The sequence below is a fragment of the Microbacterium sp. CFBP 8794 genome (genome assembly GCF_014841235.1).
In the GTDB taxonomy this organism is placed as follows: domain Bacteria; phylum Actinomycetota; class Actinomycetes; order Actinomycetales; family Microbacteriaceae; genus Microbacterium.
In genome coordinates, this window is record NZ_JACYTT010000003.1 from 509,876 (window position 1) to 625,218 (window position 115,343).

General features: G+C 71.6%; 99 protein-coding genes (2 of these 99 running past the window's edge). 51 read left to right on the top strand and 48 right to left on the bottom strand.

The genetic code is table 11. The features are described 5' to 3' along the window. The 4 genes in view from IFU19_RS09820 to IFU19_RS09835 are tightly spaced (at most 42 nt apart) and all read left to right on the top strand, a layout consistent with a single transcriptional unit that may run on beyond the window. Positions 1-1,213, top strand: partial view of a rhamnan synthesis F family protein gene (locus IFU19_RS09820; RefSeq protein ID WP_192013547.1) — the 3' portion only. 665 nt of this gene lie to the left of the window's left edge; only the last 1,213 of its 1,878 coding nucleotides appear in the window; its start codon lies beyond the left edge, outside the window; it ends in the stop codon at positions 1,211-1,213. Beyond that, entirely contained in the window at positions 1,210-3,141 is a 1,932-nt protein-coding gene (locus IFU19_RS09825) for a rhamnan synthesis F family protein (RefSeq protein ID WP_192013549.1), read from the top strand. The genes IFU19_RS09820 and IFU19_RS09825 overlap by 4 nt, the downstream gene beginning before the upstream one ends. A gap of 42 nt (positions 3,142-3,183) precedes the next feature. Continuing rightward, positions 3,184-4,104, top strand: a complete 921-nt coding sequence (locus tag IFU19_RS09830) for an ABC transporter permease (RefSeq protein ID WP_192013551.1) — start codon at positions 3,184-3,186, stop codon at positions 4,102-4,104. 5 nt (positions 4,105-4,109) lie between these two features. Next, on the top strand, positions 4,110-5,318 hold the full coding sequence (locus tag IFU19_RS09835; RefSeq protein WP_192013553.1) for an ABC transporter ATP-binding protein: 1,209 nt from the start codon (positions 4,110-4,112) through the stop codon (positions 5,316-5,318). Positions 5,319-5,343: 25 nt separating this feature from the next. Here IFU19_RS09835 and IFU19_RS09840 read toward each other — a convergent pair whose 3' ends face one another. Beyond that, complete coding sequence (locus IFU19_RS09840; RefSeq protein ID WP_191915196.1) at positions 5,344-7,632, bottom strand: glycosyltransferase; 2,289 nt, start codon at positions 7,630-7,632, stop codon at positions 5,344-5,346. Positions 7,633-7,674: 42 nt separating this feature from the next. Continuing rightward, positions 7,675-8,637, bottom strand: a complete 963-nt coding sequence (locus IFU19_RS09845; RefSeq protein ID WP_192013555.1) for a glycosyltransferase family 2 protein — start codon at positions 8,635-8,637, stop codon at positions 7,675-7,677. A gap of 131 nt (positions 8,638-8,768) precedes the next feature. On the opposite strand from IFU19_RS09845, the gene IFU19_RS09850 reads away from it, so the two are divergent. Then, positions 8,769-9,776 (top strand): glycosyltransferase, encoded by a 1,008-nt coding sequence (locus IFU19_RS09850; protein ID WP_192013557.1) that lies wholly within the window; start codon positions 8,769-8,771, stop codon positions 9,774-9,776. 36 nt (positions 9,777-9,812) lie between these two features. Here the strand turns inward: IFU19_RS09850 and IFU19_RS09855 are convergent, their stop codons facing one another. The 5 genes from IFU19_RS09855 to IFU19_RS09875 are packed head-to-tail and all read right to left on the bottom strand — an operon-like array spanning position 9,813 to position 16,485. Then, positions 9,813-11,045 (bottom strand): lipopolysaccharide biosynthesis protein, encoded by a 1,233-nt coding sequence (locus IFU19_RS09855; RefSeq protein WP_055834496.1) that lies wholly within the window; start codon positions 11,043-11,045, stop codon positions 9,813-9,815. Further along, positions 11,042-12,169: a glycosyltransferase family 4 protein gene (locus tag IFU19_RS09860; protein WP_191915199.1), complete on the bottom strand. Its 1,128-nt coding sequence runs from the start codon at positions 12,167-12,169 to the stop codon at positions 11,042-11,044. Before IFU19_RS09860 ends, IFU19_RS09855 begins: the two co-directional genes overlap by 4 nt. Further along, positions 12,169-13,365 (bottom strand): glycosyltransferase family 2 protein, encoded by a 1,197-nt coding sequence (locus IFU19_RS09865; RefSeq protein WP_082516491.1) that lies wholly within the window; start codon positions 13,363-13,365, stop codon positions 12,169-12,171. The genes IFU19_RS09860 and IFU19_RS09865 overlap by 1 nt, the downstream gene beginning before the upstream one ends. Beyond that, complete coding sequence (locus tag IFU19_RS17045; protein WP_192013559.1) at positions 13,362-14,558, bottom strand: glycosyltransferase; 1,197 nt, start codon at positions 14,556-14,558, stop codon at positions 13,362-13,364. Before IFU19_RS17045 ends, IFU19_RS09865 begins: the two co-directional genes overlap by 4 nt. A gap of 1 nt (position 14,559) precedes the next feature. Then, the gene (locus tag IFU19_RS09875) at positions 14,560-16,485 is read right to left on the bottom strand and encodes a DUF6541 family protein (protein ID WP_192013561.1); all 1,926 of its coding nucleotides are present in this window, start codon (positions 16,483-16,485) and stop codon (positions 14,560-14,562) included. 149 nt (positions 16,486-16,634) lie between these two features. Here IFU19_RS09875 and glf point away from each other — a divergent pair, with 149 nt between their 5' ends. From glf to IFU19_RS09895, 4 genes are read left to right on the top strand one after another with little or no spacing between them, the layout of a single operon-like run. Further along, positions 16,635-17,771 (top strand): UDP-galactopyranose mutase, encoded by a 1,137-nt coding sequence (gene glf, locus IFU19_RS09880; protein WP_055834508.1) that lies wholly within the window; start codon positions 16,635-16,637, stop codon positions 17,769-17,771. A gap of 7 nt (positions 17,772-17,778) precedes the next feature. Continuing rightward, positions 17,779-19,827, top strand: a complete 2,049-nt coding sequence (locus tag IFU19_RS09885; protein WP_192013563.1) for an SGNH hydrolase domain-containing protein — start codon at positions 17,779-17,781, stop codon at positions 19,825-19,827. 22 nt (positions 19,828-19,849) lie between these two features. Then, complete coding sequence (locus IFU19_RS09890; RefSeq protein ID WP_055834512.1) at positions 19,850-20,641, top strand: ABC transporter permease; 792 nt, start codon at positions 19,850-19,852, stop codon at positions 20,639-20,641. After that, positions 20,641-21,381 carry an ABC transporter ATP-binding protein gene (locus tag IFU19_RS09895; RefSeq protein WP_191915203.1) on the top strand — a complete coding sequence of 247 codons (741 nt, stop codon included), beginning with the start codon at positions 20,641-20,643 and terminating at the stop codon, positions 21,379-21,381. Before IFU19_RS09890 ends, IFU19_RS09895 begins: the two co-directional genes overlap by 1 nt. Here IFU19_RS09895 and IFU19_RS09900 read toward each other — a convergent pair. From IFU19_RS09900 to IFU19_RS09915, 4 genes are read right to left on the bottom strand one after another with little or no spacing between them, the layout of a single operon-like run. Next, entirely contained in the window at positions 21,366-22,331 is a 966-nt protein-coding gene (locus IFU19_RS09900; protein WP_055936635.1) for a glycosyltransferase family 2 protein, read from the bottom strand. The two genes, IFU19_RS09895 and IFU19_RS09900, sit on opposite strands and share 16 nt — an antisense overlap. Next, the gene (locus tag IFU19_RS09905; RefSeq protein WP_055834521.1) at positions 22,328-24,241 is read right to left on the bottom strand and encodes a glycosyltransferase; all 1,914 of its coding nucleotides are present in this window, start codon (positions 24,239-24,241) and stop codon (positions 22,328-22,330) included. Before IFU19_RS09905 ends, IFU19_RS09900 begins: the two co-directional genes overlap by 4 nt. 58 nt (positions 24,242-24,299) lie before the next feature. Then, positions 24,300-25,700 (bottom strand): O-antigen ligase family protein, encoded by a 1,401-nt coding sequence (locus tag IFU19_RS09910; RefSeq protein ID WP_192013565.1) that lies wholly within the window; start codon positions 25,698-25,700, stop codon positions 24,300-24,302. Continuing rightward, entirely contained in the window at positions 25,697-27,097 is a 1,401-nt protein-coding gene (locus tag IFU19_RS09915; protein WP_055834525.1) for an O-antigen ligase family protein, read from the bottom strand. Before IFU19_RS09915 ends, IFU19_RS09910 begins: the two co-directional genes overlap by 4 nt. Before the next feature lie 62 nt (positions 27,098-27,159). On the opposite strand from IFU19_RS09915, the gene manA reads away from it, so the two are divergent. From manA to IFU19_RS09935, 4 genes are all read left to right on the top strand, one after another. Next, positions 27,160-28,326 carry a mannose-6-phosphate isomerase, class I gene (manA, locus tag IFU19_RS09920; RefSeq protein WP_192013566.1) on the top strand — a complete coding sequence of 389 codons (1,167 nt, stop codon included), beginning with the start codon at positions 27,160-27,162 and terminating at the stop codon, positions 28,324-28,326. Positions 28,327-28,472: 146 nt separating this feature from the next. Then, positions 28,473-28,796, top strand: coding sequence for a WhiB family transcriptional regulator (locus IFU19_RS09925; protein ID WP_191915206.1), 324 nt, complete (start codon positions 28,473-28,475; stop codon positions 28,794-28,796). Positions 28,797-28,889: 93 nt separating this feature from the next. Beyond that, the gene (locus IFU19_RS09930; RefSeq protein ID WP_191915207.1) at positions 28,890-31,733 is read left to right on the top strand and encodes a glycosyltransferase; all 2,844 of its coding nucleotides are present in this window, start codon (positions 28,890-28,892) and stop codon (positions 31,731-31,733) included. Then, the gene (locus tag IFU19_RS09935; protein ID WP_191915208.1) at positions 31,730-33,121 is read left to right on the top strand and encodes a DUF5719 family protein; all 1,392 of its coding nucleotides are present in this window, start codon (positions 31,730-31,732) and stop codon (positions 33,119-33,121) included. The genes IFU19_RS09930 and IFU19_RS09935 overlap by 4 nt, the downstream gene beginning before the upstream one ends. Positions 33,122-33,164: 43 nt before the next feature. On the opposite strand, the gene IFU19_RS09940 is transcribed toward IFU19_RS09935, so the two are convergent. After that, the gene (locus IFU19_RS09940) at positions 33,165-33,599 is read right to left on the bottom strand and encodes a hypothetical protein (protein WP_191926293.1); all 435 of its coding nucleotides are present in this window, start codon (positions 33,597-33,599) and stop codon (positions 33,165-33,167) included. Positions 33,600-33,900: 301 nt separating this feature from the next. Here IFU19_RS09940 and IFU19_RS09945 point away from each other — a divergent pair, with 301 nt between their 5' ends. Beyond that, the gene (locus IFU19_RS09945) at positions 33,901-34,107 is read left to right on the top strand and encodes a DUF3499 family protein (RefSeq protein WP_055834540.1); all 207 of its coding nucleotides are present in this window, start codon (positions 33,901-33,903) and stop codon (positions 34,105-34,107) included. 10 nt (positions 34,108-34,117) lie between these two features. On the opposite strand, the gene IFU19_RS09950 is transcribed toward IFU19_RS09945, so the two are convergent. Beyond that, positions 34,118-34,948 carry an RDD family protein gene (locus tag IFU19_RS09950; protein WP_192013568.1) on the bottom strand — a complete coding sequence of 277 codons (831 nt, stop codon included), beginning with the start codon at positions 34,946-34,948 and terminating at the stop codon, positions 34,118-34,120. A gap of 16 nt (positions 34,949-34,964) precedes the next feature. On the opposite strand from IFU19_RS09950, the gene IFU19_RS09955 reads away from it, so the two are divergent. The 3 genes from IFU19_RS09955 (at position 34,965) to katG (ending at position 38,750) form a co-directional block, all read left to right on the top strand. Next, on the top strand, positions 34,965-35,960 hold the full coding sequence (locus IFU19_RS09955; protein ID WP_055834546.1) for a stage II sporulation protein M: 996 nt from the start codon (positions 34,965-34,967) through the stop codon (positions 35,958-35,960). 73 nt (positions 35,961-36,033) lie between these two features. Next, positions 36,034-36,495 carry a Fur family transcriptional regulator gene (locus tag IFU19_RS09960; RefSeq protein WP_055834549.1) on the top strand — a complete coding sequence of 154 codons (462 nt, stop codon included), beginning with the start codon at positions 36,034-36,036 and terminating at the stop codon, positions 36,493-36,495. Continuing rightward, complete coding sequence (gene katG / locus IFU19_RS09965; RefSeq protein ID WP_192013570.1) at positions 36,492-38,750, top strand: catalase/peroxidase HPI; 2,259 nt, start codon at positions 36,492-36,494, stop codon at positions 38,748-38,750. Before IFU19_RS09960 ends, katG begins: the two co-directional genes overlap by 4 nt. 542 nt (positions 38,751-39,292) lie before the next feature. On the opposite strand, the gene IFU19_RS09970 is transcribed toward katG, so the two are convergent. The 8 genes from IFU19_RS09970 to IFU19_RS16855 all read right to left on the bottom strand — a co-directional run bounded on the left by IFU19_RS09970 (position 39,293) and on the right by IFU19_RS16855 (position 49,641). Further along, the gene (locus tag IFU19_RS09970; protein WP_192013572.1) at positions 39,293-40,252 is read right to left on the bottom strand and encodes an NAD-dependent epimerase/dehydratase family protein; all 960 of its coding nucleotides are present in this window, start codon (positions 40,250-40,252) and stop codon (positions 39,293-39,295) included. Continuing rightward, entirely contained in the window at positions 40,249-42,939 is a 2,691-nt protein-coding gene (locus IFU19_RS09975; protein ID WP_192013574.1) for an alpha/beta fold hydrolase, read from the bottom strand. The genes IFU19_RS09970 and IFU19_RS09975 overlap by 4 nt, the downstream gene beginning before the upstream one ends. Continuing rightward, positions 42,936-43,958: a 3-oxoacyl-ACP synthase III gene (locus IFU19_RS09980; protein WP_055936675.1), complete on the bottom strand. Its 1,023-nt coding sequence runs from the start codon at positions 43,956-43,958 to the stop codon at positions 42,936-42,938. The genes IFU19_RS09975 and IFU19_RS09980 overlap by 4 nt, the downstream gene beginning before the upstream one ends. Positions 43,959-44,083: 125 nt before the next feature. Beyond that, on the bottom strand, positions 44,084-45,385 hold the full coding sequence (locus IFU19_RS09985) for a DUF58 domain-containing protein (RefSeq protein WP_055834558.1): 1,302 nt from the start codon (positions 45,383-45,385) through the stop codon (positions 44,084-44,086). Beyond that, entirely contained in the window at positions 45,385-46,395 is a 1,011-nt protein-coding gene (locus tag IFU19_RS09990; RefSeq protein WP_055834561.1) for an AAA family ATPase, read from the bottom strand. Before IFU19_RS09990 ends, IFU19_RS09985 begins: the two co-directional genes overlap by 1 nt. Further along, entirely contained in the window at positions 46,392-47,585 is a 1,194-nt protein-coding gene (locus tag IFU19_RS09995; protein WP_192013576.1) for a DUF4350 domain-containing protein, read from the bottom strand. The genes IFU19_RS09990 and IFU19_RS09995 overlap by 4 nt, the downstream gene beginning before the upstream one ends. Next, complete coding sequence (locus tag IFU19_RS10000) at positions 47,582-48,271, bottom strand: DUF4129 domain-containing protein (protein ID WP_192013578.1); 690 nt, start codon at positions 48,269-48,271, stop codon at positions 47,582-47,584. The genes IFU19_RS09995 and IFU19_RS10000 overlap by 4 nt, the downstream gene beginning before the upstream one ends. Beyond that, positions 48,268-49,641, bottom strand: a complete 1,374-nt coding sequence (locus IFU19_RS16855) for a glycerophosphoryl diester phosphodiesterase membrane domain-containing protein (protein WP_192013580.1) — start codon at positions 49,639-49,641, stop codon at positions 48,268-48,270. The genes IFU19_RS10000 and IFU19_RS16855 overlap by 4 nt, the downstream gene beginning before the upstream one ends. A gap of 161 nt (positions 49,642-49,802) precedes the next feature. On the opposite strand from IFU19_RS16855, the gene mtrA reads away from it, so the two are divergent. The 5 genes from mtrA to hpf all read left to right on the top strand — a co-directional run bounded on the left by mtrA (position 49,803) and on the right by hpf (position 55,363). Further along, entirely contained in the window at positions 49,803-50,483 is a 681-nt protein-coding gene (gene mtrA / locus IFU19_RS10010; RefSeq protein ID WP_055834573.1) for an MtrAB system response regulator MtrA, read from the top strand. A gap of 7 nt (positions 50,484-50,490) precedes the next feature. Continuing rightward, positions 50,491-52,176 (top strand): MtrAB system histidine kinase MtrB, encoded by a 1,686-nt coding sequence (mtrB, locus tag IFU19_RS10015; protein ID WP_191915216.1) that lies wholly within the window; start codon positions 50,491-50,493, stop codon positions 52,174-52,176. Beyond that, the gene (locus IFU19_RS10020) at positions 52,173-53,831 is read left to right on the top strand and encodes an LpqB family beta-propeller domain-containing protein (protein WP_055834578.1); all 1,659 of its coding nucleotides are present in this window, start codon (positions 52,173-52,175) and stop codon (positions 53,829-53,831) included. The genes mtrB and IFU19_RS10020 overlap by 4 nt, the downstream gene beginning before the upstream one ends. Before the next feature lie 98 nt (positions 53,832-53,929). Next, the gene (locus tag IFU19_RS10025; protein ID WP_191915217.1) at positions 53,930-54,607 is read left to right on the top strand and encodes a ComF family protein; all 678 of its coding nucleotides are present in this window, start codon (positions 53,930-53,932) and stop codon (positions 54,605-54,607) included. Between the two features lie 93 nt (positions 54,608-54,700). Next, complete coding sequence (gene hpf, locus IFU19_RS10030) at positions 54,701-55,363, top strand: ribosome hibernation-promoting factor, HPF/YfiA family (RefSeq protein WP_055834583.1); 663 nt, start codon at positions 54,701-54,703, stop codon at positions 55,361-55,363. Between the two features lie 133 nt (positions 55,364-55,496). On the opposite strand, the gene IFU19_RS10035 is transcribed toward hpf, so the two are convergent. Beyond that, positions 55,497-56,807, bottom strand: coding sequence for a hypothetical protein (locus IFU19_RS10035; RefSeq protein ID WP_192013582.1), 1,311 nt, complete (start codon positions 56,805-56,807; stop codon positions 55,497-55,499). Positions 56,808-56,991: 184 nt separating this feature from the next. Between IFU19_RS10035 and secA the strand changes: the two genes are divergently transcribed. Together secA and IFU19_RS10045 are read left to right on the top strand one after the other, a co-directional pair. Further along, positions 56,992-59,790, top strand: a complete 2,799-nt coding sequence (secA, locus tag IFU19_RS10040) for a preprotein translocase subunit SecA (protein ID WP_055834588.1) — start codon at positions 56,992-56,994, stop codon at positions 59,788-59,790. 121 nt (positions 59,791-59,911) lie between these two features. Then, a complete protein-coding gene (locus IFU19_RS10045; RefSeq protein WP_192013584.1) occupies positions 59,912-61,138 on the top strand; it encodes a pyridoxal phosphate-dependent aminotransferase in 1,227 nt (408 codons plus the stop codon). A gap of 67 nt (positions 61,139-61,205) precedes the next feature. Here IFU19_RS10045 and rhuM read toward each other — a convergent pair whose 3' ends face one another. From rhuM to IFU19_RS10060, 3 genes are all read right to left on the bottom strand, one after another. After that, positions 61,206-62,162 carry a RhuM family protein gene (gene rhuM, locus IFU19_RS10050; protein WP_055936696.1) on the bottom strand — a complete coding sequence of 319 codons (957 nt, stop codon included), beginning with the start codon at positions 62,160-62,162 and terminating at the stop codon, positions 61,206-61,208. Positions 62,163-62,331: 169 nt separating this feature from the next. Next, a complete protein-coding gene (locus IFU19_RS10055) occupies positions 62,332-62,763 on the bottom strand; it encodes an Rv3235 family protein (RefSeq protein WP_055834597.1) in 432 nt (143 codons plus the stop codon). A 151-nt stretch (positions 62,764-62,914) separates the two neighbouring features. Then, positions 62,915-63,196, bottom strand: a complete 282-nt coding sequence (locus IFU19_RS10060) for a helix-turn-helix domain-containing protein (protein WP_055834600.1) — start codon at positions 63,194-63,196, stop codon at positions 62,915-62,917. A 247-nt stretch (positions 63,197-63,443) separates the two neighbouring features. Here IFU19_RS10060 and IFU19_RS10065 point away from each other — a divergent pair, with 247 nt between their 5' ends. Then, complete coding sequence (locus IFU19_RS10065) at positions 63,444-64,940, top strand: sensor histidine kinase (protein ID WP_055834603.1); 1,497 nt, start codon at positions 63,444-63,446, stop codon at positions 64,938-64,940. Between the two features lie 80 nt (positions 64,941-65,020). On the opposite strand, the gene IFU19_RS10070 is transcribed toward IFU19_RS10065, so the two are convergent. Further along, the gene (locus IFU19_RS10070) at positions 65,021-65,269 is read right to left on the bottom strand and encodes a WhiB family transcriptional regulator (RefSeq protein ID WP_013583608.1); all 249 of its coding nucleotides are present in this window, start codon (positions 65,267-65,269) and stop codon (positions 65,021-65,023) included. A 211-nt stretch (positions 65,270-65,480) separates the two neighbouring features. Here IFU19_RS10070 and IFU19_RS10075 point away from each other — a divergent pair, with 211 nt between their 5' ends. After that, entirely contained in the window at positions 65,481-65,864 is a 384-nt protein-coding gene (locus IFU19_RS10075) for a hypothetical protein (RefSeq protein WP_055834606.1), read from the top strand. 69 nt (positions 65,865-65,933) lie between these two features. Here the strand turns inward: IFU19_RS10075 and bcp are convergent, their stop codons facing one another. From bcp to aroA, 3 genes are read right to left on the bottom strand one after another with little or no spacing between them, the layout of a single operon-like run. Further along, the gene (gene bcp, locus IFU19_RS10080) at positions 65,934-66,407 is read right to left on the bottom strand and encodes a thioredoxin-dependent thiol peroxidase (RefSeq protein WP_192013586.1); all 474 of its coding nucleotides are present in this window, start codon (positions 66,405-66,407) and stop codon (positions 65,934-65,936) included. Further along, the gene (gene rsgA, locus IFU19_RS10085; RefSeq protein ID WP_192013589.1) at positions 66,404-67,462 is read right to left on the bottom strand and encodes a ribosome small subunit-dependent GTPase A; all 1,059 of its coding nucleotides are present in this window, start codon (positions 67,460-67,462) and stop codon (positions 66,404-66,406) included. The genes bcp and rsgA overlap by 4 nt, the downstream gene beginning before the upstream one ends. Positions 67,463-67,465: 3 nt before the next feature. Continuing rightward, on the bottom strand, positions 67,466-68,815 hold the full coding sequence (gene aroA / locus IFU19_RS10090; RefSeq protein WP_192013591.1) for a 3-phosphoshikimate 1-carboxyvinyltransferase: 1,350 nt from the start codon (positions 68,813-68,815) through the stop codon (positions 67,466-67,468). Positions 68,816-68,927: 112 nt separating this feature from the next. On the opposite strand from aroA, the gene IFU19_RS10095 reads away from it, so the two are divergent. From IFU19_RS10095 to IFU19_RS10120, 6 genes are read left to right on the top strand one after another with little or no spacing between them, the layout of a single operon-like run. Next, entirely contained in the window at positions 68,928-69,533 is a 606-nt protein-coding gene (locus IFU19_RS10095) for a sigma-70 family RNA polymerase sigma factor (RefSeq protein WP_235560549.1), read from the top strand. Then, a complete protein-coding gene (locus IFU19_RS10100) occupies positions 69,530-69,772 on the top strand; it encodes a zf-HC2 domain-containing protein (RefSeq protein WP_055834618.1) in 243 nt (80 codons plus the stop codon). The genes IFU19_RS10095 and IFU19_RS10100 overlap by 4 nt, the downstream gene beginning before the upstream one ends. A gap of 53 nt (positions 69,773-69,825) precedes the next feature. Beyond that, complete coding sequence (locus tag IFU19_RS10105; RefSeq protein WP_192013593.1) at positions 69,826-70,923, top strand: GNAT family N-acetyltransferase; 1,098 nt, start codon at positions 69,826-69,828, stop codon at positions 70,921-70,923. After that, positions 70,871-71,131, top strand: coding sequence for a sterol carrier protein domain-containing protein (locus tag IFU19_RS10110; RefSeq protein WP_342343402.1), 261 nt, complete (start codon positions 70,871-70,873; stop codon positions 71,129-71,131). The genes IFU19_RS10105 and IFU19_RS10110 overlap by 53 nt, the downstream gene beginning before the upstream one ends. 38 nt (positions 71,132-71,169) lie before the next feature. Next, positions 71,170-73,692, top strand: a complete 2,523-nt coding sequence (locus IFU19_RS10115; protein WP_192013597.1) for a bifunctional lysylphosphatidylglycerol flippase/synthetase MprF — start codon at positions 71,170-71,172, stop codon at positions 73,690-73,692. Next, complete coding sequence (locus IFU19_RS10120; protein WP_191915224.1) at positions 73,689-74,990, top strand: alpha/beta hydrolase; 1,302 nt, start codon at positions 73,689-73,691, stop codon at positions 74,988-74,990. The genes IFU19_RS10115 and IFU19_RS10120 overlap by 4 nt, the downstream gene beginning before the upstream one ends. 91 nt (positions 74,991-75,081) lie before the next feature. Here IFU19_RS10120 and IFU19_RS10125 read toward each other — a convergent pair whose 3' ends face one another. Continuing rightward, positions 75,082-78,747 (bottom strand): multifunctional oxoglutarate decarboxylase/oxoglutarate dehydrogenase thiamine pyrophosphate-binding subunit/dihydrolipoyllysine-residue succinyltransferase subunit, encoded by a 3,666-nt coding sequence (locus tag IFU19_RS10125; RefSeq protein WP_082516495.1) that lies wholly within the window; start codon positions 78,745-78,747, stop codon positions 75,082-75,084. Between the two features lie 139 nt (positions 78,748-78,886). Here IFU19_RS10125 and IFU19_RS10130 point away from each other — a divergent pair, with 139 nt between their 5' ends. Continuing rightward, positions 78,887-80,341, top strand: coding sequence for a GuaB1 family IMP dehydrogenase-related protein (locus IFU19_RS10130; RefSeq protein WP_191915225.1), 1,455 nt, complete (start codon positions 78,887-78,889; stop codon positions 80,339-80,341). On the opposite strand, the gene IFU19_RS10135 is transcribed toward IFU19_RS10130, so the two are convergent. Next, entirely contained in the window at positions 80,331-81,368 is a 1,038-nt protein-coding gene (locus IFU19_RS10135; protein WP_192013599.1) for a glycoside hydrolase family 76 protein, read from the bottom strand. The genes IFU19_RS10130 and IFU19_RS10135 overlap by 11 nt on opposite strands. A gap of 162 nt (positions 81,369-81,530) precedes the next feature. Here IFU19_RS10135 and IFU19_RS10140 point away from each other — a divergent pair, with 162 nt between their 5' ends. Both IFU19_RS10140 and IFU19_RS10145 read left to right on the top strand, forming a co-directional pair. Beyond that, positions 81,531-82,874, top strand: coding sequence for a hemolysin family protein (locus IFU19_RS10140; protein ID WP_191926274.1), 1,344 nt, complete (start codon positions 81,531-81,533; stop codon positions 82,872-82,874). Continuing rightward, a complete protein-coding gene (locus tag IFU19_RS10145) occupies positions 82,871-83,926 on the top strand; it encodes a hemolysin family protein (protein WP_192013601.1) in 1,056 nt (351 codons plus the stop codon). Before IFU19_RS10140 ends, IFU19_RS10145 begins: the two co-directional genes overlap by 4 nt. 122 nt (positions 83,927-84,048) lie before the next feature. On the opposite strand, the gene IFU19_RS10150 is transcribed toward IFU19_RS10145, so the two are convergent. After that, a complete protein-coding gene (locus IFU19_RS10150) occupies positions 84,049-85,107 on the bottom strand; it encodes an NADH:flavin oxidoreductase/NADH oxidase (protein WP_192013603.1) in 1,059 nt (352 codons plus the stop codon). 29 nt (positions 85,108-85,136) lie between these two features. On the opposite strand from IFU19_RS10150, the gene IFU19_RS10155 reads away from it, so the two are divergent. The 3 genes from IFU19_RS10155 (at position 85,137) to IFU19_RS10165 (ending at position 87,907) form a co-directional block, all read left to right on the top strand. Continuing rightward, positions 85,137-85,994: an ADP-dependent NAD(P)H-hydrate dehydratase gene (locus IFU19_RS10155; protein WP_192013605.1), complete on the top strand. Its 858-nt coding sequence runs from the start codon at positions 85,137-85,139 to the stop codon at positions 85,992-85,994. A gap of 85 nt (positions 85,995-86,079) precedes the next feature. Continuing rightward, a complete protein-coding gene (locus IFU19_RS10160; protein ID WP_192013607.1) occupies positions 86,080-87,387 on the top strand; it encodes a glycosyltransferase 87 family protein in 1,308 nt (435 codons plus the stop codon). A 193-nt stretch (positions 87,388-87,580) separates the two neighbouring features. Continuing rightward, positions 87,581-87,907: a thiamine-binding protein gene (locus IFU19_RS10165; protein WP_055936747.1), complete on the top strand. Its 327-nt coding sequence runs from the start codon at positions 87,581-87,583 to the stop codon at positions 87,905-87,907. 67 nt (positions 87,908-87,974) lie between these two features. Here IFU19_RS10165 and IFU19_RS10170 read toward each other — a convergent pair whose 3' ends face one another. Then, positions 87,975-88,400: a hypothetical protein gene (locus IFU19_RS10170; protein WP_192013609.1), complete on the bottom strand. Its 426-nt coding sequence runs from the start codon at positions 88,398-88,400 to the stop codon at positions 87,975-87,977. A gap of 252 nt (positions 88,401-88,652) precedes the next feature. Between IFU19_RS10170 and IFU19_RS10175 the strand changes: the two genes are divergently transcribed. Further along, positions 88,653-89,900, top strand: a complete 1,248-nt coding sequence (locus tag IFU19_RS10175; protein ID WP_055936752.1) for an MFS transporter — start codon at positions 88,653-88,655, stop codon at positions 89,898-89,900. A 299-nt stretch (positions 89,901-90,199) separates the two neighbouring features. On the opposite strand, the gene metX is transcribed toward IFU19_RS10175, so the two are convergent. Next, the gene (gene metX / locus IFU19_RS10180) at positions 90,200-91,405 is read right to left on the bottom strand and encodes a homoserine O-acetyltransferase MetX (RefSeq protein WP_070408332.1); all 1,206 of its coding nucleotides are present in this window, start codon (positions 91,403-91,405) and stop codon (positions 90,200-90,202) included. Between the two features lie 79 nt (positions 91,406-91,484). Between metX and IFU19_RS10185 the strand changes: the two genes are divergently transcribed. Both IFU19_RS10185 and IFU19_RS10190 read left to right on the top strand, forming a co-directional pair. Continuing rightward, positions 91,485-91,883 (top strand): DUF4259 domain-containing protein, encoded by a 399-nt coding sequence (locus tag IFU19_RS10185; RefSeq protein WP_191915233.1) that lies wholly within the window; start codon positions 91,485-91,487, stop codon positions 91,881-91,883. Positions 91,884-91,935: 52 nt separating this feature from the next. Further along, on the top strand, positions 91,936-92,634 hold the full coding sequence (locus IFU19_RS10190; protein ID WP_192013611.1) for an SDR family NAD(P)-dependent oxidoreductase: 699 nt from the start codon (positions 91,936-91,938) through the stop codon (positions 92,632-92,634). Positions 92,635-93,217: 583 nt separating this feature from the next. On the opposite strand, the gene IFU19_RS10195 is transcribed toward IFU19_RS10190, so the two are convergent. After that, on the bottom strand, positions 93,218-94,540 hold the full coding sequence (locus tag IFU19_RS10195; protein ID WP_192013613.1) for a bifunctional o-acetylhomoserine/o-acetylserine sulfhydrylase: 1,323 nt from the start codon (positions 94,538-94,540) through the stop codon (positions 93,218-93,220). Positions 94,541-94,675: 135 nt separating this feature from the next. Between IFU19_RS10195 and IFU19_RS10200 the strand changes: the two genes are divergently transcribed. Beyond that, on the top strand, positions 94,676-95,464 hold the full coding sequence (locus IFU19_RS10200) for an SDR family oxidoreductase (RefSeq protein ID WP_191915236.1): 789 nt from the start codon (positions 94,676-94,678) through the stop codon (positions 95,462-95,464). 71 nt (positions 95,465-95,535) lie between these two features. On the opposite strand, the gene IFU19_RS10205 is transcribed toward IFU19_RS10200, so the two are convergent. After that, entirely contained in the window at positions 95,536-97,035 is a 1,500-nt protein-coding gene (locus IFU19_RS10205) for an MFS transporter (RefSeq protein WP_191915237.1), read from the bottom strand. A gap of 157 nt (positions 97,036-97,192) precedes the next feature. Between IFU19_RS10205 and IFU19_RS10210 the strand changes: the two genes are divergently transcribed. From IFU19_RS10210 to IFU19_RS10220, 3 genes are all read left to right on the top strand, one after another. Then, positions 97,193-97,678 carry a phosphoribosyltransferase gene (locus tag IFU19_RS10210; protein WP_055834678.1) on the top strand — a complete coding sequence of 162 codons (486 nt, stop codon included), beginning with the start codon at positions 97,193-97,195 and terminating at the stop codon, positions 97,676-97,678. Then, entirely contained in the window at positions 97,675-98,361 is a 687-nt protein-coding gene (locus IFU19_RS10215; protein WP_192013614.1) for a uracil-DNA glycosylase, read from the top strand. Before IFU19_RS10210 ends, IFU19_RS10215 begins: the two co-directional genes overlap by 4 nt. Before the next feature lie 62 nt (positions 98,362-98,423). Beyond that, positions 98,424-99,035, top strand: a complete 612-nt coding sequence (locus tag IFU19_RS10220) for a GNAT family N-acetyltransferase (protein ID WP_055835940.1) — start codon at positions 98,424-98,426, stop codon at positions 99,033-99,035. Between the two features lie 21 nt (positions 99,036-99,056). On the opposite strand, the gene IFU19_RS10225 is transcribed toward IFU19_RS10220, so the two are convergent. The 8 genes from IFU19_RS10225 to IFU19_RS10260 all read right to left on the bottom strand — a co-directional run bounded on the left by IFU19_RS10225 (position 99,057) and on the right by IFU19_RS10260 (position 106,662). Next, complete coding sequence (locus IFU19_RS10225) at positions 99,057-99,383, bottom strand: protealysin inhibitor emfourin (protein WP_192013616.1); 327 nt, start codon at positions 99,381-99,383, stop codon at positions 99,057-99,059. Next, on the bottom strand, positions 99,370-100,428 hold the full coding sequence (locus IFU19_RS10230) for a M4 family metallopeptidase (RefSeq protein ID WP_055936772.1): 1,059 nt from the start codon (positions 100,426-100,428) through the stop codon (positions 99,370-99,372). Before IFU19_RS10230 ends, IFU19_RS10225 begins: the two co-directional genes overlap by 14 nt. A gap of 137 nt (positions 100,429-100,565) precedes the next feature. Then, the gene (locus IFU19_RS10235; RefSeq protein ID WP_192013618.1) at positions 100,566-101,354 is read right to left on the bottom strand and encodes an ABC transporter ATP-binding protein; all 789 of its coding nucleotides are present in this window, start codon (positions 101,352-101,354) and stop codon (positions 100,566-100,568) included. After that, on the bottom strand, positions 101,351-102,253 hold the full coding sequence (locus tag IFU19_RS10240) for an ATP-binding cassette domain-containing protein (RefSeq protein ID WP_192013620.1): 903 nt from the start codon (positions 102,251-102,253) through the stop codon (positions 101,351-101,353). The genes IFU19_RS10235 and IFU19_RS10240 overlap by 4 nt, the downstream gene beginning before the upstream one ends. Continuing rightward, positions 102,250-103,119: an ABC transporter permease subunit gene (locus IFU19_RS10245; protein ID WP_192013622.1), complete on the bottom strand. Its 870-nt coding sequence runs from the start codon at positions 103,117-103,119 to the stop codon at positions 102,250-102,252. The genes IFU19_RS10240 and IFU19_RS10245 overlap by 4 nt, the downstream gene beginning before the upstream one ends. Next, the gene (locus IFU19_RS10250) at positions 103,116-104,066 is read right to left on the bottom strand and encodes an ABC transporter permease (RefSeq protein WP_055834693.1); all 951 of its coding nucleotides are present in this window, start codon (positions 104,064-104,066) and stop codon (positions 103,116-103,118) included. Before IFU19_RS10250 ends, IFU19_RS10245 begins: the two co-directional genes overlap by 4 nt. Continuing rightward, positions 104,063-105,574: an ABC transporter substrate-binding protein gene (locus tag IFU19_RS10255; RefSeq protein WP_055936777.1), complete on the bottom strand. Its 1,512-nt coding sequence runs from the start codon at positions 105,572-105,574 to the stop codon at positions 104,063-104,065. The genes IFU19_RS10250 and IFU19_RS10255 overlap by 4 nt, the downstream gene beginning before the upstream one ends. A gap of 170 nt (positions 105,575-105,744) precedes the next feature. Next, positions 105,745-106,662, bottom strand: a complete 918-nt coding sequence (locus tag IFU19_RS10260; RefSeq protein WP_192013624.1) for an alpha/beta fold hydrolase — start codon at positions 106,660-106,662, stop codon at positions 105,745-105,747. Between the two features lie 156 nt (positions 106,663-106,818). On the opposite strand from IFU19_RS10260, the gene IFU19_RS10265 reads away from it, so the two are divergent. The 3 genes from IFU19_RS10265 (at position 106,819) to IFU19_RS10275 (ending at position 108,651) form a co-directional block, all read left to right on the top strand. Then, positions 106,819-107,349: a carboxymuconolactone decarboxylase family protein gene (locus IFU19_RS10265; RefSeq protein WP_249405405.1), complete on the top strand. Its 531-nt coding sequence runs from the start codon at positions 106,819-106,821 to the stop codon at positions 107,347-107,349. After that, the gene (locus tag IFU19_RS10270) at positions 107,346-108,089 is read left to right on the top strand and encodes a tyrosine-protein phosphatase (RefSeq protein WP_192013626.1); all 744 of its coding nucleotides are present in this window, start codon (positions 107,346-107,348) and stop codon (positions 108,087-108,089) included. Before IFU19_RS10265 ends, IFU19_RS10270 begins: the two co-directional genes overlap by 4 nt. A gap of 97 nt (positions 108,090-108,186) precedes the next feature. Continuing rightward, positions 108,187-108,651 (top strand): SIP domain-containing protein, encoded by a 465-nt coding sequence (locus tag IFU19_RS10275; protein WP_055834704.1) that lies wholly within the window; start codon positions 108,187-108,189, stop codon positions 108,649-108,651. Positions 108,652-108,712: 61 nt separating this feature from the next. On the opposite strand, the gene IFU19_RS10280 is transcribed toward IFU19_RS10275, so the two are convergent. The 4 genes from IFU19_RS10280 to IFU19_RS16860 all read right to left on the bottom strand — a co-directional run bounded on the left by IFU19_RS10280 (position 108,713) and on the right by IFU19_RS16860 (position 112,971). After that, positions 108,713-109,168, bottom strand: a complete 456-nt coding sequence (locus IFU19_RS10280; RefSeq protein WP_192013627.1) for a Fe-S oxidoreductase — start codon at positions 109,166-109,168, stop codon at positions 108,713-108,715. Next, positions 109,165-109,977, bottom strand: coding sequence for an arginase family protein (locus IFU19_RS10285; RefSeq protein ID WP_192013629.1), 813 nt, complete (start codon positions 109,975-109,977; stop codon positions 109,165-109,167). The genes IFU19_RS10280 and IFU19_RS10285 overlap by 4 nt, the downstream gene beginning before the upstream one ends. 67 nt (positions 109,978-110,044) lie before the next feature. After that, positions 110,045-110,797 (bottom strand): PspA/IM30 family protein, encoded by a 753-nt coding sequence (locus IFU19_RS10290; RefSeq protein ID WP_055834714.1) that lies wholly within the window; start codon positions 110,795-110,797, stop codon positions 110,045-110,047. A gap of 92 nt (positions 110,798-110,889) precedes the next feature. Beyond that, entirely contained in the window at positions 110,890-112,971 is a 2,082-nt protein-coding gene (locus tag IFU19_RS16860) for a TPM domain-containing protein (protein WP_192013631.1), read from the bottom strand. 123 nt (positions 112,972-113,094) lie between these two features. Here IFU19_RS16860 and IFU19_RS10300 point away from each other — a divergent pair, with 123 nt between their 5' ends. The 3 genes from IFU19_RS10300 to IFU19_RS10310 form a co-directional block, all read left to right on the top strand. After that, positions 113,095-113,928: a DUF3097 domain-containing protein gene (locus IFU19_RS10300; protein WP_191915246.1), complete on the top strand. Its 834-nt coding sequence runs from the start codon at positions 113,095-113,097 to the stop codon at positions 113,926-113,928. A 104-nt stretch (positions 113,929-114,032) separates the two neighbouring features. Continuing rightward, complete coding sequence (gene trmB / locus IFU19_RS10305) at positions 114,033-114,755, top strand: tRNA (guanosine(46)-N7)-methyltransferase TrmB (protein ID WP_055936799.1); 723 nt, start codon at positions 114,033-114,035, stop codon at positions 114,753-114,755. After that, positions 114,752-115,343, top strand: partial view of a CPBP family intramembrane metalloprotease gene (locus IFU19_RS10310; protein WP_191915248.1) — the 5' portion only. It continues 275 nt past the right edge of the window; only the first 592 of its 867 coding nucleotides appear in the window; it begins with the start codon at positions 114,752-114,754; its stop codon lies beyond the right edge, outside the window. Before trmB ends, IFU19_RS10310 begins: the two co-directional genes overlap by 4 nt.

Consider the following 115,343-nt stretch of genomic DNA (forward strand, 5'->3'; position numbering starts at 1 on the left):
TCGCTTCGCGATCATCGGCAGCGAGATCGCCGCGATGATGGGCGAGCGCGGGTACCCGCTCGACGTGCTGCGCTCGAGCCTGGCGACGTGCGTGGCTCCGAAGGCGCTGAACACCACGCTGGGGCTGCTCTCGGTGCTGTCCGACGAAGCGGTCGAGCCCGATGCGGGATCGGCCCTGTCGATCGCCGCGGTCGTGCACGTGAGCGACGTCGACGAGATCGACGAGGTCCTGCGCCGCCTGCAGTTCCTCCCGTCGGGCGCCTCCGTGTTCATCACGACGACCGAGGGCGTCACGGCGGCCCGCCTGGAGCGCCTGCTCGAAGCGTGGGCGACGACCAACGCGCACACCTACGAGCTGCGCGTGACCCCCCAGAGCCCCGGCCGCGACATGGCCGACTACTTCGTCGGATGCCGCGACGTCATCCAGTCCGACCAGTACGACCTGGTCGTGAAGCTGCACATGCGCCGCGCGCCCTGGAAGACGATGAATCGGCTGCGGTACTTCCGCCGGTACCAGTTCGACAACCTGCTCAGCAGCCCCGGCTACGTGCGCAACCTGTTGTCGCTGTTCGAGAAGGAAGAGCGTCTGGGCGTCGTCTTCCCCCCGATGATCCACGTCGGCTACGCGACGATGGGGCGCGGGTGGGCCCTGCTCGAACCCCACGCCGAACGGCTGAGCAAGCGCCTCGGCATCCGCGTGCCGCTCGACGCCGTCTCGCCGCTGGCGCCGTACGGGGGCATGTGGGTCGGGCGTCCCGCGGCCTTCCGCGTGCTGACGCAGCGCCGGTGGACCTTCGCCGACTACGGCTGGAAGGGCGAGCGGCGCTTCGGTCACCTCGCCCACCTGCAGGAGCGCCTGGTGAGCGCCGCGGCCGGGCAGGCCGGCTACTACTGCCGCACCGTGCTGAACTACGCGCACGCCGAGATCGGCTACACCGCGCTCGAGTACAAGGTCGACCAGATGTTCTCGACCACCCGCGGGTGGCCCGTCGAGCAGATCGGGTTCCTGCATCGGGCCGGCTACACCGGCTACGGCGGGACCGTCGCCCTCGTGCGCATGTACGTGCGCACGAATCATCCCCGGGTGGCGGACGCCTTCCGTCCCGCGTACCGCGTGGCGCTGCGGGCCCACCGTGTGCTGTCGGCGGGTCGCCGTGTCGCTTCTCGTCTGCGCAGCGAACGGGGCGAGAAGGAGCGAGAGGTGTCGTCGTGAAGACCGCAGAGCTGATCGGAGACTGGACCCGTCCGGCCGACACGTTCCCTCCCGACGGCAAGCGGCTGCTCATCTACGTCGTCTTCGACCGTCGCGGGGAGGTGGGCGACTTCGTGCTCTACGCCCTCGAGCACATGCGCGCGTTCTGCGACGAGATCGTGGTGGTCTCGAACGGTCCGCTCACCGCCCAGGGCCGCGCGCGGCTCGAAACGGTCGGCGACCTGGTGCTCGAGCGTCCCAACGAGGGCTACGACATCTGGGGCTACAAGCACGGTCTGGACGCCGTCGGGGAGCGCGTGTCGTCGTTCGACGAGCTGCTGCTCGTCAACGACACCTGGTTCGGTCCCATCCGGCCGTTCGGCCCGATCTTCGAGCGCATGAACGCGCACCCCCTGCACTTCTGGGGCATGACGGACCACCTGCGGGTGGAACCGCACCCGTTCACGCAGGACGAGGACTACCTGCCGTACCACCTGCAGTCGTACTGGGTGGCCGTGCGTCGGAACATGTTCACCTCGCCCGAGTGGGACGCCTACTGGCGCGACCTCCCGGCGATGACGACGTACTCCGACGCGGTCACCAAGCACGAGGGCATCTTCACCCAGCACTTCACCCAGCAGGGTTTCTCGGGCGAGGTCGCGTTCCCGACGCTGACCGACAAGATCGAGAACCACGCGGTGCTCTACGCCGAGCAGCTCATCGACGCCGGGTGCCCGACGCTGAAGCGACGGCCGTTCTTCCAGTGGCCGGTCTTCCTCGACCGCGTCGCGGTGGTCGGCAAGTGGACCCTCGAGGCCGTGGAGCGCAACGGCTACCCGGTCGAGCTCATCTTCGACGACCTGGCACGCAACGTCGAGCCGCGCGTGCTGAACGCCGATGCCGCCCTGTTGCGCGTGCTCTCGCCCACCGACGACGGCTACGACTCGTCGAAGCCGATGCGTACGGCCGTGTTCGCGCACATCTTCTACGTCGAGATGACCGACGAGATCCTCGATCGCGCGGGTTACCTGCCCGGCGACGTCGACCTCATCGTGACGACGCCCGAGCGCGAGCGCGCCGACGAGATCGAGCGCATCATCGCCGCGCGGGGGTTCCCCGGGCGCGTCGAGGTGCGGGTGGTCGCGTCGAACAACGGCCGCGACCAGGCGGCGTTCCTCATCGGATGCCGCGACGTGCTGCTGTCGGACCGCTACGACCTGGTGGTCAAGATCCACTCGAAGAAGACGCCGCAGGACGGCGCGAACATGGGTCGTCACTTCCGTCGCCACCAGTTCGAGAACCTGCTCGGCGGCCCCCACGAGGCAGCGACCATCGTCTCGCTCTTCCAGCAGCAGCCGGGGCTCGGACTCGCGTTCCCGCCCACCGTGCACCTCGGACACCCGACCATGGGGCACGGATGGTGGGCGAACCGGCCCGGGGTGGCCGAGTTGTGCGCCGAGCTCGGCATCCGGGTTCCGCTCGACGAGGTCTCGCCCCTCGCGCCCTTCGGGTCGATGTTCTTCGCCCGCCCGCAGGCGCTGCGCCTGCTCCTGGAGCGGGAGTGGACCTACGACGAGTTCGGCGGTGCCGAGGCGTACGTCGACGGGGGACTCGCGCACATCCTCGAGCGGATGCCGGTCTACGCGGCCGGCGAGCTCGGGTACCACTCGATGACCATCGCCACCCCCGAGTACCTCTCGAAGAGCTACACCGCCTTCGACTACAACCTCGACCACATGTCGGCCACGATGCCCGAGGACACGCAGCACCAGGTGCAGTTCCTCCGACGCGCGGGCTACATCGGGTGGGGACGATTCCGTGACTTCGTCGACATGTGGGTCCGGCTGCACCGTCCCTCGGCCGCCGACCGCATCGATCGGGCATTCACCTCCACCGAGCGTGTCCGCGGGGGCCTCTGGCGCGCCCGGCAGCGACTGCGTCGTCGGTGAGTTCAGACCCCGTGCAGAAACCCACCAGTAGAATCGGTCCCCATGTCCAGTTCCTCATCCTCCGCGGATAACGCGCGCTTCGCACGCCTCGCGGAGATGCCGATGCGCTCCGTCGGCGTCACCCCCGGCTTGGGGTTCGCATCGCTCTGGACGACGCTGCGCGACATCTTCGCGCGCCGCGAGATGCTCGACCTCCTCGTCAAGCGCGACATCAAGGCGCGCTACAAGGATTCCGCGCTCGGATTCGTGTGGGCGCTCATCCGCCCCCTCATCCTGCTGGGCATCTACTTCGTCGTGCTGGGCCAGTTCCTGGGCGCGGCGCGCGGCATCCCGGACTTCGCCATCTTCATCTTCACCGGCCTGACGGCGATGAGCCTGTTCCAGGAGATCGCCGTGGGCGGCACCGGGTCGATCATCGCCAACGGCGGTGTCGTGAAGAAGGTGTACATGCCGCGCGAGATCTTCCCGCTCGCGGCGACCGGATCGGCCCTGTTCAACTTCCTCATCCAGCTCGGCGTGCTGCTGGTCGCGACGGTGATCGCGGGCAAGCCGCCTCTGCACTGGCAGATCGTCTACGCGGTCCCCTCGCTGCTGCTCATCCTCGTCTACGGCCTGGCCTTCTCGCTCTTCTTCTCGGCGGTGAACGTGTACCTCCGCGACGTGCAGTACCTGGTCGAGGTCGTGACGATGCTCCTCATGTGGCTCTCGCCGGTGCTGTACGCCTGGCATCTCGCGAGTCAGATCATCACGAGCCCGACGCTGCTGGAGATCTACACGAACAACCCGCTGACCCTCGCCGTGCTCGGATTCCAACGGGCGTTCTGGCTCGGCGGAGACGGTCTGGACCAGCCCGCCCACCTCGTGCTGCGCATGGCCATCGCACTTCTCATCGGTCTCGTTCTGCTCGTGCTCAGCCACCGTGTCTTCGTGCGCCTGCAGGGCAACTTCGCCCAGGAACTGTGATCGATATGTCGTTTGACGTGACCCCCGCCCTGGCGCGCCCCGAGGTCGTCGTGCTCACCGACGTGTCGAAGCGGTTCGTCGTGCGCAAGGACACCTCCATCAAGGAGCGCCTCGTCACGCTCGGCCGCGCCGGCCGTCGCCACCGCCAGGACTTCTGGGCGCTCAGCGACGTGAGCCTCGACATCCGCGCGGGTAACACCATCGGTCTGATCGGGCACAACGGCTCGGGCAAGAGCACGCTGCTGAAGGTCATCGGCGGGATCATCCAGCCGACCTCCGGCGACGTGAAGCAGCGCGGACGCGTGGCGGCTCTGATCGAGCTGGGCGCCGGGTTCCACCCCGACCTCACCGGTCGCGAGAACGTCTACCTGAACGCCTCGGTGCTCGGGCTCAGCCGGGAAGAGACCCGGGCGAGCTTCGACGACATCCTCGACTTCTCGGGCGTCGGCGACTTCATCGACACCCAGGTCAAGTTCTACTCGTCGGGGATGTTCGTGCGCCTCGCGTTCGCGATCGCCGTGCACACCGACCCCGACATCCTGCTCGTCGACGAGGTGCTCGCCGTGGGTGACGAGCAGTTCCAGCGCAAGTGCCTGGACAAGATCAAGGAGTTCCAGCGCCAGGGACGCACGATCATCATCGTGTCGCACGCCCTCGACCAGATCGAGGAGCTGTGCGATCGGGTGATCCTCATGGACAAGGGCCGGGTCGCGTTCGACGGTCTCGCCGAAGCCGCCGTGGAGCGCTTCCGCGAGCTGCTCGAAGAGGGGTCCGGCAAGGTGTCCGCGCGCCCCGAGCAGGTGCTGCGGGCGGCGGAGATCGTCGCGGTCGACGTGCGCGCGGCCGACGGCACCCGGTCCAACGACTTCCAGACGGGCGATTCCTTCCGTGTCGGTGTGACCGTGCGCGGCCTGCGCGCGCTCGACGAGTGGGCGCTCGGCTTCAGCATCGACACCTCGTCGGGTCTGCTGGCCCTGGCGTCGAACACCAGCATGCTGGGCACCTCGCTGCCGGCGCTGCACGAGGGCGAGACGACGACCGTCGAGATCGACGTCGACAGCGCCCGCTTCAACCCGGGCAGCTACTGGGTCAACGCGAACCTGCACGGCATCAGCGAGTCGACCTCGCACGCCCTCATGCAGGGCGCGGAGTTCACGGTGCACGGCCGGTCGGACTCGCTGGGGTCGGTCCCCGCCGAGGTGCGCTTCCGCTGAGCTCCCGCCGACCCGCACCCGCGGGTCAGCGTCGCGGCTGCGCCTCCGAGGCGCGCACGGCGGCGTCGAGCAGGGTGCGCGCCCGCGCGTCGAACGAGTGCTCGGCGCGGACGCGCGCGCCGGCCGCGGCCAGCACATCGGCGTCGGGGAAGACGGCATCCACGTCGTGCGAGAGCATTCGGATGAGCTCGGGCACCTCGTCGTAGGTGGCGACGGCGCCGCCGAACAGCTCGTCGATCCCCTCGACCCGGTCGCTGATGGCCCGGCCGCCCGCGGCGACCACGTCGAAGAGGCGGTTGCCGATGAACCCCCGCTGCTGCATGGCGGGCCAGTGGTCGTTCAGCACCACGCCGGCGCTCTCGTACAGTCCCGGCAGGTCGTCGTTCGAGACGCCGGTGGCGCGGATGTGCGAGGCCGGGATCCAGCCGCGCCAATCCGGACCGATGACGGTGACGGGGATGCCGGCGCGGATGGGCTCGACGATCGAGGGGCGCAGGATGCCACGCGCCGTGCCCACGAAGAGGATGTCGCCGCCGCGCTCGCGCCCCTCGGGGCGGAAGCGCGTCGCATCGGTGCACTGCAGCAGGGGCGTGATGGCGACGCCGAGCTCGGCGCCGGTGGCGGCGGCCCAGGGGGCGGAGGCCGCGAAGACCCGGTCGAAGCCCGCGACGTCGGTCGCGGTGATCTCGTCGGGGTGGCTGATGACCCACAGCAGGGAGACGCCGAAGGGGGAGGCCTCGAGGGGCTCGGGGCCCCTCAGGGCGACCGTGACGTCGTCGAGGTGCCGCGTGGAGCGCGTGCGAGCGGCGTAGGAGTCGATCACGACCTCCTGCCCCAGCCGGCGGAGCGCCCCGGCCAGGGCGCGGGCGAAGTGCGTGTCGCCCCATCCCTCGGCCCGGACGCCGACCGGCGTCGCGGTCCGCAGCGCCCAGCGCAGCACGGGGACCTCAGTGCCGTCGGCGAGCTCGATCGTGCGCCCGGGGCGCCGCACCCGGGGGAGCGGACCGGAGAGCGTGCGCTCCCACCCCGCGCGGCGGAGGAGGTCGTCGGCACCGGCGAGGGGCCGCGGCGCCTCGGCAGACGCCGCGTCGCGGCCGGCGGATCCGGGAGTGCGGGAACCGGCATCCGGGGTCTGCGCGGTGGGGTCGGCGACGCGCGAGCGCGTGCGCGTCTCGATGTCGAGGGCGACGAGCGCGCGCGTGCCGAGGCGTCCCGCGGCATCCGAGCCCCGCAGCGCGGTGTCGATGTCGGCGCGACGGACGGCGACGGTGAGGCCCGCCAGGGCCGGGACCTCGAGCATCGTGGCGGGGGAGAGGGCGGTGAGGTCCTCCACGGGGTGCCCGGCGAGGAAGCGCCCCTCGGAGGTCGCTCCGACCGCGGCGATCGTGCCGTCGCCGTCGCGCCAGACCGGGGCGACGGCCGTTCCCGACGGCTCCGCGGCGACGCGCGCTGTCAGGACGACCGCGTCGGCGGCGGTCAGCGTCTCGTTGGGGCCGCGCAGCACCAGCACCTCGGCGGTCGAGGTCTGCACGAGTTCGTCGAGGGCGCGCGCGGCGTCGTCATGCCTCCGCCGACTGATACGGACGCGCGGGTGCGACGCGGCCATGATCGAGGCGAGCGTCCAGTCCTCGGGGCGGTCGTCGAGCACGGCGATCGCCACTCCCTGACCGTCGACGTCGGCGAAGCGCACGGCCTCGGCGATCGACTCGTCGAAATCCCACTCCTCGGGGCCGAGGGCGAGCAGCAGCTCGCGGGACAGGGGAGTACGGCCCGCCGTCGCGGCGACCTCTCCGCCGACGCGGGCGCGGGACGCCGCCGCGGTGATCGTGCGCGACAGCTCGGACCACGTCGCGACCGCGGGTTCCGCCGCGGGGCCGTAGGGCAGGGAGTGGGCCTCGCGCCGGCGCCACGCGTGTCCGACCGGTCCTCCCGGGGCGTCCCACGCGTCGGGATGACGGGTGCCGTACGCGACGGCATCCCACAGGGGGCTCACCTGCAGACCTCGCGGATCGGCGACGAGATAGGCGTACAGCGCGGGAACGCGCCACGCCTCGGGGAGGTGGTCGCCGACCGCGGTGTCGACGAACAGCGGCGACAGACGCAGGCCGTCGCGATATCCGCCGTTGACATAGCGGCGCACGGCGGCGGCCTCGGAGAGCGGCGAACCCGTCTGCGCGCGGACGTAGTCGAGGTCGACGATGCCCGCCCGCCGGATGACGCGCGCCCACCAGACGCGGTCGAGGCGCGCGACCAGGGGGCGCAGGGGAGCGAGGTCGCGCGCGGCGCGCACGCGCGAGCGGAGAGCGGACAGCATGCGTCCGATTTTACGGAGCGACCGGCGATGCGGCCGACGGGGTCAGGCGCGCCCGGCCCAGTAGCCGTCGCCGCGCATGCGCAGCGAGGTGCGCAGATCGATCGTCGCGTCGACGGCGTCGAGCGGCAGGGGGAGTCGGGGCGCCCGCGCACCGCGGCGCCATCCCTCGATGCGGCCGCGCAGCGACACCAGGTCGCGCCGCAGCACGAGGCGCGCGACCGACACCACCGCTTCGACGGCGACGGCACGCAGTCCCCACCGCGAACGCAGCACGCCGTACTTGCGCAGCAGGTAGCCGCGGGCGAACCCTGACAACCGGCGCTGGCGCTCCGACTCGGTGCCCGCGCTCGCCCCGCCGAGGTGCGTGCCCACCGGCTCGGTGATCGCGACGCAGCCCCAGCGCGCCGCGCGCAGGCGGAAGGCCAGGTCGAGCTCTTCGCCGTACATGAAGATGTTCGTGTCGAACGTGCCCACCTCGTCGAGCGCGGCGCGGCGGTAGACCGCGACCGCGCCGTACGGACCGAGAACGGGCGGAACGCTGGCGTGCACCGCCGAGAGGGGCGCGCCGTGGAAGCGCACGAAGCCGGTGCCGGTGACGTCGGCGACGATGCCGTACGAGTCGACGGAGCCGTCGGGGGCGAGCAGCAGGGTCGCGGCGCTGCCGATGCGGGATGCCGGGTCGTCGGGTAGCGCGGTGATCGCCGCAGCGACCGCACCGGGCTCGAGCACGACGTCGCTGTTGACGAGCATGACCAGCCGCGCGTCTCCCGCCTCCATGCCCACGTTGCACGTGCGGGCGAAGCCGAGGTTGACCTCGTTGCGCAGCAGCGTGACCTCGGGGAAGGCCTTCTCGATGCGGTCGGCGGTGTCGTCGGGCGAGCGGTCGTCGACGACGATGACGCGTGCCGCGACGCTCTGGTCCAGCGCCGCGCGCACGCACGTGCGCACGAAGTCCCAGCCCCCGTACACGGGGATCACGATGTCGATCTCGGGATCGGCACTCATGCGCGACCGGCCTTTCGTTCGGACACCGGCACCCGGAGGGCAGCACGGGCGGGATGAGCCCCCAGTGTACGGCCGCACCCGTGGTCGACCCGGGTCGGTACGATGGGACCGCCTCCCCGGCGCACCCGCCCATGACCCCCACCGACCCCGCCGCCGCCCCGATCGAGGGGTACATCGTGCTGGCGGCGTACCGGCCCCCGGCGGAGCTGTTCGCCCGGCAGCTGCGCTCGCTCCAGGCGCAGACGCTCGGCGCGTTCCGCTGCCTCGTCGTCGCCGACGGCGGCTCCGACGCGGTGCGCGCGCAGATGATCGACGCCGTCGGCGACGACGACAGGTTCGAGGTCATCGGGTTCGAGGAGCGCGTCGGCTTCTACCGCAACTTCGAACGCGGACTGGCCGCGGTGCCCGCTGACGCCGCGTGGGTCGCGCTGAGCGATCAGGACGACGTCTGGATGCCGGACAAGCTCGCCACCCTCGTGCCGGCGCTGCAGGACGCAGCGCTCGTCAGCGGGCAGGCGCGGGTGGTGACGTATCCCGAGGGTGTGGTGGTCACGGCATCCACGGCGCGGCGCGAGGTGGACGCGGCCTCGCTGGTGCTGGAGAACCAGTTCTCGGGCGCCCTGTGCGTTCTGTGTCGTTCGCTGCTCGACGTGGCCCTGCCCTTCCCCGCCCTCCCCGGTCCCGCGCAGGTGCACGATCACTGGCTGGCCGTGTGCGCCGCCGCGACCGACGGCACCCGCGTGGTCGACCGGGTCGTGCAGGACTACGTGCAGCACACCGCCAACGTGCTCGGCGAGGCCGATGCCGCGCGCCTCGGCTGGCGCGAGACGCTGAGACGGCGCCGCGCGGCGCTCCCCGCCGAGGGCGGTGGTCCGCGCGCCCTCGCCCGCTCGCTCTACGTCGTCAACGCCGGCTGGGCCGAAGCCATGACCGACGCTCTGCGCGCTCGGGTCGACACCCCCGTCGCGCGCGCGCTCGCCGCCGCCTTCGGCCGTCGCCGGCGGGCCGGGGCGACGGTGCGCGCCGTTCTCGGGGCCGTCGGTCGCTCGGAGGCGACCCCGCGCACCGCCGTCGTTCACCTGCTCGGGGCGGCGCTTTGGAGCGTCACGGGCGGTCGGCGCGGAAACGCCGCGCGCTGAGCCGCCGCGGTCGGTGCGTCTGCCCGCGCCGTGCCCTCAGCCGCGGGTGAGGAGCCTGCGCTGCGCGCGGATCTCGCGGGTCGCGGCGATGCCGACGACCGTGAGCACCACGACCTCCGACACGGCCAGACCCCAGACGATCGCGGTCGCGCCGAGGGTCGCGCCGAGCACGAACATGGCCGGAAGGCCGACGCTCGCCGAAGCGACGATCGCCAGCAGCACGACGCGGTTGCGGCCCGCGGGCACCAGGACGTTGCGGATGAGCGGCGTCGTCAGCGAGATGATCAGGTACGTCACGCCGTAGGCGGGGAACATGGATGCCGGAGGGGCCACCGCCTCACCGAGGAACGCCGCCGTGAGCCAGGGTCCGAGCAGCACGAGCACCAGCAGGCCGATCACGCCGACCACGAGGTGCAGCGCGAGCGCGACGAGGTGGCGGCGGGTGCGGCCGGCCTCCCACGAGGCTTCGAGCACCCATTTCTGCAGGGTGTTGCCCACGATGAGGATGGCCGTGAGGCCGACCCGGTACAGCTTGTCGGCCGAGGTGAGCTCGGCCGCGGCCTGCGTGCCCACGACCCCCTGCGCGATCGGCACCGGCGCGGTGGTGTAGCTGCCGCCGAGGCCGTCGGCGCTGGCGAGGGGCAGGTTCTCGCGGAAGCTGCGCCCGATGCCGCCGACGTGGAACGGGGGGACGACGCGGCCGTACATGTGCACGTGCAGCGCGGCGAGACCGACGAGTACGCCCGCGATCATCATCAGCGGATACGCCACAAGCTGACCGGTGAGCTGCATGATCGCGGCGCTCGCGGCCGTGAACACGGCCATGGGGATCGCCTCGAACCACAGCACCATCCGCGCCCGGCCGGTGCCGACGGCGTACCACGACATCGTCAGGCCGGTGAGCCCCGTCGCGAGCACCACGAGAGCGGCCACCCCGCCGAACGCCCCGCCGACGAGGGCCGCGGCGATCGCGGCCGTCACGCCGCCGACGACGGCGAAGACGGCCAGACGCGACCAGAAGCTGTGCGCGTAGACGTCGCGACGCGCCTCGTCGTGCTCGGCCATCGCGATCCGGGCGCCGCCGGCGACGTTCCAGCCGTAGCTCGAGATCATCGCCAACAGGCTGCCGAGCGCCTGACCCGTTCCGATCGCCGCCCATCCCTCGGCGCCCTGGATGCGCGCCGCGATCGGCAGCACGAGCAGCGGTACGACCGCGACGATCATCGGGGCGGTGCCGAAACCGATCAGGCGCGCGAGCAGGACCTTCACCGTCGTCGCTCCCCGCGCGTGCGATCCAGCACCTCGGCCGTGGCGTCGGCCGCGTCGTCCCACGTGAAGCGCGACGCCCACCGCTGGGCGTCGGCCCGCGTGGCGGCATCCGGCGGCGCCGTCAGCGCGGAGGTGATCGCGGCGCCGAAGGCGGCGGCATCCGTCGCATCGGCGTACCGGGCGGCGTCGCCGCCGACCTCGCGCAGCACGGGCACGTCGTGGGCGAGCACGGCGACGCCGCGCCGCAGCGCATCGACCACCGGCAGCCCGAAGCCCTCGACCAGCGAGGGGCACGCGTACAGGTCGGCGATCTGGAACAGCGCCTCGAGCTGATCGTCGCTCACCCACCCGGGCAGCACCACGTCGCGCTCGAGGCCGAGTCGCCGCACGTCTTCGGCGAGCGGGTCGGGCAGGCGGCTGCCCGCGACGACCACGACGGGGCGCACGGCCGGGTCGATGGTGGCGCAGGCGGCGAGCAGGCCGGGGAAGTTCTTGTGCGGCATGCGATTACCCACGCTCAGCACGATCGGCCGGTCATCGGGCAGGCCGAGCGGAGCCAGGATGCCGGCGGGATCGGCGACCGGACGCGGTACGGTGCTGCCGTTGTGCACGACGTCGATGCGCGTGGCGTCGACGTCGAGGTGCGCCGAGATGCTGGCCGCGGCCGCGTGCGAGACGGTGAGGACGCGGTCGGCCGTGCGGGCCGACCGGCGCATGAGCGTCGAGGTCACCGCGCGCTGTGCCCGCTGGGCCAGGCCGCCCGGCACTTCGTCGTAGATGGCGTCGTGCACGGTCACCACGCGCGGGACGCCGCGGAACACCGGCCCGAAATTCGCCGGCGCCCACACGAGGTCGGCGCGGCCGCGACGGGCGACGGGGCCGGTGACGGCGACGGCGCCCAGCGCCCACGTCGCGGGGTCGGCGCCCACCCACGGCACCGTCTGCACGTGCCCCGGGAAGAACGACGACACGCGCTCGGCGCCGACGCGGCCCGTCAGGGCGGCGAAGCGCACGTGCGGCAGGCGCTCCGCCAGGCGCGGCAGAAGCTCGCGCACGTACGTCTCGGTGCCTCCGCGCGACCCGGTGAAGCCGAGCAGATCGACGAGGATGCGTCGGTCGGCCATCAGCTCTCGATGACGGCTTCGGGGCGCTGCTCGCGCCGGGGCGTGGTGAGTACGCCCGAGAAGAAGCTCATCATCACCGTCTGGAAGCCCAGGACGATCGTCAGGGCGCTGGGCACGGCGATGCGCACCGCCTGGGCGGCGTTCTGCGTGCCGAAGTCGAGGCTGCCCCACAGCGAGACCTGCACGATGGCGATCACGATGCCGAGCAGGAACAGGCCGACGCCGATGAGGAGGCCGCGCTCGGCGGACCACCTCGCCACGATCCGCCGATACCGCTCACTGGTGGGGAGGAAGCCCTCTTGCGTGGCGTAGAGCTTGGTCAGCCAGAAGAACAGCAGGGATTGGAACCCCGTCACGCACAGCGCGCTCGCGTAGACCATGGTCGTCACGTCGAACCCGACCCCGGCGATCTCGATGCCGCCGAACGACAGCACGCCGACGGTGATGGCCCCCAGGAAGAACGCCACCAGGCCCGGGTAGACGAAGAGCCAGCGCGGGGCGAACAGCAGCAGGAAGCGCAGGTGGCGCCAGCCGTCGTGCCAGCTGCGCAGGTGGGGAGGACGCGAACGCCCGTCCTTCTTCAGCGTGGTGGGCACCTCTTCGATGCGGTATCGCGCGAGCGACGCGCGCACCACCATCTCGGAGGCGAACTCCATCCCCGTGGTCTGCAAATCGAGCTCGCGGATGCGCGCGCGGTTGAAGCCGCGCAGACCGCAGTGGAAGTCGCGGATGCCCGGTCGGAAGAACAGCTGTCCGATGAACGACAGGACCGGGTTGCCGAGGTACTTGTGCAGCGGCGGCATGGCGCCCGGGGCGATGCCGCCGAGGAACCGGTTGCCCATCACCAGGTCGGCTCCCGCGCGCAGGCGCTCGACGAACGGCTCGAGGTTCTCGAAGTCGTAGCTGTCGTCGGCGTCGGCCATGATGACGTACTGCCCGCGCGCGGTCTCGATGCCGTTGATGAGAGCCGCGCCGTAGCCGCGCCGCGGCGCGTGCGAGACGCGGGCGCCCAGGCGCTCGGCGAGGGCCTGCGAGCCGTCGGTGCTGCCGTTGTCGGAGATCAGCACCTCGCCCCGGATGCCGCTGCGGGCGAGGAAGCCCTGCGCCTTGCGGATGCAGACCTCCAGCGTCTCGGCCTCGTTGAGGCACGGCATGAGGATCGTCAGCTCGACGTCCGTCGAGTCGGGAGTGGTCACGGGGTGTCTTCTTTCGTCTTCACCGCGGCGGGGGTCGGCAGCGGCAGTGCCGAGAGGATCCCTTCCACGGTGCGGCGGATGGTGCGGGTGCCCACGGCGGTGTCGTACCAGGCGCGCGAGGTGCGGCGCAGGTCGTCACCCCCGTCGGCGACGGCCCGGATCGCCCGGGCGAGGTCGTCGGGTCGGGTGGAGGGGGCGACGACGCCGTTGACGCCGTCGTCGATGAGTTCGGTGGCGGCGTTTCCCTCGTCGGGCACGAGCACGACGGGCGTGCCGTGGGCGTTGGCCTCGACGACGACGAGCCCGTACCCCTCGCGACGCGACGGGTTCGCGAGGCACAGGGCGCCGTGCAGGAGCGTGTCGAGCTCGGCATCCGAGACGAAGCCGGGGAAGTCGGTCCACTCGTCGCCCCCGACGCGGCGCACCTCGGCGCGGACGGCGTCGGAACTGGGTCCGGTGCCCAGCACGATCAGGCGCAGGTCGGGGATTCCCGCGCGGGCGGCGGCGACGGCGGCGGGCAGGGCCTCGACGCGCTTGTCGGGGATGTGACGACCGACGTACAGCACGTAGGGCGGCGTGGTCGCGGGGGAGGGGGCCGCCACGTCGACGGCGCCGTCGATGAGGCCCGGGCTCACCACGGGCGGGCGGCGGAGCCCTTCGCGGCGCAGGCGCGTGGCGCTGAGCTGCGAGTGACAGGTCGCGAGGGGCGTGATCGCGATCGCCGCGCGCTGCAGCACCCAGGCGATCGTGCCGGTGACGGTGCCGGAGTACTCGACCCACTGGCGGCGGTGCCACACCTCGAGGTAGTCGACCACCAGGCGCGTGCCGGAGCCGAGCAGCGCCAGGCGCGCGGCGAAGACGTTGAAGATCGGCAGTCCGCTCACGATGACGGCGGCGTAGCGCCGGCGCCGACGCACGAGGGCGCGGAAGAGTGCGGCGGCGTAGCGCAGGGCCGCCGGGATGCGGCGCACGCCGTCGGCGGAGTACAGCGACAGGCGGCCGGTGACGGGACGGATGCGGAAGTGCTCCTCGACGGGGGTCGCGCCCTCCCACTGCACAGCGGTGAGGTAGTCGACCTCGAGGCCCCGCCGCCCCAGCTCGTCGGCGAACGCGCGGTACTGCCGCTCGCCCCCGCCCGTGGAGTACGGGAAGAGGCAGTCGTAGGCGACGGCGACCGTCGAGGAGCGGGGCACCTCAGCAGCCCTCGATGCGGAACAGGCGTGCGGCGGGTCCCTGCTGGTCGACGAGCACGAGGTGCTCCGACGGGATGAGGCCGTACAGTCCCTGGCGGTCGAGTCCGACGCCGGGGTTGTTCCACACGTTCTGCGCACCGAAGTCGAGGACGTAGTCGACGCCGAGGCGATCGACCGCCTCGCACACCCGGGGGTCGCTGTCGATGTCGCGCAGGGCGTTGTTGATGAGCTCCTCGTCGGGCCCGAACGCGCCGAAGACGTGCTTGCGCAGCACCTCGCGCTCGCCGATCGCGTAGGCGAGCGACGTGCCGGTCCAGGGGCTGCCCGCGATGACGGCGTCGGCGGGGGTGGTCTCGGGCAGGCGCTCGAGCAGGGCCTCTTCGTCGGCCGTGAGCAGGGGCGAACCCGCGTCGAGCGCGTAGGCGCCGCGGGCGTCCTGCACCGCGCGGACGATGTTGGGGCTCACCCCGACCGAGAAGACGACGACGGCAGCGACCGCGGCGATGGCCACGCGCAGGCCGCGCGCCGCGCGGGCGCGCTGGAGCGAGCGCGCCGCGAGGTCGACCAGCGTGATCGCGCCGAGCACCGCGACGGGGATCCCCACGGCGGGGAGCAGTGCGGCCAAGCGGAAGGAGTCGTTGTACCAGGGGTTGGTGAGCAGCTCGCGCACCGGGTTGCCCGCGGCGGTGCCCGACACCAGCACGAACAGCACGGTGGCGACCACCATGGGGCCGGCGATCACCAGGCGGCGCGGGCGCCGGACGATCGCGACCACGCCGACGAGCAGCAGGAGCGAGATCGTCACGGTGACGGTGTAGCCGTGGGGCGACAGCAGCAGCGCCTCGCCGAGGGCCTGCGCGGTGGTCTGCCACGGCAGCCAGCGCGACATCTCGGCGTTGGTGCGCATGACCCGCCACAGCACCGCGAGCACGAGCAGCAGTCCGAGCAGCATCGCCGCCGTCGCCATCCACCGGCGGCGGGTGGGGAACGAGATCGCCGTGGTCAGCAGCTCGACGACGACGATCGCCGCGCCGAGGGCGACCATGCCGAGGAACGCGTTGGGATGCGACAACCCGACCCCCGCCGAGGCGACGAGCAGCAGCACGGTGGCGCGGGCGCGGGCGGGCAGTCCACGGCTGCGCAGCAGGTGCACCACGACGGCGACGCCGCCGGGCAGCACCGCGTAGCCCATGGCGTTCGGGTAGAGCACGCCGAAGAACATCAGCAGGATCGGGAAGGCGCCGAATCCGGTCGACAGTGCCGTGGAGCTCACCACGACCGCGGTGCGCTCCGACAGCAGGGCCGTGCTGAGCGCGACGACCGACAGCGGCCAAGCGACGGCCGACAGCGCGATGTTGGCCGCGTTGACGGCGAGGGGGACCGAGACCCCCGTGACGTTGGCCGCGAGGGCGGCGACGGTGTGCCAGCCGTTCGGGTAGAACCCGATGTCGGATGTCGCGCCGATGTGGAAGGCCGAGGCGTTGTCGGTGTCGACGGCGAAGGCGACGGTGTTGAGGTGGACGATCGCGTCGAAGGTCTGCGAGATGTGCGCCGGCCCGCCGAAGACGACCGCGAGCTGCAGTGCGATCACGACGGCCGCGATGCCCAGCGACACCACGCCCCACACCGCGGTGGACGGAGGGGTGCGGTCGTCGCGTTCGGGGCCGACCCAGCGGCCCAGGCCGAAGGCGGCGGCGGCGGCGACGACCGTGAGGATCACCACCGGCAGCGGCGACCACCCCAGACCCACGAAGGGCGCCACGGTGGCGGAGACCGCGAGGATCGCGATCGACACGACCGGGGCCAGAGTCAGGATGCGCAGGCGACGCACGCCCCACCCGGCCGCGAGGACGACGATTCCGGGGACGGTGAGAGCGAGGATCGAGACGATGACGGGCATCACGATCACCGACCAGGAATCGCTCATGCACTCCCATTTCTCGCTGGACGACAGTCAGTCATGCTAACGGACGGTCCCTGACCCGCCCCTGAAGGCGTCGGCGAGGCCGCCGTTTAGACTGGACGGGTCGCGGCACCGTCTCCGCGCATCCGTCGACACGAAAGACGCTTCTCCGCATGGATCTTCTCATCGTCGGCTCGGGTTTCTACGGCCTGACCATCGCCGAGCGCGCGGCCGCCGCAGGTCGCAAGGTGACGGTCATCGACCGCCGCCACCACATCGGCGGCAACGCCTACTCCGAGAACGAGCCCGAGACGGGCATCGAGGTGCACCGCTACGGTGCCCACCTCTTCCACACGTCGAACCCGACGGTGTGGGAGTACGTCAACCGCTTCACGCGGTTCACCGACTACGTGCATCGCGTGTACACGACCCACAAGGGCGTCGTGTTCCCGCTGCCGATCAACCTCGGCACGATCAACCAGTTCTTCCAGGCCGCGTACACGCCCGATCAGGCGCGGGCGCTCGTGCACGAGCTCGCCGGCGAGTTCGAGGCCAAGGACGCCACGAACCTCGAGGAGCGCGGGATCGCCCTGATCGGCCGCCCCCTGTACGAGGCGTTCATCCGCGACTACACCGCGAAGCAGTGGCAGACCGACCCCAAAGACCTGCCGGCCGAGGTCATCTCGCGCCTCCCGGTGCGCTACACGTACGACAACCGCTACTTCAACGACACGTGGGAGGGTCTGCCGGTCGACGGCTACACCGCGTGGTTGGAGCGAATGGCCGATCACCCGAACATCGACGTGAAGCTGTCGACCGACTACTTCGACGAGTCGCAGCCGCTGAACAAGAAGGCCACCGTCGGCCAGGTGCCCGTGGTCTACACCGGCCCGGTCGACCGGTACTTCGACTACGCCGAGGGCGAGCTGTCGTGGCGCACGCTCGACTTCGAGCAGGAGGTGCTGCCGATCGGGGACTTCCAGGGCACCAGCGTCATGAACTACGCCGACGCCGACACCCCGTACACGCGCATCCACGAGTTCAAGCACTTCCACCCCGAGCGCGCCGACACCTACCCGACCGACAAGACCGTCATCGTGCGGGAGTACTCCCGCTTCGCCACGCGCGCCGACGAGCCGTACTACCCGGTCAACACGGCCGACGACCGCACCGGTCTGCTCGCGTACCGCGAGCTGACCAAGGGCGAGCGCGACGTGCACTTCGGCGGACGACTGGGCACCTACCAGTACCTCGACATGCACATGGCGATCGGCTCCGCGCTGACGATGTGGAACAACCAGCTCGCGTGACGTCGCCGTGCCTCTGACCCTCGGGTCGCGCACCCGCCCGGCACGCGCCGGACGGGCGGACGAGGGGCGCTGGGCGTATCGGCCCGACATCGACGGGCTGCGTGCCGTGGCCATCCTGCTGGTCGTCTCGTACCACGTGTGGTTCGGACGGGTCTCGGGCGGCGTCGATGTCTTTCTCATGCTCTCGGCGTTCTTCCTCACCCGCGGTTTCGTCCGGCGAATGGCCGGAGATCACCCCGTGCGCCCGATCCGCCACCTGCTGGGAACCTTCCGCCGGCTCCTGCCGGCCGCCGCGGTGACCCTCGTCGGCGTGCTCGCGCTGGTGTGGACGCTGTACCCGCCCACCGCGTGGCGCATGGTGTGGGAGCAGACGTGGGCCTCGCTCGCCTACGTGCAGAACCGGGTGCTCGCGGCGGATGCCGTGGACTACTACGCGCGCACCGAGGTCCCGAGCCCGCTGCAGCACTTCTGGTCGCTGTCGGTGCAGGGGCAGGCGTTCCTGCTGTGGGTCGCGCTGCTGGCGCTGTGCCAGGTGCTCGTCCGTCGCCGGGGGCTGTCACCCGATCGCGTCGTCGGGGTGGTCTTCGGCGCGGTGTTCCTCGTCTCGTTCGTCTACTCGGTCATCCGCACCGCGGCCGCGCAGGAGGCGGCCTACTTCGACACCGGCGCTCGGCTCTGGGAGTTCGCGGCGGGCTCCCTGCTCGTGCTCTTGCTGCCGCACGTGCGCCTGGGCCGGGTGGCGCGCGCCGTCGTGGGGTGGACGGGGCTGGCGGGCCTGCTCGTGCTCGGCATGGTCCTCGATGTCCGCGGCGGTTTCCCGGGCTTCCTCGCGCTATGGCCGGTGCTCTGCGCCGCCGCGATCGTGGTCTCGGGCTCGACCTCCGACGGGGAACGCGATCTCGGTCCCGGGCGGCTGCTGGCATCCCGACCGCTGCGGGCGGTGGGACGCGACGCGTACGCCCTCTACCTCGTGCACTGGCCGATCCTGGTGACCTTCCTCGTCGTGAACGACCGCGTCGAGGTCGGGCTGGTCGGGGGCGCGGGCATCATCGTGCTGTCGCTGCTGCTGGCGCGCGCGCTCACCTGGGCCGTCGACCGCCCGGTCCGGGCGTGGCGGCGTTCCGATCCCTCCGCGCTCGTTCCGATCGCCGTGCTGGCGGTGGCCACCACGGTGGTCGCGGTGCCGGTGGCGAGCTGGCAGATCGCGTCGTGGAGCGAGCAACGCGTGATCGCTGCGCGCGCGGAGGTCGCCAACCCCGGCGCGGCCGTGCTCCGCGACCCGACCCTGCCCCGGACGCCCGCCGACGCGATGCTGCTGCCGCTTCCCACCCTGCTCGACGACGAGTGGACCCAGCTCGAGCAGGTGTGCTCGTCGGACCGGCTCGTCACCGAGCAGATCCTCGAGGGGACGTGCTTCGAGACCGCGGGCACCTCCCGCGCGTCGCGGACCGTCGCCGTCATCGGCGACTCGCACGCCCAGCAGATCACGGCCGCGCTGCTGCCGGTCGCCGACGCGCAGCGCTGGGGCGTGGTGTCGTTGGTGAAGGGCGGATGTTCGATGGGCCTCGACGAGCCGGGGCTCGATCCGACCTGCGACGACTGGCGCGAGGCCGCCATCGCGCACGTCGAGCGGATCGCGCCGGACGCCGTGATGACGGTGGTCACGCGCTCCGACGCCGGCGACGACGACGAGATGGTGCGGGCCGGCATCGAGGGGTTCCTCGACCGCATGGGCGATGCCGGGATCGAGGTCCTCGGCATCCGCGACAACCCGCGGTTCGCCTTCGACATGTTCGGCTGCGTGAACGAGTCCGCCGACCCGCTCGAGTGCGCGGTTCCCCGCTCGGCGTCCCTCGCCGACCGCAACCCGGCCGACGACCTCGATCGACCGGGGCTGAGCCTGGTCGATCTCACCCCGTGGATCTGCCCCGACGACCTCTGCGTCGGTGTCATCGGCAACGTCGCGGTGTACCGCGACGACAACCACCTGACCCGCATGTACGCCCGATCGCTCGGCCCGTCGCTGGCCGAGCAGCTCCCGGCCAGGCTCGGATGAGCGCCCCGCGTAGGATTTCCCCGTGACCCCCGCCGCCGTCGGCGCCCCCGGATCGGCGCGGCGCTCCCTCCACTCGCTGTGGCTGCTGTCGGCGCGCGATCTGCGCGTGCGCTACTCGACCAGCGCGTTGGGATACCTGTGGTCGGTGCTGGATCCCCTCGTGATGAGTGGCATCTACTGGTTCGTCTTCACCCAGGTCTTCCACCGCTCGGTGGGGGAGGAGCCCTACATCGTCTTTCTCATCACGGCCCTGTTGCCGTGGGTGTGGTTCAACTCCGCCGTGACGGATTTCACGAAGGCGTTCAAGAAGGACTCCCGCCTGGTGCGCTCGACATCGATCCCGCGGTGGATCTGGGTGAACCGCATCGTGGTGAGCAAGGGCGTGGAGTTCCTCTTCTCGCTCCCGGTGCTCGTGCTGTTCGCGGTCTTCGGCGGGGCGCAGGTGTCGTGGGCGCTGCTGGCCTTCCCGCTCGCCGTGCTGCTGCAGACGACGCTCCTGGTGGGGCTCGGTCTGATCGTCGCCCCGCTGTGCGTGATGTTCGGCGACCTCGAACGCACCACTCGTCTGGTGCTGCGCGCCCTGTTCTACGCGTCGCCCATCATCTACGGCGTCGGCAACCTCCCCGGCGTCTTCGCGGACATCGCGGCGTTCAACCCGCTCGCGGGGATCTTCACGCTCTACCGCGTCGGGTTCTTCCCCGACCAGTGGGACACCCTCACGGTCGTGGTGGGTGCGGCGGTGAGCCTCGGCATCCTGGGTCTGGGCCTGGTGGTCTTCCCGCGGCTCGAGCGTCCGGTGTTGAAGGAGCTGTGATGGCCGGTCCCGCGATCGACGTCCAGGGATTGGGGGTGCGCTTCCGCCGCAACCGCCGGGGCGGCCGCAGCCTCAAGGACATCTTCGGCGGCGCGGCGCGCCGTTCGCGCCCCGACGAGTTCTGGGCGCTGCGCGACGTGTCGTTCCGGGTGCAGCCGGGGGAGTCGATCGGCGTGGTCGGCCGCAACGGCCAGGGCAAGTCGACGCTGCTCAAACTCGTCGCGGGCGTCCTTCTCCCCGACGAGGGAGGGGTGTCCGTCGACGGCGGGGTCGCGCCGCTCATCGAGATCACCGGGGGCTTCGTCGGCGACCTCACCGTCCGCGAGAACGTGCGGTTGACCGCCGGGTTGCACGGGATGCCACGGGCCGAGGTCTCCCGACGCTTCGACGACATGATCGCCTTCGCCGAGATCGGCGACTTCGTCGACACCCCGTACAAGCACCTGTCGAACGGGATGAAGGTGCGCCTGGCGTTCTCGGTGGTCTCGCAGCTCGACGAGCCGATCCTGCTGGTCGACGAGGTGCTCGCCGTCGGCGACCGGTCGTTCCGCGAGAAGTGCTATCGCCGCATCGACGAGTTGCTCGCCGAGGGGCGCACCCTGTTCTTCGTCAGCCACAACGAGAAGGACCTGCGCCGGTTCTGCACGCGGGGGCTCTACCTCGACGGCGGCGAGCTGAAGCTCGACGCCCCGATCGCCGAGGTGCTCGACCGGTACAACGCCGACTACGCGACGGGCTGAGCGGGCTCCAGGGGAGGCATCGGCTTCCACGACGCGTCGCGGGTGATGCGGCGCCCGTCGCGGAGGCCGCGGAACAGGTGGCTCGTGCCGCGGAGCTTGCGCTCCACCACCACGAGGCGGATCAGTTCCTTCACGAAGGTCAGGGTGGTCCCCGCGCTGAACGGCAGGGCCCGGTAGACGCCGAGCTGGCGGTAGTACTTCTGCAGATACGCGCGGTTGCGCATGATGTAGTACCGGTACGCGTCGCTGGAGGCGTTCATGTGGCGGATGCCCATGTCCCACTGCTTGATCTCGCGGGTGCGGCGCAGCACGAACTCGTTCACGATCACCGAGGGCGTCTGGCGGGAGGCGAGCCACCCGTAGAGCTGGTCGTCCCAGTAGATGAAGAAGCGGGGATCGGGCAGGCCGATCTTCGCGACGATGTCGCGGTGGATGAACATCCCCTCGAAGCAGCCCGAGTTCATCGGTTTGAAGCCGGACTCGTCGAAGCCGGCGGGGGCGAAGGGGATGGGGATCGCCATCGACTCGGCGACGCGGTACTGCCAGTAGAACTCGCTGCCGTCGTAGTCGTAGCGCCGCCCCTGGATACTGCGGAATCGCGGTGCCCACCGGCCCATGCGGGCGAGACCGTCGGAGACGACCTCGACGTCGTCGTCCATGAGCCAGATCCACTCGGATCCGAGCTCGTACGCGACGCGCATGCCCTCGCTGAAGCCGCCGGAGCCACCGGTGTTCGTGTCGAGTCGCCGGTACACCAGCTCGGTGGGGAGGCGGTCCCGGAACGATTCGACGACGGCGGTCGTGTCATCGGTCGAGGCGTTGTCGATGACGACGAGGTGGCCGGGCGCCGGCTCCATCTGCGTGATGCTCTCGAGCAGGCGCGTCAGCAGGTGCGTGCGGTTGTAGGTGACGACGACGATCGTCGCCGTGGCCGGGTCGAACGCGTTCACGAGCGCTCCTCGAAGGTCGCGCGCCACTGGGCCTCGGAGACGAGGTCGGGAAGAGCCCGGCGGTACTGGGCGGACAGGCGGGGCCACTCGCGCTGCAGGCGTCGGTGCAGGCGCACGCTGTCGACGAGCATGCGGCGGAACTGAGCGCGATCGCGGGTGTAGATGTTCTTGCCCGAGCCGTCGGCGGCGCTCACGAGCGCGCTGTCGTACGTCGGGATGCGCCACCAGTGCGCGTCGTTCTTGCCGAACTCGACCTCGGGCTGGTCGACGTTGGCCGGATCGGGGGTGTGGAACCAGTGCGAGAGCAGGGTGCGCACGGTGAAGGTGCGCAGGGCGAGGCCGCGCGGGCTGTCGAACTCGTGCTTCTTCAGACGCTTGAACACCTGCCGGCCGCGACGGGCCCGCAGCGGAACGCCCGAGTCCTTGTGGACGACGGTCTCGGGGTGCTTCCGGGCGACGGCGCGGGCGTCGGGCATGGCGGTGGCCAGACCCGCGCGCATGTGCTCGGGGCCCGACAGGATGTCGCGCAGTGCCCGGTGCCGGAGTTCCACCGGGTAGTACTGCATCATCATGAGGTGCTTCAGATCGACACGTCGACTGTGGCGGATGAGGGTTCCGCCCAGCGGTGAGCGGGAGTGCAGTAGGGCCGCGACGATGCGGTTGCGGGCGTGGAAGTACGCCTGCCAGTCGATGGAATCGTCCTTGCCGATCCACGACACGTGCCACAACGCCACACCCGGCATCGACACGGTCGGGTACCCGGCATCCCGAGCCCGCACGCAGAACTCGGCGTCGTCCCACTTGATGAACGCAGGCAGCGACAGGCCGATGTCGCGCAGGATGCTCGTGGGGATGAGGCACATCCACCAGCCGTTGTAGTCGGCGTCGAGGCGCATGTGCAGCATGGGGCTCTGGCGCAGGTTGGCGACGCTGAAGTCGTGAGGGAGGCGCTCCTGGTAGAGCGCCCGCCACATGAAGGGGGCGTCGTCGACGACCTCGGCCCACGCGTGCAGCTTCGGGCGGTCGAGCAGATCGAACATGTGCGCGCCGACGATCGTGGGAACCGAGGCGTAGCGGCCGAACACCACCGAGCGGCGGATGGATTCCGGCTCGATGCGCACGTCGTCGTCGAGCAGCTGCACGAAGTCGCTGCCCGAGCGGGCGAGGGTCTCGACCATGGCCCGGGCGAACCCGCCCGACCCGCCGAGGTTGGGCTGACGCAGCACCTGCAGGGTCTCACCCAGGCGTTCCGCCACCGCGGGGTAGGCGTCCTGATCCTCGACGAGGTCGGTGCCCTGGTCGATGATGAACACGCGGTCGACGACGTCGAGCACGTCGGGGGCGTCGGCGAGGGCCTGGAGCGTCTCGACACAGTAGTCGGGCTTGTTGTAGGTCGTGACGCCGATGCTGGCCTTGCCGCCGCGCGCCGGCTCCTGCTCGGTGGTCCACTCGGCGCCCTCGAACATCGCGTCCGCGCGATCGGCGGCGACGTCGAACCAGATCCACCCGCCGTCGCTGTACTGGTCGAGCACGAGGTCGAACGAGGTCGCGACCTCGTCGCCCTTCACCTCGCGGGTCTCGATGCGCTGCTTCGTGCCGCTGCCGTTGGAGCGGTACACCAGGATCGTGGCGTTGCCCGAGGTGTGCACGGTCAGGCGCACCTGGCGGACGGCCGTCCAGTGCTGCCAGTACGAGGCGGGGAAGGCGTTGAAGTACGTGCCGAACGACACGCGGCGCCCCGCGACGATGCGGGCGCGGTGGCGGTCGAGGATGTTGCTGAGCTGGGCGACGTTCGTGACGCGCACGGGCTCTTCGTCGATCGTCGACCAGGTCTCGGGGTCGACGTACAGCGGGAGAAGGTCGGGGTCGCGATCGAGCGGAAGCACGGCGTTCTGCAGGGTGTACGTCACGAAGAGGTCTTTCGTTCAGGGGCCGCGGCCGCGGGCGGCCAGCCAGCCAGCGGGAAGTCTACCCGGCGCGTCGCGGGCCGTCCTGAGCGTCGGCGTCGCCGTCGGTCCCGTCGCCGGCGTCGTCGGCGCGGATGGTGCGCGGGCCCGCCGCGGGGTTCTCGCCGGCCGCAGCGCCCGGCGGTGCGGCGGCGGCCATGCGCTGGTCGAGCTGCTCGCGCCACGAGCGGGACTGCCCCGCCCGCACCGCGCACAGCGCGAGCAGCAGCCACCCGGCCCCCGTCAGCGTGAAGCTCTCGAACACCGAGACGGTGAGCAGGGCGACCAGCGTCAACGGGGCCCACGCGTGCACGACCGCGCGGCGGGAGCCCGCGACGAGCCACCCGCGGGCCAGGCCGAGGCCGCCGAGGGCGCCGAAGAGCAGCAGCCCCACCCACCCGAGCTGCAGCAGCACGTCGAGGAAGGCGCTGAGCGCGGAGGCATGCCACGCGCCGAGCGCCAGGGTGATCAGGTCGAACGGCACGATGCCGGGTACCCACGCCCCGAACCAGCCGAACCCCTGCACCGGACGCAGCTCGGCCACGTCGAGCACGCGCACCCACAGATCGGTGCGCAGCGACAGATCGGCGCTCGCGCCGAGCGCGGCGACGAGGGGAGCGCGCAGCGCGAAGACCGCCCCCGTCGCGACGACGACGCCCGCGCCCAGCAGCGTCTGCGCCGAGCGACGGCGAGCGGCAGGAACGCGTCGCACGGCCCACAGGGCGCCCGCGGCCAGCCCGGTCACGGCGGCGACGACGATGACGGTGGGCGAGCCGCTGAGCGCCGCGAGCACGCCGCCGAGCAGCACCGAGCCGATCGCGACCCCGGTCCCGACCGAGCGGGTGCGCCACTCCACGAGGAAGGTGATCAGGGCCACGACCGTGACGAAACCGAGGGCGTTGCGCGTTCCGAACACGCCCTGCACGGGGCCCAGGTCGGCGATCGCCCCCTGGATCTGCAGGAAGGGGATCGGAAGATCCAGCAGGATGCCGCTGAGCACCTCGAGCGCGAGCGACAGGCCCAGCAGCCATCGCAGCACGTCGCCGAGCGCCCGCACCGTCTGCACCGCGTCGCGCACGAGTCCGATGACCACCGCGAGGAACGCCAGCGCGGCGAAGGAGAGCCATCCGCCGAGCGCCTCGGCGGGGGCCGTGCTCCAGAACACGCTCGCTCCCGCCCAGGCGACGAGCAGCACGAGCGTCGTGGGAGCCAGGCGCACGAGGTCGATCTCGTCGCGCCGGGCCCAGAGGATCGCGCCGCCGAGGGCGCAGAGCCCCGCGAACACCGTCGCGATCGTCACCGACCCGGCGACCGCCGCGATCGCGAAGCCGCCGAAGGCGGCGGCGAACACCGCGAGGGTGAAGGCACGGGCCAGGGCCGGGGAGGCGAGCAGGGGGAGCGGCGCGGCCGGCGCCGAGGTCACGGCGCGGGTCTCTGCAGCTCGCCGCGTTCGATCGACAGGCTCTGCTCGCTGGGGCCGACCCCCACGAGCGGCGTCTGCTTGATCTTCGCGCCGAAGAGCACGACGAACATCCATCCCCACAGCAGCAGCGGCCCGGATTCGGTCAGGCCGAGCACGACCAGCAGTGCTCCGATCAGGGTCGGGAGCAGTGTGAGGGGCGAGTGCGGGCGATCGGCGCGCAGGTCCCACCGCGGTCGATCGACGGCGAAGAACCACGAGCGCCAGACGTACGCGAGGTACACCAGCGCGAGCAGCAGGACGCCGATGCCCCCCAGCTGCAGATACGCGTCGAACCACATGCTGTGCGCCTGCACGACGGTCTGCCCGTGGTCGACGATCCAGCCGTCGATGAGCGGTTCCGAGGCGATCCAGGGCGTCGAGAAGCCCCACCCGACGATCGGGTGCTGGTCGGCGCGCGCCACGACGTCGGCCCAGATGCCCTCGCGGCCCGTGAGGTCTGCGCCGCGGCCGAGAAGCCCGAACAGGGCGTCGCGGCCGAACCACAGCGCGGCGCCCGCGCCGAGCCCGACGGCGGCGTACAGCAGGTACCACCGCGTGCGTTCGCCGGGGCGACGGGCGGTGCGCATCACCAGCACCGTGCCGAGCACGAGGGCGACGAAGGCCGCCGCGATGAAGGCCGTCGCCGACCCGGCACGGACGAAGAGGAAGGCGGCGACCGCCATCCAGCCGATGAGCAGCGTGCGGCGGGGGGCGCCGGCGGCGAGGCGCACCGCGAAGACGATGAGGGCGACGAGCATGACCGCGGCCAGCAGGTTGGCGTTGCCGAACACGCCCTGGATGCGACCGCCGTCGAAGAGGTTGTCGCGCGACCAGTAGACGATCGGATCGACCCGTTCCGAGGGCACGACGAAGCCGGGCAGCAGCGGGCCGCGCACGAACACCGAGACCACGACCTCGAACAGCAGCGACAGGCCCACGATCCATTTGGCGGCCGACGCGACCGCCCGCACGACGTCGCGCCAGGTGAGCACGGCGCCGATGAACAGCGCCTGGAAGGTCGTGATGGCCAGCAGCAGCCACGTGAGCACGGATGCCGCGGGCCACGCGCTCCACGAAATCGAGGCCGCCGCCCAGGCGACGTATCCGAAGGCGAGCCAGGGCAGGCGGCGCACCGCCACCGGGGGACGCACCACGATCCACACGATCGCCGAGACCACGGCGGAGCAGGCGACGACGATCGCGGCGACGAGGGGGCCGACCGCGTTGACGAGCCCGACGCCACCCAGGGCGAGCACGAGCACGAGCACGCACCAGGCGCGCAGCAGCAGGTGCCCGGTCGTCTCGCGCGGCGGTGCCGTCGGCAGCGCCGACACGGGGTGATTCGTGTACATCGCCATGGTGTGTTCAGGGTACCGGTCGGCATCCGGGGGCGCGGGGTGCTGCCACTATGCTGACGCCCGTGCTTGTTGCGATCTCGAACACGCCCCGCGACTACGCCTGGGGCAGCCCGACGCTCATCGCCGACCTCGAGGGCCGCGAGCCCACCGGCGCCCCCGAGGCCGAGGTGTGGTTCGGCGACCACCCGGGCTCGCCCGCCGAGGTGCACGACGGCTCCGACCGCACGCTCGACGCCTGGCTCCCGGCCGAGGCGGCGGGGCACGGTGTCCCGGCGAAGCTCCCGTACCTGCTCAAGCTGCTCGCCGCCGGCGCGCCCCTGTCGATCCAGGTGCACCCCTCGAAGGATCAGGCCGTCGAGGGCTTCGCCCGCGAAGAGGCCGCCGGCGTTCCCCGCGACGCGGGGTCGCGCAACTACAAGGACGACAACCACAAGCCCGAGGTCATCGTCGCCCTCAGCGACACGTTCACCGCTCTGGCGGGCCTGCGCGACATCGCGCGCACCCGGGCCCTGGTCGCAGCCCTCGGCGACGCGCCCGCGGTGACGGCGCTGCGCGAGCGCCTGGCCGCCGACGATGCGAGCGCGGCCCTGCGCTCGACGATCGGCTGGCTGCTGGGAGACGCCGATGCGGCGGAGATCGCCGAGATCGTCGACGCCGCGGCCGCGGCCGCGGCCCACTCCGACGAGTTCGCCGCCGAGCTGGCGTTGGCGGGCTCGCTCCACTCGGCGTACCCGGCCGACCCGGGCATCGTGGTGGCGCTGCTGATGAACCTCGTCGAACTGCGCCGCGGCGAGGCGATCTTCGTGCCCGCCGGCGTGCTGCACGCGTACGTCGCGGGTCTCGGCGTGGAGATCATGGCCGCCAGCGACAACGTGCTGCGCGGGGGGCTGACCCCCAAGCACATCGACGTCGCGGAGCTGCTCTCGCTCGTCGACTTCCGTCCGGCCGAGCCGCCGTTCCTGCCTCCGACCGTCGCGGACGGTGTCGAGGTGTTCGCCCCGGGGATCGCGGACTTCGCCCTCGGACACCTCCTGCCCGGCGCCGCGGCGCCGCTGGAGCTGCGCGGGGTGGCGATCGCCCTGGGTATCTCGGGTGAGACGGTGCTCACCGGCGCTGCCGGCGGCACGGTGACCCTGACGGCGGGTCAGGCGGCGCTCATCACGCCCGACGAGTCGCCGGTCTCGACGGACGGCGGCGGCGAGGTCTTCGTCGCGATGCCCGGAGCCTGACGACCCGACACGCCGTGGCGCGTCGTGAAGGTTCATCTCGGCCTTGAGGGTTTACGATCCGCGACTTGACCAAATCGAATGACACGGGTGTAATTACTTATGCGCGGCACCGCGCGTCACGGGGTTCGAACCAGGCGGAGGACGATATGGCGACATCGCAGTACCGGTCCGGTGTCCCGGACAACTGGTTCGTCGATCCGGTCGATCTCGGTGTTCCCGGAGTCCGTCGTGACATCGACTCCGCCGAAGAGAACACCCTCTCGTGGCAGACCGATGCGCTGTGCTCGCAGACCGATCCCGAGGCGTTCTTCCCCGAGAAGGGCGGCTCGACGCGTGACGCCAAGCGCATCTGCACCTCGTGCGACGTGAAGTCCGAGTGCCTCGAATACGCGCTGCAGAACGACGAGCGCTTCGGCATCTGGGGCGGTCTCAGCGAGCGCGAGCGCCGCAAACTCAAGCGCCGCGCCTGATCTCCGGCCGGCTTCACCCGCAACCGAGCGATCCCGTCGCCGACGGCGCGGCGTGCGTCATCGCGCAGGACCGCGCTTAGGCTGATCCGCGTCATGCCCGCTCGTGTACACGCCATCCTCGTCGTCCGCCCCGAAGGACGCACTCCCGCCGCGAACCATCTGCAGCGGACGCTCGCCGCGCTCGCCGCGCAAACGCGTCCCGTCGACGCCCTCACCATCGTGCTGTGCGGCGCCGATCCGGCACTGACCCAGCTCGCCGCCACCTCGGGCGCCGAGGGCGTGATCACCGCCCCCGCGGGAACCTCCTTCGCCGCCGCGACCGCACTCGCGACCCCACGCCTCACCGGTGACGCGGTGTGGCTGCTCGCGCAGGACACCGCGCCCGACCCCGACGCCCTCGTGCGACTAGCCGGTGCCCTCGAGCTGTCGCCCTCGCTCGTGGTCGCCGCCCCCAAGCTCGTGGCGTGGGACGAGCGCGACATGATCCTCTCGCTCGGCGTCAGCATGAACCACTACGGCAGCACCGTCGAGCTCGCCGCGGGCGAACTCGACCAGGGCCAGCACGACGGCGACGCCGACGTGCTCGGCACCGACGTGCGCGGCGTGCTCGTCCGACGCGACGCGTGGACCTCGCTCGGGGGCCTGGATCCCGCCCTGGGCGGCGCCGACGAGGGGCTCGACCTGGGCGTGCGCGCCCGCCTCGCCGGCACCCTCGTCTCGGTCGTGCCCGCGGCCCGCGTCGCGGTCGCCGGTGACGGTGTCGCGGCGATGGCCCGCGGCCGTCGACGGGCCCGACGACGCGCCTTCGCCACGCGCACCGCGCAGTTGCACCGTCGTCTCGCCTACGCACCGGCGCCCGCGGTGCCCCTGCACTGGTTGTCGTTCCTGCCGTTGGCGCTCTGGCGCACCGTGCTGCACCTCGTGACGAAGATGCCCTACCGGGTCCTTCCCGAGTGGGGCGCGACCCTGCTGGTCATGGCCCGGGTGGCCGCGGTCGCCCGCGCTCGCCGCCGCATCCGAGCCGTCCGCACGGTGGGGTGGTCGCGCATCGCCCCCCTGCGGGTCTCCCGTGCAGAGATGCGCCTGCGGTGGGAGGGTGACGGGGCCGACCCCGACGCCCCCGTGCGCTCGGAGCTGCGCTTCTTCGTCGGCGGGGGCGCGTGGACGGTCCTCGGCGCCCTCGCGGTGTCGGCGGCGCTGTTCGCCCCCCTCCTCGCCTGGCCGGTGCTCGGCGGGGGCGCCCTCGTGCCGCTGCGGGCCAACATCGCCCAGCTCTGGCAGGACGCCGCCTGGGGAGCGCGCCCCCTGGGCCTGGATGCCGTGGGCCCCGCCGATCCGTTCTCGGCCCTCGTCGCGCTGATCGGCACCCTGTCGCCCGGCGACCCCTCGCGGGCCTTCGTGGTGCTGTGGGTGCTGGCCCTGCCGCTCGCCGTGCTCGGCGCGTGGTTCGCCGCCACGCGCGTGACCGAGTCGTCGCTGCTGCGCATCACGGCCGCCCTCGCCTGGGCGCTCGCCCCGACGTTCCTCGCCTCGCTCGTCGAGGGTCGCCCGGCCGGGGTGCTGCTGCACCTGCTGCTGCCGTGGCTGTTCTACGCCGCGAGCGTCGCCCACCGTTCGTGGGCGCCCGCCGGGGCGGCATCCGTTCTGCTGGTGGGCGTGCTCGCGTGCGCCCCCTCGCTCGCTCCGGCCGTGGTCGTGCTCTGGTCGGCGGCCCTGGTCGTCGTGGCCCTCGTCGCCGGTCGCGGCGTGGCGCGCGTGGTCTGGCTGCTGGTGCCCTCGATCGTCGTGTTCGCGCCGCTGGTGTGGACGCAGGTGCGCACGGGCAATGTCTGGGGCCTGCTCGCCGACCCCGGCGTGCCCTACGCCGGCGCCGAGGTCCCGTCCGATCCCCTCGGGCGGGCGCTCCTGGCCGTCGGCTTCCCCACCTCCGACCCCGGCGGGTGGGCGTCGCTCACCGGCGGTCCCGTCTGGTGGGTGGGTCTTCTCGTGGCCCCGTTGGCGGTCCTCGCCGTGCTGTCGGTGCTCACCCCGCGGTGGGTCACCGGCTCCGCTCTGATCGTGGTCACCGCCGCCGGGCTGGCCACCGCCTTCGCCGCCGTCGGCGTGGCCGTCTCGTTCGATCACGCCGTCGCGGTGCCGCTCTGGCCCGGCGCCGGCCTGAGCCTGGCGTGGGTGGGGGTGGTCGGTGCGGCGGTCGTCGCGCTCGACGCCGGCATCGTGCCCCGCGTCTCGGCGCTGCGACCGATCGGCGCCCTGGTGGTGCTCGCCGCGCTGCTTGTCGCCGTCGCGCCCGCCCTGACGGCGCAGACGGGTAACGGCGACTCCGGGCGCTCCGTCGTGACCAACGGTCCCGTCTCGACCCTGCCGGCCTTCGTCGCCGCCGAGGGGCGCGGATCCACCGACGTCGGGACCATCGTGCTCGACCCGCGCGCCGACGGGCTGCGGGTCGACGTCGTCTGGGGCGGAAGCGCGACGTTGTCGGGGCAGAGCACCGTGCAGTCCACGCGCACGACCCCCGGCCCGGGCGACGTCGAGCTCGCCGCCCTCGCGGCGGATCTCGTATCGCCCTCGGCCGACGACGTCGTCTCGCGGCTGGCCGCACGCGGCATCGGTTTCGTGCTGCTGGAATCCGCGCCCGCGGGGGAGGACGACGTCATCCGCGGGGCGCGCCTGGGGGCGGCCACCTCGCTCGATCAGCGCGACCTGCTCGACCCGGTCGGGGCGACCTCCCGGGGCGACCTGTGGCGCGTCAACGCCCCGCTGCAGCCGCGCGCCGAGATAGACGCCCACCAGGTCGCCCTGCAACGGCTGGTGACGTTCGGATCGATCGGCGTGCTGCTGGTCGCCCTGCTGCTCGCCGTTCCCACCGCCGCGTCGCGCCGCGTCGCGCGCCGCACGCCGCGCATCGTCGGCCCGACACCGGGAGGATCCCGATGAGCAACCGTCGCTTGGCCCGCGTGGCGGCCACCAGCGCCCGCGTCGTGGCCGGCGCCGCCGTCGCCACGGCGGCGGTGGTGGGAACCGTGGTCGGCATCGCCGCCCCCTGGCCCGAGTACACAGCCACTCCCGTGCGTGTGGAGGCGACGCCCGCTCCCTCCGACACCGTGCTCGCGTGCGACGGCCCCCTGCTCGCCCTGGGGCGCAGCGCCGACGCCGCCGGAAACCTCAGCGCCGCCGCCGCCCAGCAGGTCGTCAGCGGACCCGCCGACAGTGCCGCGGCGGTCACCACGCTCACCGGTGCCACGGCCGACGCCTCCGGCGACGCCGAGGCCCTCCGCGCGGCACCGCTCGACGAGACGCAGACCCCTCTGGCCGCCGCGGGGTCGGCGACCGCCGTCTCGGACGATCTGACCGGGTTCGCGGCATCCGCGTGCCGCGCCCCCCTCGCGGAGTCGTGGTTGGTCGGAGGCGCGACGACCACCGGCGCGAACGACCTGGTCGTGCTCGCCAACCCCGGCGAGGTTCCCGCGACGGTGCAGCTGTCGGTCTACGGAGCGCAGGGCGTGTCGACGCCTCCCGGCGGGCGCAACCTCGTCGTGCCCCCCGCCGGTCGCCGCGTGGTGCCCCTGGCGGGGCTCCTGCTGGGCGAGGAGAGCCCGGTCGTGCGCGTGGTCGCCTCGGGCGCTCCGGTGCACGCGTCGCTGCAGTCTGCCCTCACCCGCGTGCTGCTGCCCGGCGGGAGCGACCAGGTCGCGCCGATCGCGCAGGCCGACACGCGGCTGGTGATCCCGGGCGTCGAGGTGCTCACCACCGGTCAGGGGCAGGCCGGCACGGTGCTGCGTCTGCTGTCGCCCGGCGCCGACGCCACCGCCAGGGTGACCCTGTCGCCGCTGGACGCCGCGGTCGCCGCCCCCGCTCCGAGTCAGGTTCCGCTGAGTGTCGGCAAACCCACCTCGCTCGACCTGTCGGGTCTGGCCGCCGGCGCGTACACCGTCGAGGTCGACGCCTCGGCTCCGGTCGTGGGCGCGACGTGGTCGACCACGGGATTCGGCGAGGGCGACGACTTCGCCTGGTACTCCCCGGCACCGCGCTTCATCTCGGCGAGCACCATCGCCGTGGCTCCCGGCGTGGGCGCCGCGGTCGTGCTGACCGCCGAAGCCCAAGACGTCACGGTGACCCTCGCCCCGACCGACGGGGGAGCGCCGATCGTGGCGACGGTCGCCGCGGGAACGAGCGTCGCGGTCCCCGCGGCGGCGGGTGCCTATCGTCTCGAGACGAGCGCCGCGGTGCATGCCGCGGTGACCTACTCGGGAGCGGGCGCGCTCGCGTCGTACCCGCTGTGGCCGGCGGATGCCGCCGCTTCGGCGCTGACGATCCTGCCCTGACGCGTCGCCGCGACGTCGCGCCCGTGCGGCGTGCGCGCGTAGATCAGAAGAAGCGGAAGCGCTCGGGGCCGAGGTCCCACGGGTCGCGGTCGAGGAACTCGGCCGCGGCGCGGAAGACGGCGCCCTCGATCACCATGCGGCGGTGCAGGTCGTCGTCGTGATGCGGATGCCCGAGGCGCTCGATGGGCACGCGGTAGAGGATGATGCGTTTCTCTTCGCGCAGCACCGTCCACCGGGGGATGCCATCGGTCGCGGCCGGCGGCATGATGCCGATCTCGAACGACACGTCGCGCAGCTCGGTCCAGGCCGAGCGCAGGAACTCCGCGGCGGCCCCCACGGCGACGTCGAAGCGCTCGACGCGCGTGTCGACCGGCGGCAGCGGCGGACGCACGACGGGACTGCGGTTCTCGCGCCCGTGGCGGCCGTGCCGCGACGGACGGACGACCGGCCGGGCTTCGCGGGATCGTCGACGCACCATGCGTTCATCCTATGGTTGCGGTGCGCGACGTCGGCAGCTCCGTCGGTACCGTCTGCATGATCCGCGGGCACCGCCACCGTTCGTTTCGACGCATGAAGTCGACGCATAAACGCGGATCCTGCGCATGAACACGCTGCCGTCACGTTTATACGCAGGATGAGCGTTTATGCGTGTGGGGGCGATGCGGGCCCGGAGCAGAGGGCGCGATGGTGCGGCTGTACCGCCGCTGTCGGGCGCGGCATCCGGGGGCGACGGCGCGGCGCGGCGGTCGCCAGGCGCCGGCTGAGTAGGCTGACCCGCGATGCGCGACAGACTCTGTTCGAAGGTGGCGTGCGCCCGCGAGGCGATGAGCACCCTCACCTACGACTACGGCGATCAGATGGCGGCCCTCGGCCCCCTCGGTCCCGTCGGAGACCCCCACGCGCACGATCTGTGCGCAATCCACGCCGATCGCCTGTCTGTTCCGCAGGGGTGGGTCGTCGTGCGGCACGAGACGCTGCGCGCCTGAGCCCGCCGCGTCAGACCCGCTCGGTGAGGGCGGCGGCGCGCTGATTCTCGAGCAGCAGCGCCCGGTACTCCCGGTCGCGCCGCACCGTCGACACGGCCCGCACGAGCGTCTCGGGGTCGGTCGGGGGCAGGGGCGACACGAACGGGCGGACCGCCTCGGCCAGCGCGGCGGCGACCCGCGCGCGCGAGACCGGGTCGAGCGCGTCGGCCCCGCGCACGAAGGTCGACATGCGCGCCGCCAGTCGGTCGGGCAGGCGCGAGACGTCGGCGATCGCGGCCCACGATTCGAGTCCCGGAGGGATGCCGGGGGCCGGCGGCGGCAGGGGACGCGTGCGGGTGCGCTCGCTCGAGGTGCCCGCGAGCAGATCGCCCAGGCGCTGGGAGCGGGGCGTGAACATCCCCACCACCGCCGCGATCGCCCCGAGGGTGAACCACAGTTCGAGCACGCCGACGAGGGAGCGGATGAACGCCTGACGGAACCCCGCCGCGCCGCCGTCGGTGCGGACGATGCGCCCACCGACCACGAGGCGGCCGAGGCTGCGTCCGCGCGACAGGGTCTCCACCGTCGTGGGCAGCGCGACCATGACGACGACGAGCAGGGTGACCACGGCGATCCCGACCGCGCTCTCGGGCAGCGTCGCTCCCACGACCATGGTCGCGATCAGCAGGCCCCCGCCGAGCAGGAGCGCGAAGCCCACCACCATGTCGATGAGGCAGCCGACCGCCCGCAGGAAGAACCCGAGGGGTTGGACGTCGAGGGCGACGGCCTCGCCGGTGAGGGTCTCGTCCGCACCCGTGTGCACGACTGCGACCGAAGGTCCGGGGGTCGACGACGATGCCATGCGTACAGTTGACCACATGGACCTCGACGCCCTCACGGCCGCCCGACGAGACGAGTGGTCCCGCCTCGACGATCTCGGCCGTCGGCGCCGGTTGAGCGGCCCCGAGGTCGACGAACTCGTCACGCGCTACCGCGCGGCATCGGCCGACCTGGCCGACATCAAGACGTCGGCCGGACGCACGCCGCAGGGCGACTACGTCTCTCTGCTGCTCGCCCGCACGCGGCTGCGGCTGACGGGCGTGCGCGAGAACGTGCTGAAGCAGTTCCCGCGCTTCTTCCTGCAGCAGCTGCCCGCGGCGCTGTACCGGGTGCGGTGGATGACGCTGGCGGTGACGGTGTTCTTCGTCGCCGTCGCCACCCTCGTCGCCCTCTGGATCTCGAACGACCCCGCCGCGGTGGCCGCGCTCGGCTCGCAGAGCGAGCTGCAGAACTACGCCGACGAGCGGTTCGTCGACTACTACCGCGAGAATCCCAACGCGATCTTCGCCGGGACGGTCTGGACCAACAACGCGTGGATCGCGGCGCAGTGCGTGCTGTTCGGGGTGACCGGGTTCTGGCCGGCGATGGTGATCATGCAGAACGCCGTGGGCGTGGGGCAGTCGGCCGCGATCATGATCGCCTTCGACCGCGCCGACGTGTTCTTCCAGTTCATCCTCCCGCACGGCCTGTTGGAGCTCACCGCGATCTTCGTCGCGGGAGCGGCGGGTCTGCAGATCTTCTGGGCCTGGGTCGCCCCCGGTCGACGCACGCGCGCCGCGGCTCTGGCGGCGGCCGGACGATCGCTGGCCACGGTGGCGGTGGGGCTCGTGTTCGCCCTGGCGCTGTCGGGTCTCGTCGAGGGCTTCGTCACGCCCCGCGACTGGCCGTGGCCCATCAAGATCGCCATCGGTGCGCTCGCGCTGGGCGTGTTCCTGTTCTACATGCTGTGGGTGGGCCGCAGGGCTGCGGCCGCGGGCGAGACGGGCGATCTCACCGAGTACGAGGCGGGGACTCCGACCCTCACCGCCGGCTGACGGCATCCGGTCGTTCCCGACCGTTCCCCGGCGTGTCATTTTTGATTCACTCAAAAATAGCTAGGCTGGAGGCATGCTCGACAGTCAGCCGGACGCCACCGCGGATGCCCTCATCCGCGGCGCGGGTCTGCGGGTGACGGCGACACGCGTCGCCGTGCTCGAGGCGCTCCGCGCCCGGCCGCACGCCACCGCCGACGCGGTGTTCGACGGGATCCGGGGCACCCTCCCCGGAACCAGCAAACAGTCCGTGTACAACGCGCTCGGCGACTTCGCCGACGCGGGACTCGCCCGCCGCATCGAACCCGCCGGCCACGCCGGCACCTTCGAACTGCGCGTGGGCGACAACCACCACCACGTGGTGTGCACCGGGTGCGGACGCATCGACGACGTGGACTGCGTCGTCGGCGCGGCTCCCTGTCTGCACATGCCGGAGCAGAGCGGCTTTCTCATCGAAACCGCCGAGGTGACGTTCTGGGGCGTGTGCTCCGATTGTCGAGCGAAGTCCGAAGCCGAAAAACCGAGAGGATCCCGATGAGCGACGCTCTGAACGGGTGCCCCGTCTTCCACGATGGAGCCGCCCCCGACGACAACCGACTGCCCGTGGGCGAAGCCCCCGCCGACAGCGAGCCCGCCGGCGCCCTGCCCCACCCGACCCAGGGTTCCGCCAACCGCGTGTGGTGGCCCGAGTCGCTGAACGTGAAGATCCTCGCGAAGAACAACGCGCTGCGCGACCCGCTCGGCACGGACTTCGACTACCGCGCCGCGTTCGAGGCGCTCGACCTCGCCGCCGTCAAGAGCGACATCCAGCAGGTCATGACGACCTCGCAGGACTGGTGGCCGGCCGACTTCGGGCACTACGGCCCCCTCATGATCCGCATGGCGTGGCACAGCGCCGGCACCTACCGCGTGACCGACGGTCGCGGCGGTTCGGGCGCGGGCATGCAGCGCTTCGCGCCGCTCAACAGCTGGCCCGACAACGTCAACCTCGACAAGGCTCGCCGCCTGCTCTGGCCCATCAAGAAGAAGTACGGCCAGTCGATCTCGTGGGCCGACCTCATGATCCTCGCCGGCAACGTCGCGCTCGAGGACATGGGGTTCCCGACCTTCGGCTTCGCCGGCGGCCGCACCGACGTGTGGGAGCCCGACGACGACGTGTACTGGGGCCCCGAGACCACGTGGCTCGGCGACGAGCGCTACACGGGCAACCGCGAGCTGGAGCGCCCGCTCGCGGCCGTCCAGATGGGCCTCATCTACGTCAACCCCGAGGGCCCCAACGGCAACCCCGACCCGCAGCTGTCGGCCCACGACATCCGTGAGACGTTCGGCCGCATGGCCATGAACGATGAGGAGACCGTCGCCCTCATCGCCGGTGGTCACACCTTCGGCAAGACCCACGGAGCCGCGAGCGACTCGCACGTGGGAGTGAACCCCGAGGCCGCCGACATCAACGACCAGGGTCTCGGCTGGAAGAACAGCCACGGCACGGGCAAGGGTGACGACACCATCACCAGTGGTCTCGAAGTCACCTGGACCTACCACCCGACCCGGTGGGACAACGAGTTCTTCCACATCCTCTTCGCGTACGAGTGGGAGCTCTTCCAGAGCCCGGCGGGCGCCCACCAGTGGCGTCCGAAGAACGGTGGCGGCGCCGACATGGTGCCCGAGGCGCACTCCGACGGACGCCGCGAGCCGCGCATGCTCACGAGCGACCTGGCGCTGCGCGTCGACCCGGCGTACGAGAAGATCTCGCGCCGCTTCGCCGAGGACCCGGCCGCCTTCCAGGACGCCTTCGCCCGCGCCTGGTTCAAACTGACCCACCGCGACATGGGCCCGCGCGAGCGTTACCTCGGCTCCGAGGTCCCCGCCGAGGTGCTCGTCTGGCAGGACCCCGTGCCCGCCGTCGACCACGCGCTCATCGACGCCGCCGACGCGGCCGCGCTGAAGCAGCGGATCCTCGACAGCGGACTCTCGGTACAGCAGCTCGTCACCACGACCTGGGCCGCCGCCTCCACCTTCCGCGGCAGTGACAAGCGCGGTGGCGTGAACGGCGCTCGCATCCGCCTCGAGCCGCAGAAGAGCTGGACGGTCAACAACCCCGAGCAGCTGGCATCCGTGCTCTCGGTGCTCGAGAACCTCAAGGCCGACTTCGACGCGCAGGCGGCGGACGGCAAGAAGGTCTCGATCGCCGACCTGCTCGTGCTCGCCGGTAACGCCGGTGTCGAGCAGGCCGCTCGCGCAGGCGGCGTCGAGGTCGAGGTGCCCTTCACCCCCGGCCGCACCGACGCGACGCAGGAGCAGACCGAGATCGAGTCGTTCCGCTGGCTCGAGCCGGTTGCCGACGGCTTCCGCAACTACGCCTCGCGCGACGCGCGGCTGCCCGCGGAGTTCCTGCTGCTCGACAAGGCCAACCTGCTGACGCTCACCGCGCCCGAGATGACCGTGCTGGTCGGAGGCCTCCGGGCCATCGGCGCGAACTGGGACGGCTCCGACTGGGGCGTCTTCACCGACACCCCCGGTGCGCTGACGAACGACGTGTTCGCGAACCTGCTCGACCTCGGCACGACGTGGAAGCCGCTCGACAGCGGCAAGCACGCGTTCCAGGGCACGAAGGACGGCTCGGGCGAGACGGTCGGGATCGGCACCCGCGTCGACCTGGTGTTCTCGTCGAACTCCGAGCTGCGCGCGCTCGCCGAGGTCTACGCCTCGGACGACGCGAAGCAGAAGTTCGTGCGCGACTTCGTCGCCGCCTGGCAGAAGGTCACCGAGCTCGACCGCTTCGACCTGGTCTGACCACCCGTCCCCGCTGCGGCGGGGCGCGCTGCGGCTCGGTACCCGCGGCATCCGGAAGGCCCGTCCCCTCGCGGGGGCGGGCCTTCCGTCGTGCGCGCGGCGCTGCTGCGGCTCACCGGCAAGCTGTGGCTGCCTTCGTCCCCCCGCCGGGGGGATGTCCCACTTCGTGCGGGTTTGCGGCTCTGTTGCTGCACGAAGTGGGACATGCGCGAGGTGGCGGCGGTGTCTGACTGGGGGATGTCCCACTTTGTGCGGGTTTGCGGCGCTGGGGCCGCACGAAGTGGGACACGCAGGGTGCGGGCGACTGCCGTGCAGAGGCGGCGCGTGAGGCGGTGTCTGCCGGGGGATGTCCCACTTCGTGCAGGTTTGCGGCTCTGTTGCTGCACGAAGTGGGACATGCGCGAGGTGGCGGCGGTGTCTGCCTGGGGGATGTCCCACTTTGTGCAGGTTTGGGGCACGGGCACTGCACGAAGTGGGACATGCAGGGTGCGGGCGACCGCCTCGCGGGGGCGGCGCGTGCGCAGGGGAGGATGCGGCCGGGCTCAGGCGAGCGACAGGCGGCGCAGACCCTCGTCGAGAGAGACCGCGGGCGTCCAGCGCAGGTCGCGGCGGATCTCGGTCTGGTCGAACCAGTGCGCGGTCGACAGTTGCTCGGCGAGGAAGCGCGTCATGGGCGGTTCGTCCTCGCCCGGGCGCACGGCCCAGACGCGCTCGACGAGGGCGCCGGCCGCGCGAGCCAGCCCCGCCGGCATGCTGAACCGCGGCGGTTCGACGCCCGAAGCGCGGCAGATCCCGGCGAGCAGGTCGCCGACCGGGCGCGGCTCGCCGTTGGTCAGCACGTACGCGCGACCGCTCACCTCGTCGGCACGGTCCAACGCGGCGACGATCCCGGATGCCGCATTGTCGACGTACGTGGAATCGATGAGCGCGGTTCCCCCATTGAGCAACGGGAGTCGACCCCGGCGGGCGCGGTCGACCACGCGGGCGATCAGCTGGGTGTCGCCCGGCCCCCACACGAGGTGCGGGCGGATCGCGACCAGGGCGGTCTCGCTGCCCGCGCGCGAGAGGGCGATCAGCTCGGCCTCGGCCTTGGTGCGGGCGTATTCGCCGTGCGCGGCCTCAGGGTCGGCGGGCTCGGCCCCGACCCCGGCCAGGGCGTGACCGGCGTGCGCGACCGACGGCGACGACACGTGCACGATGCGCCGGACGCCGGCGGCCGACGCGGCGTCGAGGAGCGTCCGCGTGCCCTCGACGTTCACGGCGCGGAACTGCGCGGGGTCTCCCGCCAGCGACACCTTCGCGGCCAGATGCACCACGCCGTCGACACCCTCGAGGGCGGATGCCACGGCATCCGGATCCGTCACGGAACCGAGGCGATCCTCGGCGCCGTCGACGCGCGAGGGGCGGCGCTGGAGCGTGCGCACCTGATGACCGGCGTCGTGCAGGGCACGCACGACCGCGCCGCCGAGGAAGCCGGACGCGCCGGTGGCGAGGACCCTCACGGCGCTGTCGGCTTCGCGCCGGCGAGCAGACGCTCGGCCCACGCGGCGAGGCGCGAGCGGTCGATTTTGGAGTTGTGGCGGATGTCGGTGGGCAGCGCCGGCACCACCAGCACGGCGGCCAGCGACTGCGCCGTCGAGGCGCGGACGGCCTCGGTCAGTTCCGGCGTCGCCAGCCCCGGGCGCCGCGCGCCGGCCTCGACCACTGCCACGACGACCTGTCGACCGACGGGGCCGACTCCGACCGCGGCCGCGCGTTCGACGGCGGGCACGGTTTCGGCATCCTGCTCGATGCCGACCGGGGTGACGGGACCCTCGGCGGTCGTGATGACGTGGGGGAGTCGCCCCTCGATCCACAGGCGTCCGTCGGCGTCGAGGTGACCCACGTCGCCTGTGCGGTGCCAGCGGTCGGCGACCCCGCGGCGGGCCTCGCGGTCGGTGAGGTAGAGGCGGAAGTATCCGCGCTTGAGGTGTGGGGCTGAGATGACGACCTCGCCCGTCACTCCGGCGTCGGTCGAGGGCTCTCCGGTGGCGCGGCCGTCGGGGCCGATCGCCGAGATGCGCACCTGGCCCGTGCCGAGGGGACGACCGACGCAGACGCCGCGGTCGCCGGTCACTGCCGCGCGCTCGATCTCGGGCAGGGTCACATCGGCGACGAGCAGGCACTCGGTCATGCCGTACGGGGTATGCGCGGTCGCCCGGGGCATGAGCTCCTGCGCACGGCGCAGCAGGTCGATGCCCACGGGGGCACCCGTCGAGAGGAAGGTGTCGACGCGGGCGAGGGCGGCGCGGTCGTCGGCGTCGAGGGCATCCGAGGTGGCGACGACGTTGTGCACCGCGGCGGGCGAGAGGAACACGATGCGGGCGTCGGAGGCGCGGACGGCTGCGGCCACGGCCGTGGCGGTGAGGGTGCGCGGCGCCGAGACGTCCATGTCGGGGGTCGCTGAACGCGTTCCGAGCGCCGGGCCCAGCAGTGCGAACGGCGCGAAGCCCGTCACCAGACCGGTGTCGGCCGTGACGCCGAAGTGCGCGGCCAGGGTGTCGCGCAGGGCCGTGAGTTGCGCGTGCGTGTACACGACGCCCTTCGCCGGTCCCGTGGACCCCGAGGTGAACAGGATCGCCGCGAGGGCATCGGCGTCGGGGGCGGCGGGCAGCGCGCGCCCGCGGCCGGCGCGCGCGAGGTCCGACAGGCTCGCCTCGACGCCGAGAGCGCGCGAGGTCACCGACGGGAGAGAGGCGGCCGACACCCGGCGTCCCGGCCATCCGAGCGCGCGGGCGGCGGCGAGACCGGCGACCTCGCCGATGACGACGTCGGGAACGGCGCCGCGCACGGCACGCGACAGACCCCGGATGCCGAGACCCCGGTCAGCCACGACCACGACGGCGCCGATGCGCAGGCAGGCATACAACGCCGCGGTCAGGGTGGGTCCGGGTGGCACCAGGAGCGAGACGCGGTCGCCCGCGCGCACGCCGAAGGCGTCGAGACCGGCGGCGAGCTCGTCGACGCGGGTCGACAGCTGCCGCCAGCTCACGCGCAGCGGCGCGCCGTCGCGCGCGGCGCTCATGTCGATCACGGCGGTGTCGTCGTCGTCTCGGCGGGCGACGAGGGCGTCCCACAGGCGACCGGCGGGGGCGGTGTCGCCCGCACCGTCGAGCTCCGCTTGCGCGCGTGCCGCCTTCGCGCGGCCCGCGCGGGTCTCGGCGGGGGCGGCGTCGGCGGTGTCGGGGAGAGCGACGACCTTCTCGTCGAGCCAGTCGAGCACGACGTCGGCGTAGGGGCGCTCCTCGGCGATGAGGTGCCCGGCGCCTTCGAAACGATGCACGTCGGCGTGCGGCATCCGCTCGGTGAGATCGTCGAGGTGGCCCTCGCCGAACACGGGGTCCTTCGGTCCGCGCAGGAAGAGCGCGGGGACGTCGAGGTCGCGGAGCCCCGTCGACATCCGACGGAGCGCCGGAGTGCTCTCGTCGGTCGCGGTGGCCGGGATGTCGGCCACGAACCCGCCGATGCCGCGGCGACGGGCCACGGTGGCGTACGGGGAACGGAACGCCGCCCGCACGGCCGGGTCGAGATCGGCCAGCGCGAGGGTGGTGTCGAGGAACGCCGTGGTGCCGGTGGTGCCCGCGGCGAGCATTCCGCGCGCCGTCGCCACCCGCAGGGCGAAGGGCAGGGGGGCACCGTCGGGGTGATGCACGGCGGTGTTGAGGGCGATGACGGCCGCGAGGCGGTCGCGGTTCTCGACGGCCCAGCCGAGCGAGACGGGTCCGCCCCAGTCGTGGCCGATGGTGACGACCGGGCCGGCGAGGTCGAGCCTCGTCACGAGGGCGTCGAGGTCGGCGATGCGCTGCGCGAGCGTGCGGCGGAGCGTCGTGCGCTCCGAGAAGCCCATCTCGAGCTGGTCGACGGCGACGACGCGCCACGGGGTCGCCCCGGTCTCGGCGCGGTGGAGCGAGGCGTTCACCAGGGCGCGCCAGAGGTACGACCACGTCGGGTTGCCGTGCACCGCGACGATGGTGCCGCGGGGCTCGATGCCGCGTTCCGCGAGGGCGGGACCGGTGTCGAGCACGTGCCAGGTGCGCGTGCGCCCCGCGTCGGCGGCGGCGCCGGACACCTCGACCAGTCGAGAGAGCGACGGATCGAGCCCGGGCAGTCCGGCCGGAGGAAGCGTGGCGGCGGGGGCGGTGACCCTCACCAGGCCAGCTCCAGCATGCCGGTGTTCAGCCCGGAGCCCACCCCCATCAGCAGGACGCGATCACCCCGGCGGAGCGTGTGCTGCTCGTCGGCGAGGGTGATTGGGATGGATGCCGGACCGACGTTGCCCAGGTGGGGGTACGTGACGGGCACACGGGTGCGGTCGAGCTTGGCGGCGCGGACGATCGCGGAGGTGTGCACGGACGAGACCTGGTGCGTGATGTACCGGTCCATACCCGTCCACGAGAACTCGCCCTTGGCTTCTTTCCACGCCGAGACGACGAGGTCGAGTCCGCCCTTGAGCAGGGCCTTGGCGTCGGTGAACATGCCGTCGACGCTGCCGACGCAGAGGTCGTAGAACTCGGTCGCGGCGCGGGTGACGCCGCCGACGAGGCGGTGGCCCTCGGGGTGGTCGCTCGCGCGTCCGAGCACGGCGGCGGCCGCGCCGGAGCCGAGGGTCAGCGACGCGAACTCCTGCATGAACGCGTCGCGATCGAGGTCTTCGCGCACGAGCCGGTTGATCGTGTTGACCTGGATCTCGTCGGCGTCTTCGCCGTTGACGATGAGCGCGTAGCGCACCTGGCCCGACTGGATCATGCCCGCGGCGAGGCTCATACCGTTGATGAAGCCGAGGCACGCGTTGGCCACGTCGAAGTTGATGGCGGAGCTGGGAAGACCGAGGCCGTGATGCAGGCGGACGGCGACCGAGGGCTCCAAGTGCTTGCGGGTGACGGAGGTGTTGATGATCAGGCCGATCTCGCTCGGATCCACGCCCGCCTCGGCCAGTGCCTGCTTGCCCGCGGCGATGGTCGCCTCGTCGGAGGACTCGCCCGCGGCCCAGTTGCGACGCTCGTTGACGCCGGCCACGCGACGGAGCAGACCGGGCTTCAACTTCAGCCGGTGCAACGCGGGAGCGAGCCGATCCTCGATGTCGTCCGACGTCGTGACCCGGCCGGGCAGAACGCTCGCCACCGATACGAGGGCCACATCGTCGAAGCGTGTCGTGGCGTTTCCTGGCAAGAGTTCTCCCGCATCCTGTGCGTAGACGGCGCAGCCGGGCGCGGAGGGGACGCGCCGACGGCTCGAAGGGTACCCCCCAGGATAAGCCGCGTCGTATGTCCTCGGCTGCATGGGGGCTGGGTGTGCTACAGGCGCCCGGCCGCCTTCAGCGCGAGGTAGCGGTCGGCGACGAGCGGCGGCAGATCGTCGGCCGACGCCGAGACGGCGTCGCCCCCGGCGCGGACCACGGCCGCCCGCACCCGGTCGGCGTCATGCCGCGCGCGCTCGATCGCGGCGGCGGCGTACACGTCGGCGGCGTCGCGGTGGGCCGGGGCGTCGCCCGGGCCGTCGGTCGCCGTCGCCACCAGCAGCCGCGATCGCGCCGCGACCGCCGGGAGCGACGCGAGGAACGCGCGTGCGGCTTCGGGGTCGTCGGCGGCCGTCAGCAGCACGACCAGCGCGGGGCGCACCGAGAGGCCCCGCACCTGCGCGAAGGCGGCGTCCCAGTCGGTGTCGATGAGTTGCGGGTCGACGGGCGCCATCGCCTCGACCAACGCGGGCAGCAGCTGCGCGCCATCGGTGCGGGTGACGCGCGCGCGGGTCACGCGGTCGAACATGAGGAGGTGCACGTGGTCACCGGCGCGCGTCGCGAGCACTGACAGCAGCAGAGCGGCCTCCATCGCGGCATCCAGCCGCACGCCGTCACCCACGCGGGCGGCGGCCGTGCGTCCGGTGTCGATGACGATGACGACGTGCCGATCGCGCTCGGGACGCCAGGTGCGCAGCATGGTCGTTCCGGCGCGCGCCGTCGCCCGCCAGTCGATCGAGCGCACGTCGTCGCCCCGCACGTACTCGCGCAGGCTGTCGAACTCGGTGCCCTGCCCGCGCACCTGCAGCGAGGTGTTGCCGTCGAGCTCGCGCAGGCGGGCGAGTCGCGAGGGGAGGTGTCGCCGGGAGGTGAACGGGGGCAGGACGCGCAGACGCCCGGGGGCGTCGACCACCGCCTGTCGGCCGGCGAGCCCCAGGGGACCCGCGGCGCGCACGGTGACGAAGGCGCTGCGCAACTCGCCCCGGCGCCGCGGGAGCAACGACAGCGCAGCTCCCCGTCGCTCGCCGGGCGGCACGGTGAAACGCTGCCGCTCGTCGGGCGCCCCGGCCGTCGGCTGCCACGCGTCGCGCACGACAGCGCGCAGAAGGCGGGTACCGAGGTTGCGCACCCGCAGTTCGCCGGTCACCGGCTCGTCGCGCAGCGCCCGCTCCGGCAGCGTGCGAGTGATCTCGACCCGACGCGGGTCGGCCGCGAGGGCGATGTCGATCGCCGCGAGCACGACGCACAGAGCCACCCATCCGCCCGCGACCGCCCACGCCGGAGCCCCCGCGGTGCTGAGCAGCACGAGGGGCCCGACGCCGAGGGCGACGAGCAGGGCGAGGCGGCCGGAAACGAACATCAGATGGGGACGCGCGTCTGCTGCAGGACCGATGTGAGGATCGCGTCGACCGAGACGCCCTCGATCTCGGCCTCGGGCCGCAGGCGGATGCGGTGACGCCAGACGGGCACGAGCATGGTCTGCACGTGGTCGGGCGTGATCGCCGGGTAACCGCCGAGCCAGGCCCACGCCTTCGCGGCGGCGAGCAGTCCCGTGCTGGCGCGCGGGCTCACGCCCAGCAGCACCGACGGGCTCTGACGCGTGGCGCGCGCGAGATCGACCACGTAGCCGAGCAGGTCGTCGTCGACGGCCACGGATGCCGCGGCGCGCTGTGCCGCCAGGATCTGCGACGCGGTGACCGCCGGCGTCACCCCGGCCTCGTCGAGGTGCCGAGGGTCGAATCCTCCCGCGTGCCGGCGGAGCACGTCGACCTCGGCGTCGCGGCCCGGCAGGTCGACGACGAGCTTCAGCAGGAAGCGGTCGAGCTGGGCCTCGGGCAGGGTGTAGGTGCCCTCGTGCTCGATGGGGTTCTGCGTGGCGGCGACGAGGAACGGGTCGGGAAGCGCACGGCTCACCCCATCGGACGACACCTGACGTTCTTCCATGGCCTCGAGCAGCGCCGCCTGCGTCTTGGGGGGCGTGCGGTTGATCTCGTCGGCGAGCAGCACGTGCGTGAACACCGGACCTGCGCGGAACTCGAACTCCCCGGCCCGCGCGTCGTAGACCAGCGAACCCGTCACATCTCCGGGCATGAGATCGGGGGTGAACTGCACGCGGCGGGTGTCGAGACCGAGCGCGCGGCTGAAGGAGCGCACCAGCAGCGTCTTGGCGACGCCCGGAACGCCCTCGAGCAGCACGTGTCCCCGCGAGAGCAGGGCGATCAGCAGCCCTGTCACGGTGCCGTCCTGGCCGACGACGGCCTTGCCGACTTCGAGGCGCACCTGGTGCATGGCCTCGCGGAGGGCCGCGTGGTCGTCGGCGCTCGCGGTCGTGGTGTGGGGAGCTGCGGAGTTCTCGGGGCTGTCGGTCATCGGGTGGTCCCTTCGGTTCGGACGGCGGCGCGCACGCTCGCCTCGAGATCGCGGAGTCGGTCGGCGGCCGCGACGAGGTCACGGTCGGTACGGGGTGAGTCGTCGACGAGGATGCCGCGGACCAGGCCGCGGTCGGCGCCCAGTCGTTCGGCGACGGCATCGGAGGTGTCGACGGGGGAGGTGCGCGCCGCGAGGCCCAGCAGCCGACCGAGCCGGGCGCGGCTCGCGCGCCGCAGCTCGTCGAGCGCGTGCCCCGCGTCGGCCGAGGCGGCGTACAGCCGCGCGCGGCCCTCGGTGGTCTCGTTCGCCCGCACCGTGACGGGGAGGCGCTCGGTGACGAGCGGGCCGAACCGACGGCCCCGCCAGACGGCGGCGGTGAGCGCGGAGGCGAGCAGCAGCAGGATCGCCGGTGTCACCCAGGGGGGTGTCAGGTCGGCGAGGGTGGGGGCGGTGGTGCCCTGGTCGGCGTCGGAGGGGGAGGGCACGTACCAGACGAGAGCGTCGGTCTGTCCGAGGACACCGATCGCCAGCGCGGCGTTGCCGTCGGCCGTGAGGGTGGAGTTGGTGAGCACCGACAGACCGTCGAGGGCGGTCACCGTGCGTCCGCCCCGCTCGTCGGTCAGGAGGGCGTATTCGTCGCCGACGGGGTAGCAGCCCTGCACGCCGTCGCCGGGTACGAGCAGTTCGCCCACGCGGGCGTCTCCGGCGCCCCGGGCCGCGGGCACGTCGCACGCCGGACCCGTCGTCGCGTCGTCGGTGAAACCGCCCAGCGAGGAGCCGTTCAGGAGCACGCCGAGCGCCCGCGAGCGCGGTTCGACGAGCACGGTGTGCCGTGCCCGTTCCGCGAGGTTGCTCAGTGCGTCGTCGGAGAGCATCGGGGCGTCGCGCAGCACGAGCGTGGCGTCGCCTCCGCCGAGCGCGCGTTCGGCGGCCTGACGGTCGCGGGCGACGGTGACGCGGACGCCCTGCTGCTCGAGGATCCGGACCACCGCCCGGGTGCCGTCGGGGCCGGCTGACTCGGGGTCGAGCACCGCGCGCTGCTGGTAGCCGCCGTACACGAGGGAGCCGCCGACGAGCGCGACGAGCAGCAGGGCCACCACCAGCGCGATCCACCCCAGGGCGGCGCGTCGGCGGGGGTGTGCGGAGCGCGAGGCCGATGCGGAGCTCGCGACACCCGAGGGGGCGCTCATGAAGGGGCCGCCGCGCGGTCGGTGACGGCGCTGTCGGTGACGGCGCGGGCTCGGACGGCGGCCTCGTCGAGATCGGCGATCGCGCGATACCCGTCGGCGGTTCCGGGGCGGCGCAGATAGCGCACGTCGTCGAAGCTCGCGGCAGCGGTGTCCATCGCGGCGGCGAGTGCGGGCAGGGCGACCCCCGCGGCACGGCCGAAGGCGCGCGCCGTCGCCCCCGGCGGCGGGTCCACGAGGCCGCGCTCCGACAGACCGCGCGCGACGGCGCGGAAGCGCAGCACGATCGCGGCGTCCCATGCCCCGCGGGCGGCGGCTTCATCGGCCTCGCGTCGCAGTTCGTCGGCCGATCGCCCGTCGTCGTCGTCGAAGAGCGCGCGCGCCGCCGGCTGCGCGCGCACGAGACGGCGCGGGCGCCCCCAGATGAGCAGGGCGACGATGATGCCGACGGACAAGAGCACGGCCAGCACGATGAGGGCCGAGGGCCCCCAGTCGGCGTTGCCCGACGGCCGCAGCAGGTCGCCGATGAACGAGGCGACGGCCTGCGCTACACGGTCGATGAAGGTCGGCTCGGACGCCTGGTACGAGGGGTCTTCGAGCTCGCGCTCCGCCCACTCCCGCGCCTGGTCGGGGTCGGGGAGGAGCGGGAACACCGCGGCGGCGGCGGTCGCGAGAGCGGCGGCCGTCATCGATCGGTCGGCGACCCGGGCGCAGCCCACGAGGTGGGCGCCGCGGGCGGGGCCACGTCGGGGCTCGGCGGGGCGGCCGGCGGGGGAGTCGCCGGACCCGAGACCGCGTCGTCGGCGGACCGATCGGCGGGCGTGACCGACCCCGCCGCGGGTGCGTCCCAGGCGGGAGCGGGGACCGGGGGAGCACCGTACGGCGCCGGGGCGCCGTATCCGGTGGGGGCGCCGTAGCCGGCCTGAGCGCCGTAGCCGGCCGGTGCGCCGTATCCAGCCGGTGCGCCGTAGCCGGCGTACGGCGGTGCCGTGCCGACGGGCACGGGGGCGGGCCGCTCGACGACGCGACCGACGCCGACGAGGTACGGATCGGCGAGGTCGGTGGCCCCGGCATCGCGTGCCTCGACGTAGGTGTGCAGATCGTGGTCGAGTCCCTCGACCCGCATGCGGGCGTCGACGTAGACCAGCGCGGCCGAGGTCGACTGCACGACCAGCGCGATGCACTGCACGAGCAGGATGCCGAACTGGCCGATCACCTGCACCACGACCATTCCCACGACGGCCCCGATCTCGTCGGTGCCGGTGGGGGCGAGGATGCCCGGAATGATCCCCGCGATGAGGCTGAAGGGCACCGAGATGAGCTGGGCGAGCACGCTGAAGCCGAACGAGATGATCACGATCACGCCGAACGTCGACCAGAACCGCCGGCGGGTGAGCCGCCACGAGCGGGCGATCCCCGCGTGGATGCCGGCGCCTTCGAGGATGATCGCCGAGGGCACGAGGAAGAGCTTCGTTGTCAGCCACGCGTACAGCGGGATGAGCCCGAGCACGAACAGCACGCCGACGAGGATGCCGAGCCACAGCACCGAGATCACGAGCAGCGTCACGATGCCGGCGAGCACGCCGACGACCACCAGGCTGGCGAGCACCACCAGGGCGCTGTAGCCGATGAGTCGCCAGATCACCGGGCGCACGCGGGCCCAGACGGCCTTCAGGGTCGGCTTCTCGGCCACGACCGCGTGAGCGACCTCGGAGACGACGACGCCCTGCACCACCACGCTGAGCGCTCCGACCAGCAGGCTCAGCACCAGGGCGGCGGCGCCCGTGATGACGGTGGATCCGGCGAAGATCGCGCCCCAGTCGTCACCGCCGTAGGCAACGGTGTCGAGGCGCGAGAAGCTGGCGACGGCGATGGCGCCCACCGCGGCGGCCAGCACGATGTAGGCGACGGCCTGCACGACGAGCGCGAAGCCGAGCAGCACCTTCGGGTTGTGCCGCAGGGCGACGAACGAGCGGCCGAGAATCGTGCCGAAGCCGTACGGGTGCAGCGGCACTATGCCGGGTCGAGAGGCCGGGGTCCAGTTCGGATACGCGGTCACGGTGACGCCTCCTCGTTGCACGGCAGTGTCTTCATCGTGTCACACACCCCCGACACGCTCGGCCTCATCTCACCCTCGTCGACTACTCTCGGAGGAACGCGCCCTCACCCCGGGCGTTGTGCCCGTGCCGCACGGGTTCGAGACGGAAGACGTACCCCCGAATGACTTCACGGATCCTGGTGGTCGACGACGACACCGCGCTGGCCGAGATGATCGGCATCGTGCTGCGCACCGAAGGATTCGACACGGTCTTCTGCGCCGACGGCGCCCAGGCCGTCGACGCGTGGCGCACCGAGCGACCCGACCTCATCCTGCTCGACCTCATGCTGCCGGGGGTCGACGGCATCGAGATCTGCACGCGCGTGCGCGCCGAGTCCGGCGTGCCGATCATCATGCTCACCGCGCGCACCGACACCGCCGACCTGGTGAAGGGCCTCGAGTCGGGCGCCGACGACTACATCATGAAGCCGTTCAACCCGAAGGAGCTGGTGGCTCGCATCCGCACGCGTCTGCGGCCGTCCCAGGCTCCCGTCGACGAGACGCTGCGCATCGGCGACCTCGTCGTCGACGTCGCCGCGCACGAGGTGCGCCGTGGCGACAGCCCGATCGCGCTGACGCCGCTCGAGTTCGAACTGCTCGTCGCCCTGGCCGAGAAGCCGCAGCAGGTGTTCTCGCGCGAGATGCTGCTCGAGCAGGTGTGGGGCTACCACTACAAGGCCGACACCCGTCTGGTGAACGTGCACGTGCAGCGCCTGCGCGCCAAGATCGAGGCCGACCCCGACAACCCGCGGATCGTCACCACCGTGCGCGGCGTGGGCTACCGCGCCGGCGCGGTGGCCTGAGCGCGCGATGACGGGCGCGGTGCGGACGCTCCCGCCGCGGGTCAGCAGCTGGCGCGATTGGCGGGCGGTCCGCGATCGGCTGGCGACGCTGTGGCGACGCTCCCTGCGCTTCCGCACGATCCTCATCACGGTCACCCTCACCGCCGTGACCATCCTCGTCACGTGCGTGGCGATGGCCCTCGTCATCCAGAACGAGCTGTTCACCGCCCGCAAGGACCAGGTGCTCCTCGAGGCCCAGCGCGCGACCGCGTCGGCGCAGGCCACGCTCGACGCGGCCGTCGACTCGACCGATCCGGCCGCGGCGCAGACGCTCATGAACGGCATCGCGACGCGGCTGTCGCAGCAGTCCTCGAGCGATCTGATCGCGCTGTACCGCATCGGTCCGCCCTCGCCCCTGGCGCCGCAGCCGTTCATCTCGCCCGCGTTCGAGTCGGGCCTCGTCTCCGACGCGCTGCGCAAACAGGTGCAGTCGAGTCCCGATCTGCAGTGGTGGCAGTCGGTGGCGTTGCCCTCCGACGGGGGCCGTGACGTTCCCGGCATCCTGGTCGGTCATCAACTGCGCTTCCCGGCCGAAGACGGGGTCGATTCCTACGAGCTGTACATGGGGTACGACCTCATCAGCGCCTCGCAGACCCTCGCGTTCGTCCAGGTGCTGCTGTGGGTGGTGGGTCTGATCCTGGTGGTGCTCATCGGTTCGATCGCGTGGTTCGTGCTGCGCTCGATCACCACGCCCATCGCGGATGCCGCCGAGACCAGCGCGAAGCTCGCGGCGGGCGATCTGGGCGTGCGTCTTCCCGTGCGCGGCGAAGACGAGCTGGCGACGCTGAACCGGTCGTTCAACGCCATGGCCGACAGCATCGAGTCGCAGATCAAGGAGCTGGCCGACCTCTCGCTCGTGCAGCAGCGCTTCGTGTCCGACGTCTCGCACGAGCTGCGCACGCCGCTGACGACGATCCGCCTCGCCGCCGACATCATCAACGACCAGCGCGAGGAGTTCGATCCGGTCACGGGACGCGCGGCCGAGCTGCTGCACGCGCAGGTGCAGCGCTTCGAGGTGCTGCTCACCGACCTGCTCGAGATCAGCCGGTACGACGCCGGCTCCGTGCAGCTCGAGCTCGAGGCGACGAGCCTCGCCCACCTCGCCGAAGACGTGATCCTCTCGATGGAGCAGCTCGCCGAAGGGCACGGCTCCGACGTGCGCCTGGTCGCACCCGGCGGGTACACCCCCGTCGACATGGACGCCCGCCGCGTGCGGCGCGTGGTGCGCAACCTGCTCGGCAACGCGATCGAGCACGGCGAGGGGCGGCCGATCGTCGTCTCGGTCGACAGCAACCGCGACGCCGTGGCACTCGGCGTGCGTGACTTCGGTCTGGGCATGAAGGCCGACGACGTCGAGCGCGTGTTCGACCGGTTCTGGCGGGCCGACCCGTCGCGGGTGCGCACGATCGGCGGCACGGGTCTGGGCCTGTCGATCGCCCTGGGCGACGCGCGGCTGCACGGCGGCACCCTGGCGGTGTGGTCGGAACCGGGCCGCGGATCCAACTTCGTGCTCACCCTGCCCCGAGATGGACGACCCGTGGGCGCCTCGCCCCTGCCTCTCGTCCCCGACGACGAGCAGGGCGGCGCCCTCGAGGCGCTGGGGCTCACCCAGCCCATCTCGCTCAACCGCTCGACCTTCGGGAGGATGCCGTGAGACGCGCCCTGGCCCTCGTCAGCCTCGCTCTCGTACTCGCCCTGACGGCGTGCACCGGATTGCCGACCACCGGGTACGTCAACCCCGGCCGCGGCCCGCAGAGCGACGACGCGCAGGCGTTCGCGTTCGTGCCCGACGGTCCGCAGGATGACGCGTCGCCGGCCGAGATCGTCGAGGGATTCCTGCGCGCCGGCTCGGGGCCGGCCGACGACTGGGCGACCGCGAAGCTGTTCCTCTCGCCCGGTGCCACCTGGGACCCCCGCGCCCGCGTGACGATCGACACGCTCGCCGCGCGCCGCGCCGCACCCTCCGCCGACGGCACGGTGGTGACGGTGTCGCTGTCGACGGTGGCGGGGGTGGATGCCGACGGCGCCTACGCCCCGGCCGCCACGGGCAGCGCCCAGACCCTGTCCTTCGCCCTCGCGCAGGTCGACGGCCAGTGGCGGATCACCTCCGCCCCCGACGGGGTCGTGCTGTACGAGGAAGTGTTCCCGACGGTCTACCAGTCGGCATCCATCGCGTACTTCGACCCGACGTGGAGCTTCATCGTCCCGGACGTGCGATGGTTCCCCCGTGCGCTGGTGGCCAGCCGCGTCGCGACGGCCCTGGTCGACGGTCAGCCGAGCTCGTGGCTGTCGGGCGCCGTGCGCAACGCCTTCCCCGAAGAGCTGTCGCTCGTGGGGCGCTCGGTGACGCTGTCGTCGGGGGGAGTCGCCCAGGTACAACTGCCGCGGGCGGCTCTGAGCCTGGACCGCACGACCCTCGACCGCATGCAGACCCAACTGGCGCGCAGCCTCTCGTCGGCCGGCATCAGCGAGGTGCAGATGACGGTGGAGGGCACCCCGGTCACCGCCTCCGAGGTCGCCGTGCGCGTGACGCGCATCGATCCCTCGCCGGCGGTGCTCACCTCGCTCGGCGTGTTCGGCGCCCTGTCGGGCGACCAGGTCGAGTCGATCCCGGGTCTGTCCGACGCGATCGAGTCCCTGGCGCCGACGATGGTGGAACTCGAAGCCGACCGCAGCCTGGCGGCGGTGCGCACGCAGCAGGGAACGGTGGCGAGTGCGCTCGCCGACGGTCGGACGTTCCTGCTCGACGACCGCCCGGGCCTCATCGCCCCCACGATCGACGCCGAGGGAGCGATCTGGAGCGTGCCGAGTGCGGCCCCCGCGCAGCTGCACGTCATCACGCCCGAAGGGGTTCCCCGCGACGTCGGCAATGCGTGGCCCGATGCCTCCGAGATCACCGCGATGCAGATCTCCCGTGATGGTACGAGGGTGGCGGCCATCGTCACCGTGTCGGGTGCGCGCGAGGTGTGGGTCGCCGGCATCCTGCGCTCGGCGGGCGAGATCGACCTCGGTCCGCCGCACGTGCTGTCGTTCTCGCAGCAGGGGGCGTTCGACCTCGCGTGGCTCGACGACACCACCATCGGCGTCCTCTCGTCGGTCGACGGTGTCAGCCGCTTGAGCGAGCTCAGCGTGGGCGGTCGCGGCACCGAGGCGCAGGCGCCCGAGGGGGCGCGCACGCTCGCCGCGGGGAGCACGAGCGTCCGCGTGCTCGACGATCAGGGGCGCCTCTACAGTCGGCGCGGAAGCTCGTGGACCCTGGTGGCCTCCAACATCCGGGTGCTGGCGGCGCAGCAGGGCACCACGTCCTGAGCGGGCGCGGCTTCTCCCCAGCGCGGTCGGCGTGACATCCGTCCACGGTTCGGGCCTCTCGCCCCGCGCCCGTGCGGGGCGTCCGCCACGATGGCCGCATGTCTCGTCCTGCGCTCACCGACACGATCTCGTCGGCCCTCCGCGATGCCCTGACCTTCTGGCTTCCGCTGGCGTGCGCCGGCTGCGGCGCGGTCGATGAGTCCCTGTGCTCCGGATGCCGCCGGGCTCTGGCCGCCGTCCCCGTCCCGCGCGAGGTGGGGCCGGGGGTGCCCGTGCTGTGCGCGCTCGAGTTCTCGGGGGTGCCGGCGCGGGTCCTGCGCGCCCTCAAAGAAGACGGTCGCACCTCCCTCGCCCGGGATCTCGCCCCGGCTCTCGCCGATGTCTTGCGTGCGGCCGTTGTCTCCGGTGCCCTCGTCGTCCCGGTGCCCTCGTCGGCTGCGGCCTTCCGACGCCGCGGCTATCGACCGGTCGAGCTGCTGGTGCGTCGGGCGGGGTGGCATCCGGAGCGCGTGCTGCGGGTGCGGCGCGCGCCGGCCGATCAGCGCGGCCTCGATCGCATCGCCCGACAGCAGAACGTCGGGGGAGCCTTCGCCGCGCGGTCCGTCGTCGGGCGCAGGGTGGTCGTCGTCGACGACGTGGTGACGACCGGGGCCACGCTCATCGAGGCGACGCGGGCCCTCCGAGCGGCGGGAGCCGCCGAGGTGAGGGCCGTCGCGCTCGCGTACACGCCGCGTCGCAGCGCATCAGAAGGTGAATCGCAGGTGATTGCTACGTGACAGGGCGGTGGCGTCGGACTAGCGTGGGGATGACTGAAGGCGACGGATGTTCCGCCCTTAGACCGGGCGGAACCCGGAACAAGGAGGTCACTGATGGACACCAACATCGTCGGAGTGGGAGTCGGTATCACCGATCGTTTCCGCACCGTGGTTGAAGAGAAGGTCAGTCGCATCGAGCACCTGGCGCCCCGCGCTCAGACTCTCGAAGTCAAGGTCACCCATCGCTCGTACCGCAACGGGCGCATGGAAGACGACACCGTGGAGCTGACCCTCGACGGCAAGGGCCCGGTGGTCCGAGCCGAGGCCACCGATGCCGATAAGTTCGCCGCTCTCGACCTCGCGGTCGACAAGATCTCCGAGCAGGTGCGGCGCGCGAAAGACAAGCGCGTCGACGCCCGAAACCACCCCCGCGGGGCACGCTTCGAGAAAGGCACCGGCGAACTGGCGGGCATCGACGTCGAGCCCGCTTCCGTCGAGGTGCTGCGCGCCGTCGCCACCGGTGAGGTGCCGGTCCAGGATTCCGATGTCGACGAGGCGGAGTACTCGCCCGTCGTCATCCGCCAGAAGGAGTTCGGCGCCGAGTGGATGACGGTCGAGGACGCCGTAGACCGCATGGAGCTCGTCGGCCACGACTTCTTCCTCTTCATCGACGCCCGCACCGACCACCCCAGCGTCGTCTACCGCCGCAAGGGCTGGGACTACGGCGTGATCGCGCTCGCCGCGCAGGCCCCACCGGCGGAGCAGATCGCGTCCTGACGCACCTGCCGCATGACGGAGCCCCTGTCCGGGTGGACAGGGGCTCCGTCATGCGGGGCCCGCGGGTTCGCGCAGCCGCACCCCGTAGCGCGGCAGCTGCGTCATCCGCCGTACGAAGCGGATCCGGCCGTGCTCAGCCGTCGAAGATGTCGCCGAGCAGCGAGCCGATGACGAGACCGCCCAGCATGCCGCCGACCATGTTGCCGCCGCCCATTCCGCCGCCGCCGCGGCCGTAACCGCCGCCGCGCCCGCTGCCGTCCCATTCGTTGGGTCGGGACTGCTCGATGTCGCGCTGGGCGATCTGCAGGGATTCCGAGGCGAGCGATCCGGCCCGGCGAGCGGTGGCCAGTACCGTCTCGCGATCGTCTTCGGCGACGGGCCCCAGGGGGAGTCCGGCGCGCAACCGCTCGGCCTCGACGAAGCGCGTCCGCGCGTCGGCTCCGATCCACCCGCGGTGGCCGGTGATCAGGCCGCGGGCGACGGCGAGCTGACGGTCGGCGTCGTCGACCGCGTGCTCGACCTGTTCCTGAGAGGGGACGGGACGTGAGGCGCGCTCGCGCGCGTGGTCGAGAGCGGCGTTGGCCTGCCGCAGGGACGACAGTGCCGCGAACGGGTCGGTGCGGGCTCCGGATGCCGGCAGTGCCGCCAGAGCACGCTCCAGGTCGGCCATGGCCTGCGTGACGGCGGGGGTCTGGGCGCCGCGACGGGCTTCGGCGAGATCGCCGCGCGAGTCCTCGACGACGGCGGCGAGGGTGGACTCCGCGCGGAGCGCTTCGATCTCGAACATGTCGACCGCGTCGAGCAGGGACTCCGCGCGCCGTGCCGATTCGGTGGCGGCTTCGAGGGCGACCGAGGCCTGCTCGCGCTGCCCGGCCTCGCGGCGACGCTCCGAGACGGCGGCGGTGTGCACGGCGAAGTCGAGCAGCTGCTCGATCTCTTCGGGATTCCCGCCGATCTGCTGCAGGGCGGAGTCGCTGTAACGGCGCGACAGCCGCTCGACGACCTCGCGGGCGTTCGGGACGCGCTCGGCGAGGCGGTCGCGGTCGGCGCGTACGCGAGCGATCGTCTCGGGTGCGCGGCGCACGGCGTCGATCTTGGGCTGGAGCACCTGCGTGCGCTCCTCGAGCAGGTCTTCGGCCCACTGCGACAGCTGGATGATGCGCGCGTTGCGCGTGCGCAGCTCGTCTTTGGTGTCGGGGATCTCGTCGTGGTTCAGCTGGTGCAGCCGGAACGCCTCGGCGAGGTGCGTGCGCACCGACTCGAGGGCGGCCGCGAGATCTTCGGTGGCCTTGTCGCCGAGCTCGGCGCGGGCGAAGTCCAGCTCGTCGGAGGTGAGGCGCACGCGCTCATCGGCGGCGACGATCGCGAGCTCCGCCCGGCGGGCGAGATCGGCGTCCGCCGCGTCTTGCTCTTCGCGCTTCCTCTTGCCCCAGAAACCGGCCATGGGTCGATCCTAGGCCGCGGGGTAGGGGCCGTCGCCGAGTGTTCGCTTTGGGCGCGAGTGCCGACTTTCGGATTGCGGCCGCCTCGCAGGTCACGAACGGGTAACACGGATAACATGGGCGATGTATGCCTGTTCGCAGGCCGGTGCCCACGCGGGCGCCGCACCCGACAGATGGAGATGCTTCGTGGCCAATCCGCTCGAGAAACTGCTGCGCGCCGGTGAGGGGCGCATCCTCCGCCGTCTGCAGGGCGTGGTCAAAGCGACCGGCGCGCTCGAGGAGGACTACGAGCAGCTCACCGACGACGAGCTGCGCAACGAGACCGTCGAGCTGCGCGCCCGCTACAAGGCCGGCGAGACGCTCGATCAGCTCATGCCCGAGGCCTTCGCCGCCGTGCGCGAGGCGGCCAAGCGCACCCTGGGTCAGCGTCCCTACGACGTGCAGGTCATGGGCGGCGCAGCCCTTCACCTGGGCAACATCGCCGAGATGAAGACCGGTGAGGGCAAGACGCTGACGGCGGCCCTCCCCGCCTACCTCAACGCCATCGCCGGTGAGGGTGTGCACGTCATCACCGTCAACGACTTCCTCGCGAGCTACCAGTCGGAGCTCATGGGCCGCGTCTACCGTGCTCTCGGCATGACGACCGGAACCGTCGTGGCCGGACAGACCCCCGAGGTGCGTCGGGAGCAGTACGAGGCCGACATCAGCTACGGAACGAACAACGAGTTCGGCTTCGATTACCTGCGCGACAACATGGCGTGGCGCAAAGAAGACCTCGTGCAGCGCGGACACTTCTACGCGATCGTCGACGAGGTCGACTCGATCCTCATCGACGAGGCGCGTACCCCGCTGATCATCTCGGGTCCGGCATCCGGCGAGGCCAACCGCTGGTTCGCCGAGTTCGCGAAGCTCGCCCGCACCCTCGAGGCCGGCGTCGACTACGAGGTCGACGAGAAGAAGCGCACGATCGGCGTGCTCGAGCCCGGTATCGAGAAGGTCGAGGACTACCTCGGCATCGACAACCTGTACGAGTCGGCGAACACGCCCCTGATCTCGTTCCTCAACAACTCCATCAAGGCGATGGCGCTGTTCAAGCGCGACACCGACTACGTCGTCATGAACGACGAGGTGATGATCGTCGACGAGCACACCGGTCGCATCCTCGTCGGGCGCCGCTACAACGAGGGCATCCATCAGGCGATCGAGGCCAAAGAGGCCGTGCCCGTCAAGGCCGAGAACCAGACGCTCGCCACCGTCACGCTGCAGAACTACTTCCGCCTGTACGACAAGCTCGCGGGCATGACCGGTACCGCCGAGACCGAGGCCGCCGAGTTCATGTCGACCTACAAACTCGGTGTCGTGCCCATCCCCACGAACCGTCCGATGGTGCGCAAGGACCAGTCCGACCTCGTCTACAAGAACGAGACGGCGAAGTTCGCGCAGGTCGTCGAAGACATCGTCGAGCGCCACGAGAAGGGCCAGCCGGTCCTCGTCGGCACCACCAGCGTCGAGAAGAGCGAATACCTTTCGCGCCTGCTGGCGAAGAAGGGCGTGCGCCACGAGGTGCTCAACGCCAAGAACCACGCGCGAGAGGCCGAGATCGTCGCCCGCGCCGGTCGCCTGGGGGCCGTGACGGTCGCCACCAACATGGCCGGCCGTGGAACCGACATCATGCTCGGCGGCAACGCCGAGTTCCTCGCCGTGCAAGAGATGAAGGCGAAGAACCTCGACCCGGTCGAGACGCCGGAGGCCTACGAGTCGGAGTGGGACTCGGTCTACAAGGGCACGCGCGACACCGTCGCCGAAGAGGCCGCCAAGGTGGTCGAGGCCGGCGGGCTCTACGTGCTGGGCACCGAGCGTCACGAGTCGCGCCGCATCGACAACCAGCTGCGCGGTCGCTCGGGTCGACAGGGCGACCCCGGCGAGAGCCGCTTCTACCTGTCGCTGACCGACGACCTCATGCGCCTGTTCCAGTCGGGTGCGGCCGAGGCGATCCTCGCGCGCACCAACTTCCCCGACGACGTCGCCATCGAGTCGGGGCTGGTGTCGCGCGCGATCAAGAGCGCGCAGTCGCAGGTCGAGGCGCGCAACGCCGAGATGCGCAAGAACGTCCTCAAGTACGACGACGTGCTCAACCGTCAGCGCGAGGCCATCTACGCCGACCGTCGTCACATGCTCCAGGGCGACGACATCGCCGACCGCGTGCAGCACTTCATCGAAGACGCCATCACCGCGGTGATCGACGACCACACCGGCTCGGGGCATACCGAGTCGTGGGACTTCGACGCCCTGTGGACCGAGCTGAAGACCATGTACCCGGTGAGCGTGTCGATCGACGAGGTCGTGGCCGAGGCCGGTGGGAACAAGGGGCGCATCACCCCCGAGGGCCTCAAGCGCGAGATCATCTCCGACGCCCGCATCGCTTACGAGAATCGCGAGAAGAGCCTCGGCGAGCAGGCGATCCGTGAGCTCGAACGCCGTGTCGTGCTGCAGGTGCTCGACCGCCGCTGGCGCGAGCACCTCTACGAGATGGACTACCTCAAAGACGGCATCGGCCTGCGTGCCATGGCTCAGCGCGACCCGCTGATCGAGTACCAGCGCGAGGGCTACCAGATGTTCCAGTCGATGATGGGGCAGATCAAGGAGGAGTCGGTCGGATACCTCTACAACCTCGAAGTCGAGGTGAAGAAGGTCGAGGGCGACAACGCCGAGGTCGAGGCCAAGGGCCTCACCGTCAGCCCCGTCGAGACGCAGCGCCTCGAGTACTCCGCCGCGAACGACGCGGGCGAGGTCGAGGTGCGCAACGATCGCGGACAGGTGCAGCAGGCAGCCACCAACCGCCTGCGTCAGTCCGGACAGGCCGCCGCTCCGGCGACCGAGGCGGCTCCGGCCGCGGCCCGCGGGGCGTTCGGGCAGCGGACCGACGGCGAGGAGCCGGCATCCGGGAACCGTGCCGACCGCCGCGCCGCCGGAAAGAAGAAGTAAGAACGACCCCGGATGCCGCGCCCCCACGTGGGGGCGCGGCATCCGTCGTTTCACCAGGGAGGTGCAGGAGCGGTCCACCGGGTGTCGATTGGCTGGATACCGGCGGGGATATCCTGAACCGATGAGCCCGCTACGCCCCCTCGACCAGTCCTCGAAGCTGAAGGATGTCCTCTACGAGATCCGCGGCGAGGCCCTCGTCGAGGCCGACCGGCTCGAGGCCGAGGGGCACTCGATCCTGAAGCTCAACACGGGCAACCCCGCCACGTTCGGTTTCGAGGCTCCGCATCAGATCGTGCGCGACATGATCCAGTCGATCCCCAACGCGCACGGCTACAGCGACAGCCGCGGCATCCTGTCGGCGCGGCGCGCGGTGGTCTCGCGATACGAGGAGGAGCCCGGGTTCCCCCACCTCGACCCCGACCACGTGTACCTCGGCAACGGGGTGTCCGAACTCATCACCATGACGATGCAGGCGTTGCTCGACGAGGGTGACGAGGTGCTCATCCCCGCGCCCGACTATCCGCTGTGGACGGCGATGACGAGCCTGGGCGGCGGCACGCCGGTGCACTACCTGTGCGACGAGCAGCGCGAATGGCAGCCCGACCTCGACGACATCCGCGCGAAGGTGACCCCCCGCACCAAGGCGATCGTCATCATCAACCCCAACAACCCCACGGGCGCGGTCTACTCGCGCGAGGTGCTCGAGGGGATCGCCGACATCGCCCGGGAGTACTCGCTGCTGCTCCTGGCCGACGAGATCTACGACCGCATCCTGTTCGACGATGCGGTGCACATCCCCATGGCCACGGTCGCGCCCGACCTGTTGTGCCTGACCTTCAACGGCCTGTCGAAGACCTACCGCGTCGCGGGCTACCGCTCGGGATGGTTGGCGATCACCGGGCCCATGGATCACGCGCAGGGCTTCCTGCAGGGCATCAACCTGCTGGCATCCACGCGTCTGTGCCCCAACGTGCCGGCGCAGTTCGCGGTGCAGGCGGCGCTGTCGGGCGTGCAGTCCATCGACGCGCTCATCGCCCCGAGCGGTCGTCTGCACGAGCAGAGGGATGCCGCCTGGCACGGACTCGAAGCGATCCCGGGTGTCTCGTGCGTGCTGCCCCGCGGGGCGCTCTACGCCTTTCCCCGGTTCGACCCCGAGGTGTACGAGATCCCCGACGACGGCAAGTTCGTGCACGACTTCCTCATCGCCGAGCACGTGCTGCTGGTGCAGGGGTCGGGCTTCAACTGGCCGGCCACCGACCACGTGCGCATCGTCACGCTGCCGGAGGCCCGTGTGATCTCGGATGCGATCGAGCGGTTGGGGAACTTCTTGTCGTCCTGGCGGCCGTGATCGAGGTCGGGCGCGGAAGTTTCCTGCACGTTTCTACGTAGATTCTGGTCTCGGCCTTCGCCGTCGACTACTCCGTGATCATTCTCGTCACGAGTGCGATCATGACGTCTTTTTCCTTCGGGTCGCTCATTGCAACGAGTAGGGCGGTCGCCGCCAGAGCATTGTTTGATATCCGCCTTATGCCGCCCGCTTTGTTCAGGATGCCGTTCCTGGCGAGGAAGGTGACGAACAGGGCAGCGGCGGTGCGTTTGTTGCCGTCCACGAGCGGATGATCTTTCACGACGAGGTAGAGCAAATTGGCTGCCTTTTCCTCGACGGTCGGGTAGAGGTCGTGGCCGTCGAAGCTCTGGTAGAGCGTTGCGATGATTCCGGTGAGTCTGTCGCCGCGTTCTCGTCCGAGTAGCGTGTCGGCGGGGAACTCCTTGCGGAGTTGCGTGACTACGTGGTGTGCGTCATCGAGGGTCAGTTCCCACGCGGGCATGACGGACGATTGGGCGTCAATCTTTCCGTCGTCGTAGTCGCGGAGGAGTGTGAGTCCGGGGAGATAGCTCTGGAGGACGTCAGCGACTCCGGACAGGAGTTCATCCGTTGAGCGGTGCAGGATGTGGACGATCGCGTCGAGTTGTTCGAGGCGCTGCTCGTTGACGACGTATCCGCGAACCAGGTATTCGCGTAACTGTCGGGTGGCCCAGATCCGGAACTGTGTGGCCGTGGCGCTCTTCACGCGGTAGCCGACGGAGAGGATGGCGTCGAGATTGTAGAAGGGAAGCTCGCGCGCTACACGGCGTGGGCCCTCAACGCGAACCTGTCGGAATTTCCGACAGGTTGCCGCCTCGTCGAGTTCACCCTCGTCGTAGACGTGCTGGATGTGTTCGACGACGTTCGTACGTGACGTCTGTAAAAGTTCCGCGATCTGCTGCTGGCTCAACCAGACGGTCTCCGCGTCGAATCGGACGTGGAGGGTCGGAGCACCATCCTCACGGTGGTACAAGATCACTTCGCCGGACGGCTGCGCGTCCGTCATGCGGTGTGCTCGCGACCTTGCATGTCATCATCTCGGCCTGGGATCTCCCCGATGCGTCGAGAGTGCAGCGTATGGTTCCGACGCCGGGATGACGGTGCCCACGGCGGAAGAGTGATGGGCGTGAACGTTGCGCCCATGTCGGGGCACCTCTGGGGAACATCGACCGTCGTCACAGAAGCGCCAACGCCGTCACACGCCACCGGCCGTCGAGGCCCTCGAGACGAAGCGCGATGGCGCGCGTGCGTGCGCGGGCGGCCGCGGTGACGGTGGCCTCGACGACCCCGTCGGCGGGCTGCGAGAGATGGACGTTGCGGATCTCGTGCACATCGCGCAGGGCGGCCACGCGCCGCGCGCTGCGGGCGCGGGCCGCGAGGTTCGCTCGCACCGACAGGGACCGGTAGACCTCCTCCGACAGCCAGCGCGCGAGTTGCTCCACCTCGCGAACACCGGCCAGCACCTCGAGCACGCCCCGCACGATGTTGCGGATGAACGTCTCGGGCGGGGGAAGGGCGTCCGCCGACGTCTTCTGCGGGCTGAAGAAGTCGTCGTGGCGGGCGGCGGTGCCCCCGGTCGTGGTCGAGCGTGTGAGCGGCAGCGTCATGCTTCCCTCCGTCGTCATGAATGGCGCCAACGAGCGGGGGGATGAGGCCGAGAGTAAGCCAGCGGGAGAACACCCGCCGGGGCATTCGTCGACTCTGTGGACGAAACGCGAGAAGGGTGAGGTGGGGAGGGGGAGTGGATCCGGAGCGGGTTCAGTCGTCGTGGCGGATGTCTCCGCGTCCCCACAGTTCGGGGAAACTCGCCGCCTGCGACTGCCGCCAGAGAGCCGCCCGGCGAGCCGTCTCGCTCCGTTCGTCGAGGTAGGCGTCGACGCTGTCGAGGGCGATCCGCCATCGTGGCGGTTCCCCGATCTCGACGCCGCGCAGCTGCCCCTCGCGGGCGAGCGCGATGACGTCGGCGACACCTAAGCCCAGCGTCCGAGCGACCTGGTCTGCCGGGACGAATCGCTCGCGGGGTGAGGACGCGTCCGTCATCCGGTCAGTATGTCCCCATTTCGGTGGGCACACGAGAATCACCCGTGAGACGCGAACGAGAGGTGCGGCGTAACCCGTGCAGCGATGTGCGGGCGTTTCCGCGCGTCGGTGATGGTCTGTCGCTTCGCCCGCCCGAGGGAGACGGCCCGGCGAAGTTCACCTTCGAGTTCACCCACGCCCGGGGTTCCCGCGCCGGCGCGGTGAAGACCCCGCGAGTCCGGCCGGACGAGCCCTCTAGTCTGGAGGGGTGTCGACACTCAGTGAACTCGTCTACGCCCAGGGCCGCTCGAGCGAAGCCGATGTGGAGTGGCTGCACCGCCTCGCCGGCGATGGACAGTTGCTCGCCGACCTGGCCTTCGCCGACATCGTGATCTGGGTACCCACCCCCGACGACTCGTTCGTCGCCGTCGCGCACACGCGTCCCGGGGGAGCGGCGACACTGTTCTACCGCGACATCGTCGGCGATCGCGTACGTCCCCAGTGGCGCACGCAGGTGCGCGAGGCGTTCCAGAGCGGGCGCATCGTGGATTCGGCCTCGCCCGACTGGTTCGAAGAGACGCCTACCCGCGTCCGCGCCGTGCCGATCGTGCGCGAGCTCTCGCGCGAGGGTCACGCCGTGACCACCGTCGGCGTGCTGACGCGCCACACCAACCTGGGCGAGACGCGCACCCCCTCCCGCCAGCAGATCACCTTCAACGACTGCGCCGACGACCTCTTCGGAATGATCTCGTCCGCCGAGTTCCCCGACCTGACCGCCCCCACCGCTCCGCGGCGTGGAGCGCCCCGCGCCTCGGACGGCCTCATCCGCCTCGACGTCGACGGCATCACGACCTTCGCGAGCCCCAACGCGCTGTCGGCGTTCAACCGCATGGGCTTCGACGACGAGCTCGAGGGCGAGTCCCTCGCCGAGGTGACCGCGCGCATCCTCCCCGCCAAGCGCCAAGACGTCGACGAGTCGCTCCCCGTCGTCGTGAGCGGCCGGGCTCCGTGGCGGGCCGACATGGAAGCTCGCGGCGTGCAGGTGTCGCTGCGGACCATCCCGCTGCGCGACCGCGGCACGCGCATCGGCGCGATCGTGCTCAGCCGCGACGTCACCGAGATCCGCCACCAGGAGCAGGAGCTCATCACCAAGGACGCCACGATCCGCGAGATCCACCATCGCGTCAAGAACAACCTGCAGACGGTCGCCTCGCTTCTTCGCATCCAGGCTCGTCGAACCCACTCCGACGAGGCCCGGGACGCCCTCAGCCAGGCGATGCGTCGCGTCTCGGCGATCGCCGTCGTGCACGACACGCTCTCGGAGGGGCTGGCGCAGAACGTCGACTTCGACGACGTCTTCGCGCGGGTGCTGAAGCTCGTGGCCGAGGTCGCGGCGGCGCCCAACACCCGCGCGCGCACCCGCAGCACCGGCAAGTTCGGCACGCTGCCGAGCCAGTTCGCCACGCCGCTCGCCCTCGCTCTCACCGAACTCGTGACCAACGCCGTCGAGCACGGGCTCGCGGGGCAGGAGGGCGACGTCGAGATCGCCGCCGAGCGCGGCGACGAGATGCTCGAGGTGAAGGTCCGCGACACCGGGGTGGGGCTTCCCGAGGGCCAGGTGGGTCGCGGCCTCGGCACGCAGATCGTGCGCACCCTCATCCAGGGAGAGCTCGGCGGCACGATCGACTGGCACACGCTCATGGGCAGCGGCACCGAGGTGACCATCGAGATCCCGCTGCGCTACATCGGTGGTTCGTCGGTCTGAGCTCGGGCCGAGGGCGCGCGGGTCGGACCGAAACGCCGAGAAGGCCCACCCCAGAGGGATGGGCCTTCTCGGTGACGACGTCAGGAGGCGCGGCGGGCGCGCGCGGCGCGGCGCTTGAGGGCGCGACGCTCGTCTTCGCTGAGGCCACCCCACACGCCCGAGTCCTGACCGGACTCGAGGGCGTACTGCAGGCAGACCTCGGTGACGGTGCAGCGCGCGCAGACCGACTTGGCCTTCTCGATCTGGTCGACCGCGGGGCCGGTGTTGCCGACCGGGAAGAACAATTCGGGGTCGACGGTCAGGCAGGCTGCTTTGTCGCGCCAATCCATAGGGGTGCTCCTTGTAACAGAAAAATGATCGATTCGGCACCGAGATTCGGGTCCGGTACCCTGGTGGGAACGCGAGCGATTGCTCGCCCCACTTCGCTGTGGGAGCACACGGCTTGTTCCATGCTCCCATAGCGTTTCCGCCTGATCAAGAGGTAACCGGTAGGTTTCCGGAACGTAACGGCGCCGCTGCGCCGTCGGGAGGGCCTGTTCGATGCCTGTTCGTCTCACGGCCGCCGCTCTTCTGGCTCTCGAGGCCGTCGGCATCCTGGCCCTCGCCGGCTGGCAGATCGTGGCGTTGCTCGGGGGTGACACCGACTCGATCGTCAGCTCCCTCGCGCTCATCGTGCTCACCGTCATCGGCGCGGCCATCGTCGGCGCCTTCGCCGTCGCCACCGCGCGCGACGTGTCGGCCGGGCGCTCGGGCGGAATCGTCACCCAGCTGCTGATCCTGTCGGTCGCGATCGGTGCGATCACGGGGGAGTGGGCGGCGCCGGGCATCGCCCTGCTCATCGCGGTCCCCGGGGTCATCGGCCTGGTGCTGCTGGTGCTCGCGGTGCGGGCCTCGGCGCCGCGCCGGCGCGACGACGAGTCCTGAGCGCTCTGCCCGGCACCCACGCGAAGACCCCGCCGCCGCCGGAGCGGGACGGGGTCGTGGCAGCGCGGGTCAGGCGGCGGCGAGACCGAGGGTCTTGCGCAGACGCGCGACGTGGCCGGTGGCCTTGACGTTGTAGAGCGCCTCGGCGATGGTGCCCTCTTCGTCGATCACGAAGGTCGAGCGCAGCACACCGGTGACGGTCTTGCCGTAGTTCTGCTTCTCGCCCCACGCGCCGTAGGCCTCGTGCACCGTGTGGTCGGCGTCGCTCAGCAGCGGGAAGGTCAGCCCGTCGCTGTCGCGGAACGCCCGCAGCTTCTCGGGCAGGTCGCGCGAGAGGCCGAGCACGGTGTATCCGGCGCCCTGAAGCGATGCGAGGCTGTCGCGGAAATCGCAGGCCTGCGTCGTGCAGCCGGGAGTCTGGGCCGCGGGGTAGAAGTACAGGATCACGCGGCGGCCACGGAAGTCGCTCAGCGAGACGGGGTGCTCGTCTTGATCGAGCAGGGTGAAATCGGGCGCAGCGTCGCCCTTCGCGAGGTTCGTCACCCCTCCAGCCTAGAACGCTCGATCGCCTGGAACGTGGTCAGCAGGCGATGCAGGGAGTCGAGGCGCGCCGCAGCCCCGGGACCCAGGCGACCGGATGCCACGGCTTCGGCGATCGCGCAGTCGGGCGCATCGGGAAGATGCGTGCAGCCGCGCGGGCACTCCTCGGCGGCTTCGGCGAGGTCGGTGAAGGCCCCCAGCACGTGCGCGGGGTTGACGTGGCCGAGGCCGAAGGAGCGGACGCCCGGGGTGTCGATGACCCACCCCGACCCCGCGGGACCGCGATAGCGCAGCGACACCGCCGACGACGAGGTGTGCCGCCCGCGTCCGGTGACCACGTTGACGTGACCGATGGCTCGCTCCGAACCTGTCAGCGAGTTGACGAGGGTGGACTTGCCGACGCCGGAGTGTCCGACGAAGACGGTGGAGTGCCCCGCGATGGCTTCGCCGATGGCGTCGAGGGGCATCGCCCCCTGCGCGCTCGTGAACACGCGCAGGTCGATGCCGTCGAAGTGCGACAGGAACTCGGTGGGGTCGGCGAGGTCGGTCTTGGTGACGACGAGCAGGGGACGGATGCCGGCGTCGAGGGCCGCGACGAGATAGCGGTCGACGAGGCGCTCGCGGGGCTCGGGGTCGGCGGCGGCCACGACGATCAGCATCTGGTCGGCGTTGGCGACGATCACCCGCTCCACCTGATCGGTGTCGTCGGCACTGCGGCGCAACAGAGACGTGCGCTCCTCGAGACCGATGATGCGCCCGAGGGTGCCCTCGTCACCCGACTGGTCGCCGACGACGCGGGCCCGGTCGCCGTTGACGATGGGCTGCTTGCGCAGCTCGCGCGCCCGCGTGGCGAGCACGCGTCGTTCGTCGGGCCCGTCTTCGTCGATCAACACGGTGTAGCGGCCGCGGTCGACGCCGAGCACCCGGGCGATCTGCGCGTCGGCGTGCGCGGGTCGACGCTTGGTGCGCGGCCGGTTGGCCTTCGGGTTCGGGCGCGTTCGGATCGACGACTCGTCGTACTCCAGGTCGTCGTCGTCGCTGTCGTCGAGCCAGCTCACGCGTCAGCCCACGGCATCCGTCGATCCGTCCAGATCGAGCATTGCGCGCCAGAGCGCGGCGAACTGGGGGAGGGTCTTGGCGGTCGTGCCGATGTCGTCGACCTGCACGCCGGCGACGCGCAGACCGAGCAGCGCGCCGGTCGTCGCGAGGCGGTGGTCGTGGTGGGCCTTCCACTCGCCGCCGCGCAAAGTCTGCGGCACGATGCGGATGCCGTCTTCGAGCTCGTGCGCCTCGCCCCCGAGCGAACGCAGGTTGCCGACCAGCGCCGCGATGCGGTCGGTCTCGTGACCGCGGATGTGCCCGATGCCGTGCAGCGTGGTGGGACCGTCGGCGAAGGCCGCGAGACCGAAGAGGGTCGGCGCGAGCTCGCCCGCGGCCGAGAGGTCGAGCTCGACCCCGCTGATGCCCTCGCCCGCGGCGACGGTGAGCGCTCCCGCCCGGCGGCTGACGCGCGCGCCCATCTCGGCGAGGATGTCGCCCAGCAGGGCCCCCGGCTGGGTGCTGTGCAACGGCCAGCCCGTGACGGTGACCGAGCCCCCGGTGACCATCGCGGCGGCGAGGAACGGTGCGGCGTTGGAGAGGTCGGGCTCGATCGAGACGTCTTTCGCGCGGACGGGTCCGGCGGGCACGATCCACTCGCCGGGCGCCGGGCGCTCGACGTGGATCCCCCGGTGGGCGAGGGCCTCGACGGTCATGTCGATGTGCGGGATGCTGGGCAGCCGCGAGCCCACGTGACGCAGGTGCAGCCCGACGTCGAAGCGCGGGGCGGCCAGCAGCAGGCCCGAGACGAACTGGCTGGACTGGCTCGCGTCGATCTCGACCTCGCCGCCGCGCACGTGGCCGTGGCCGCGGACCGAGAACGGCAGCGCCCAGTGGCCGCCGTCGTCGATGTCGACGCCCACCTCGCGCAGGGCGCGGATCATCGCGCCCATGGGGCGGTGCAGCGCGCTCTCGTGCGCCGTGACGTGCACGTCGCCGCGGGCGAGGCCCGCGAGCGGGGCGACGAACCGCATGACGGTTCCGGCTTGGCCGCAGTCGACGGTCGAGTCACCCGTGAACGACGCGGGCGGGGTGATGAGCAGGTCGGGCCCGAACGGGGAGTCGGTCTCGACCTCGTCGATGCCGACTCCGAGGGCCCGCAGCGCATCGATCATGCGCGCGGAGTCGTCGGAGTGCAGGGGCGCGTGCAGGGTGCCCGGGCCGTCGGCGATGGCGGCGAGCACGAGTTCGCGGTTGGTGAGGGACTTCGACCCGGGCACCGTGACCGTGGCATCCACGGGATCGGTGGCGGTGGGCGCGTTCCACGCACCGCGGGGAGTGGCGGTTGAAGGGGAATACCCGAGGGGAGTCATCGGTTCCTAGCCTAGTGAAAGGGGACGACACGTGACCGCACTTCTCGAGCGCGAGAGCAGGGCAGGGGCCACTCCGGTGACCCTCGCGATGCCCGACGTAGACTGGCGCGCAATGGACGACACGGCGAACGCGAGCCCACTCCACGTGGAGCCTCGTGAACAGTTCGAAGAGCAGGCGCTGCCCTTCATGGATCAGCTCTACGCCGCGGCGATGCGCATGACGCGCAATCCCGCCGATGCGGCCGATCTCGTGCAGGAGACCTTCGTGAAGGCCTTCGGCTCGTGGGCGTCGTTCACGCAGGGCACGAACCTGAAGGCGTGGCTCTACCGCATCCTGACGAACACGTACATCAACACGTACCGCAAGAAGCAGCGCGAGCCCTACCAGAGCGCCATCGACGATCTGGAGGACTGGCAGCTCGGCGGTGCCGAGTCGACCACCGCGAGCAGTTCCCGTTCGGCGGAAGCCGAAGCAATCGACCACATGCCGGCATCCGTGGTCAAGGACGCGTTGCAGTCGATCCCCGAGGATTTCCGGATGGCGGTGTACCTCGCCGACGTCGAGGGCTTCGCCTACCAGGAGATCGCCGACATCATGAAAACTCCGATCGGCACGGTCATGAGCCGTCTGCATCGCGGCCGGCGGCTGCTGCGCGACCTGCTGTCGGACTACGCCAGAGAGCGCGGCATCCAGACCGCCACGGGAGAGACGAAATGAGCGACTGCGGCTGCGACCAAGCACGACGCGACCTCGAAGAGTACCTGCGCAATGAGGTCTGCAAGACCCAGCACAAAGACATTCGCGAGCACCTCGAGAGTTGCCCGGGATGCCAGGACGAGGCCCTCGTGGCCCGCACGCTGACCGACGTGGTCGCGCGTGCGTGCAAAGAGACCGCGCCCGACGAACTGCGCGATCAGGTGCTCTCGCGCCTGCGGGCGATCCAGGCGACGCACTGACCCTTCCGGGCCCCGGCTCGGCGCGTGTCGGAGGCCGTCCGTAGGCTGGGGGCATGGCGATCATCGACACGCTCCCTCTTCCCGCGGATGCCGAGTCCTCGGCGACCCTGTCTGACTCCGGCTTCGACTACGCGGTGGTCGACCCCGACGGGTCGGGGTTCGTCGACTTCCTGAGATCGGTCTCGCGCGGTTTCCTCGGTGAGGAGCCGTCGGACGACGAGGTCGAGAGTGCCCGTCGCGCGCTGCGTTCGCGTCGACTGGTCGGCGTGTTCGACCCCGCCGGCGCAGAGCCCGCCTCGCCGGTGGCGACGGTGGACTCCTGGCCGGCTGAGTTGACCGTGTCTCCGGGGCGCATCGCGCCGCTGTACTCGATCAGCGCCGTCACCGTCGCGCCGACCCACCGCCGACGCGGCATCGCGCGCGCCATGCTGACCGGCGAGCTGCGCACCGCGGTGTCGGCCGGGTACGCGATCGCGGGGCTCACCGTCACCGAGGCGACCATCTACGGGCGCTGGGGCTTCTCGCCCGCCGCCTGGGCGAGCGACGTCGTCGTCGACACCCGGCGGGCGCGCTGGACCGGCCCCGTGGCCCCCGGCCGTCTCGACTTCGTCCCGCGCGAGAGCCTCCCCGAGCGGTTGGCTGCGGTGCACGAGCGCATCCGTACGCGTCGGCCCGGATCCGTCGCCGGGTGGGAGGGCCGCTGGCGGGGGATGGCGGGACTCACCCCCGATGCGAAAGACGGCAAGAAGGTGCGGGCGGTCGCGTATCGCGATCTCGACGGCGTGGAACGCGGCATCCTGGTCTACACGATCGGCGAGGATCCGGGCGACGACTACACGGCGCACGAACTCAGCATCCGCGCCCTCTTCGCCGACGGTGACGAGGCGTACGCGGCGCTCTGGCGTTACGCGATCGAGCACGACCTCGTCGCGCGCGTGACGGCATCGCTGCAGTCGGTCGTGCCTCCGGTGCAGTGGATGGTGTCCGATCGCCGCGCTGTCACCGCCACCCTCACCGACCATCACTGGCTCCGCATCCTCGACGTCGCCGGCGCTGACCTCGCGCCGCTACGCCGGAACGCTCGATCTCGTGCTCGCCGTGCACGACCCGCTCGGTTTCGCCGACGGTTCGTGGGCCGTGCGCATCGATGAGTCCGGAGAAGCGATGGTCGCCCCGGCCGGCGACGACGCCCCCGACGTCGAGCTGAGTGTGGGGGCCCTCTCGTCGTTGCTCCTGGGTGGCGTGCGCGCAACGGAGCTGGCGGCCGCGGGAACGGTGCTCGGCGACGCAGAAGCCCTCGCCGCCCTCGACGGTGCTTTCACCCCCGAAGCGACCCCGCTCCTCGACATCTGGTACTGACCCCTCGTCCATAGCCTTTCCCCGTAAAATCCGGGGCGATGTCCGAACCCTCCCCACCCCTGTCCGCTGAGCGGGCGCCGTCGCGCCTCCGCGCGCGGCTGCGCACCCTCGGCGCGGTGTCCCGCCGGTACGTGCGAGATCACCCCGTGTCGCTCTGCGTGGTGGTGGCCGTGCTCGCCACCGCGGCCGCGACCGGGTCGCTCTGGGGCGAGGACGCCCTCGTTTGGGGGGCGGGTCCGCTCGCCACCTTCGCCAACGGACGGTGGTGGACCCTGGTCACCGCGCTGGTGGTCCCCGACTCGACGATCGACGCCGTGTCGTCCGTGCTGCTCGCGCTGACGGTGCTGGCGTACGCCGAACGCCTGCTCGGCTCGCGCCGGGCCGCTCTGCTGCTGGTCGTGCTGGGACTGAGCGGTCTCGTGGTCGGGATCGGCCTGCACGCGGCGGCGTGGACGGTGACCGATCTGCGTCCGGTGGTCGCCGCCGAGGTTCCCGTGCTCGATCCCACGACCCCCATCGCCGGGGTGGTCATGGCGGCATCCGCCTTCGCCCCGACGCTCTGGCGTCGACGGCTGCGGCTGGTGGGCTTCGCCCTGCTGGCGTTGTTCGCGCTCTACGCGGGCGACGCCGACTCGTGGTACCGCCTGACCGCCGCGGTCATCGGCCTCGGCGTCGGCGCCGTGCTCGCGCGGGGACGCGAGCGCCGTTCGTGGCATCGCAGCTCGACACGCGAGACCCGCACGCTGTTCGCGATGCTCGTCGCGGTCGTGGGCAGCGGCCCCCTCGTGGCCCTCGTCAGCGGCGGTGGTCGCGGACCCCTCTCGCTCGTCGTCGAGGCCTACACCCAGTACGACGATGCAATGCTCAGCCGATGCGGCCGGGTCGCCGAGGCGGTGTGCGATGAACAGATCGCCCTCCTCATGACCCGGGGCGCCGGCCCCGCTCTGCTGGCGATCGTGCCGCTCGTGCTCCTGCTGATCGCGGCGTGGGGCTTGCGCCGAGGGCGGCGGGCGGCGTGGGTCCTCGCGATGCTGGTGCTCGTGGCATCCGCCGTGCTGCCGGTGATCTCGCTGCTCGACGGCCGCCTGCAGATCGACCCGTGGGTCGACGGCAGCGGCGCCGAATACGTGCTCTGGGCGATCGCGACCATCGTCATCCCGCTCGCTTTGGCGGCGGCTCTCGTCGTCACCCGCGCGCGCTTCTCGGTGCGCGCCACGCGCAAGGCCGCCGCAGTGGTCACCGCCGTCGTCGCCGTCGCCTTCGTCGCCTGCGGGACGACGTTCTTCGTCGTGGAGTCGCTCAACCGCCGCTCGTTCAACCGCGACCTGTCGCTTCCCGAGATGCTCGGCCTCACCCTGCGGCGCTTCCTGCCGCCGTCGTTCACCCACCCCGGTGGCTCGTCGGCCTTCCCGCACCAGGGTCCCGCGCTGTTCGTCTACCAGTGGATCGGGGTGCTGTTCTGGGCCGTCGTCGTCGCCGCGATCCTCTGGCTCTACCGTCGTGCCCGCCGTCCCGTCGCGGGGGGACACGCGCACTACCGCGAGCTGCTGCGGCGCGGGAGCGACACCCTCGGCTTCCTCGGCACGTGGGAGGGCAACCGCCACTGGTACTCGGACGACCGAGAGTGCGCCGTCGCCTACCGGCTGACCGGTGACGTCGCCCTGGCCGTCGCCGATCCGCTGGCCCCCGCGGGGCGCCGGATCGAGGCGCTGCGCGGGTTCACCGACTACTGCCTTGAGCACGGCTGGATCCCCGCCTTCTACAGCGTGCACGGCGACACCCTCGACGACCTCGTGAGCCTCGGGTGGCGGCACGTCCCCGTCGGGGTCGAGACGGTCATGGACCTCGCGGGTCTGACCTTCGCCGGCAAGACCTGGCAGAAAGTGCGCCAGCCGCTCACCCGCGCCGAACGCGAGGGCTACACCGCGGTGTGGACGCGGTGGCACGAGCTGACCGTGGGTCAGGCGTCGCAGGTCGTCGCGATCGACGAGGAGTGGGTGGCCGACCGCGCGCTGCCCGAGATGGGTTTCACGCTCGGCTCCCTCGACGAGCTGCGCGACAGCGAGGTGCGCCTGCTCCTCGCTGTCGGCCCCGACGACCGTGTCGAAGCGGTGACGAGCTGGATGCCGAGCTGGACCGACAGCGAGATCACCGGATGGACCCTCGATTTCATGCGCCGTCGCACCGACGGACCCAACGGCATGATGGAGTTCCTCATCGCGAAGGCCGCGTTGCAGTTGCAGGAGGAGGGCGCCACGGTGCTCAGCCTGTCGGGCGCTCCGCTCGCCGACGACCCGGCCGAGCCGGTCGACGGCGACCCCGCCCCGCTGCGGGCACTGCTGCGCTGGCTGGCGGAGGTGCTCGAGCCGGCGTACGGTTTCGCCTCGCTGTTCCGCTTCAAGGGCAAGTTCCGCCCCCGGTACCGTCCGCTCGCCCTGGCGTACCGCGACCCGCTCCAGCTCCCCGCGATCGGGGCCGCCGTCGGACGCGCCTATCTGCCCGACGCCTCCCGTCATGAGATGGTCGCTCTGGCGAGGAGCGCGTGGGAGGGCCGCCGATGAACCGTTTCCTGCTGTCTTTCGAGCTGATCGACAGTCCGCTGCTGATCGTGTGCGCGGTCGTCGCCGGGGTGGGTGCGCTCGCCGTGGTGTCGTGGGCTCCGCGCCGCGTGGTCCGCACGCTCGTCATCGGCGTCGCCGCGGGGGTGGTGATGTACATCGTCGCCCACATCCTCGAGGCCATGAACCTCTTCCAGGGTCCGCTGCCCGCCGGGGCCGCCGTCTGGGCGGCGAGCGGCGTCGCCGCGGCCGCGGTGGGCGTCGTGGGCATCTGCCGCCGCCCGTGGGGGCGTCGGATCGCCGGTGCGCTGACGGTGGTGGCGGCTCTCCTGGCCGCCGCGCTCGGCGTCAACACCGCCTACGGGGTGACGCACAACCTCGCCGCCATCCTCGGCGTGCAGGCGCTCGATCCCGCGGCTCTTCCCGCGCAGGCCGCCGTCGCGGGAGACCCGGCGACGCTCTACGAGACCTGGGAGCCACCCGCGGGGATGCCGACGCAGGGGGCGCTGAGTGCTCTGTCGGGGAACGCGAAGATCCCCACCGGGCAGTTCGCGGCGCGAGACGCCTCGCTGTACCTTCCGCCCGCAGCACAGGTCGCGAACCCGCCGGCCCTCCCGCTGCTCGTCTTCATGATGGGGCAGCCCGGTTCACCGGATCCGACGGCGCTGGCCAAAGCGCTCGATGCTTTCGCGGCGAAGAACAGGGGCCTCGCCCCGATCGCCGTCGTCGTCGACCAGCTGGGGGCTCCCGACCGTGATCCCGCGTGCGTCGACTCCGCGAAGTACGGCGCCGTGTCGACCTACATCAACCAGCTCGTGCCGCAGTGGGCCGAGAAGAACCTCAACATCGTGAAGGACCACCGGTACTGGACCATCGGGGGCTTCTCGAACGGCGGTTCGTGCGCCGCGATGTACGGCTCGAAGTACCCGGACGTGTGGGGGCAGATGCTCGACGTCATGGGCAACGAGTTCCCGGGATCGGAGCACGTCGCCGAGACCGTGGCCGACACGTACAACGGCGACGCGGGCGCGTTCCAGGCCAACAAGCCGTCGGTGATCATGGCGGCCGCTCCCGCCGGGACCTACACCGGCCACCTGGCCATCTTCACGTGGGGAAGCGCCGACACCACGTACGGTCCGGGACAGCAGGCCAACTCCGAGGCCGCGCAGGCCGCGGGATTCACCGTGCTGACGCACATCGTCGAGGGCGCGGGCCACACCGGCGAGGCGCTCGACGCGAGCCTCGCGTTCGCCATCCCCGCGCTGGCTCCGACGCTCGGACTGGCGCCGCCGGCATCCTGACGCGTCGGCGGTCTCGGCATCCTGACGCGAGGAATCCGCCCACGCGAAAGGGCCCGGTCGACGATATCGACCGGGCCCTTCGACGTACGGATCAGCGCGCGAGCGCCTCCGCCATGATGGCGGCGTGCTCGTTCGCGTGCACCTTGGGCGAGCCGGTCGCGGTCGACGCCGCAGAGGCACGCGAGATGTTGCGGATCGAGCGGCCACCGAGCTGGTCGGCGATCTCGAGCGCGATGAACGGCCACGCGCCCTGGTTCTCGGGCTCGTCCTGGACCCACACCAGTTCGGCGTTCGGGTACTGCTCGAGCACGCGGGTCAGCTCTTCGATCGGCGCCGGGTAGTACTGCTCCAGGCGCACGAGGGCGATGTTCGGGTTCGGGTTCTTGTCGAGCTCGGCGCGCAGATCCCAGTGGATCTTTCCGGCGTGCAGCAGCACGCGCGTGACGGCGCCGCGGTCGACACCGCGGTTGTCGTCGAGCACCGGCTCGAAGCGACCCTCGAGGAAGTCCTCGACGGGGCTCGTGGCTCCGCGCAGACGCAGCATGGCCTTCGGGGTGAAGACGATGAGCGGACGACGCGGACGCTGGTACGCCTGGCGGCGCAGCAGGTGGAAGTACGAGGCCGGCGTCGACGGGCGCGCGACGATCATGTTGTCCTGCGCGCACATCTGCAGATAGCGCTCGATGCGGGCCGACGAGTGGTCGGGTCCCTGGCCCTCATAGCCGTGGGGGAGTAGCAGCACGACACTCGACTGCTGAGCCCACTTCTGATCGGCCGACGAGATGAACTCGTCGATGACCGACTGCGCGCCGTTGGCGAAGTCGCCGAACTGCGCCTCCCACAGCACCAGGGAGTCGGCGCGCTCGACCGAGTAGCCGTACTCGAACGCCATGGCCGCGTACTCGCTCAGCAGCGAGTCGTAGACCCAGAAACGTCCCTGGTTCTCGCTGAGGTTCGCCAGCGGCAGCCATTCCTGACCGTTGTCGCGGTCGTGCAGCACCGAGTGGCGCTGGACGAACGTGCCTCGGCGCGAGTCCTGACCGGCCAGGCGCACCGGGGTGCCCTCCATCAGCACCGAGCCGAAGGCGAGGAGCTCGCCGAAGGCCCAGTCGATGTTGCCGTTGCGGCTCATGTCCAGACGCTTGTCGAGCAGCTGCTGCAGCTTGTTGTGCACGGTGAAGCCGTCGGGCTTGTTCACGAACGCGTCGCCGATGTGCTGCACGACCTCGCGCGAGACGCCGGTGGTCTCGGGCGCGCCCGTGGGCACGTCGTCGACCGCGTCGGCCGTGACGACGGGGGTCGTACCGGTCTCGGCTTCGTGGGTGTCGGCGAACGCGACTTCGAGACGGTTCTGGAAGTCCTGCTTGGCCTGCTCGTACTCGTCTTCGGTGATGTCGCCGCGACCGACGAGGGACTCCGTGTACAGACGGCGCACCGAGCGCTTGGCCTCGATGAGGTTGGTCATCAGCGGCTGCGTCATCGAGGGGTCGTCGCCCTCGTTGTGGCCGCGTCGGCGGTAGCAGACCAGGTCGATGATGATGTCGCGGTGGAACTCTTCGCGGTACAGGAACGCCAGCTCGGCCGCGCGGACGACGGCCTCGGGGTCGTCGCCGTTCACGTGCAGCACGGGGGCCTGGATGGTCTTGGCCACATCGGTGGCGTACACGGAGGTGCGCGCGTCGGTGGGGGTGGTGGTGAAGCCGACCTGGTTGTTCACCACGACGTGGATCGTGCCGCCGGTGCGGTATCCGCGCAGCTGCGACATCTGCAGCGTCTCGACGACGACGCCCTGACCCGCGAACGCGGCGTCGCCGTGAACGAGGATGGGCAGCCACGAGAACGTGCCGATGGGCTTGCGGTCCTGCTTGGCGCGGACGATTCCCTCGAGCACGCCGTCGACGGTCTCGAGGTGCGAGGGGTTGGCCGCCAGGTAGACGGGGAGCTCATCGCCCTCGTCGCCGACGAAGGTGCCCTCGGTGCCGAGGTGGTACTTCACGTCGCCCGAGCCGCGCTTGCTGCCGGTGGCGACCGCACCCTCGAACTCGCGGAAGACCTGGCCGTACGTCTTGCCACCGATGTTGGTGAGCACGTTCAGGCGACCGCGGTGGGCCATGCCGATCGCGGCTCCGTCGAGGCCCTTGGACGCCGCGCCCTGGAGGATCTGGTCGAGCAGCGGGATGAGCGACTCGCCGCCCTCGAGGCTGAAGCGCTTCTGGCCGACGTACTTGGTCTGCAGGAACGTCTCGAACGCCTCGGCCTGGTTGAGCTTCGACAGGATGCGCAGCTGCTCGTCGTGCCCGGGCTTGGTGTACTTGACTTCGATGTTGCTCTGGAACCACTGACGCTGGATCGGGTCCTGGATGTGCATGTACTCGACACCCATGGTGCGGCAGTACGAGTCGCGGAGCACGCCGAGGATGTCGCGGAGCTTGGCGACGCGCTTCGTGCCCAGACCGCCGGTGACGAACTCGCGGTCGAGGTCCCAGAAGGTCAGGCCGTGCGACTCGATCTCGAGGTCGGGGTGGGTGCGCTGCACGTATTCGAGCGGGTCGATGTCGGCCATGAGGTGGCCGCGCACGCGGTACGAGTTGATGAGCTCCTGCACGCGGGCGCTCTTGTCGATGCGCTCCGAGAGGTCGACGCTGATGTCGGCCGCCCAGTGGATGGGCGCGTAGGGGATGCGCAGCGCCGCGAAGATGTCGTCGTAGAAGCCGCGCTGCCCGATGAGCAGCTCGTGCACCTTCTTGAGGAACTCGCCCGACCCCGCGCCCTGGATGACCCGGTGGTCGTAGGTGCTGGTGAGCGTGATGGTCTTGCCGATCGCCAGCTCGTTGAGCGTCTTGTCGCTCGCGCCCTGGAACTCGGCGGGGTAGTCCAGCGCACCCGCGCCGATGATGGCGCCCTGACCGCGCATGAGACGGGGGACCGAGTGCACGGTGCCGATGCCGCCGGGGTTCGTCAGCGACAGCGTCGTGCCCTGGAAATCGCCGGGCGTGAGCTTGTTGCCGCGTGCGCGACGCACCAGGTCCTCGTACGCGTCGAGGAAATCGCTGAAGCTGAGGGTGTCGGCGCGCTTGATGCTGGGCACCAGCAGCGCGCGGGTGCCGTCGGGCTTGGGCATGTCGATCGCGATACCCAGGTTGATGTGCGCGGGGGCCACCACCGAGGGCTTGCCGTCGATCTCGGCGTAGTAGACGTTCTGGCTCGGGAACTCCTTGAGTGCCTGGATGAGCGCCCAGCCGATCAGGTGCGTGAAGCTGATCTTGCCGCCGCGCGTGCGCGACATGTGGTTGTTGATGACGATGCGGTTGTCGATCATCAGCTTCGCCGGCACGGTGCGGACGCTGGTCGCGGTGGGGACCGTGAGCGAGTCGTCCATGTTGGAGGCCAGGGCCTTCGGCATCCCCTTGAGGACGGTGACGCGGTCCTCTTCGGTGCTCGGGGCTGCGGCCGCGGGTGCCGAGGCGGGGGCCTGCGCCGGGATCGGCTGCGGCTTCGCGGGCTTGGCGGTGGTGCGCGCGACGGGGGCCTGACCGACCACCGGGATCGGCGCGGTGACCGGCTTGGGCTCCGAGGGCGGCGCTGCCGCGGCGGACCCGTCGACGACCGGGTGGTACGCCTCCAGGATCGGCCACCAGGCCTTGTCTACGGAGTGCTTGTCGACTTTGAACTGCTCGTAGAGTTCGTCTACGAGCCACTCGTTCGCGCCGAACTCGCCCTCGCTCGAAGTACCGACGCCCGCCACCTGGCTCGACACAGTCGATCGCCTGCTTTCCTCGATGAAGATTCCTGTGGATACGCGCGAACGTCACCGTCCGGCGCGTCGTCAAGCCTAGCCGAGGTTCCTGGGCGGTCTGCGGGTCTTTACGTTCCCTTGATGTGGTGAGGTGGATGCCATGGAGTTCTCCGGCGCTCAACCCGATGTCGATCTGACCTACTCGGACGTGTTCCTGGTCCCGCGTCATTCCGAGGTGCGCAGCCGCCTCGACGCGGACCTGGCACCCGGAGACGGGAGCGGTGCCACCCTTCCGCTCGTGTCGGCGAACATGAACTCCGTCACGGGAACCCGACTCGCGGCGACCCTGGCGCGCCGCGGCGGACTCGGCGTGCTCCCGCAGGACCTCGCGCTGCCCGACCTGCTCGACGCCGTCGGCTGGGTCAAGGCACAGCCGACGGCCTGGGACGCCCCGCTCGTGCTGCCCCCGACCGCGACGGTCGCCGACGCGCGCCTGGTGCTGCCCCCGGTGCCCGGGCGCGGCATCGTCGTCGCCGAGACCCGAGACGACGGGGTCGTCGCCCTCTCGGCCTTCCGCGGGATCGTGCCGGCCACGCGCCTCGCCACGGCGCTCCCGGATGCCACGCTCGGCGACATCGCGCGGGGTGACGCCCCGGTGGTCTCGGTCGATCAGCTGGGGGATCCCCGTGCCGTCTTCGCGCTGGTGGGGGAGGCCGACATCGTCGCCGTCGTCGACGCGGACCGCGTGGTGGGCACGCTGTCGGCGCGGAGCGCCGTGCGCGACTCGATCTACCGCCCGGCGGTCGACGCCGAGGGACGCCTGATCGTCGCGGCCGCGGTGGGGATCAACGGCGATGTCGCCGGCAAGGCCCGCGCCCTCGCCGACGCCGGTGTCGACGTCCTCGTCGTCGACACCGCCCACGGTCACCAGGCGCAGATGCTCCGGGCGCTGCGCGAGGTCGCCGCGTTGGATCTCGGCATCCCGATCGCCGCCGGCAACGTCGTCACCGCCGAGGGCGTGCGCGACCTCACCGACGCGGGTGCGACGATTCTCAAGGTCGGGGTGGGGCCGGGGGCGATGTGCACGACCCGCATGATGACCGCCGTGGGGCGGCCGCAGTTCTCGGCCGTGCTCGAGACGGCGGAGGCCGCGCGCAGCGTCGGGGCGCACGTCTGGGCCGACGGCGGAGTGCGGTATCCGCGCGACGTCGCCCTGGCGCTGGCGGCGGGTGCGGCATCGGTCATGGTCGGTTCGTGGTTCGCCGGGACGATCGAGTCGCCCGGGCGCCTGCGTGCCGACGCGGACGGCCGGGTCTACAAGGAGTCGTGGGGCATGGCCTCGACCAAGGCCGTGCACGGGCGCTTCGGGGCACTCGACCCGTTCGAGCGCGCCCGCAAGGAACTCTTCGCCGAGGGCATCTCGTCGTCGCGCATCTACCTCGACCCGCAGCGCCCCGGTCTGGAAGACCTGCTCGACATGATCACGTCGGGCGTGCGCTCCTCGTTCACCTACGCCGGCGCCGCCACCGTCGCCGAGTTCCACGAGCGCGCTCGTGTGGGCCTGCAGTCGGCGGCCGGGTACGACGAGGGCAAGGCGCTTCCGGTCAGCTGGTGAACACCCGCTCGAGGTCGGCCGCGGCCTCGAGCGTGATCCACGCCCCGACCTGCACCGACAGATCGAGGTCCTCGCCCTCTGCGCGCGCGGGGCGGCGGGGATCGGCCGGGAACAACCCGCCGCGGCGTGCGTCCCAGAGCGCGTCGGCGTTGCGCTGGACGAGGCGCCGCGCGGTGCGCGAGAGGGCATCGCCCTCGGCGTCGCCGCTCTCGGCGAGATCCATCGCCGCCTCGGCGAGATAACGCGCCAGGATCCCGGCGAACAGGCCGCCGTCGCCCCCGCCCGCCGCGGGGAACAGTCCGTCGTCGGCGGCGCACCACCGTTCGACCGCGGCGACGAGAGCCCGGGCACGCTCCACGTGCGCCCACGCCGGGTGCGCGTCGTCGGCCAGGGCCCGCTCGCCCAGCAGCAGGGCGAGCCCCAGGGCCGCGCCCTGGTTGTACGTCCACAGTTCGCTCCGCACGACGCCGTGCTCGACGCCGTCGCGGACGAGGCCCGTGTCGGACTGATCCAGGGTGGATGCCATCCACGCGTCGAGTGCGACGGCCTCGGCCCGGTGGCCGGTCAGAGCGAGCACCATGGCGCCGGGCGCGTTCGCCGGAGCGTTGAAGAGGTCACTGTCGACGCACCAGGGCAGTGCGCCCACGCGCGGATGGATCGCCCGGTGCAGCACCCGCGAGATGCGGCGCAGGGCGCGGGCGTTCAGGTGCGTGCGCGCGAGCGCCAGGCCCATCCAGGCGATGTCGTCGTAGTACGGGGTCGTCCATCGGCCGATCGTGCGCAGGGTCACCCCCCGGGCCAGGCGACGCATCATCCGTCGACGGCGCGCGTCGGGCCGGTTGCGCTCGGCGTCGCCGAGCACGTGCAGCACGTGCGCGTGCCACCAGTAATGCCACGTGCGCTCGCCGGTGGCGCCGGGCAGTGCCGCCCTCGCCCAGGCCACCGGGCCGTAGCGGTGCACGAAGCGGTCCGTCACCTGACGTTCAGCGGTGGCGGCGCGCTCGCCGGCCGAGGTCTCGGCATCCATGCACCCATCCTCCCCAGGTGCCGGGATCCGCAGAATCCGGATGCCAGGGGCCCGGGGCTGCAATAGAATCGAGCGCACGATGGACGACCCTCCCAGTTGTAGACCCAGGCCCCGACGCCGCCCCTTCGACACCGACCCCCGGTCGAGCGGAGGTGATGCCTGATGGATTACGTCATGCTCGGCGTGGGGCTCATCCTCACCGTCGGAACGGGACTCTTCGTCGCCAGTGAATTCGCCCTGGTCAACCTCGACCGCGCCGACCTCGAAGCCCGCCGCGAGGCGGGCGAGACGCGGCTCTCGCTCACGATCGATGCGCTGCGCATCACCTCGACGCACCTGTCGAGCGCCCAGCTCGGCATCACCCTGACGACGCTCCTCACCGGTTACACGATGGAACCGGCCATCTCGAATCTGCTGCGGCCGGTCTTCCAGGCGTGGGGACTGCCCGAGGCGGTCATCGTCACCCTCGCCGCGATCATCGGCGTCGGTTTCGCCACCGTGCTGTCGATGATCCTGGGCGAACTCGTTCCCAAGAACTTCGCCCTCGCGATCCCGCGGCAGACGGCCAAGCTCGTCCTGCCCTTCCAGATCGCGTTCACCGCCGTGTTCAAGCCCGCCATCCTCGTGCTCAACGGCAGCGCCAACGGGGTGCTCCGCTCCATCGGCGTCGAGCCGAAAGAGGAGCTCTCGGGCGCCCGTTCGGCCGAGGAGCTCTCGAGCCTCGTCAAGCGCTCGGCCAGCGCCGGCATGCTCGAGAAGGACACCGCCTCGCTGCTCGATCGCAGCCTCACCTTCGCCCGCCTCAGCGCCGCCGACGTGATGACCCCGCGCCCCAGCGTGCACGCGCTCGCCGCGGGCGACCCCGCCGACGACGTCGTGCAGTTGGCCCGGCGCACCGGGCACAGCCGCTTCCCCGTGTACGGCGAGTCGATGGACGACATCATCGGCGTCGTGCACCTCAAGGCCGCGATCGGCGTGCCGCGCGACAGGCGCGGCGACGTGCCCGTGGCCGCGCTGTCGACGGAGCCGCTGCGCGTCCCCGAGACGGTGCACCTCGACACCCTCGTCTCGGAGCTGCGTTCGCGCGGCTACCAGATGGCGATCGTCGTCGACGAGTACGGCGGGACCGCGGGCGTGGTCACCCTCGAAGACCTCGTCGAAGAGATCGTGGGCGAGGTGCTCGACGAGCACGACCGCTCCCGCGCCGGGGTGGTGCGCTCCGCGGCATCCGTGATGTTCCCCGGAGACCTGCGACCCGATGAAGCCCTCGACCGCGCGGGCGTGCGCGTGCCCGAAGGAGAGGTCTACGACACCGTGGGCGGCTTCATCATGGCCGAGCTCGAGCGGATCCCGGCGGTGGGCGACACCGTCGAGACCGACGAAGGGGTCTTGAGCGTGCACCGCATGGACGGCCGTCGCGTCGACCGCGTGCAGTTCACCCCGAAGCCGGTGGAGCAGAACGTCGGCGACCTCGTGCGCGCGGCGAAGGGCGGTGATCAGCGATGAACGATTGGGCGGGAATCGCCTGGCTGGTCGTGCTGCTCGTGGCCAACGCCTTCTTCGTCGGCGCCGAGTTCGCGGTGATCTCGGCGCGGCGATCGCAGATCGAACCCCACGCCGATCGCGGCTCGCGGGCGGCGAAGACCGCGCTGTACGCGATGGAGCACGCCACGCTCATGTTGGCCACGTGCCAACTCGGCATCACGATCTGCTCGCTGCTGATCCTGAACGTGTCAGAGCCCGCCATCCACCACATGCTGGCGGGGCCCCTCGGCCTCACCGGTCTGCCCGAGGCGGCCGTCGACGTGGTGGCGTTCATCGTGGCGCTGCTGATCGTGTCGTACCTGCACGTCGTGTTCGGCGAGATGGTTCCGAAGAACCTGGCGTTCTCGCTGCCCGACCGCGCGGTGCTCATGCTCGCGCCGCCCCTGGTGGCCGTGTCGAAGGCGTTCTACCCGATCATCGTCGCGCTCAACTGGACGGCGAACCACGTGCTGCGCCTGTTCCGCGTCGAGCCGAAGGACGAGGCCGCCTCGACCTTCACCCTCGACGAGGTCGCGACGATCGTGAGCCAGTCACGGCGAGAGGGCATGCTCGACGACGCGTCGGGAACCGTCAGCGCGGTGGTGGAGTTCACCGAAAAGACCGCCGCCGACGTCGCCGTCCCCATGAGCGACCTCGTGACGCTCCCCGCCCGCACCACTCCGGGCGAGATCGAGCGTGCCGTCGCGCAGCACGGCTATTCGCGGTACGTGATCGTCGATGACACCGGCAACCCCACCGGGTACGTCCACCTCAAGGACGTCCTGCGCGCGGCCGATGGGACGGCCGCCGACATGGCGCGTCCGATCCCCGCCAAGCGCATCCATCAGATGGTGTCGGTGCTCGAGACGACCGATCTCGAAGACGCCCTGGCGCTCATGCGCCGCTCGGGTCGCCACCTGGCGCAGGTGCGCGACGAGAGCGGCGACGTGAAGGCCGTGCTGTTCCTCGAGGACATCATCGAGGAGCTCGTCGGAGAGGTGCAGGACGCCACCGAGCGCCGTCGCTTCGTCTGAGGCCTGACACACCGGATGCCACGGCCCCCAGGGGTCGTGGCATCCGGTGTTCTCGTTCGCGGAGGTGAGTGCTCGCCGATCCGCCGTCGGGTGGGACCCGGGTCAGGACCTCGCGGCGCGGCTCAGTACGCGCGGGTGTACTGGGCCGGCGCGGGGGAGTCGGCGCCGAGCGCGGCGGCGGCGCGCAGGCCGTAGTGCGGGTCGCGGAGCCACTCGCGGCCCGACAGCACGGCGTCGGCCCGGTCGTCGGCGACGATGTTCTCGGCCAGGGCGGGGTCGTCGATCATGCCGACGGCGGCAACCCGCAGTCCCGTCTCGCGGCGCACGGTCGCGGCGTACTCGACCTGGTAGCCGGGGCCGGTGACGATGCGCTGGTGCGGCACAAGGCCGCCGCTGGAGACGTCGATCAGGTCGGCGCCGATCGCCCCCACCAGCCGCGCGGCGGCGACGGTGTCGGCGACGCTCCAGCCGCCCTCGGCGGCGTCCGTCGCCGAGAAGCGCACGAACAGGACGACGTCGGGGGTGGCCGCGCGCACGGCCTCGGTCACGCGCGCGAGCAGGCGCACCCGGTTCTCGAACGAGCCGCCGTACTCGTCGTCGCGGTGGTTCGTGAGCGGTGACAGGAACTGGTGCAGCAGGTAGCCGTGGGCCGCGTGCAGCTCGACGACCTCGAACCCGGCCGCGACGGCTCGGCGGGCGGCATCCGCGAAGTCCTCGACGACCTTCTCGATGCCCGCGGCATCGAGGGCGACGGGCTCGGCGAACGTGTCGTACGCGAGCGCCGAGGGGGCGAGCGTGGTCCAGCCGCCGGCCTCGGGTGCGACGGTGCCGCGGCCGCCGGTGAGCGGGGAGGTGGTCGACGCCTTGCGGCCGGCGTGGCCCAGCTGCACGCCCGCGACGGCGCCCCGCGCGCGGATCGCCGCGACGATGGGGGCCCAGGCCTCGGCCTGCGCGTCGGTCCAGATCCCGGCGTCTTCGGGCGAGATGCGGCCTTCGGGCGACACCGCCGTGGCCTCGGCGATCACGAGACCGGCGCCGCCCGCGGCGAACTGGGCGAGGTGCACGTGGTGCCAGTCGTTCGGCACGCCGTCGACAGCGCTGTACTGGCACATCGGCGAGACCCACAGCCGGTTGCGCATCTCGATACCGCGGATGGACAGGGGTGTGAAGAGGGCACTCATGGAAGACCTTTGCGCTTTAGGGTGACGCCATGACGGCGAAGGACTGGACCGGGCGCGATGCCGGTCGCACACTGCGGTGGCCAACGGCGCACGACGACAAGTATTCCCGCGGGGTCGTGGGGCTGCGCACGGGGTCGACCCGGTATCCGGGCGCGGCGATGCTGGGAGTCGAGGCCGCGTGGCGCACCGGAACGGGCATGGTCCGCTACCTCGGACCCGAGCGCGCGCAGAACCTCGTGCTGCAGCGTCGGCCCGAGACGGTGACCGCCGACGGGCGGGTGCAGGCATGGGTGATGGGATCGGGAACGGATGCCGCGGAGCGCGACGCCGCCGAGACCGCGGCGCTGCGCGGCATCCTGCGCGCCGACGTTCCGGTCGTCGTCGACGCGGGAGCCCTGGACCTGGTCGCCGGGGCCACGGCACAGGTCATCGTGACGCCGCACGCGCGAGAGCTCGACCGACTGCGCGAGAGCCTGGGCCTCGGAGCGGCCGATCCGCGAGACGACGACGCCCGCGAGGCGGCCGCGCGCGAGACCGCCGAGGCCATCGGCGCGGTGGTCCTGCTGAAGGGCGCCGTCACGATCGTCGCCGCCGCGGGCGGATGGACCCGCCGCGTGACGACGGGCACGCCGTGGCTCGCCACCGCCGGTACCGGCGACGTGCTCGCGGGCGTGCTCGGCGCCGTCACCGCCGGGTCGGTCGCCGCCGATCGCACCTCGCTCGACCACCTCGCCGCGTGCGCGGCCACCGCCGCGTGGCTGCACGGAACGGCCGGCACACGGGCATCACAGGCCTGCGGCGGCCTCGGCGGACCGATCACCGCGCTCGACATCGCCGGAGAGCTGCCCTCGGTCGTGGCCGGGCTGCAGGCGGACTCGATCGGGTAACGGTTGTCGTCGCGACCCGCGCGACGGCGGGGGAGCGCGAGCCGCACGTCCGGGACGCTCAGGGGCGCCCGCTTAGGATGATGCGGTGGTGAGGCGTGTCGTTCCCTTGTTGATCGCGTTCGTCGCCGTACATGTCGTCGTCGGCATCCTGGGCTATCAGCAGCCCAACGAGCCGATGGGCGACGTGTACCTGGTGTACGAACCCTGGTCGCGCTGCGCGCTGTTCGGCGGCATCGACGTCACCTCGTGCACGCGCTCCGACGCGTGGGCCTGGCCGGGCATCACCGAGAAGTGGATCTATCCGCAGCTCGCGTTCCTGCCGATGACATTCGCCTGGCTGTTCGCCTGGGCCGTCGGGTACACGCCCGCCTGGGTCATCACCGTCGCGCTCGCCAACCTGGTCGCCTTCGTCGTGCTCGTGGGCAAGGGACGCTCGCGCGGTCGTGTGATCGCCGCCTGGTTCTGGCTCGCGGCCATCCTGCTCATCGGGCCGGTCGGCCTGTACCGCATCGACGGCATCACGGTGCCGTTCGCGATCCTCGGCAGCATCTGGCTGCTGCGCCGCCCGTTCGTGGCCTCCCTGCTGCTGTCGATCGCCGTGTGGATGAAGGTGTGGCCCGCGGCGATCCTGGCCGCCGGTCTCATCGCCGCCCGCCGTCGCCTGGCCCTCATCTGGGGTGCCGTCGCGGTGTCGGTGACCACCGTCATCGCGGTCGTCGCCCTGGGCGGTGCGCCCTACGTCTTCGGCTTCGTCGGCGACCAGACCACCCGCGGCATCCAGATGGAGGCCCCCGTCGGCGGGCTGTACATGTTCCTCGCCGCCTTCTACGTTCCCGGCTCCGAGGTGTACTACGACGGCGGCGTGCTCACCTTCCAGGTGACGGGACCCGGCGCCGACCCCCTCATCGCCGCGATGACGCCCATCATGCTGCTCGTCATGGTCGGGATCGCCGTCGTCGGCATCGTGAAGCTGCGGCGCGGGGCGACCTTCGTGAGCCTCTTCCCGCCGCTCTCGCTCGCTCTCGTCACCGCCTTCATCGCGCTGAACAAGGTCGGCTCGCCGCAGTACTACGTGTGGCTCTTCGCCCCCGTCGTGCTGGGGCTGATGATCGATCGCCGTCGCTGGTACGGATTCGCGGGCATGACGCTCGCGATCGCGGCGCTCACGCAGTGGATGTACCCGCTGCTGTACGACGGGCTCATGGCGACGCACCCGAACCCGTTCCCGGTCTTCGTGCTCGAAACGCGGAACCTGCTCGCCCTCGTGCTGCTCGTGTGGGCCGTCGTGCGCGTCGTCCGTGCGCCGATCGACCGCGTCCGTCCCCCCGCCGGGCTGCACGAGATCGTGACCGGGCGGCGTCCGGCGCGGACGCGGATCGCTCCGCGCGGCTGACCCGGGGTTCGCGTCTGGGCGCGGTGCTGCCGCGAGACGGTGCGCCGCGACCGGGGTGCACGCGGCGTCGTCCGACGGAGACACGCGGCGCTTCACTTCGCGGTGCGGTGCGGCGCGTCGCTGCGCAGCGCGGTGCGGCGCGGTGGCGACGCGGCCCGTTCCGCCGAGGCCGCCCGCGGCCTAGTCTCGAATCATGCTCATCGCCTTCTCTGTCGCTCCCTCGGGTGTCGGAACCGTCGCCTCGGAGAACCCCGACGCGTCGGTGCACGACGCCGTCGCCGCAGCCGTCGCCGTCGTGCGCGCCTCGGGTCTGCCGCATCGCACGACCTCGATGTTCACCGAGGTCGAGGGGGAGTGGGACGAGGTGTTCGACGTCGTCAAACGGGCGACGGATGCCGTGTTGCCCTACGGATCGCGGGTGTCGCTGGTGCTGAAAGCCGACATCCGCCCCGGACGCACGGGCGAGATCGACGGCAAGATCGAGCGACTCGAGGACGCGCTGGAGCGTCACGTCGACTGAGCCGATCGGCTGAGCCGTGACGGGACAGCGGTCGACGGTTGCGCGAAGGGGTGCAGCTGCGGCGGGTTCACCCGGCGGGCGGGTCGTTCCAGATGCGCCTGGTGATGGCGGTGACGTCGGCGTCGATGCGGGCGAGGTCTCCGCGCAGGCGGCTCTCGACGCTGTCGATCTTGGCGCTCAGGCCGGCTTCGACGGTGTCGATCTTGGCGCTCAGACCGGCTTCGACGGTGTCGATCTTGGCGGTGAGACCGGTCTCGACGGTGTCGATCTTGGCGGTCAGGCCGGCTTCGACGCTGTCGACCCGGGTCCTCGTGACGTGGATCTCGGCCACCGTCTCGTACCGCACGGCGTCGAGACGTGCCTCGAGCCGGTCTGTGTTCGCCGTGATCACTTTCGTGAGCGATCCCATGATGAGGTTCGTGCTGAACGTCATGCCGCCCAGAACAGTCGCGGCGAAGGTTCCGATGAGCACCCATACTTGCGGTTCCGTCACGTCCGGCATCCCTTCATCCCGCGGTGAGGAAACCCAGACTGTCAGCTTTCCGTGGGGGTGGAACCGCTCGACCGCGGAGATCGGGAGAAGTTCACCCGCGGTGCGGGTGGGGAGGAGCAGTCCGCGGGGTGCACGGTCGACCGTGACGCCGACCTCACCCGCCGCACCCGGCCCTCGAAACGATTCGACGCTCGCGGCCGCGCGGACTAGCATCGCAAGGTGACCTCTTCGACTTCCTCGAGAGGTGCGGCGATGCGGGCGCTCCTTTCTCTCGCCATCGGCAGCTTCGGCATCGGCATGACCGAGTTCGTGGTGATGGGCCTGCTGCCCAACATCGCCCGCGAACTCGTCCCCGGCGCGTGGGCGGCCTCGCCCGACGACGCCATCGCCCAGGCCGGCTGGCTCATCTCGCTCTACGCGCTCGGCGTCGTCGTCGGTGCGCCGACGATCGCCGGCTCCGTGGCGCGGTTCCCGCGTCATCGCGTGATGATCGTGCTCGCCGCCGCGCTGGCGTTCTTCACCCTGCTGACCGTCATCGCCCCCACGTTCGAGCTCGTCGCGGCATCCCGATTCCTCGCCGGACTTCCGCACGGCGCCTACTTCGGCATCGGCGCCCTGGTGGCCGCCGATGCGCTCGGCCCGGGCAATCGCGCCAAGGGCGTGGCGTTCGTACTCACCGGGCTCACGATCGCCAACGTCGTCGGTGTGCCGCTGGGCACCCTTCTCGGCCAGCAGGTCGGCTGGCGCGCGGCGTTCGCCGTGGTGACCGGGATCTTCCTGCTCGCCACGATCTGCATCGCCCTCTTCGTACCGAAGCACCCCGGTTCGCCCGGTCGTCGATTGCGTGACGAACTGCGCGTGTTCCGCATCGGACAGGTCTGGTTCGCCCTCGGCATCGGTGCCGTCGGGTTCGGCGGATTCTTCGCGATGTACAGCTACATCGCGCCCATGATCACCGATGTCGCGGGCCAGCCCGAGTGGGCCGTCTCGCTGGTGCTCGTGCTCGTGGGAATCGGCATGACGATCGGCAACATCGTCGGCGGCGCGCTCGCCGACAAAGACCTGCGGTTCTGGTTGTACGTCGGGCTCATCGCCCTCGGTGCGGCATCGGTGGGCCTGGCTCTCACGGCCGGGTGGATCGTGGCGCTGGTGCTGTTCGCGTTCCTGGTGGCGTTCTGCGGTGCCGCCCTGAGCCCGGCGATCCAGACGCGACTCATGGACGTCGCCGAGGACAACCAGTCCATCGCCGCAGCGCTGAACCACTCGGCGCTCAACATCGGCAACAGCCTCGGCGCCTTCCTCGGCGGCCTCGCCATCGCCGCGGGCCTCGGACTCGTCGCCCCGGCGTGGGTGGGAGCGCTGCTCGCCCTGGGCGGACTGGTCGTCGCCGTGGTGTCGTACCGCGTCGAGGACCGCAGCGGACGCCACCCCGAACATCGGGTGCCGGCGGCCGAAGCCGCGCAGACCGCGATTACCGGTTCGATCCCGACGCAGCGCTGAGCGCGCGTCGTGTCGACCACGGGCCGGCGGCTGACGCGGCGCTGAACGTTGGCGCGAGTGTCCCGGACACGCCGCCTTGGGGTCCGGGGATGCGGAGTGTTCTGGACACTCGACGGTGTGTGCGGGCGGTCGCGGCGACGGCGCGCCGCTCGGGTGAGTGTCCGGAACGCGCCGGGCATGCGTCCAGGTGCCGGCTCGCCGCGGCAGCGGCGCGGCCCTAACACGGAACGCACGACCTCTTCCCCGACCGACGAGGGGCCGGAGGGAACGGATGCCGCGGTGCCCGGCATCCGGGATCATCAGGTCGCGAAAAGGCGACGCAGGTGCAGGGCGACGGCGGCGGTCTCGATGAGGAAGCCGTCGTGGCCGAAGTCGCTCGAGAGCACGACGGCGTCGTCTCCGTCGAGCGTGTTCGGGATGCCGCGGGCGATGCGATGCTGCCCGTCGATGGGGAACAGGCGGTCGCTGTCGATGCCGAGCACCAGGGTCGTCGCCGTGACGCGTCCCAGGGCGTCTTCGACGCCGTCGCGGTCGCGGCCGACGTCGTGCGAGTTCATGGCCTCGACGAGGGTGAGGTAGCTGTTCGCGTCGAAACGGCGGGTGAACTTGTTGCCGTGGAAATCGAGGTACGACTCGACGGCGAAGCGTCCGCCGCGGCCCAGCGGGCTCACCCCCGACTGCCATGAACGTTGGAATCGCTGGTTGAGCTCGGTCGGGCTGCGGTAGTTCAGCAGTGCCATGCGCCGAGCGAGGGCGAGTCCGCGGTGCGGGCCGTCGCCGTCGCCGGCGTCGTAATACTCGCCGCCGGCGAAGCGGGGGTCGATGCGCACGGTGTCGAGCTGCACCGAGTTCAGGGCGATCTGGTCGGCGGTCGTGATCGGCGGGGCCGAGAGGATCGCGGCGCGGGCGACGCGGTCGGGGTGGCCGACGGCCCACTCGATCGCGTGCATTCCGCCCATCGACCCGCCGACCACGGCGAACCACCGCTCGACGCCGAGCTCGTCGGCGAGCAGGGCCTGAGCCTCGACCTGGTCGCGGATCGTGAGGTAAGGGAAGCGCGAAGCCCACTCGTAGCCGTCGGGGGCGATGCTCGCCGGTCCCGTCGAGCCCTGGCATCCGCCCAGCATGTTGGGGGCGACCACGAACCAGCGGTCGGTGTCGATGGCCGCACCGGGGCCCACGAGGTCGCTCCACCACCCGGCGGTGGGGTGCCCCGGACCGGCGGCACCGCGCACATGGCTGTCGCCGGTGAGCGCGTGGAGGATCAGCACGGCGTTGTCGCGGGCGGGCGAGAGCTGTCCCCACGTCTCGTACGCGAGACGCACGTGGGGCAGCGACTGCCCGGTCTCGGTCGCGAACGCGCCGAACGAGGCGAATCGGCGGTCCCCCGCGGGGTCGCCGTCGCGCCACGCGCCGGTCGCCGGGGGGCGTCCGAGCAGCGATCGGGCATCGGCCTCCGTCACCGGGGCCGAGGGCACCGTGTCTTCGGAGATCTGCCAGTCCATGGCATCCATTCTCGTCGGTCGCCGATGGTCCGACCGGACTGTTACGTCGATGTCGGAGACCGCGCGTACGATTCGGCGCATGGGTGCATGGAGCGCAGAACCGTTCGGGAACGACACCGCCGCCGACTGGGCGTACGAGCTCGAAGGGCAGACCGACTGGAACGTCGTGCATGACGCACTGCGCGTCGCCGCCGATACGGAGGGCTCGCAGCTCGACTCCGACGCCGCGACGGTGGCGATCGCGGCCGCCGAGGTCGTCGCGCGGGGGCTGGGGCGGGTGCCCGGCCGGGCCTTCTCCGACGCGGTCACGGCGTTCGTGGCGCGCGCGTCGGCGCCGTCCGCCGAGTTGGTGTCGTTGGCTGACGCCGCGGTCGTCCACGCGACCTCCGATGACGGTGAACTGGCCGAGCTCTGGGAGGACGACCCCGACTGGCACGCCGAGAACGAACGCCTGCGCGCAGCGCTGACCACCGTCTGACCTCCTTGTCCAGCCCCCGCCTCCGGCGCGGAGGGCTGGCCAGAATCGCCGCATGGCGACCTTCCTTCTCATTGCGGCCTCGAGCGACATCGGCGGGGCGACCGCGACCCGACTGCGCGACGCCGGTCATCGCGTTGTCACGACGGCGCGGGATTCCTCGGTCATCGAGCCCGACTTCGTTCTGGATGCCACGGACTTCGACGCCGTCGACCGCGTGGTCGGCGAGGTGGGCGAGCTCGACGGCATCGCGGTGTTCGCGGGCTCGATGCTGCTCAAGCCCGCGCACCTGACCTCGCGCGAGCAGTACGACGGCCTCATCGCCGCCTCTCTGACCACGTCGTTCGCCGCCGTGCGCGCCGCCGGGACGCACATGCGCGACGGTGGCTCAGTGGTGCTGGTGTCTTCGGCCGCGGCCCTGGCGGGACTGCCGAACCACGACGGCATCGCCGCCGCGAAGGCCGGGGTCATCGGGCTAACGCTGTCGGCCGCCGCCAGTTACGCGTCGCACGGGCTGCGGGTGAACGCCGTCGCGCCGGGCCTGGTTGAGACGCGGCTGACCGCGAAGCTCACGTCGACCGACATGTCTCGGAGAGTGTCGGAGGCCATGCACCCCCTCGGACGTCTGGGAGAACCCGAGGACGTGGCTCGGGCGGTGGAGTTCCTGCTCTCGCCCGAGAACGCGTGGATGACGGGGCAGATCATCGGGGTCGACGGGGGCCTCGGGAGCCTGCGGCCGCGCCAGAAGGTCTGACGCGGGCGTCGCGCGGTGCGCGGCGGGAGGCGCGAGGCGCACGGCGGGTGACCGGCGGAGGGCGTGGGGCGGAGGGAGGGTCGCTGCGCGGTGTGGGTCCTCCCGGCATCCCTGGCACTCCGCTCGTCACGTGGCGCCGGGTTGATCGCGCGGGGCGCGGGGTCGGGCTGTTCGCGCGGCGCGCGGGGTCGTGCTGCCCGTGCGGTGCGTGTTGCGTGATCAGCGGAGGGCCGGGGACGGGGGGAGGGTCGCTGGGTGGTGGGGGTCCTCCCTGCATTTCTGGCCCTCCGCTCGTCACGTGGCGCCGGGTTGATCGTGCGGTGCGCGACGCCGAGCTGCCAGCGCGGTGCCGTGGCGCGTGATCCGCGGAGGGCGTGGGACGGAGGGAGGGCCGTTACGCGGTGTGGGTCCTCCCGGCATCCCTCGCCCTCCGCTCGTCACCCGACGCCGCGCTGCGCGTGCTGCGCGACGCCGAGCTGCCCGCGCGCTACGCGACGCGGCGCGCCGGACACGAAGACGCCGTACACCTCGACGCCGCGAAAGGCCCCGACCCGGCCGGGTCGGGGCCTTTCGCGAGCGCGGATCAGACGCGCGAAGCCTCGGACAGTCGCCGCGCGGCGGCGAGGGCCTGGTCGAGGTCGGCCTTGAGGTCGGCGATGTTCTCGAGACCCACCGACAGGCGCACGAGGCCCGGCGTGACACCGGCGGTGAGCTGCTGCTCGGGCGTGAGCTGGGAGTGCGTGGTGGATGCCGGGTGGATGACGAGCGAGCGCACGTCGCCGATGTTGGCGAGGTGGCTGAACAGGCTGAGCGAGTTGACGAACTCGCGACCTGCCTCGACACCGCCCTTGAGCTCGAACGAGAGCACGGCACCCACGCCCTTGGGGGTGTAGTTGTTCGCGGCGGCGTACCAGGGCGAGGTGGGCAGGCCCGAGTAGTTCACGGTCGCGACATCGGGGTGCGACTCGAGCCACTCCGCGATCTCTTGCGCGTTCTGCACGTGACGCTCGATGCGCAGCGACAGGGTCTCGATGCCCTGGATGAGCTGCCAGGCGCTCTGCGGCGCGATGGAGGCACCCAGGTCGCGCAGCAGCTGCACGCGCGCCTTGATGATGTACGCGAGACCGTCGCCGACCGCCTGCGTGTACACGGCGCCGTGGTACGAGGGATCGGGCGTGGTCAGGCCCGGGAACCGGTCGGAGTGCTCCGACCAGGGGAAGGTGCCGCCGTCGACGATGACGCCGCCGATCGTGGTGCCGTGCCCGCCGAGGAACTTGGTCGCGGAGTGCACGATGATGTCGGCGCCGTGCTCGAAGGGACGGATGAGGTAGGGCGTCGCGATCGTGTTGTCGACGATGAGCGGCACGCCGGCCTCGTGCGCGACATCGGCGACCGTGCGGATGTCGAGCACGTTGATCTTCGGGTTTCCGATGGTCTCGGCGAAGAAGAGCTTGGTGTTGGGACGCACGGCGGCACGCCAGGCGGCGGGGTCGTCCTGGTTCTCGACGAACGTCGTCTCGATGCCGAGCTTCGCGAGGGTGTACTTGAAGAGGTTGTAGGTGCCGCCGTAGATCGAGCTCGACGACACGATGTGGTCGCCGGCCTGTGCGATGTTGAGCACGGCGATGGTCTCGGCCGCCTGGCCGCTGGCGACGAGCAGAGCACCCGTGCCGCCCTCGAGCCCCGCGACGCGCTGCTCGACGACGTCTTGCGTGGGGTTCTGGATGCGCGTGTAGATGTTGCCGAACTCGGCCAGCGAGAACAGGTTCGCGGCGTGGTCGGCGTTGTCGAACACGTACGAGGTGGTCTGGTAGATCGGCGTGGCCCGCGCCTTGGTGACCGGATCGGGCTGGGCACCGGTGTGGATCTGCTTGGTCTCGAAACGCCAGTTCTCGGGTGCCGACATGGCCGCTCCTCAGCTCGGGTGGCCTGGGCGGTCGCCTTGGCCTGATGCGAGCGTAGACACCGCCTCCGACATCGACAACAGGGGAGGACACGGGCCGTAACACCCGTGTCGGAGGTGCCCGGTAGCGTGGATGCCATGACGCGACGTGCAGTGGTGACCGGGGCCAGTTCGGGTATCGGAGAGGCGACGGCGCGACTGCTGCGCTCGCGCGGGTGGGACGTGGTGGGCGTTGCCCGCCGGGCCGATCGGCTCGCGGCGCTCGAGGCCGAGACCGGTGTCGTCGCCCGCGCGGCCGATCTCACCGTCGCCGACGACATCGCCGACCTGTCGGCCTGGCTCGCCGAGACCGGTGGCGTCGACGCGCTGGTGCAGGTGGCCGGTGGGGCGCGCGGCACCGACCGGGTCGAAGACGGTGACGCCGACGACTGGCGCTGGATGTTCGAGGCCAACGTGCTCTCGTCGCAGCGGCTCGTGGCATCCCTTCTCCCGCTCCTCCGCGAGGCCGCGACGCGCGTCGGGCACGCGGACGCGTTGTTCGTCACCTCCACCGCCGCGCAGACGGCGTACCCGGGCGGGGCGGGGTACAACGCCGCCAAGGCGGGCGAGGCCATGCTCGTGAACGCCCTGCGGCTCGAACTGAACGGCGAACCGATCCGTGTGATCGAGATCGCGCCGGGCATGGTGCGCACCGAGGAGTTCACCCTCAACCGCGTGGGCGGCGACCACGATGCCGTCGACAAGCTCTACGAGGGTGTCGGGGCCCCCCTGGTCGCCGACGACGTCGCCGACGTCATCGCCTACGCGCTCGATGCACCGGGGCACGTCAACCTCGATCTCGTGACGATGCGCCCCGTCGCGCAGTCGGCGCAGCACCTGCTCGCGCGGGGGCCGCTGCGCCCCCGTCAGAGCGAGCGCCCGGAATAGCCGAGAGGCCGTCTCCGCCGCGATCACCGCCAGCCCATCGATCCTCGGCCGGTCGAGCCCGAGGTCGTCGTTCAGGCCACCTCGCCGCGTGCGGCGTGGGCGGCGGTCTCGGTCTCGGCACTGTCGGCGAACGCCACTTTCGGCACGAAGAACAGCAGCACGGCCGCGGCGAATCCGCCCGCCGCGCAGATCGCCCACACCGTCAGGTAGCCCGCGAGCGGTGCGGCGGTGGCGGCCACGGCCGCCCCGGCTCCACCGGCGAGGACCACGCCGAAGACGGCGGACGACATCGTCCCGCCCACGGTCTTGGTGGTGTTGGTGAGGGCGGATGCCACCCCCGTCTGCCCGCGAGGAGCGGCGGCGGCCGCGGCCGCGGGCATCGCCGCGACGAGGGCGCCCGAGCCCATCCCGGCGATCGCGAGGCACAGCAGCACCTGCCAGAGCTCGACGTGCAGGGGGAGCAGGAGCGCGTATCCCGCGCCCACGAGCGTCGCCGCCCCGATCAGCATCGCGCGCGGACTCGCCCACCGCGAGGTCACGGCGAACAGCACGGCGCCGACGATGAGCGAGACGAGGTAGACGCCGATGACGTTCGACCGGTCCGCGGCGTCGAGCCCCAGGCCGTAGCCGAGCGCGCGGTCGGTGCCGGCGTAGGTCGCGAGCGGGCCCTGCGCTCCCAGCAGGCTGATGCCCACGAGGAAGGCCGTGGCCTGCACCGGCCACATCTCGGGCCGGCGCAGCACGCGGATGTCGATGGCCGGATCGCGTTGGCGAAGCTCGAACAGCACGAAGACCACGCCCAGCACGAGGCCCGCGGCCAGCAGCCCGACGATCGCGATCGGACCCGGGCCGTCGGGGAGCCGCACGAACGACAGGGCGCCGGTGACGCAGAGCAGGGCGCCGGCGAGGATCGTGAAGCCGCCGATGTCGAGGCGGCGGTCGCTCGTCGACGGCTCGGACTCGGGCACGCCCCACCAGATCACCAGGCAGATGAGCGTCACGACGATCGCGGGGACGGCGAGCGAGAGGCGCAGATCGCCCCCGGTCGCGGTGAAGAGGCGCCCCGCGGCCAGGGCGCCGATGATCGCGCCGGCCTGCAGTCCCACGACGAGCAGACCTGCGGCGCGGCGGGTCTGCGACACCCCCCGCTGCTGCCGGCGTCCACGGTCGAAGATGAGGGCGATCTCGAGCGGCAGCCACACGACGTAGAAGCCCTGCAGGGCCCAGGCCAGCAGGAACGTCGTGAACGAGTCGGCGAAGACGAGCCACCAGCTCGCCGCCGCGGTCGCGATCGCCGAGAACAGCAGCACGCGCTTGTGCCCGAACATGTCGCCGAGTTTGGCCAGCACCGGCAGCACGAGCGCCGACAGCAGAAGCTGCGCGGCTTCGAACCAGTTGACGTCGGCGTCGCGGATCCCCAGGTGCGTGACGATGTCGGGCAGCAGGGGGACGTAGAACCCCTGAAGGATGCCGCTGGCGAGCTCCACCAGCACGAACCACCCGATGAGCCCCGCGGTCACCCCGAGCGCCGAGGTGCGCACCCGTCCGACCGCACCCGAGATGCGCGACATGGCGCGACGATAGCACCGCCGCCGTCCTCGGCATCCGCAATCGACTCCCCGCCGGGGTGCCACGATCGCACCGGGCACCCCGCGATGAGGCGGCATCGGGCGCGGCGGCGTCTCGATCACGCCCTAGGGTGAGACGAGTCGACGAGAGGAGTCCGGTGTGACGGACGAGCGCGAGCGGTTGAGCTGGGACGATTTCGGGGTCGCCACGCGCGACATCTCCCGGGCGATCGTCGCCGACGGGTTCCACCCCGAGGTGGTCGTCGCGATCGCCCGAGGCGGACTGCTGCCGGGCGGCGCCATCGCGTACGGACTGGGTGTGAAGAACTGCGGCGCTCTCAACGTCGAGTTCTACACCGGCGTCGGCACCGTCCTCGATGCGCCCGAACTGCTGCCCCCCGAGCTCGACCTGTCGTACCTCACCGGACGACGGGTGCTCCTCGTCGACGACGTCGCGGACAGCGGTCGCACCCTCGACCTCGCCGTGAAGCTCCTCGGCCGGCACGGCGCCGAGACCCGTTCCGCCGTGATCTACACGAAGCCGTCGACGATCATCACCCCCGACTACGCGTGGAAGGACACCGATCTCTGGATCGACTTCCCCTGGTCGCACCAAGGGTCGGTGCACGAAGAAGACGCCGCGTGAGCGGCAAGCCTCTCGCGCAGCTCGCCGATGCCGGCCTGATCGACGCGTCGTGGGTGACGCCCCTCGCCCCGGTCGCCGACGACATCGCGGCGCTCGGGGAGCGCCTGCGCACCGAGGGGCAGCCGTACCTCCCCGCCGGTGACCTCGTGCTGCGTGCGTTCCGCACGCCGATCGACGCGGTGCGCGTGCTCATCGTCGGCCAGGATCCGTACCCCACCCCGGGGCACCCGATCGGCCTGTCGTTCGCGGTCGACCCGCACGTGCGGCCCGTGCCGCGGAGCCTGTCGAACATCTACCGCGAGCTCTCCGACGACCTGGGGATCGCCCCCGCGCCGCACGGCGACCTCTCGGCCTGGGGCGCGCAGGGCGTCATGCTGCTGAACCGTGTGCTCACCGTGGCGCCGGGCTCCCCGGCATCCCATCGGGGGTGGGGGTGGGAGCGCGTGACCGACCATGCCATCCGCAGCCTCGTCGCCCGCGAGGCTCCGCTGGTCGCGGTGCTGTGGGGGAAGGATGCCATGAACCTGGCCCCCCTGCTCGGTGACACCGCCATCGTGTCGTCGCCGCATCCGTCGCCCCTGTCGGCCAGCCGGGGGTTCTTCGGCTCGAAGCCGTTCTCGCGGGTCAACACCCTGCTCGAGGAGCAGGGCGCGGACCCCGTCGATTGGCGTCTCCCGGCCTGACGACGGCGCCGCGCGGCCCGGGGTCACACGCTCGAAACGCCGCTGTGCGTAAAGTGTCGAACGTGCTGGAAGAGGAGTACGAGAAGGCCCGCCGTCGGTTACCTACGCACCTGCGGCGCGCGCCGGAGCCCGAACGACCGTTCACGTATGAGATCCGCCCGGCCACCGAGGCCGACATCCCCCACATCCGCGAGATCTACAACTATTACGTGCGCAATTCCGTCGTGACCTTCGACGAGAAGGCCTGGACGATCGCGAAGTGGCGCGACAAGTTCGCCACGTTGAACAAGCTCGGACTGCCCTTCCTCGTGGCGGAGTCGCCCAGCGGTCAAGTGCTCGGGTACGCGCTGGTGCAGCCCTGGCAGTCCAAGTCGGCGTACCGGTACACGGTCGAGAACTCGATCTACCTCGGTCAGGCCGCGGCGGGCAAGGGACTCGGCCGCGCCCTGCTGGAGGCGCTGATCTCCGCGTGCCAGGAGCTCGGCATCCGCGAGATGGTCGCCGCGATCAGCGACAAGGGCGCCGACGCGTCGATCGCCCTGCACGAGAAGCTGGGGTTCACCGAGGTGGGTCGCATGGGCCGCGTGGGCTTCAAGTTCGGCCGCTGGCTCGGAGTCGTGTACCTGCAGAAGAGCATCGTGTCGAAGAAGAAGCGTCGGAGGCTGTTCGGCTGACGCGAGCCGCGCGGCCGGCGCTCAGCGCGAGCGCGGCGTCGACGGCGCGGCCCGGCGCACCTCGTCGACGAGCGTGCGCCAGGGACCGTCGACCTGACCGTCGCCCAACCGCGCTCGCCGCACGGCGATGCCTCCGCGATGCACCTCGATGCGCCACTGATAGCGGTCGGCACCCGACGACGCCGAGGGGGCGGCATCCCACGGGCAGCTCTCGACGAGTTCGCGCCACTGAGCAAGACGCGCCGGGTCGGGCTCGGCCCGCCACTGCTTCTGCAGCCCGGCGAGGCCGCCCGAGCGCACGACGACCACGGCGAAGCGCTCGTCGTTCGCGGCGTCAGGCTGCGGCATCCTCCTCGACGCCGACTGCGACCCATGCGGCGCGGACGGCGGCGACCTCCTCGGACTCCTCACCGTACTCGCTGGCGGCGGTGGCGCGCGTGGCGGCGGCGAAGGCGGCGAAGTCGGCGGTGGGCGAGAGGGTGCCCGCGGTGAGGGTGCGGTACCAGATGAGTCCGGCGCGCTCCCAGGCGAAGCCGCCCAGTGTCGTCGCGGCGACGTGGAAGGCGCGGTTGGGGATGCCGGAGTTGATGTGCACGCCCCCGTTGTCGTCGTCGGTCTCGACGTAGTCGCGCATGTGTCCGGGCTGCGGGTCGGTGCCGAGCACGTCGTCGTCGTAGGCGGTGCCGGGTGCCTTCATCGACCGCAGGGCCTCGCCCTGCACGTCGGGCGCGAAGATGCCCGCGCCGATCAGCCACGACGCTTCGTCGGCGCTCTGGCCGAGCCGGTGCTGCTCGGCGAGGGCGCCGAACACGTCGGACAACGACTCGTTCAGGGCGCCGGACTGCCCCTGGTACTCGAGACCCCCGGCGGCCTCGGTCACCCCGTGGCCGAGCTCGTGCGCGATGACGCTGAGCGAGCGGGTGAACCCGACGAACACCTCGCCGTCGCCGTCGCCGAACACCATGCGCTCGCCGTTCCAGAACGCGTTGTCGTAGTCGTCGCCGAAGTGCACCGTCGCGAGCAGCGAGCCGCCCGCCGCGTCGATGCCGTCGCGCGCGAAGGCGTCCCAGAAGAAGTCGTAGGTGGCACCGAGACCGTCGTACGCCTCGTCGACGGCGGCGTCGCCGACGGGCTCTTCGTCTTCGCTGCGCACGCGTCGACCGGGCAGGTTCTCGCTGTTCTGCGCGTCGGAGATGATGCGATCGGGGGCGGGAACCGCTTCGGCGACGAGCGCGTCGCCGTCGATCGACAGCCGGAGCCGGGTGCGTGTGGGCCGCGGCGGCCGCGGCATCGCCAGGGTCTTGCGTGCCGCGGCGGCCGCGCGTGCGAGCCGCGGGTCGTCGGTGGACGCGAGCCGATCGAGCAGGAACGGGGGAACGATGCCGGGGTACATGCGCCGAGGTTAGCGCCGACCTCCGACATCGCGGCATCCCTTGCTCACGCGCACGACGGCGCTCCGCAGCGCACGGGATGGGTCCATCCGCGCGAAGACCGCCGCGCCGAAGCCCGTTCCCGGGGCGGCGGTGAACTTCAGCGCGGCAGGGTCGGGATCGACGCCAGCAGCTGCCGCGTGTACGCCGCCTGGGGCTGCAGCAGCACCTTCTCGGTCGGGCCCTGCTCGACGACCTTGCCGTCCTTCATCACCACGACCTGATCGCACACGCTCTGCACGACGCCGATGTCGTGCGAGACGAGCACGAGGGTCAGCTCTTCTTCGGCGCGCAGGCGCGCGAGGAGGCGCAGGATCTGCGCGCGCACGGTCACATCGAGGGCCGACAGCGGCTCGTCGCCGACGAGGATCCGCGGGCGGTGCACGATGGCGCGCGCGAGCGCGATGCGCTGGCGCTGACCGCCCGAGAACTCGTGGGGGAAGCGCGAAGCCATGTCGGCATCGAGGCCGACCTGCACGAGCACGTCGCGCACCCGGGCGCGCCGGTCGCCGTCGACGCCCAGGGCCCAGAGGGGTTCGCCCACGATGCGACCGACGTCCATGCGCGGATCGAGCGACGCGTACGGGTCTTGGAACACCATGCCGGTGGTGCGGCGCAGCCAGTGCAGCGAGCGGGCGGAGCCGCCGGCGACGACGGGGCGCCCCGTCACCTCCACGGTGCCCGCCGACGGGGTGTCCAGGCCCAGCAGCAGCCGGACGAGCGTGGACTTGCCCGATCCCGACTCGCCGATGATCCCCACCGCCGAGCCCGCGAGCACCGACAGGTCGACGTCGTCGAGGGCCGTCGTGCGTTCGGGCCGGGCGAAGCCCTTCCGCGGTGCGGGATAGGTGCGCGAGAGCCCGCGCGCGTGGATGAGCGTCTCGGTCATGGCGTCTCCCCACCGGTCGGCGCGGCGTCGGGGGCGGCGGCGGTCGCGCCGGACCCGCCCGCGTCGCGCTGTGCGGGCTCGACCGGCACGCCGGCCGGGGTCGCGGCATCGTGACCGGCGGTCTCGGGATGCCAGAGCGTCGCCGTCGCGTCACGCAACAGCGCTCGCGTGACCGGCGACGACGGTGCCCGCAGCAGGTCGGCGACCGCTCCGTGCTCGACCACGCGGCCGTGCTCGAGGACCACGGCGTGGGTGGCGACCTGCGCCAGCACCGCGAGGTCGTGGGTGATGAAGACGAGGGACATCCCGGCGTCGTGGACCAGGGACCGCAGCAACGACAGGATCCCGGCCTGGATGGTGACGTCGAGGGCCGTGGTCGGTTCGTCGGCGATCAGCAGACGGGGACGGCACGCGAGCGCCATCGCGATCGCGACCCGCTGGCGTTGACCGCCCGAGAGCTGGTGCGGATAGCGCGCGACGATGCGCTCCGGATCGGGAAGGGCGACGCGTTCCGCCTCGATCACGGCGCGGCGGGCCGCCTCGCGGCGGGAGACGCCCTCGTGGATGCGCACCGATTCGCCGATCTGGCGCCCGACCGTGCGGATGGGGTTGAGAGCTGTCCGCGGCTCTTGGAAGACCATGCCGATGTCGTCGCCGCGCAGGTGCGCGAGCTCGCGGTCGGGAAGACCGAGGATCTCGCGGCCGTTCCAACTCACGCTTCCGGAGGCCCGGGCGTCGTCGGGCAGCAGCCCCAGGATCGCCAGGGCGGTGAGGGACTTGCCCGAGCCCGATTCGCCGATGATGCCGACCCGCGCGCCGTCGGGCACCTCGAACGACACGCCGTCGACGACGGCGCGGCCACCGATCTCGATGCGCAGGTCTTTCACGACGAGGCTCATGCGACCACTCCCGGAACGTGGGTGCGGGCGGCGGGTGCACGCTGAGCGAGCGTCGGATCGGCGGCTTCGCGCAGGGCGTCGCCGAGCAGGTTGAGCCCCAGCACGGTGAGGGTGATCGCCAGACCCGGCCAGACCACGGTGAGCGGGTGCACCGAGATGTACGACTGCAGATCGCTCAGCAGGACGCCCCACGACGGCTGGGTGACCGGGGCGCCGAAGCCCAGGTACGACAGTCCGGCCTCGGCGAGCACGGCGACCGCCATGCCCCACGACAGCTGCACGATGAAGACGGGGGCGACGTTGGGCAACAGGTGGCGGGTGAGGTTCTGCCAGGGGGTCAAGCCGCTGGCACGCCCCGCGAGCACGAAGTCGCTGTGCAGCACGCGACGCAGTTCCGGGCGCGTCACGCGGGCGATGTTGACGCCGAAGCCGCTCCCCACCGACCAGATGACCACGGCGAGCGAGCCGCCCCAGACAGCCGAGATCATCATGGCGATGATCAGCACGGGGAACGCGATCAGGATGTCGACGAGCACGGCGATGCTCTCGCGGATCCACCGTGCGGTGAGCGAGCCGAGGGCGGCGAGGGCGAGGCCGAGCACCGACGCGACGATCCCCGCCCCGACGGCGACGACGATCGTCGTGCGGGCCCCCGCCATGAGCAGGCTCGCGATGTCGCGACCGTTGTTGTCGGTGCCGAGCACGTGCGGCCACGAGGGGGAGAGCCAGCGCGCACGCGCGTCGACGGCGGCGGGATCGAACGGCGTCCACACCAGCGACACCACGGCCGTGATCACCAGGAGCACGACGATCAGGATGCCGAACCGGCCGGTGCCCAGATTCCACAGGCGTTTCAGGGTGCTCACGAGGCCTCCCGCTGGCGGGGATCGATCAGGCGGTGCACGAGGTCGACGACGAAGCCGACGAGCAGCACGAACCCGGTGAGGGCGAGCAGCTCGCCCTGCACCTTCGGGAGGTCGCGCGCCGCGACGTCGGCGACGAGCATGCGGCCGACGCCGGGAAGGGTGAACAGCTGCTCGATCACGACGGCGCCGACGATGATGCCGGCGATCTGCAGTCCGAGCACCGTGATCACCGACAGTCCGACGTTCGGCAGTCCGTGGCGCACCAACGCCCGCGTGCGGGTCAGTCCCTTCGCCGCGGCCGTGCGCACGTAGTCCTGTCCGAGGGCCTGCAGGGTGGCGCTGCGGACGAACCGCAGGAGCATCGCGCCCTCGACCACGCCGATGGTGAGCGCGGGGAGCACGAGGGCGCGGAACGCCGCCCCGGGGTCGTTCCACCCGGCGCGGGGGAACCCCTGCGGCGGCAGCCAGCCCAACCAGACGGCGAACACGACCACCAGCAGCATCCCCGCCCACACCACCGGCACGGCGGCCAGGGCTTGCGACGCGACGCTGAGGGCGGTCCCCCCGGCGGTGCGCCGGCCGAGGGCCGACAGCACTCCGAGCGGGATGCCGATGAGCAGGGCGACCGTAAGCGACATGACCGCGAGGGGTACGGTGACCCGCGCCTTGTCGAGGAGTTCGGCGGCGACCGATTCGCCGGTGACCAGGGAGGTACCCAGATCGCCTCGCAGCAGCCCGCCGATCCAGTCGAGGTACTGCGTCCACAGCGGCACGTCGAGGCCCAGGCTCTCGCGCAGGGCGGCGACCTGTTCGGGGGTCGACTGCGTTCCGGCGATCAGCTGCGCGACGTCGCCGGGGAGCACCCGCAGCGACAGGAAGATCAGCGCGCTGGCCACGGCCAGGCCCAGGAGAAGCAGGCCCAGCCGTGTCAGCGCGTAGCGGATCACTCCGATGAGACCGTCACGCCCGCGAGGGGCAGGCGCACGTTGAGCGAGTTCTTCGGGAAGTTCGCGACGTTCGTGCCGACCGCGGTGCGCGGGGTGGCCAGGAGCAGCCAGTCGGCGGCATCCTCGTCGTCGACGATGCGGGCGGCCTCGGCGAGCAGGTCGGAGGACTGCTGTTCGTCGGTGGTCGCCTGGGCCTGCGCGTACAGGCTCTGCACCGTCGCGTTGTCGTACCCGAAGTAGTACGTGGGGTTCGCCCAGTTGCCGAAGTCCCGCGCCTCGACGTGACGCACGAAGCTCAGGTCGTAGTCGTGGTTCGTGTAGACGTCCTGCAGCCAGGTCGAGAAGTCCACCGATTCGACCTTGAGCGTGACGCCCACGTCGGCGAACGACGACACGAGGAACGTCGGGATCGACGTGGGGTAGACGTTGGGGATCGTCAGCGTCAGCTCGAGGTTCTCGGCACCGGCCTGGGCGAGCAGGTCGCGGGCGCGGTCGGGGTTGTACGACACGCTGCCCGTGAGGTCTTCGTACCCGGGGTCGAGCGGGGGGATCGGACCGTTCAGGGTCTGCGCGGCGATGACCGTCTCGACGAGGGCATCGTGGTCGATGGCCAGACGCAGGGCTTCGCGCACCCGCTGGTCGGTGAGGGGGGCGCGCTGGTTGTTGAACGCCAGAGTCGCCTTGTCGGTGGTCAGGCCCGTGTCGATCGTGAAGTTCCCGGTGCCCTCGACCTGGCTCTGCAGTTCGGGGTCGACCTCGAGGGCGACGTCGAGGTCGCCGCTGACGGCGGCGTTGACGGCCGCGCTGCGGTCGGGGATGTAGTCGAGGACGACCTCGGCGACGCCGGCCTTGTCGCCCCAGTACCCGTCGTATCGGGCGAGCGTGAGGCTCTGACCGGTGTTGCGCGACGCGACCGTGAACGGCCCGGTGCCGTTCGCGGCGGTCTGGAAGTTCGTCGTGTCGGCGTTCTTGAACACGAGTCCGGCGCGGCCGGTGAGGGTGAACAGGAAGTCGATGTTCGGCTGCGCGAGCGTCAGCACGACGGTGGACGCGTCGGGCGAGGCGATCGAGGCGACGTTGGCGAGGTCGGCGCTGTTCTGGATGGTCGCGTCGTCCTTCGCCGTCTGCAGCGAGGTGACCACGTCGTCGGCGGTCATCGCGGTGCCGTCGTGGAAGGTCACGCCCTCCCGCAGGGTGAAGGTGTAGGTCAGCCCGTCGGGCGAGATGGTCCACTCCGTGGCCAGGGCCGGGACGATCGCGTTGTCGTCGTCGCCGTTGCGGGTCACGAGACCCTGGTAGACGTTGTCGACGAGGGCCTGCTCGAGGGCGGCTCCGCTCGTGTGGCGGATGTCGAGGTTCGACGGTTCCAGCGACAGACCCACCGTGAGGGTGGCGTCGGGGTCGACGTCACCGGTCGGGGCCGATGCGGTGTTCCCGCCGGTGCAGGAGGTGAGGAGGAGGGCTCCGATCAGGAGCGCGCTCGTGGCGAGGGCGGTGCGGCGCAGCATTGCGGGGATGTCCTTTCGCAGGCCGAGGGCATCCGAGTGCTGTGGATGCCGTGCATGGGGTGGGAACAGCCTACTTTCACCCGCATTCCCTCCACGTCTTTCATGACGGTGCGCGACGCCGTATGACGAGGAACCCGCCTTCGGGTGAGCCCCGCGGGCCGCGCCGAGGCTCAGGCGGGGGCGGCCGCGTCGCGGATGATGTCGGCGAGCGCCGCCGGGTCTTCCTCCTGCGCGTTGTGGCCGGTGGGGAGCACGCGCACGGCGGCACCGGGCACCCGTTCGACGAACTGGTCGGCGTCGGCCGCGGTGACGAAACCGCGTTCCCCGCGGATCAGCGTGATCGGGGCGGAGACACCGGCCACGTCGTCCCACCCGGTACTCGAGAGCACCGCGCGAACGGCATCCGGGGTCGTCGCGTCGGCACCGGCGTTCGCCGCCGCTGCGGCGAGGTGGGCGAAGTGGTGCTTCCACTCGACGCGGCCGTCGGCCCGCACGCGCGAGTTGAGGAAGACCCCGCGTTCCGCGGCGTCGCGCGTGCCGCCGAGCCCGAACGACAGGGCGCGGTCGACCAGCTCGTCGCGCGACGCCCAGTCGGTGGGGCCGGCGAAGAACGCGCGGATCTGCGCGGGTCCGGCGCTCGGATCGACCCCCGGGGTGATGTCGACGACCACGAGACGCGCGACGAGCTCGGGACGGGATGCCGCGACGGCGGCCGCCGTGAGCCCGCCGAGCGAGTGCCCGACCAGCGTCTGCGGGCCCTCGGTCCAGGCTTCGAGGGCGATCGCGACGTCGGGGGCCAGCACGCGCGCGACATAGGCGGCGTCGTCGCGCCACGAGGAGTCGCCGTGGCCCGGCAGGTCGAGGGCGAGGGCGGGGACCCCCAGGTGGAGCAGCGTCGTGTCCCACGTGTGGGCGTTCAGCCCGGCACCGTGCAGCAGGGTGACCTCGGGCGGAGCGTCGCCCCACCGCAGGCCGCTCAGCGTGCGTCCGTCGGGCAGGGTGAGCTGCACCCGCTCGACGGAGGGGACGTCGAGGCCGAGATCGTCGGCCTGCGCGGGAAGGAACGAGAACTCGTCGACCTCGGGCATGACAGCCACCCTGTCATCGCGGGCCCGGATGCCGCCACCTCGGCGCCTCGGGGCGTCACGGCGGGCGTCACGGTCGGCGCCCGATCGACGGCAGGACGCGACCGGTGGGTCGGCGAACGCGGCACCGGTCGCACCCGCCCGCCGTAGGCTGTCGCCATGGGCGAGGAACAGCGCGTGCACCTGTCGAAGAAGGCTCCCGAGGCCTACGCGGCCCTGCGGTCGTTCTCGACCACGGTCGGCCGCATCGCCGCTGAAGCCGGCATCGACGCGCGGCTGCACGAGATCGTGCAGATCCACGCGTCGCAGCTCAACGGCTGCGCCTTCTGCGTGCGCGTGCACGTCGACGCGGCGGTGAAGGCCGGCCTCGACGCCGACGTCATCGCCCAGATCGCCACCTGGCGCGAGTCGGGGGTCTTCGACGAGCGGGAGCGGGCGGCGCTCGAACTGACCGAGTCGTTCACGTTCATCCACGACGACGGCATTCCCGACGAGGTGTACGACCAGGCCGGCGGCATCTTGAGCGAGCAGGAGTACGTCGCCCTCAGCTGGGTGCTCGTGGCGATCAACGCCTTCAACCGCGTGGCGATCGCGGGTCGGTACCCCGTTCCCCCGCGCGGGGGGTCCGCCGGGGGCGTCGCCGACGGCCCCGCCCCCGCCGCCCACCTCCACGGCGAGGACCCCGCGTGACCGGGTCGCCGGAGTCGCGATCGTCCGCGTCGCGATCGCTCGTGTCGGGTGCGACGAACTTCCGCGACGTCGGAGGTCTGCCGACCCGAGAGGGACGCACGCGCGAGGGGGTGCTGTTCCGCTCCGGCAACCTCGTGCACCTCGACGACGCCGGGGTGCAGACGCTGCGCAAGCTCGGCATCCGGCGCGTGATCGACCTGCGCGACGAGGCCGAGGTCGCCCACGCACCCAGCCGCTTCGACGACGTGCCGGTCGACGTGCAGCACACCCCGCTGTTCCTCGGATCGGTGGCGTCGTTCTTCGCGCGCGATCTGAGCCTCGCCGACATGTACGACGGCATCGTCGACGACTCCGCCGACCGCGTCGTCGAGGTGGTGCGCGGCCTGCTCGACGCCCAGCCCGTGCTCGTGCACTGCACCGTCGGCAAGGACCGCACGGGGGTCACGGTCGCGATCGCGCTCGCCGCGGCGGGGGTGGATCGCGAGGCCGTCATCGCCGACTACGCGCGCACCGAGGCTCTGCTGCCCGCCGAACGCAACGCCGCCGTGCTCGCCGCGATCCGCGCGGTGCACCCCGGCAACGTGCACGTCGAAGACTTGGCGACCCGGTCTCCGGCGCCGGTGATGCGCGCACTGCTCGACCGGCTCGACCGCGAGTACGGCTCGCCGGCCGGTTACCTGCGGGCGCACGGGCTGAGCGACGACGAGCTGCGCCGGCTGCGTGCGGTGCTGGTGGGCTGAACCGCGGGGGCCGAGGCCCGCCGTCTCGTCGACGTCGAGATACAAAGGGGGAACTCAGGTTAGGCAACCCTTCACTCGCGGTATAGTGGGAGCCATCATGACCACCTCCACCGAGCACAACGACGCCGCGTGCCGCACGTCGCGGCACACCCGCGTGCAGCACCTGGTGACCGCCGACGAGACCTCTCTCGTCGAGCTCCAAGCTCTGCTCGCGACGTTGCCGATCTGCTCGACCGGGCGGGTGTTCGTCGAGGTGCCCGACGAGTCGTGGATCGGACGCATCGCCGCCCCCGCGCGCATGACGCTCTCGTGGCTCGACCGTTCGCGCCGCGGCGGCGCCCCGGGCACCGGCCGCGGTTGCGCCCCGGGCGAGGCCCTGGCGCGGGCCGTCGCCGGCTGGTCCGGCGAGATGCTGTGCTGCGACGACGACGCCACGCGCGTGTTCCTGCTGGGCGGCTACCTGGGTACCGCCGAGATCGTCGACGACCTGGTCGCGCGTCACGGCGTCGACGCGCAGTCGATCCACACGCCCGAGCGCTTCGGTCTGGCGACCGCACGCTGAAGCGGGCCCCGCGGCGTCGCGAAGACCCCGCAGCCGTCGACACCGACGGTGATGATTCGGTTCAGCTGCCTCGCGGCACGTAGTTGCCCTCGATCAGGCCCGCCTCGATCTCGAAGCGGTTGCCTAGCGGATCGCGGCCCGCGAGCGCGTAGAGCACGGGCATCAGAAAACCGTAGCGACGCCACTGGCGGTGATGCACGGCCTCGTGTCCGAGGACGACGTCGGTGGGGCGGGCGTCTCCGGTGAGGAAGCATCCCCCGACGCACACTCCGCCGCGCGGGAACGCCCACGAGGGCAGGCCGCGGAACACCCAGAGGCCCTGCCGCTTCTCGATGCGGCCGGTGCTCCACAGCGATCCCCACACCCACCCGACCGTGCAGCCGTACCAGTAGCCGACGCGGCTGACGGGGGAGTCGAGCAGCACGGCGGGAATGAAGCGATCCCAGACGCGACCGCGCGCGACGGCGCGGTCCGCGCGCTCGCGCCAGCCGGCCGGAGGAGGCGGGAGGGGGCTCATGCCAGGGCTCCGATCAGTCGAAGGATCGTTCCGAGGTCGTCCACGGCGGCGGCGGGCGACGACGGCGAGAACTCGGTCAGGGTCGCCCCCGCCATCGGCATCCGTTCTCTCAGACGACGAATGGATGCCACGACGTCGGCCGTGCGCGCGCCGAAAGGCACGGGGTGGGCGACGCCGGAGATGTCGGCGGGATCGAGGACGTCGAGATCGACGTGCACGTAGACGCGCGAGGCCCCGGTGGCCACGACCGCGTCGGCCAGGGCGTCGGGGTCGGCCAACGCGTCGGCCGAGACGACGCGCACGGCGTTGTCGTCGACGTAACGCTGCTCCTCGTCGTCGAGCGATCGGGTGCCCGCCAGCACGAGACGCGAGGCGGCAATGCCGGGGTGCAGGCGCAGGGGGTCTTCGCCCTCGCCCGTGATCGCGCGCAGCACCATGCCGGTGAACGCGCCGCTGGCGGAGGACGCGGGGGTGTGGAGGTCGGGATGCGCGTCGATCCACACGACGGCGAGGTCGTCGTCGGCCACGGCCGCCACCGCGCCGAGGGCGACTCCGCAATCCCCGCCCACGACGATCGCCGGTTCGACGGAACCGCGTACGGCATCTTCGATCCGCTCGCGCATGCGCCAGAGGGCGGTGAGCCGGTGGACGCGCGTGCCCTGGGCGTCTCCTGCCTCGGTCGGGGCCTCGAGCACCGTCGTCGAGGCACGGGGCAGGTCACCGGCGATGGCGTCGGCGCCGTCGATGAGCTGCATCGCCCGCGACGACGACGAGCCCTGCCACTGCGGGGCGACGATGAAACGCGTCATGGGTGTTCCTCGCGAAGAGACGAGAGTGCATCGCCCGGCGGGCCGGGCGATGCACTCTCGGTGTCGATCAGAGGTCGGGGCTGGGCGCGTCGATCGCGGCGCGCTGGGGGCCGCCGACCTTCAGCGCGGCGAGACGTGCCTCGACCTCGGTGAGCTCGCCCACGTCGTCGAGCGCGTTGAACTGGGCGTCGATGCTGGAAGCGGCGAGCTCCTGCTTGCCGGCGGCGAGGGCTTCTTCGCGACGGATCTTGTCTTCGAAACGGCCGAGCTCGCTGGTGGGGTCGAGCACGTCGATCGACTTGACGGCGTCGTGCACCTTGTTCTGGGCCTCGGCGACCTTGGCACGGGCCAGCAGCTCGCTGCGCTTGGAGCGCAGCTGCTCGAGCTTGCCCTTCATGCCGTTGAGGCCGTCCTTGAGCTTGTCGACGACCTCGGTCTGCGACGCGATCGTGGGCGCGGCCGACTTCGCCTCGCTCTCGGCGGTGATCTGACGCTGCAGGGCGATCTTCGCGAGGTTGTCGAACTTGTCGGCCTCGCTCGCGTTGCCGGTGGCGCGCAGCTCGTCGCCCTTGCGGCTGGCGGCGAGGGCCTTGTTGCCCCACTCGGCCGCCGCCTGCACGTCTTCTTGGTGGTCGCGCTCGAGCAGACGCAGGTTGCCGATGGTCTCGGCGATGGCCGACTCGGCGTCGGCGATCGAGTTCGAGTAATCGCGCACGAGCTGGTCGAGCATCTTCTGCGGGTCCTCGGCCTGATCGAGGAGCGAATTGATGTTCGCGCGAACGAGGGTCGAGATGCGACCGAAGATGGACTGCTTGGCCATGCGGGGTGTTCCTTCCTGAGGGCGACGATGTCGAGTCTGGTGTCGGATGCTACGAATTCTCTGTGATCGGCCCGGTCGCCGATAGGGGTGGATCAGCGTCGATTGACACGTCCTCCGCCGGAACGGCTGCGTCCGCCGCCGCTCCCGGCCCTGCCGCCTCCGCTGCGGGAGCGTCCGCCGCCGCCGAAGCCCCCGAAGCCGCCCGAGCCGCCGCTCCGTCCGCCGCCGCCGAAGCCGCCGAGGCCACCCGGGCCGCCGCCGCCGAAGCCGCCGCGTCGGCCGCCGCCGCCGAGCAGAGAGTTGATCGCGATCCCGCCGAGCAGAGCGCCCATCATGTCGCCGCCCCCGCCCTGACCCCCGCCGCCGCCGAAGGCGCCGACGTCGTTCTGGGCGAGCGACCCCGCCTGCGAGCCCAGCTGCGCGGCGCGCTGGGCGAGCGACAGCGCCGCCGCCGGGTCGGTGGAGCGCGTCTGCTCCGCCTGCACGAGGGCGGCGCCGGCCTCGGCCAGGCGCGTGCGTGCGGTGGGCCCCACGGCTCCGCGCCGCGCCGAGATGAAGTCCTCGGTCGCCGACACCTGCGCGCGGGCCTGGGCCAGCGTGCCGTCGAGCTGGCTCTCGGCGCGGCGGCGTCGCTCGGCGGCGTCACGGGCTTCGTCGAGCACGGCGTCGATGGTCGCGTTGGCCTGCTGCAGCCCCTCGAGGGCGCGCAGGGGACTGGGTCGCGGGGGAGCCAGGGTCGCGCGGGCGGCGTCGAGCTGCGATCGCGCCGAGGCGGCCGCTCCGGCGATGCGTCCGTCGGCGTCGGTGAGCTGCGCCGCCGCCGCGAGGTCTCCCTCGATCTCGGCGACGAGTGCGCCGGCCCGCTGCTGCGCGTCGGCGAGGTCGGTGCCGAGAGTGGTGATCGCGCGCTCCAGCACGTCGGCCTGGGCGACCGCGGCTTGGGCGGCGCGGATGGCGACCGCCGCCTCGCCCGTGCGCCCGGCGCCGAGGGCCGCCTGCGCCGCGGCCGTCTGCTCAGCGGCGAGGTCGAGTCGGGCGCGCGCCTGCACGGGGTTGTCGGCGACGGTGGTCAGGGCGTCGTCGGCATACTGCGCACGCAGACGCGCGAGATCCGCCTCGGCCGCAGCCAGGGCCGCCGCGACGGCCGTCTGCTGCTGCGTCGTGGCGGCCAGGGCGGCGGGGGCGTCGGCCTCCAGCGCCCGCAACTCGTCGAAGGCCGCGGTCTTGGCATCGAGTGCCGCGTCGGCGGCGGCGCACAGGCGCAGGATCTCGGCGTACCCGGCGCGCTGCTGCTCGGGGGTCTCGGGGGTCTCGTCGTCGAGCTGCTGCTGGATCGAGAAGGCCGCGTCGAGGTCGGCCTTGGCCTGGGCCAGCACCTCGACGAACGGTGCGGCGGCGGCGTCGCCGAACTGGGCGCGGGCGAAGCCGAGCTCCTGCTCGCTGGTCTTGACGGCGTCGTCGGTGGCGACCAACGCCGACCCCGCGCGCCGGGAGAGGTCGTCGATGCTCTCGGCGGGGCCTCCCGCGGCGCCCGCCGTCGCGCGCCGACGACGCAGGCCGAACCACACGAGTCCGCCCGCGATGGCCACGAGGAGCAGGCCCACCACCACGATGGGTCCGATCGCCGGTCCGCTCTGCGTGGCGGGAGTGGGCGGGGGAGCGGGCTGGTTGCCCCCCGCTTCGGAGTAGGCGGCGCGGATGCCGTCGGCCGCCGAGATCGCCGCCCCCGCGTCGTCGCCCGCGGCGAGCAGGGGCTGCACGCGTTCCTGTTCGATGGCGCCGAGCTGCGCGGCGGTCAATGCGCCGTCGTCGACGTCGCCCGAGAGGTAGAACGTGGCGGCGCCGTCTTCGATCGCGACGGCGAGCAGGTACTGGTGGGGTCCGAGCTGGTTGCGGTTGGCCGTCTCGTTCGCCCAGTCCTCGGCGGCGGGCGGGTCGGTGAACCCGTCGACGTACACGACCCACAGGTCGAGCCCCGTCTGCGTGGACAGCGTGATCATGCGCGACTGCACCTGCGCCTCTTGCGCGTCGGTGAGCACGTCGGCCTGGTCGACGACGTAGCTGGAGCCCAGCGAGGGAGGGGGGACGGCGAGGGCCGCGAGAGGCCCGCCGAGGATTCCCCCCACGGCCAGCAGCAGAATCGCCAGCACGTGTGCCGCCTTCGGCTTTCGCATGCCTCCCCTTTCGACGACCCGAAGTCCCCAGCCTATAAACGACCGCCGACACCGGGGAAGGACCGGCGCGTCCGCTGTCAGCGCACAATCGCGCCGCCTAGGCTCGAGCGTTCGGAGGTACCCATGGACGACCGTTACGGCACCGATGTGCTCGCCCGCGGCTGGCGCGACGCCGGACGCACCCCGCCCGCCCGCGTCGCGGCATCCGCAGACCTGGTCGTCGAAGTGGTCGGCGACGGATTCTGCGGGGCGGTGACCCGCGTCGACGGCATGAACGTCGAGCTCGAGGACCGCTTCGGCAAGCGACGCCTGTTCCCCCTCGGCGGCGGCTTCCTCGTCGACGGCGCCCCGGTCGTGCTCGACGCGCCGGCGGCGGCCCCGAAGGGACGCACGCGCACGGCCTCGGGCTCGTTCGCCGTCGCCGATCAGCGCGCCCGCACGGCCCGCGCGAGCCGCATCTTCGTCGAGGGCAAGCACGACGCCGAGCTCGTCGAGAAGGTCTGGGGCGCCGACCTGCGCGCCGAGGGCGTGGTCGTGGAGTTCCTCGAGGGCGTCGACCTGCTCGAGCAGGCACTGGATGCCGAGCCCCCCACCGCCGAGCGTCGCTACGGCGTTCTCGTCGACCACCTCGTGCCGAACTCCAAGGAGTCGCGGATCGCCGACAAGATCGCCCGAGGCCGCCACGGCGCGCACGTGCGGATCGTCGGCCACCCCTTCGTCGACGTCTGGCAGTGCGTCACGCCCCGCGCCCTCGGCATCGCCGCGTGGCCGGAGGTGCCCCGCGGCATCGAGTGGAAGGTCGGCGTCTGCCGCGCCCTCGGCTGGCCCGCCGAGGAGCAGGCCGACACGGCCCGCGCCTGGCAGCACATCCTGTCGCGCGTCACCACGTTCCGCGACCTCGAACCGGCCCTGCTCGGCCGCGTCGAGGAACTCATCGACTTCGTGACCGTCCCGTGAGCGGCCGCAAGCGTGCCACCTCGCGAGAGTCGCCGGAATCTGTCGCTCCCGCCGACGAGAAGCGACAGAATATGGCGACTCGCGCGGCGGATAGCCTGGATGCCATGGATGCCGCGCCCGTCTTCCGCGACAAGCCCGTGTCGTTCGTCCGGCGCAGCGGACGCATGTCCGAGGCGCAGGACCGCGCCTGGGCGGAGTTCTCGCCGACCTACCTGCTCCCCGTCGAGCGGGGCGCGGCCACCACGAGCGTCAAAGAGGGATCGGCGATCGACCCGGTCGAGGTCTACGGCCGTCGCGCCCGCCTGACCGTCGAGATCGGTTCGGGCCAGGGGCACCAGATCGTGTCGGCCGCCGCCGCCGATCCCGACAACGACTTCCTCGCGGTCGAGGTGTTCACCGCCGGCCTCGCCCGCACCATGCTCGACGCCGACCGCGCGGGGGTGAAGAACCTCCGACTCGCCGAGGCCAACGCCCCCGAGGCGCTGGAGCACCTGCTGCCGGCCGGCTCCGTCGACGAGCTGTGGGTGTTCTTCCCCGATCCCTGGCACAAGAACAAGCACACCAAGCGGCGACTGATCGCCCCCGATTTCGTCCGCGTCGCCGCCCTGGCGCTGGGGCCCGGGGCGACGCTGCGCCTCGCGACCGACTGGCAGGACTACGCCGACCAGATGCGCGAGGTGCTCGACGAGGCGCCCGAGTTCTCGCGGGCCTTCTCGGGCGACTGGGCGGAACGCTTCGAGGGCCGCGTGCTCACCGCGTTCGAGCAGAAGGGGCTGCGGGTGGGCCGCGACATCCGCGACCTGACGTACACGCGGGTGGCGCCGTGACCGCGCACGCCGCGGTCGCCGAGCGCGAGCGTTCCACGCTCTCGCTGAAACTCGTGCCGGCGCTGCTGGTCTGCCTCGCCGCCCCGGCGCTGTTCGTCGTACAGGTCATCTGGCTCGGCTGGCTGCTGCTGGCGCTGGCCGTGGCATCCGGAATCCTCGTCGACCGGCGCGCCGGCGTCGCCGTACTCCCCGGTCGCGACCCCGAGCCGAGCATCGCCCGCGACGTCTCGCTCGTCGCCCTCGGTCAGTTCATCGTCAGCCTCATCCCGCTGCAGGCCGAGCTCGACAACGCCGCCTTCCTGCGTTTCACGCTCGCCCTGGGCGGGGCCGTGCTCGTGCCGTACGCGATCTCGAGGTTCGTCTACCGCGACCACGCGATCCGTTTCCCGTGGCGGGGCGGCGGGCGGTGGACGTGGTGGCAGTGGGCGTGGCTGGGCGGCGTGATCGTGCTCGGCTACCTGATCCTGCCGTTCTACTTCATCACCTCCGGCGTCTACATGAACTGGCCGGTCGTCGACACCCCCGAGATGATCGCGCGCCTGTTCGTCGGCGTGGGCGCGGTGGGGATCTGGGACGAGCTGTTCTTCA

Coding starts and splice junctions, on each gene's coding strand:
- IFU19_RS10145 (WP_192013601.1), top strand. CDS start 82,871: ATGAACGATTGGGCGGGAATCGCCTGGCTGGTCGTGCTGCTCGTGGCC.
- IFU19_RS10230 (WP_055936772.1), bottom strand. CDS start 100,428: ATGTACCCCGGCATCGTTCCCCCGTTCCTGCTCGATCGGCTCGCGTCC.
- IFU19_RS09960 (WP_055834549.1), top strand. CDS start 36,034: ATGCTCGACAGTCAGCCGGACGCCACCGCGGATGCCCTCATCCGCGGC.
- IFU19_RS10190 (WP_192013611.1), top strand. CDS start 91,936: ATGGCGACCTTCCTTCTCATTGCGGCCTCGAGCGACATCGGCGGGGCG.
- IFU19_RS10205 (WP_191915237.1), bottom strand. CDS start 97,035: ATGTCGCGCATCTCGGGTGCGGTCGGACGGGTGCGCACCTCGGCGCTC.
- IFU19_RS10070 (WP_013583608.1), bottom strand. CDS start 65,269: ATGGATTGGCGCGACAAAGCAGCCTGCCTGACCGTCGACCCCGAATTG.
- mtrB (WP_191915216.1), top strand. CDS start 50,491: ATGACGGGCGCGGTGCGGACGCTCCCGCCGCGGGTCAGCAGCTGGCGC.
- IFU19_RS09930 (WP_191915207.1), top strand. CDS start 28,890: ATGCCCGCTCGTGTACACGCCATCCTCGTCGTCCGCCCCGAAGGACGC.
- IFU19_RS09950 (WP_192013568.1), bottom strand. CDS start 34,948: ATGGCATCGTCGTCGACCCCCGGACCTTCGGTCGCAGTCGTGCACACG.
- aroA (WP_192013591.1), bottom strand. CDS start 68,815: ATGACTCCCCTCGGGTATTCCCCTTCAACCGCCACTCCCCGCGGTGCG.
- IFU19_RS10140 (WP_191926274.1), top strand. CDS start 81,531: ATGGATTACGTCATGCTCGGCGTGGGGCTCATCCTCACCGTCGGAACG.
- IFU19_RS10095 (WP_235560549.1), top strand. CDS start 68,928: ATGGACGACACGGCGAACGCGAGCCCACTCCACGTGGAGCCTCGTGAA.
- IFU19_RS09875 (WP_192013561.1), bottom strand. CDS start 16,485: ATGAGCGATTCCTGGTCGGTGATCGTGATGCCCGTCATCGTCTCGATC.
- IFU19_RS10255 (WP_055936777.1), bottom strand. CDS start 105,574: ATGCTGCGCCGCACCGCCCTCGCCACGAGCGCGCTCCTGATCGGAGCC.
- IFU19_RS09830 (WP_192013551.1), top strand. CDS start 3,184: ATGTCCAGTTCCTCATCCTCCGCGGATAACGCGCGCTTCGCACGCCTC.
- IFU19_RS09990 (WP_055834561.1), bottom strand. CDS start 46,395: ATGACCGACAGCCCCGAGAACTCCGCAGCTCCCCACACCACGACCGCG.
- IFU19_RS10260 (WP_192013624.1), bottom strand. CDS start 106,662: ATGCCCGAGGTCGACGAGTTCTCGTTCCTTCCCGCGCAGGCCGACGAT.
- IFU19_RS10275 (WP_055834704.1), top strand. CDS start 108,187: ATGACCACCTCCACCGAGCACAACGACGCCGCGTGCCGCACGTCGCGG.
- IFU19_RS09935 (WP_191915208.1), top strand. CDS start 31,730: ATGAGCAACCGTCGCTTGGCCCGCGTGGCGGCCACCAGCGCCCGCGTC.
- IFU19_RS10165 (WP_055936747.1), top strand. CDS start 87,581: ATGCTCATCGCCTTCTCTGTCGCTCCCTCGGGTGTCGGAACCGTCGCC.
- IFU19_RS10135 (WP_192013599.1), bottom strand. CDS start 81,368: ATGGATGCCGAGACCTCGGCCGGCGAGCGCGCCGCCACCGCTGAACGT.
- IFU19_RS09845 (WP_192013555.1), bottom strand. CDS start 8,637: ATGAGTGCCGATCCCGAGATCGACATCGTGATCCCCGTGTACGGGGGC.
- trmB (WP_055936799.1), top strand. CDS start 114,033: ATGGATGCCGCGCCCGTCTTCCGCGACAAGCCCGTGTCGTTCGTCCGG.
- IFU19_RS09955 (WP_055834546.1), top strand. CDS start 34,965: ATGGACCTCGACGCCCTCACGGCCGCCCGACGAGACGAGTGGTCCCGC.
- IFU19_RS10120 (WP_191915224.1), top strand. CDS start 73,689: ATGAACCGTTTCCTGCTGTCTTTCGAGCTGATCGACAGTCCGCTGCTG.
- IFU19_RS10045 (WP_192013584.1), top strand. CDS start 59,912: ATGAGCCCGCTACGCCCCCTCGACCAGTCCTCGAAGCTGAAGGATGTC.
- IFU19_RS10150 (WP_192013603.1), bottom strand. CDS start 85,107: ATGAGTGCCCTCTTCACACCCCTGTCCATCCGCGGTATCGAGATGCGC.
- IFU19_RS10265 (WP_249405405.1), top strand. CDS start 106,819: ATGGGCGAGGAACAGCGCGTGCACCTGTCGAAGAAGGCTCCCGAGGCC.
- IFU19_RS10300 (WP_191915246.1), top strand. CDS start 113,095: ATGGACGACCGTTACGGCACCGATGTGCTCGCCCGCGGCTGGCGCGAC.
- glf (WP_055834508.1), top strand. CDS start 16,635: ATGGATCTTCTCATCGTCGGCTCGGGTTTCTACGGCCTGACCATCGCC.
- metX (WP_070408332.1), bottom strand. CDS start 91,405: ATGGACTGGCAGATCTCCGAAGACACGGTGCCCTCGGCCCCGGTGACG.
- IFU19_RS09915 (WP_055834525.1), bottom strand. CDS start 27,097: ATGGCGATGTACACGAATCACCCCGTGTCGGCGCTGCCGACGGCACCG.
- IFU19_RS10280 (WP_192013627.1), bottom strand. CDS start 109,168: ATGAGCCCCCTCCCGCCTCCTCCGGCCGGCTGGCGCGAGCGCGCGGAC.
- IFU19_RS09840 (WP_191915196.1), bottom strand. CDS start 7,632: ATGCTGTCCGCTCTCCGCTCGCGCGTGCGCGCCGCGCGCGACCTCGCT.
- IFU19_RS10105 (WP_192013593.1), top strand. CDS start 69,826: ATGGCGATCATCGACACGCTCCCTCTTCCCGCGGATGCCGAGTCCTCG.
- mtrA (WP_055834573.1), top strand. CDS start 49,803: ATGACTTCACGGATCCTGGTGGTCGACGACGACACCGCGCTGGCCGAG.
- IFU19_RS10100 (WP_055834618.1), top strand. CDS start 69,530: ATGAGCGACTGCGGCTGCGACCAAGCACGACGCGACCTCGAAGAGTAC.
- IFU19_RS10235 (WP_192013618.1), bottom strand. CDS start 101,354: ATGACCGAGACGCTCATCCACGCGCGCGGGCTCTCGCGCACCTATCCC.
- IFU19_RS10185 (WP_191915233.1), top strand. CDS start 91,485: ATGGGTGCATGGAGCGCAGAACCGTTCGGGAACGACACCGCCGCCGAC.
- IFU19_RS10060 (WP_055834600.1), bottom strand. CDS start 63,196: ATGACGGACGCGTCCTCACCCCGCGAGCGATTCGTCCCGGCAGACCAG.
- IFU19_RS09995 (WP_192013576.1), bottom strand. CDS start 47,585: ATGAGCGCCCCCTCGGGTGTCGCGAGCTCCGCATCGGCCTCGCGCTCC.
- IFU19_RS10000 (WP_192013578.1), bottom strand. CDS start 48,271: ATGACGGCCGCCGCTCTCGCGACCGCCGCCGCCGCGGTGTTCCCGCTC.
- IFU19_RS10115 (WP_192013597.1), top strand. CDS start 71,170: ATGTCCGAACCCTCCCCACCCCTGTCCGCTGAGCGGGCGCCGTCGCGC.
- IFU19_RS10225 (WP_192013616.1), bottom strand. CDS start 99,383: ATGCCGCAGCCTGACGCCGCGAACGACGAGCGCTTCGCCGTGGTCGTC.
- IFU19_RS09835 (WP_192013553.1), top strand. CDS start 4,110: ATGTCGTTTGACGTGACCCCCGCCCTGGCGCGCCCCGAGGTCGTCGTG.
- IFU19_RS16860 (WP_192013631.1), bottom strand. CDS start 112,971: ATGCGAAAGCCGAAGGCGGCACACGTGCTGGCGATTCTGCTGCTGGCC.
- IFU19_RS09940 (WP_191926293.1), bottom strand. CDS start 33,599: ATGGTGCGTCGACGATCCCGCGAAGCCCGGCCGGTCGTCCGTCCGTCG.
- IFU19_RS09860 (WP_191915199.1), bottom strand. CDS start 12,169: ATGGCCGACCGACGCATCCTCGTCGATCTGCTCGGCTTCACCGGGTCG.
- IFU19_RS10290 (WP_055834714.1), bottom strand. CDS start 110,797: ATGGCCAAGCAGTCCATCTTCGGTCGCATCTCGACCCTCGTTCGCGCG.
- IFU19_RS10035 (WP_192013582.1), bottom strand. CDS start 56,807: ATGGCCGGTTTCTGGGGCAAGAGGAAGCGCGAAGAGCAAGACGCGGCG.
- IFU19_RS10285 (WP_192013629.1), bottom strand. CDS start 109,977: ATGACGCGTTTCATCGTCGCCCCGCAGTGGCAGGGCTCGTCGTCGTCG.
- IFU19_RS09850 (WP_192013557.1), top strand. CDS start 8,769: ATGACCCCCACCGACCCCGCCGCCGCCCCGATCGAGGGGTACATCGTG.
- rhuM (WP_055936696.1), bottom strand. CDS start 62,162: ATGACGGACGCGCAGCCGTCCGGCGAAGTGATCTTGTACCACCGTGAG.
- IFU19_RS10130 (WP_191915225.1), top strand. CDS start 78,887: ATGGAGTTCTCCGGCGCTCAACCCGATGTCGATCTGACCTACTCGGAC.
- IFU19_RS10195 (WP_192013613.1), bottom strand. CDS start 94,540: ATGTCGGCACCCGAGAACTGGCGTTTCGAGACCAAGCAGATCCACACC.
- IFU19_RS09895 (WP_191915203.1), top strand. CDS start 20,641: ATGGCCGGTCCCGCGATCGACGTCCAGGGATTGGGGGTGCGCTTCCGC.
- IFU19_RS10055 (WP_055834597.1), bottom strand. CDS start 62,763: ATGACGCTGCCGCTCACACGCTCGACCACGACCGGGGGCACCGCCGCC.
- katG (WP_192013570.1), top strand. CDS start 36,492: ATGAGCGACGCTCTGAACGGGTGCCCCGTCTTCCACGATGGAGCCGCC.
- IFU19_RS10175 (WP_055936752.1), top strand. CDS start 88,653: ATGCGGGCGCTCCTTTCTCTCGCCATCGGCAGCTTCGGCATCGGCATG.
- IFU19_RS10075 (WP_055834606.1), top strand. CDS start 65,481: ATGCCTGTTCGTCTCACGGCCGCCGCTCTTCTGGCTCTCGAGGCCGTC.
- IFU19_RS09945 (WP_055834540.1), top strand. CDS start 33,901: ATGCGCGACAGACTCTGTTCGAAGGTGGCGTGCGCCCGCGAGGCGATG.
- IFU19_RS10240 (WP_192013620.1), bottom strand. CDS start 102,253: ATGAGCCTCGTCGTGAAAGACCTGCGCATCGAGATCGGTGGCCGCGCC.
- IFU19_RS10025 (WP_191915217.1), top strand. CDS start 53,930: ATGTCTCGTCCTGCGCTCACCGACACGATCTCGTCGGCCCTCCGCGAT.
- IFU19_RS10155 (WP_192013605.1), top strand. CDS start 85,137: ATGACGGCGAAGGACTGGACCGGGCGCGATGCCGGTCGCACACTGCGG.
- IFU19_RS09985 (WP_055834558.1), bottom strand. CDS start 45,385: ATGTTCGTTTCCGGCCGCCTCGCCCTGCTCGTCGCCCTCGGCGTCGGG.
- hpf (WP_055834583.1), top strand. CDS start 54,701: ATGGACACCAACATCGTCGGAGTGGGAGTCGGTATCACCGATCGTTTC.
- IFU19_RS09925 (WP_191915206.1), top strand. CDS start 28,473: ATGGCGACATCGCAGTACCGGTCCGGTGTCCCGGACAACTGGTTCGTC.
- IFU19_RS10200 (WP_191915236.1), top strand. CDS start 94,676: ATGACGCGACGTGCAGTGGTGACCGGGGCCAGTTCGGGTATCGGAGAG.